The organism is Ignavibacteria bacterium (assembly GCA_016873845.1).
GTDB lineage: Bacteria > Bacteroidota > Ignavibacteria > Ch128b > Ch128b > JAHJVF01.
The window spans coordinates 57,672-143,942 of sequence record VGVX01000001.1 but is presented as its reverse complement, the minus strand read 5'-3'; the positions used below and the strand labels follow the sequence as shown (position 1 = coordinate 143,942).

At 35.3% G+C, this 86,271-nt stretch carries 90 protein-coding genes, 2 tRNA genes, 1 other RNA gene and 2 pseudogenes (1 of these 95 cut by a window edge); 59 read left to right on the top strand and 36 right to left on the bottom strand.

Annotated features, from left to right (window positions below; genetic code table 11):
• Window positions 1–2,432: bifunctional YncE family protein/alkaline phosphatase family protein (locus FJ213_00675; GenBank protein MBM4174678.1), on the top strand; the 2,432-nt coding region annotated here is incomplete at its 5' end.
• Window positions 2,433–2,493: 61 nt separating this feature from the next.
• Here the strand turns inward: FJ213_00675 and FJ213_00670 are convergent.
• On the bottom strand, window positions 2,494–3,447 hold the full coding sequence (locus tag FJ213_00670; GenBank protein ID MBM4174677.1) for a transketolase family protein: 954 nt from the start codon (window positions 3,445–3,447) through the stop codon (window positions 2,494–2,496).
• 1 nt (window position 3,448) lies between these two features.
• On the bottom strand, window positions 3,449–4,273 hold the full coding sequence (locus FJ213_00665) for a transketolase (GenBank protein MBM4174676.1): 825 nt from the start codon (window positions 4,271–4,273) through the stop codon (window positions 3,449–3,451).
• A 307-nt stretch (window positions 4,274–4,580) separates the two neighbouring features.
• Here FJ213_00665 and FJ213_00660 point away from each other — a divergent pair, with 307 nt between their 5' ends.
• The 19 genes and pseudogenes from FJ213_00660 to acpS all read left to right on the top strand — a co-directional run bounded on the left by FJ213_00660 (window position 4,581) and on the right by acpS (window position 22,222).
• On the top strand, window positions 4,581–4,823 hold the full coding sequence (locus FJ213_00660; protein MBM4174675.1) for a hypothetical protein: 243 nt from the start codon (window positions 4,581–4,583) through the stop codon (window positions 4,821–4,823).
• A gap of 4 nt (window positions 4,824–4,827) precedes the next feature.
• Window positions 4,828–5,171 (top strand): annotated as a pseudogene (locus FJ213_00655) (type II toxin-antitoxin system PemK/MazF family toxin).
• A 291-nt stretch (window positions 5,172–5,462) separates the two neighbouring features.
• On the top strand, window positions 5,463–6,164 hold the full coding sequence (locus FJ213_00650) for a PASTA domain-containing protein (protein ID MBM4174674.1): 702 nt from the start codon (window positions 5,463–5,465) through the stop codon (window positions 6,162–6,164).
• A complete protein-coding gene (locus FJ213_00645) occupies window positions 6,164–6,847 on the top strand; it encodes a ribulose-phosphate 3-epimerase (GenBank protein MBM4174673.1) in 684 nt (227 codons plus the stop codon). The genes FJ213_00650 and FJ213_00645 overlap by 1 nt, the downstream gene beginning before the upstream one ends.
• Window positions 6,844–8,025, top strand: a complete 1,182-nt coding sequence (gene nagA / locus FJ213_00640; protein ID MBM4174672.1) for an N-acetylglucosamine-6-phosphate deacetylase — start codon at window positions 6,844–6,846, stop codon at window positions 8,023–8,025. Before FJ213_00645 ends, nagA begins: the two co-directional genes overlap by 4 nt.
• Window positions 8,026–8,109: 84 nt before the next feature.
• Window positions 8,110–9,273: a dihydropteroate synthase gene (gene folP / locus FJ213_00635; GenBank protein MBM4174671.1), complete on the top strand. Its 1,164-nt coding sequence runs from the start codon at window positions 8,110–8,112 to the stop codon at window positions 9,271–9,273.
• Window positions 9,266–10,081 (top strand): TIGR00159 family protein, encoded by an 816-nt coding sequence (locus FJ213_00630; GenBank protein ID MBM4174670.1) that lies wholly within the window; start codon window positions 9,266–9,268, stop codon window positions 10,079–10,081. Before folP ends, FJ213_00630 begins: the two co-directional genes overlap by 8 nt.
• Before the next feature lie 50 nt (window positions 10,082–10,131).
• Window positions 10,132–11,757 (top strand): alkaline phosphatase family protein, encoded by a 1,626-nt coding sequence (locus tag FJ213_00625; protein MBM4174669.1) that lies wholly within the window; start codon window positions 10,132–10,134, stop codon window positions 11,755–11,757.
• 62 nt (window positions 11,758–11,819) lie between these two features.
• Window positions 11,820–12,494 carry a metal-dependent hydrolase gene (locus tag FJ213_00620; GenBank protein ID MBM4174668.1) on the top strand — a complete coding sequence of 225 codons (675 nt, stop codon included), beginning with the start codon at window positions 11,820–11,822 and terminating at the stop codon, window positions 12,492–12,494.
• A 35-nt stretch (window positions 12,495–12,529) separates the two neighbouring features.
• Window positions 12,530–13,300, top strand: a complete 771-nt coding sequence (locus tag FJ213_00615) for a ParA family protein (GenBank protein ID MBM4174667.1) — start codon at window positions 12,530–12,532, stop codon at window positions 13,298–13,300.
• Between the two features lie 2 nt (window positions 13,301–13,302).
• Window positions 13,303–14,211 (top strand): ParB/RepB/Spo0J family partition protein, encoded by a 909-nt coding sequence (locus FJ213_00610; protein ID MBM4174666.1) that lies wholly within the window; start codon window positions 13,303–13,305, stop codon window positions 14,209–14,211.
• A 106-nt stretch (window positions 14,212–14,317) separates the two neighbouring features.
• Window positions 14,318–14,671, top strand: a complete 354-nt coding sequence (locus FJ213_00605) for a hypothetical protein (protein ID MBM4174665.1) — start codon at window positions 14,318–14,320, stop codon at window positions 14,669–14,671.
• Between the two features lie 11 nt (window positions 14,672–14,682).
• Window positions 14,683–17,145, top strand: a complete 2,463-nt coding sequence (locus FJ213_00600; protein MBM4174664.1) for a T9SS type A sorting domain-containing protein — start codon at window positions 14,683–14,685, stop codon at window positions 17,143–17,145.
• 9 nt (window positions 17,146–17,154) lie between these two features.
• Entirely contained in the window at window positions 17,155–17,589 is a 435-nt protein-coding gene (gene ssb, locus FJ213_00595; GenBank protein MBM4174663.1) for a single-stranded DNA-binding protein, read from the top strand.
• A gap of 28 nt (window positions 17,590–17,617) precedes the next feature.
• Window positions 17,618–18,895 carry an HlyC/CorC family transporter gene (locus FJ213_00590; GenBank protein MBM4174662.1) on the top strand — a complete coding sequence of 426 codons (1,278 nt, stop codon included), beginning with the start codon at window positions 17,618–17,620 and terminating at the stop codon, window positions 18,893–18,895.
• Window positions 18,885–19,247, top strand: coding sequence for a hypothetical protein (locus FJ213_00585; protein ID MBM4174661.1), 363 nt, complete (start codon window positions 18,885–18,887; stop codon window positions 19,245–19,247). Before FJ213_00590 ends, FJ213_00585 begins: the two co-directional genes overlap by 11 nt.
• A gap of 1 nt (window position 19,248) precedes the next feature.
• Window positions 19,249–20,166 carry an MCE family protein gene (locus FJ213_00580; GenBank protein ID MBM4174660.1) on the top strand — a complete coding sequence of 306 codons (918 nt, stop codon included), beginning with the start codon at window positions 19,249–19,251 and terminating at the stop codon, window positions 20,164–20,166.
• Complete coding sequence (gene ggt, locus FJ213_00575; GenBank protein ID MBM4174659.1) at window positions 20,154–21,866, top strand: gamma-glutamyltransferase; 1,713 nt, start codon at window positions 20,154–20,156, stop codon at window positions 21,864–21,866. The genes FJ213_00580 and ggt overlap by 13 nt, the downstream gene beginning before the upstream one ends.
• Before the next feature lie 2 nt (window positions 21,867–21,868).
• Window positions 21,869–22,222 carry a holo-[acyl-carrier-protein] synthase gene (gene acpS / locus FJ213_00570; GenBank protein MBM4174658.1) on the top strand — a complete coding sequence of 118 codons (354 nt, stop codon included), beginning with the start codon at window positions 21,869–21,871 and terminating at the stop codon, window positions 22,220–22,222.
• On the opposite strand, the gene FJ213_00565 is transcribed toward acpS, so the two are convergent.
• Window positions 22,223–23,332, bottom strand: coding sequence for a glycoside hydrolase family 5 protein (locus FJ213_00565; GenBank protein ID MBM4174657.1), 1,110 nt, complete (start codon window positions 23,330–23,332; stop codon window positions 22,223–22,225).
• A gap of 49 nt (window positions 23,333–23,381) precedes the next feature.
• On the opposite strand from FJ213_00565, the gene FJ213_00560 reads away from it, so the two are divergent.
• The 21 genes from FJ213_00560 to FJ213_00460 all read left to right on the top strand — a co-directional run bounded on the left by FJ213_00560 (window position 23,382) and on the right by FJ213_00460 (window position 41,410).
• Window positions 23,382–24,398, top strand: a complete 1,017-nt coding sequence (locus FJ213_00560; protein ID MBM4174656.1) for an endonuclease/exonuclease/phosphatase family protein — start codon at window positions 23,382–23,384, stop codon at window positions 24,396–24,398.
• Between the two features lie 130 nt (window positions 24,399–24,528).
• Window positions 24,529–25,218 carry a MotA/TolQ/ExbB proton channel family protein gene (locus FJ213_00555; protein ID MBM4174655.1) on the top strand — a complete coding sequence of 230 codons (690 nt, stop codon included), beginning with the start codon at window positions 24,529–24,531 and terminating at the stop codon, window positions 25,216–25,218.
• Window positions 25,219–25,247: 29 nt separating this feature from the next.
• Window positions 25,248–25,784 carry a biopolymer transporter ExbD gene (locus tag FJ213_00550; GenBank protein ID MBM4174654.1) on the top strand — a complete coding sequence of 179 codons (537 nt, stop codon included), beginning with the start codon at window positions 25,248–25,250 and terminating at the stop codon, window positions 25,782–25,784.
• A gap of 18 nt (window positions 25,785–25,802) precedes the next feature.
• Window positions 25,803–26,216, top strand: a complete 414-nt coding sequence (locus FJ213_00545; protein ID MBM4174653.1) for a biopolymer transporter ExbD — start codon at window positions 25,803–25,805, stop codon at window positions 26,214–26,216.
• Window positions 26,217–26,288: 72 nt separating this feature from the next.
• A complete protein-coding gene (locus FJ213_00540; GenBank protein MBM4174652.1) occupies window positions 26,289–26,741 on the top strand; it encodes a GatB/YqeY domain-containing protein in 453 nt (150 codons plus the stop codon).
• Window positions 26,734–27,285, top strand: coding sequence for a CvpA family protein (locus FJ213_00535; protein MBM4174651.1), 552 nt, complete (start codon window positions 26,734–26,736; stop codon window positions 27,283–27,285). Before FJ213_00540 ends, FJ213_00535 begins: the two co-directional genes overlap by 8 nt.
• Window positions 27,269–29,614: an endonuclease MutS2 gene (locus FJ213_00530; protein MBM4174650.1), complete on the top strand. Its 2,346-nt coding sequence runs from the start codon at window positions 27,269–27,271 to the stop codon at window positions 29,612–29,614. The genes FJ213_00535 and FJ213_00530 overlap by 17 nt, the downstream gene beginning before the upstream one ends.
• A gap of 68 nt (window positions 29,615–29,682) precedes the next feature.
• Window positions 29,683–31,182 carry an acetyl-CoA carboxylase biotin carboxylase subunit gene (accC, locus tag FJ213_00525; GenBank protein ID MBM4174649.1) on the top strand — a complete coding sequence of 500 codons (1,500 nt, stop codon included), beginning with the start codon at window positions 29,683–29,685 and terminating at the stop codon, window positions 31,180–31,182.
• A 227-nt stretch (window positions 31,183–31,409) separates the two neighbouring features.
• Window positions 31,410–31,655, top strand: a complete 246-nt coding sequence (locus tag FJ213_00520) for an acetyl-CoA carboxylase biotin carboxyl carrier protein subunit (GenBank protein ID MBM4174648.1) — start codon at window positions 31,410–31,412, stop codon at window positions 31,653–31,655.
• A gap of 6 nt (window positions 31,656–31,661) precedes the next feature.
• Window positions 31,662–32,378, top strand: coding sequence for a hypothetical protein (locus tag FJ213_00515; protein MBM4174647.1), 717 nt, complete (start codon window positions 31,662–31,664; stop codon window positions 32,376–32,378).
• Window position 32,379: 1 nt separating this feature from the next.
• Window positions 32,380–33,393: a hypothetical protein gene (locus FJ213_00510; GenBank protein MBM4174646.1), complete on the top strand. Its 1,014-nt coding sequence runs from the start codon at window positions 32,380–32,382 to the stop codon at window positions 33,391–33,393.
• A gap of 126 nt (window positions 33,394–33,519) precedes the next feature.
• The gene (locus FJ213_00505) at window positions 33,520–34,146 is read left to right on the top strand and encodes a DedA family protein (protein MBM4174645.1); all 627 of its coding nucleotides are present in this window, start codon (window positions 33,520–33,522) and stop codon (window positions 34,144–34,146) included.
• A gap of 1 nt (window position 34,147) precedes the next feature.
• Complete coding sequence (nadB, locus tag FJ213_00500; GenBank protein ID MBM4174644.1) at window positions 34,148–35,779, top strand: L-aspartate oxidase; 1,632 nt, start codon at window positions 34,148–34,150, stop codon at window positions 35,777–35,779.
• A gap of 284 nt (window positions 35,780–36,063) precedes the next feature.
• Window positions 36,064–36,531, top strand: a complete 468-nt coding sequence (locus FJ213_00495; protein MBM4174643.1) for a hypothetical protein — start codon at window positions 36,064–36,066, stop codon at window positions 36,529–36,531.
• The gene (locus FJ213_00490) at window positions 36,531–36,791 is read left to right on the top strand and encodes a hypothetical protein (GenBank protein ID MBM4174642.1); all 261 of its coding nucleotides are present in this window, start codon (window positions 36,531–36,533) and stop codon (window positions 36,789–36,791) included. The genes FJ213_00495 and FJ213_00490 overlap by 1 nt, the downstream gene beginning before the upstream one ends.
• A 195-nt stretch (window positions 36,792–36,986) precedes the next feature.
• A complete protein-coding gene (locus tag FJ213_00485) occupies window positions 36,987–37,379 on the top strand; it encodes a MerR family transcriptional regulator (GenBank protein ID MBM4174641.1) in 393 nt (130 codons plus the stop codon).
• A tRNA-Pro gene (locus FJ213_00480) sits at window positions 37,380–37,457 on the top strand.
• A gap of 27 nt (window positions 37,458–37,484) precedes the next feature.
• On the top strand, window positions 37,485–38,969 hold the full coding sequence (locus FJ213_00475; GenBank protein MBM4174640.1) for an amidophosphoribosyltransferase: 1,485 nt from the start codon (window positions 37,485–37,487) through the stop codon (window positions 38,967–38,969).
• An 11-nt stretch (window positions 38,970–38,980) separates the two neighbouring features.
• Window positions 38,981–39,541: a hypothetical protein gene (locus FJ213_00470; protein MBM4174639.1), complete on the top strand. Its 561-nt coding sequence runs from the start codon at window positions 38,981–38,983 to the stop codon at window positions 39,539–39,541.
• A complete protein-coding gene (gene ftsY / locus FJ213_00465; GenBank protein ID MBM4174638.1) occupies window positions 39,538–40,482 on the top strand; it encodes a signal recognition particle-docking protein FtsY in 945 nt (314 codons plus the stop codon). The genes FJ213_00470 and ftsY overlap by 4 nt, the downstream gene beginning before the upstream one ends.
• 13 nt (window positions 40,483–40,495) lie before the next feature.
• Entirely contained in the window at window positions 40,496–41,410 is a 915-nt protein-coding gene (locus FJ213_00460; protein MBM4174637.1) for a YegS/Rv2252/BmrU family lipid kinase, read from the top strand.
• Between the two features lie 253 nt (window positions 41,411–41,663).
• Here FJ213_00460 and FJ213_00455 read toward each other — a convergent pair whose 3' ends face one another.
• From FJ213_00455 to mnmA, 26 genes are all read right to left on the bottom strand, one after another.
• Window positions 41,664–42,518 carry a 3-hydroxybutyryl-CoA dehydrogenase gene (locus FJ213_00455; GenBank protein MBM4174636.1) on the bottom strand — a complete coding sequence of 285 codons (855 nt, stop codon included), beginning with the start codon at window positions 42,516–42,518 and terminating at the stop codon, window positions 41,664–41,666.
• A gap of 16 nt (window positions 42,519–42,534) precedes the next feature.
• Entirely contained in the window at window positions 42,535–43,713 is a 1,179-nt protein-coding gene (locus FJ213_00450) for a thiolase family protein (protein ID MBM4174635.1), read from the bottom strand.
• 22 nt (window positions 43,714–43,735) lie between these two features.
• Window positions 43,736–44,512 carry a hypothetical protein gene (locus FJ213_00445; protein MBM4174634.1) on the bottom strand — a complete coding sequence of 259 codons (777 nt, stop codon included), beginning with the start codon at window positions 44,510–44,512 and terminating at the stop codon, window positions 43,736–43,738.
• On the bottom strand, window positions 44,470–44,841 hold the full coding sequence (locus FJ213_00440) for a hypothetical protein (GenBank protein ID MBM4174633.1): 372 nt from the start codon (window positions 44,839–44,841) through the stop codon (window positions 44,470–44,472). The genes FJ213_00445 and FJ213_00440 overlap by 43 nt, the downstream gene beginning before the upstream one ends.
• Window positions 44,842–44,857: 16 nt before the next feature.
• Window positions 44,858–45,082, bottom strand: coding sequence for a DUF2795 domain-containing protein (locus FJ213_00435; protein MBM4174632.1), 225 nt, complete (start codon window positions 45,080–45,082; stop codon window positions 44,858–44,860).
• Window positions 45,083–45,120: 38 nt separating this feature from the next.
• A complete protein-coding gene (locus FJ213_00430) occupies window positions 45,121–45,975 on the bottom strand; it encodes a M23 family metallopeptidase (GenBank protein ID MBM4174631.1) in 855 nt (284 codons plus the stop codon).
• A 38-nt stretch (window positions 45,976–46,013) separates the two neighbouring features.
• Window positions 46,014–47,030: an HPr kinase/phosphorylase gene (locus FJ213_00425; protein MBM4174630.1), complete on the bottom strand. Its 1,017-nt coding sequence runs from the start codon at window positions 47,028–47,030 to the stop codon at window positions 46,014–46,016.
• On the bottom strand, window positions 47,027–47,350 hold the full coding sequence (raiA, locus tag FJ213_00420; GenBank protein ID MBM4174629.1) for a ribosome-associated translation inhibitor RaiA: 324 nt from the start codon (window positions 47,348–47,350) through the stop codon (window positions 47,027–47,029). The genes FJ213_00425 and raiA overlap by 4 nt, the downstream gene beginning before the upstream one ends.
• Before the next feature lie 10 nt (window positions 47,351–47,360).
• Complete coding sequence (locus FJ213_00415) at window positions 47,361–48,185, bottom strand: tyrosine recombinase XerC (GenBank protein MBM4174628.1); 825 nt, start codon at window positions 48,183–48,185, stop codon at window positions 47,361–47,363.
• A gap of 52 nt (window positions 48,186–48,237) precedes the next feature.
• Window positions 48,238–50,535 (bottom strand): type I DNA topoisomerase, encoded by a 2,298-nt coding sequence (gene topA / locus FJ213_00410; protein ID MBM4174627.1) that lies wholly within the window; start codon window positions 50,533–50,535, stop codon window positions 48,238–48,240.
• Window positions 50,536–50,564: 29 nt separating this feature from the next.
• Window positions 50,565–51,071 (bottom strand): rRNA maturation RNase YbeY, encoded by a 507-nt coding sequence (ybeY, locus tag FJ213_00405; protein ID MBM4174626.1) that lies wholly within the window; start codon window positions 51,069–51,071, stop codon window positions 50,565–50,567.
• The gene (locus FJ213_00400; protein MBM4174625.1) at window positions 51,016–51,474 is read right to left on the bottom strand and encodes a hypothetical protein; all 459 of its coding nucleotides are present in this window, start codon (window positions 51,472–51,474) and stop codon (window positions 51,016–51,018) included. The genes ybeY and FJ213_00400 overlap by 56 nt, the downstream gene beginning before the upstream one ends.
• 8 nt (window positions 51,475–51,482) lie before the next feature.
• Window positions 51,483–52,037: a gamma carbonic anhydrase family protein gene (locus FJ213_00395; GenBank protein MBM4174624.1), complete on the bottom strand. Its 555-nt coding sequence runs from the start codon at window positions 52,035–52,037 to the stop codon at window positions 51,483–51,485.
• On the bottom strand, window positions 52,009–52,830 hold the full coding sequence (locus FJ213_00390; GenBank protein ID MBM4174623.1) for a DUF3108 domain-containing protein: 822 nt from the start codon (window positions 52,828–52,830) through the stop codon (window positions 52,009–52,011). Before FJ213_00390 ends, FJ213_00395 begins: the two co-directional genes overlap by 29 nt.
• A gap of 9 nt (window positions 52,831–52,839) precedes the next feature.
• Window positions 52,840–54,453: a S41 family peptidase gene (locus tag FJ213_00385; GenBank protein MBM4174622.1), complete on the bottom strand. Its 1,614-nt coding sequence runs from the start codon at window positions 54,451–54,453 to the stop codon at window positions 52,840–52,842.
• 22 nt (window positions 54,454–54,475) lie between these two features.
• The gene (locus FJ213_00380; protein ID MBM4174621.1) at window positions 54,476–56,131 is read right to left on the bottom strand and encodes a hypothetical protein; all 1,656 of its coding nucleotides are present in this window, start codon (window positions 56,129–56,131) and stop codon (window positions 54,476–54,478) included.
• Window positions 56,113–56,838 carry a glycosyltransferase gene (locus FJ213_00375; GenBank protein MBM4174620.1) on the bottom strand — a complete coding sequence of 242 codons (726 nt, stop codon included), beginning with the start codon at window positions 56,836–56,838 and terminating at the stop codon, window positions 56,113–56,115. The genes FJ213_00380 and FJ213_00375 overlap by 19 nt, the downstream gene beginning before the upstream one ends.
• 5 nt (window positions 56,839–56,843) lie before the next feature.
• Window positions 56,844–57,767: a DUF2279 domain-containing protein gene (locus FJ213_00370; GenBank protein MBM4174619.1), complete on the bottom strand. Its 924-nt coding sequence runs from the start codon at window positions 57,765–57,767 to the stop codon at window positions 56,844–56,846.
• A gap of 22 nt (window positions 57,768–57,789) precedes the next feature.
• Window positions 57,790–59,307, bottom strand: coding sequence for a lysine--tRNA ligase (gene lysS, locus FJ213_00365; protein MBM4174618.1), 1,518 nt, complete (start codon window positions 59,305–59,307; stop codon window positions 57,790–57,792).
• Between the two features lie 2 nt (window positions 59,308–59,309).
• Window positions 59,310–60,821 carry a D-alanyl-D-alanine carboxypeptidase/D-alanyl-D-alanine-endopeptidase gene (dacB, locus tag FJ213_00360; GenBank protein MBM4174617.1) on the bottom strand — a complete coding sequence of 504 codons (1,512 nt, stop codon included), beginning with the start codon at window positions 60,819–60,821 and terminating at the stop codon, window positions 59,310–59,312.
• Complete coding sequence (locus tag FJ213_00355; protein ID MBM4174616.1) at window positions 60,808–61,506, bottom strand: rRNA pseudouridine synthase; 699 nt, start codon at window positions 61,504–61,506, stop codon at window positions 60,808–60,810. Before FJ213_00355 ends, dacB begins: the two co-directional genes overlap by 14 nt.
• Window positions 61,499–62,194: an SMC-Scp complex subunit ScpB gene (scpB, locus tag FJ213_00350; GenBank protein ID MBM4174615.1), complete on the bottom strand. Its 696-nt coding sequence runs from the start codon at window positions 62,192–62,194 to the stop codon at window positions 61,499–61,501. Before scpB ends, FJ213_00355 begins: the two co-directional genes overlap by 8 nt.
• Window positions 62,194–62,904: a segregation/condensation protein A gene (locus tag FJ213_00345; GenBank protein ID MBM4174614.1), complete on the bottom strand. Its 711-nt coding sequence runs from the start codon at window positions 62,902–62,904 to the stop codon at window positions 62,194–62,196. Before FJ213_00345 ends, scpB begins: the two co-directional genes overlap by 1 nt.
• A 12-nt stretch (window positions 62,905–62,916) precedes the next feature.
• Window positions 62,917–63,894: a tryptophan--tRNA ligase gene (trpS, locus tag FJ213_00340; GenBank protein ID MBM4174613.1), complete on the bottom strand. Its 978-nt coding sequence runs from the start codon at window positions 63,892–63,894 to the stop codon at window positions 62,917–62,919.
• A gap of 7 nt (window positions 63,895–63,901) precedes the next feature.
• Window positions 63,902–64,330, bottom strand: a complete 429-nt coding sequence (locus FJ213_00335; GenBank protein MBM4174612.1) for an HNH endonuclease — start codon at window positions 64,328–64,330, stop codon at window positions 63,902–63,904.
• 280 nt (window positions 64,331–64,610) lie between these two features.
• Complete coding sequence (gene mnmA, locus FJ213_00330) at window positions 64,611–65,741, bottom strand: tRNA 2-thiouridine(34) synthase MnmA (protein MBM4174611.1); 1,131 nt, start codon at window positions 65,739–65,741, stop codon at window positions 64,611–64,613.
• A gap of 94 nt (window positions 65,742–65,835) precedes the next feature.
• Here mnmA and FJ213_00325 point away from each other — a divergent pair, with 94 nt between their 5' ends.
• The 18 genes and pseudogenes from FJ213_00325 to FJ213_00240 all read left to right on the top strand — a co-directional run bounded on the left by FJ213_00325 (window position 65,836) and on the right by FJ213_00240 (window position 81,621).
• The gene (locus FJ213_00325; GenBank protein MBM4174610.1) at window positions 65,836–66,162 is read left to right on the top strand and encodes a hypothetical protein; all 327 of its coding nucleotides are present in this window, start codon (window positions 65,836–65,838) and stop codon (window positions 66,160–66,162) included.
• A 469-nt stretch (window positions 66,163–66,631) separates the two neighbouring features.
• Complete coding sequence (locus FJ213_00320) at window positions 66,632–67,057, top strand: NADH-quinone oxidoreductase subunit A (GenBank protein ID MBM4174609.1); 426 nt, start codon at window positions 66,632–66,634, stop codon at window positions 67,055–67,057.
• Window positions 67,057–67,548 carry an NADH-quinone oxidoreductase subunit B gene (locus FJ213_00315; protein MBM4174608.1) on the top strand — a complete coding sequence of 164 codons (492 nt, stop codon included), beginning with the start codon at window positions 67,057–67,059 and terminating at the stop codon, window positions 67,546–67,548. Before FJ213_00320 ends, FJ213_00315 begins: the two co-directional genes overlap by 1 nt.
• Window positions 67,548–68,069, top strand: a complete 522-nt coding sequence (locus FJ213_00310; GenBank protein ID MBM4174607.1) for an NADH-quinone oxidoreductase subunit C — start codon at window positions 67,548–67,550, stop codon at window positions 68,067–68,069. The genes FJ213_00315 and FJ213_00310 overlap by 1 nt, the downstream gene beginning before the upstream one ends.
• Before the next feature lie 34 nt (window positions 68,070–68,103).
• Window positions 68,104–68,457, top strand: a pseudogene (locus FJ213_00305) (four helix bundle protein).
• A 44-nt stretch (window positions 68,458–68,501) separates the two neighbouring features.
• Window positions 68,502–69,617: an NADH-quinone oxidoreductase subunit D gene (locus FJ213_00300; GenBank protein ID MBM4174606.1), complete on the top strand. Its 1,116-nt coding sequence runs from the start codon at window positions 68,502–68,504 to the stop codon at window positions 69,615–69,617.
• On the top strand, window positions 69,617–70,687 hold the full coding sequence (gene nuoH / locus FJ213_00295; protein MBM4174605.1) for an NADH-quinone oxidoreductase subunit NuoH: 1,071 nt from the start codon (window positions 69,617–69,619) through the stop codon (window positions 70,685–70,687). The genes FJ213_00300 and nuoH overlap by 1 nt, the downstream gene beginning before the upstream one ends.
• 12 nt (window positions 70,688–70,699) lie before the next feature.
• Window positions 70,700–71,260, top strand: a complete 561-nt coding sequence (locus FJ213_00290) for an NADH-quinone oxidoreductase subunit I (GenBank protein ID MBM4174604.1) — start codon at window positions 70,700–70,702, stop codon at window positions 71,258–71,260.
• Window positions 71,261–71,758, top strand: coding sequence for an NADH-quinone oxidoreductase subunit J (locus FJ213_00285; GenBank protein MBM4174603.1), 498 nt, complete (start codon window positions 71,261–71,263; stop codon window positions 71,756–71,758).
• A 12-nt stretch (window positions 71,759–71,770) separates the two neighbouring features.
• The gene (gene nuoK, locus FJ213_00280; protein ID MBM4174602.1) at window positions 71,771–72,082 is read left to right on the top strand and encodes an NADH-quinone oxidoreductase subunit NuoK; all 312 of its coding nucleotides are present in this window, start codon (window positions 71,771–71,773) and stop codon (window positions 72,080–72,082) included.
• Window positions 72,082–74,160 carry an NADH-quinone oxidoreductase subunit L gene (gene nuoL, locus FJ213_00275; GenBank protein ID MBM4174601.1) on the top strand — a complete coding sequence of 693 codons (2,079 nt, stop codon included), beginning with the start codon at window positions 72,082–72,084 and terminating at the stop codon, window positions 74,158–74,160. The genes nuoK and nuoL overlap by 1 nt, the downstream gene beginning before the upstream one ends.
• A gap of 24 nt (window positions 74,161–74,184) precedes the next feature.
• A complete protein-coding gene (locus FJ213_00270) occupies window positions 74,185–75,792 on the top strand; it encodes an NADH-quinone oxidoreductase subunit M (GenBank protein MBM4174600.1) in 1,608 nt (535 codons plus the stop codon).
• 15 nt (window positions 75,793–75,807) lie between these two features.
• Window positions 75,808–77,322: an NADH-quinone oxidoreductase subunit N gene (locus FJ213_00265; protein ID MBM4174599.1), complete on the top strand. Its 1,515-nt coding sequence runs from the start codon at window positions 75,808–75,810 to the stop codon at window positions 77,320–77,322.
• A gap of 131 nt (window positions 77,323–77,453) precedes the next feature.
• Window positions 77,454–78,617, top strand: a complete 1,164-nt coding sequence (locus tag FJ213_00260; protein MBM4174598.1) for a cysteine desulfurase — start codon at window positions 77,454–77,456, stop codon at window positions 78,615–78,617.
• Window positions 78,618–78,641: 24 nt separating this feature from the next.
• Window positions 78,642–78,959 (top strand): hypothetical protein, encoded by a 318-nt coding sequence (locus FJ213_00255; protein MBM4174597.1) that lies wholly within the window; start codon window positions 78,642–78,644, stop codon window positions 78,957–78,959.
• 14 nt (window positions 78,960–78,973) lie between these two features.
• On the top strand, window positions 78,974–79,330 hold the full coding sequence (locus tag FJ213_00250; protein MBM4174596.1) for an iron-sulfur cluster assembly accessory protein: 357 nt from the start codon (window positions 78,974–78,976) through the stop codon (window positions 79,328–79,330).
• 50 nt (window positions 79,331–79,380) lie between these two features.
• Complete coding sequence (locus FJ213_00245; GenBank protein MBM4174595.1) at window positions 79,381–79,992, top strand: superoxide dismutase; 612 nt, start codon at window positions 79,381–79,383, stop codon at window positions 79,990–79,992.
• 171 nt (window positions 79,993–80,163) lie between these two features.
• Window positions 80,164–81,621 carry a glutamate--tRNA ligase gene (locus tag FJ213_00240; protein ID MBM4174594.1) on the top strand — a complete coding sequence of 486 codons (1,458 nt, stop codon included), beginning with the start codon at window positions 80,164–80,166 and terminating at the stop codon, window positions 81,619–81,621.
• A 33-nt stretch (window positions 81,622–81,654) separates the two neighbouring features.
• On the opposite strand, the gene FJ213_00235 is transcribed toward FJ213_00240, so the two are convergent.
• The 7 genes from FJ213_00235 to FJ213_00205 all read right to left on the bottom strand — a co-directional run.
• Entirely contained in the window at window positions 81,655–83,325 is a 1,671-nt protein-coding gene (locus FJ213_00235) for a glutamine--tRNA ligase/YqeY domain fusion protein (protein MBM4174593.1), read from the bottom strand.
• A 100-nt stretch (window positions 83,326–83,425) separates the two neighbouring features.
• Window positions 83,426–83,515 (bottom strand) — tRNA-Leu (locus FJ213_00230).
• A 164-nt stretch (window positions 83,516–83,679) separates the two neighbouring features.
• The gene (locus FJ213_00225; protein ID MBM4174592.1) at window positions 83,680–84,123 is read right to left on the bottom strand and encodes an FKBP-type peptidyl-prolyl cis-trans isomerase; all 444 of its coding nucleotides are present in this window, start codon (window positions 84,121–84,123) and stop codon (window positions 83,680–83,682) included.
• 31 nt (window positions 84,124–84,154) lie between these two features.
• Window positions 84,155–84,510, bottom strand: a transfer-messenger RNA (tmRNA) gene (gene ssrA / locus FJ213_00220).
• A gap of 60 nt (window positions 84,511–84,570) precedes the next feature.
• Window positions 84,571–85,122, bottom strand: a complete 552-nt coding sequence (locus tag FJ213_00215; GenBank protein MBM4174591.1) for a cob(I)yrinic acid a,c-diamide adenosyltransferase — start codon at window positions 85,120–85,122, stop codon at window positions 84,571–84,573.
• Window positions 85,119–86,204 (bottom strand): aminomethyl transferase family protein, encoded by a 1,086-nt coding sequence (locus FJ213_00210; GenBank protein ID MBM4174590.1) that lies wholly within the window; start codon window positions 86,202–86,204, stop codon window positions 85,119–85,121. Before FJ213_00210 ends, FJ213_00215 begins: the two co-directional genes overlap by 4 nt.
• A gap of 11 nt (window positions 86,205–86,215) precedes the next feature.
• Window positions 86,216–86,271, bottom strand: partial view of a nuclear transport factor 2 family protein gene (locus tag FJ213_00205; GenBank protein ID MBM4174589.1) — the 3' portion only. 355 nt of this gene lie beyond the right edge of the window; the window shows 56 of its 411 coding nt (coding positions 356–411); its start codon lies off the right edge, out of view; the stop codon is at window positions 86,216–86,218.

Genomic DNA, 86,271 nt, shown 5'->3' with positions numbered 1-86,271 from the left:
GGTTAATTAGTCTTTCCATATTTATTTACTCATGTTCTACATTCAAATCAACAAATAAAACCGAAGCTTTACTTCCAGGAAGATATGCAGACTACACACTTCTCCCTAACGGATGGCGATTAACTCCAATTGGGGAAAGTCTTGAAATAGGTGAGCTTCCGTTAAATATGATTGTTACTAAAGACGAGAAGTATGCTATTACCTCAAATAGCGGAACTGCAGAACATTCATTGTCTGTAATTGATCTGCAAACTTACCAGGAGATTCAGAGAATAAATCTTGATAAAACTTGGCGCGGTTTAGCTTTTAACTCTGACGAATCAGTACTTTATGTATCAGGAGGAAATAATAATTTAATTTATCTACTAAGCTTTGATAAAGGTGAATTGACATTAAGAGATTCAATTCGACTAGAATTATCATCTCCGATGGAAAATATTTCGGTAACAGGAGTTGCTGTTTCAAATAAAAAAAATCTACTACTTGCTGTTTCTAAAGAAACTAATTCATTTTACGCGATTGATCTCAATTCAAGAAATGTGTTAAAAAAAATCGAGTTAGCCGAAAAATGTTTTGACGTCATTCTAGATAGTGATGAAAGGTATGCCTATGTATCTGTATGGGGCGGAAGTTCAATTGCAGTGATTAGCTTAGATGATTTTTCAATCAGCGCCATGATTAAAGTCGGTGATCATCCATGTGAAATGTTAATCGCTGACAAAACGAACCGCTTGTTTGTTACGAATGCCAACAATAATTCAGTTTCGATTATAGATTTAGGAAAAAATCTGGAGACTGAAAGATTAATCACATCATTAACATACGATGCTCCATTCGGCAGTACGCCCAACGCACTCGCACTCAATGATGACGAAACATTATTGTATGTCGCTAATGCAGATAATAATTATTTAGCGGTTTTCGATATCGAAAAACAAAATGCTTCTGAGATCGAAGGATTTATCCCCACAGGTTGGTACCCGACTTCAGTTAAGACTTTACCCAGTTCCAAAGAACTAATTGTCGTAAATGGCAAAGGATTGGGTTCGAAGGCAAATCCTGAAGGTCCAGTCCCAACTGATAAAAACAAATATATTAGTAGTCAATACATCGGTACTCTTTTTAAAGGAGAGATTTCAAAAATTCAAATTCCTTCAAGCGATGAAATGAATAAGTTGAGTTATTTAGTTTATCAAAACACTCCATACATTAGTAAGAAGAACGAAAAATCATATGAACAATCAGTAATTTCTGAAGACCACGATAGAAAAAGAAGTAATAAAATAAATTATGTGTTCTATATAATAAAGGAGAACCGAACATACGATCAGATTCTTGGTGATTTGCCGCAGGGAAATGGAGATTCATCTCTGTGCATTTTTCCGAGAAAGATAACTCCTAATCATCATTCACTCGCAGAGAAATTTGTACTGTTCGATAACTTTTATGTCGATGCAGAAGTTAGCGCCGACGGTCATAACTGGTCAACCGCAGCCTATGCAACAGATTATACAGAAAAAACCTGGCCGACACTGTATGGAAAACGAGGAGGAACGTATGATTACGAAGGTGGAGTCGCAATTGCATCCCCCTCATCCGGCTACATTTGGGATAATGTTTTGAATCACACTCTTTCGTTTCGCAATTATGGGGAATATGTGGAGAGAAATCCTAATAATCCTCAGCTTTATAGAGCACGAGATGAGTATTTACGAAAATACACTTGTGAAAAATTTCCAGGATATGATCTCTCGATCAGCGACATTTTCCGATTTAATAAGTGGTCAGAAGATTTTGATAAATTAATTGAGAAAGATTCGGTCCCTAATTTCAGTATAATCAGATTACCTAATGATCATACTGCTGGAACAAGGAGCGGCAACATCACTCCAACAGCATACGTAGCACAAAATGATTATGCTCTTGGGTTGCTTGTAGAAAAAATTTCAAAGTCTAAGATTTGGAATGAGAGTGCAATATTTGTTCTTGAGGATGATGCTCAAAATGGTTCTGACCATGTTGATGCACACAGATCAATTCTATTTGTAATTAGTCCGCACGTTAAAAGAGGTTATGTAGATCATACAATGTATTCCACATCGAGTGTCTTAAAAACTATTGAACTAATCTTTGGATTGCCTCCAATGACTCAATTTGATCTTTCTGCCAATCCTATTCTTGAACCATTTACCGATTTACCGGATTTTTCAGCTTATAAAGTGATTCCACCAATTGTTGACCTGAATGAAAAGAATCAAGCTGATGCTTACGGGGCTCAGCGTTGCGAGGAGATGAATCTCACCAGAGAAGATGCTATCCCAGATATTGAGTTCAATGAAATTATTTGGAAAGCAATAAGAGGAATTGAATCTAAAATGCCTGCCCCTGTGCGAAGTGCATTTGTTAAGATTAATTCAAGAGAAGATGATTAATAACTTAGAAAGATTCCGTCTCTCCAGAATCCAAATTACGTCGTGAAGAGAAAAATCATGCTCAAAGATGATATCTTTTTTTCCCACTAGGGGAATTAATTTTGCTCAAGATCGTTCTTGCAATTCCCTCTGCATTAAATCCATATTTTTTATATAAAGCTTCTGGTGTGCCAGATTCTCCGAAAACATCGTTTAATCCTATACGATGCACGATTTTTGGATAACTTTCACTTAAGACTTCGCAGACAGCTGAACCAAGTCCACCAATAATTGTGTGATCTTCAGCAGTAAAGATATGATCACACTCTTTTGAACAAGCAATAATTAAATCCTTATCAATAGGTTTAATAGTGTGGATATTTACAACCCGTAAATTAATATTCTGCTCCCTTAAAATTTTGCTGGCTTTTTTTGATTCTCCCACAAGCGCACCGGTGGCAAAAATAACTGCATCATTTCCTTCGGTTAATTGAACACCTTTTCCAATTTCAAATTTGTAATCTTTTGAATTTAACTCATCAAGATTTTGCCTAGTCAATCTAATATACATCGGACCTTTATGCATTACACTATAACGGATTAGAGCTTTTGTTTCAATTTCATCGCAAGGCTGACAGACTACAATATTAGGTAAGGATCTCATAAGCGAAATATCTTCCAATCCCATCTGACTTGTTCCGTCTTCCCCAATTCCGATGCCAGCATGAGTTCCGATAATTCTCACATTCGAATTTGTATATGCAATTGAAATACGAATCGTATCATATCGTCCGGTTATAAAGCAGGCAAAACTGCAGCAGTAGGGAATTTTGCCAGAAAGTGCTAATCCAGATGATGCTCCGAGCATGTGAGCTTCTTCGATTCCCATCTCAAAAAACCTATCAGGAAATGTCGATGCAAAGATTTGTGACATTGTAGATTTAGATAAATCTGCATCTAGAACTACAATATCATTATTTTGTTCACCCAATAGGGCAATTTCTTCGCCAAATGCGAGTCTAGATGATTTTGACATATTATTTTATCAGTTTTTCCAGTTCTTTAATTGCTAATTCAGTTTCTTTATCGTTTGGAGCTTTTCCGTGCCATTCGTTCTTATCTTCCATAAAAGACACAGATTTACCTTTAATTGTGTGAGCTACGATTATTGTTGGCTTCTCTTTGAAAGTTTTGGCTTTATCAAAAGCACTTTTTATTTGTTCGAAATCATGTCCGTCGATTTCTAGGGTGTGCCAGTTAAAAGCTTTTAATTTATTGATATAGGGTTCAATATCTAGTACATCTTTTATGAAGCCATCTATCTGACTTTTATTATAATCCAGAATGACACATAGATTATCAAGTTTGAATTTTGGAGCAGAGAGGAACGCTTCCCATATTTGTCCTTCTTGAGTTTCTCCATCGCCTATCATACAATATACCCGATAGTCTTTTTTATCTAGTTTACCTGCCATCGCCATTCCGACTGCGATTGACAATCCTTGTCCAAGCGATCCTGAAGATGCTTCCAAGTAAGGTAAATCTTGGAAACTTGGATGTCCTTGAATTCGTGATCCGAGCTGACGCAAATTCATTAATTCGTCTTGGGAGATTAATCCAATTCTTGCAAAAACAGCATAGAGGGCAGGTACACCATGACCTTTGGATAAAACGAATCGATCACGGTTTGGATCGAGTGCATTTTCTTTTGTTCTTTTGATTTCGTTGAAGAAGAGATAAGTCAAGATATCAATAGCACTCAATGAGCCGCCAGGATGGCCGGAATTCGCAGCGTGGAGTGCTTTGATAATGTCTATCCGAAGTTCGTTAGCGATTTTTTGTAATTCTTGTAGTGAGTACATCTTTCAAAAAAAATTTTTCAAATTTAGTTAGAATCAATTAGCAATCAAAATAAAATTAAGGAACGAAATCAGTTATAAGTAAATGTAAAAAGTTTCCCTTTCCACTGTCAGATTGGGTTTCTAAAAGATTGAATCTTTTCCGTCCACGATTAATTAAGTTTTTTGCTCCTATCACCGACCAGTCGGTGACAGAAATTAATTCATTCGGTTTATTTTGTTTACATACAACTGAATACGATAAATCATCCAGGTCTTGACAATCCGACCAACATATTTGTATCTTAATTTGTAAATTTTGGAGTGTACAATGTCGACTACAACTGTTAGAATCTCGAACAAAGCATATAGAATCCTGAAAGACATAAAAAAACGAACTGGAGACTCATTTCAGACAATTATTGAGGAATCGTTAGATAGCTATAAAGAAAAAGAGTTTTGGGATGAGGTAGATTCTGCCTTTAAGTATTTGAAAGCAACTTCGGTATGGAACGAAGAATTAAAAGAGAGAAAGATTTGGGATACAGCTCTCTCCGATGGAATAAAGGATTAACCTTATGCGAACACCTTTAAGAGGAGATGTCTGGTTAATTGATCTAAATCCGACTAAGGGACGTGAGCAATCAGGGAAAAGACCTGCACTAATAATATCAGCAGATGGTTTTAACAAAAGTCAAGCCGAATTGGTAATCGTTCTTCCAATATCTTCAAAAAAGAAAAACATTCCTTTGCATGTCGAAATATTTCCCCCAGAGGGAGGATTGAACATGCCTAGTTACATTAAGTGTGAGGATATTCGCTCAATCTCAAAAGAACGGCTTGATGAGTTTTTGGGTACAGTCAGCATTGAGTTATAAAAATGGTTGAGAAGATTTTAAAATTACTGCTTGTCCTGACTTAATATTAATGCTAAACCAGAGATTTACAAAATAACTAAATGAATTTGTGGAAAGCTTCCATCTTTTCACACGCGATTGAGTTTCCAAAAGATTGAAGCTTTTCTGTCCCCGATTAATTAAGTTTTTTGCTGCTGTCACCGACGGGTCGGTGACAGAATTTAAAGTTCTTCTGGAGATAACATCTTAGTATGTCAATAACTTTTAACTTTATTACCAGTTCTTTATATTTGAATCGAATTTCAATTATATCGGAGTGAAATATTAAAAAGTTCTTCATCACAATATTTATTGTAATGATACTTGCAGTGGCATTTGATAAATTGCTGATGCCTTGGTATGTTGGCGAACCTGAAGCACGTGTGAATAATGTAGTTGGAATGACTTATGAACAGGCAGAAGAAGTTTTAACAAATGCTAAATTCCAGCCAGTTAATGGAGGAATTCGATACGACCAGAAATACCCAGCAGGAACTGTAATACTCCAAAAACCTGAACCAAATACTACCGTAAAGCAGGGCAGAAGAGTTTATCTAATTGTCAGCGGCGGCGAGCAAATGCTTGAGATGCCGAACCTCAGATTGAAATCTTTAAGAGATGCGAATATTGCACTTTCAAGACTTGGAATAATTCTCGGTACTGTGACTGAAGATACCTCCAATTACGTTCCGAGGGGAGCGATCATGGAACAGTCAATTCCCAATGGCTCGAAAGTTGGGAGAGGAACAGTTGTTAATATTACTTTAAGCAGCGGGAAACCTTTGGGTGATATCGATGTGCCTGATGTTGTTGGAAAAAGTCTTTCCGAAGCTCGAAGAATCATCGAGTCATCAGGATTAAAAGTTGGTAAGATAAGTTACCAAGTAAGTATCGATCTATTACCAAATACAGTTGTTCTACAATTCCCTCGTTCAGGTGAAAAAATCAAGGAACAAAGTGTTGTGGATATATTTGTTGTTAGGGAAAAAGTTAGTGAACAGACCATTCGAGATTTTTAATGTATTTTCTTGCTCCATCTATCCTCTCCGCTGATTTTACTGATTTAAAAAATCAAATTCGTTTAGTCGAAATGGGCAAAGCAGATTGGATCCATTGTGATGTAATGGACGGAAGATTTGTACCGAATATCACATTCGGTCCTCTGATTGTCGAAGCAGTAAATAGGTTAACCCATTTACCTCTTGATGTCCATTTGATGATCGTAAAACCTGATCATTATCTTGAGAAGTTTGCTGAAGCTGGTGCAGATTATCTCTCAGTTCACCAAGAAGTATGTTTATATCTCGATCAAACTCTGAAAAAAATCAAAGAACTAAATGTTAAAGCTGGTGTGACTCTCAATCCGGCAACTCCTGTTAATACTTTGGAACATATATTGGGTGAGATCGATCTTTTACTCTTAATGTCTGTTAATCCTGGATTCGGAGGACAAAAATTTATTGATCACGTACTTAGAAAGATTGAGGAAGTTAGAAAAATAAAAGAAAAAAATAATTATAACTTTTTAATAGAAGTTGATGGCGGTATCGGAATTGATAACATTAAAAACTGTTTAAACGCCGGTGCAGAAGTTATAGTTGCTGGTGCTGCAATATTTAGAGGTGAAAATCCAACAGCTCGAACGTTAGAATTAAAAAATGTATTGAATGATTATAAAATGAGAAAGAATAATATAAAATGAAATTAGCTTTTGTTGGTGCAAAAATTATCACACCGTTTAGATGTATAAATCCTGGAACGATAATAATTGATGGAAAAAAAATTTTCGAACTTGGTAAAATCGAAGACGTTGATGTCAGCGCTGATTGTGTTGTTTATGATGCATCAGGAATGATCATCACTCCCGGATTTGTGGATTTGCTATGTCATGGAGGAGGAGGAAAAGGATTCGCTGACGACGATGATCCAAATGCGCTTTCTCATGTTTCTAAATTTCACTTTGAACATGGTACAACAACTCTCCTTGCAGGTTTATACAGCAAACCATATTCATTGCTAATAAAAGATATGCGACGAATTGCTCATTATATCGAGAATAGCGATTCGACGAACCTGTATGGGATCCATATGGAAGGTCCCTATATTAATCCAAAATTGAAAGGGGCTATGAATGAAGAATATATTTGGAAGCCCGAGCTTGAAAGCTGGTTAAATCTGAGAGATTCATCTCGCGGTTATATAAAGATCATGACAATAGCTCCTGAGCTGCCAGGGTGCCTTCCTATTATGCGTCATGCTGCCCAAGATAGAATTGTTTTATCAATTGGACATTCGGAAGCAGACTATGATGAAATTGAAACGGCAATTGACAATGGTGCATCTCATGTTACTCATATTTTTAATGCCATGCGTCCCATGCATCACCGTCAACCTGGCGTTGTAACTGCTTCTTTCCTCCGCGATGAATTGAAGATTGAGTTAATTGCTGACGGAATTCACGTACATCCAGTTGTAATGAAATTGATCTATAAACTTAAAGGGACTCGTGGAATAAATTTAATCACCGATGCGATTAGCGCAAGCGGTATGCCCGACGGCGAATATGAATTTGCAGACCAAAAAGTTTTTGTAAAAAATAAAAAAGCTTATCTCGAAGATGGTACGCTCGCCGGCAGTACACTAACAATGGAGGAAGCAGTTAAAAATATGGTAGAATTAGTTGGGATTCCTCCAACTGATGCAGTAAGAATGGCTTCATTGAATGGAGCAAAAGTTCTTGGTTTACAAAGAAGCAAAGGAATTCTCGCAGCAGGCATGGATTCGGATTTGGTGCTTATGAATTCTCAATACGAAGTCCTAGTCACACTTAGAGAAGGTTTGGTTAAATTTTCAAAACTTACCGGGCTGGAAGTTGATTGAAAAAGTAATTTTCGGATGAAAAATGTTTCTCTATGTTTTCTATCAATCACTCCTTCAATCAACGATTTTAATTGAGTTGCAGTCATGAATGTGCACATCAGTTCAGTTAGGAACATCGATGTCTTGCGAAAACTTATTGATGTAAAAAAGGTTAATGGCAAAAATTTTTTCTTTCCGACATTTGGATTATCAATAAAAATTGGAACCGATTCGAAACTTATTGAACGTTTTGAATCACTTAAATTCTTTTTCCCAGTTATCACAGAAGAAATGGAAAGTGATTTAAGGATTATTATTCTCGGAGATCTTAATTCGTTTTATATTCTTGCACAAGAGTTGAGATCAAAGGAAGAATTTATTCTTGCCGAAGAAATTAATAATCTGCTTAAGAATTATAAGGAATCTTACAAACATTCATATCAAATTGGGAAGAAAATTTTTTCTGGGGATGAATGCTATTTAATGGGTGTATTAAATCTTACTAGCGATTCCTTTTTTGATGGTGGTAAATACAACCGACCAGAAACTGCATTGAGAAGAATCCACGAAATGATAGCAGTTGGAGTTGACATCATTGATATTGGTGCAGAATCAACTCGCCCGGGCTCTGAGCCAGTCTCCGCTCAAGATGAATTAAGTAGAATATTACCGGTTTTGAAAGAAATTCAAAAAGATGAAGTTACAGTCTCAATCGATACTTACAAGTCCCAAGTAGCAGAAGTCTGTCTGAATAATGGGGCTCACATGATTAACGATATCAGTGGCTTAAAATTCAATCCCGAACTAGGAGAAATTGTTGCCAGGTTCAATGCTGGGATAATTTTAATGCATATCAAGGGGACTCCAAAAACAATGCAGGTAAATCCTCATTATGTTAATGTAATTGAGGAAATCAATTTTGAATTAAAATCGTCCTTAGAACTTGCAAAGAATAAAGGGATTTCGAAAATATTTATAGATCCTGGAATCGGATTCGGTAAACGTTTAAAGGATAACTATGAAATTCTAAATCGGCTGGATGAGTTTAGATTTCTCGGATATCCAGTTGCTATTGGTTTGAGCCGAAAATCATTTATAGGAAAAGTTTTAAATCAAACTCCTCCAGAAAGTTTAATTGGCACCACCGCCGCTAATGCGTCTGCTCAGTTAAGCGGAGCAAATATAATTCGCGTTCACGACGTAAAAGAAATGAATGAAGTAAAAAAAATCATTAACTTTATAAAAAGTCCAGATAGTCTTAATGGTTGATCTTTTTAAAATAGATTTCGTTACAATAACATTGCTCGATGTAATCGATATTGTTCTCGTAGCATATTTGTTTTATCTGATTTTCAATAACATGCGCGGAACAATTGCCTCGCAGATTTTTGCAGGCTTAGTCCTTCTGCTTTTATTATCATTCCTCGCCCAAGCTTTCAACATGAAAGCGATGGGTTTTTTGTTAAAATTGATAACAGATATTTGGGTGATTGCATTTGTGATATTATTTCAACCCGAACTAAGGAGATTACTAATCGGTTTGAGCAGGAATAGATTCTTAAGATGTTTTATTAGGACTGAGATTCAAGAAGTTGCGGATGAGATTGTCAATTCAGTAGAAGAGTTATCGCAAAAACAACATGGAGTTTTGATCGTTATTACAAGAACTACTGGATTGCGAGGTGTTATTGAAACTGGAATTCAGATTGGAGCAAAAGTTTCTAAGTCACTTTTAATGTCAATTTTTTATCCGAGGTCAGCATTGCACGATGGAGCTGTTGTTATCAGAAATAATTTGATTGAAGCTGCTAGATGCACTCTTCCACTAACCGCACAAAATATTATTGATGGATTTCAGCTTGGAATGAGGCACAAAGCAGCTATAGGGATTACCGAACAGGCGGATGTTATCGCAATCATTGTATCTGAAGAGACAGGAATCATTTCCATTGCTGAAAACGGAAAATTGTCTAGGGGCTTATCGCGAGAGATGTTGAAGACAAAATTGAATGACGCATTTTCACCGCAGGCTGTAAAATTAATGAAAACAGCTTTCAAGAAAATGGAAGATGTATAGTAACCATTAAATTATTTACTCGATTTTTTAGAGTTATAGAATTCCCATAAATGATATTCGTAATGAAATATTCAAAGTCCATAAAATATTTACTCTCAATTTGTTTAACAATTTTTTTGTTCCAACCTATTAACTTGTCGGCAAAGCCAAAATTAGTTGTTATCATTGTAGTAGATCAATTTCGATACGATTACTTGCAGACATTTTATCCATTCTTTACATCGAATGGATTTAAGAAGTTCAGTGACGAGGGAATTAATTTCACAAATTGTAAATTTGATTTCATTGGAACGGTTACCTGCGTAGGACATGCTACTATTTCCACCGGAGCAAATCCAAGAGTACATGGGATTATTGGAAACGCTTGGTTTGATGGTAAATATTTTCCGTGCATAGATTATTATGAAAACGAGGAATCCTGGAAACTTACGCCCCAAAGTTTGATGCTAACAACAATTGGGGATGAATTAAAAAGAAAATTTCCGGCATCGAGAGTTTTTGCTATCTCAGGTAAAGACAGAGCTTCAATAATGATGGGAGGAATGCTATCTGACGGAACGTACTGGATTGATTATACAAATGGAAAATTTCGAACGTCAGATTTTTATAAGCGTGATCTGCCAAAATGGTTAGTCGATTTTCATAATTCTTCACCATTTGATAAGTTTTTTAAGAAAACTTGGGAACGATCAATTCATGCAGAGCATTATTTATTCGACGATGATTCAGAATTTGAAGCGTCTCCGACTGGTATTGGAAATACTTTTCCCAGAATTTTAGGTGGAGGGAATCCCGATTCAATCACATCAAATTTCTATTCTTCGATGGCATTGACTCCTCACTCTGGTGGCGTAATACTTGACCTTGCAGAAAAATGCATTGAGCATGAATTGCTCGGCCGGGACGATGAACCGGACTTATTGTGGATCGGACTATCAAACATTGATGCGATTGGGCACGCGTTCGGACCGGAAAGTCAAGAGATTCAAGATTCGTTTATTAAGACAGATTCATTGCTGGCAAAATTTATGATCAAAATCGAAAATCAATTAGGAATTGAAAATGTCCTTTTTATTTTAACCGGTGACCATGGAGTTGCACCCGTGCCTGAAAAGATAAAAAATTCAATCGATGCAGGCAGATTTAGCTCGAGAGCCTTTGTTGACTCGATGAACAAGCATCTTAGAACAAAGTTCGGACAATTAAAGAACGATGAGAAGTTTGTTGAAATCAGCCTTGAACCAAATCTATATTTAAATGTTGACGCCATATTAAGTTCAGATCTTAATTTAAGTTTGATAATAAACGAGCTAAAATCATATTCAAAAACATATCATGAGATTGAATATTTCTTTGGAGAAAATGATTTAAGCGAACTATCCTCGGAGGTGAGAGAGAAGTTCGAGAACAATTTCATTCCAGGTAAAAGCGGTCAAATCATGTTCAGCTTGAAGCCATTTTACATATTTAAGAGTGATGGAGTGGGAACTACACATGGTTCATACCATGATTATGATACGCATGTTCCTTTCGCATTATATGGAAGTAATCTGAAACCGAAAACCTTGGGACTGAAATGTTCACCCGCAGATATTGCTCCAACACTTGCTGAAATTCTTGGATTTAATTTACCCGGTTTCAGATGTGGAAAAAGTTTAATTGACCTTATTAAATAACTTTCTAAATTATAATAAGAAATTCTATATTTGCTAATAATTTAATTAGGGAGGAAAAAATGATTAAGTTGACATACTTTGCGCATTCAGCATTTTTAGTTGAATTCGAAAATTTCAAGATCCTGCTGGATCCTTTCATTACCGGAAATCCACTCGCCACGGTTGAAGCTAAAAATCTTAATGCTGATTATATTATTCTCACTCACGGTCATGGTGATCATTTTGGTGATACAATTGATATCGCACGCAGATGTAAATCGACTGTCATAGCCGTAAATGAGTTAGCCAATTATGCCAATTCAAAAGGTGTCACTGCTCACAATATGCATATTGGCGGAGTGTATAATTTTCCATTTGGAAAAGTAAAATTTACAATTGCTCATCACGGTTCTTCTTCTCCAGAAGGGGACTATATGGGTGAACCAGCAGGCATTCTTCTAACCCTGAATGGAAAAACTATCTATCATGCTGGTGATACGGGGCTTTTTATGGACATGAAATTAATCGGTGAAACAAATAAGATTGACATAGCATTGCTCCCAATAGGCGGGAACTTTACAATGGATGTTGAAGATGCCATAAAAGCAACGGAATTTTTGAATGCAAAATTAACAATCCCAATACACTATAATACGTTTCCGGTAATACAAGCTGATCCCGATTCATTTGTTAAAAAACTTAAAGCTATCGGTTTAGAAGCCAAGAGATTGAATTTTGGTGAAACGATTGAAATTTAGTTATTATTTTATTTGGAGTTAAGTAGAAGACCTTAATGGGAAAAATAATCGCTGTAGCAAATCAAAAGGGGGGTGTTGGTAAAACAACGACAGCAATAAATCTATCTGCAAGTATTGCTGTGAACGAGAAAAAGGTCTTGCTAGTTGATCTCGATCCTCAAGCAAATTCCACTTCTGGTATCGGCATCGAGAAAGATACGAGTAGTGTCTATGATGTTTTGATTAATAAAATAGAAGCAAATCAGGTCATTATAAAAACACAAATGCCGAATCTAAATTTGCTCCCATCAAATATCAATTTGGTAGGGGCGGAAATTGAAATGATAGAATTTGAAGATCGAGAAAGAATTTTCAAAGAAGCAATCACCTCAGAAAAAAATTCTTATGATTATATAATTATCGATTGCCCTCCTTCATTGGGATTACTAACTTTAAATGGACTGACTGCAGCAGATTCTGTTATGATCCCTGTTCAGTGCGAGTATTTCGCACTTGAAGGATTAGGACAACTGCTTAACACGATCAATATTGTTAAAAAGCGTTTAAATCCTGAGCTCGAGATTGAAGGTGTTCTTCTAACCATGTTTGACATTCGTTTGCGATTGTCTCACCAAGTTGCAAGTGAAGTCCGTAACTATTTTGGGGATAAGGTTTATAAGACAGTTATTTCAAGAAATGTTAAACTGTCTGAAGCTCCAAGTCATGGACGGCCTGCTCTGCTTTATGATGCGATCGCAGTTGGTACACAGAATTATATCGATCTTGCATTAGAGTTCTTAGAGAGAAATAAATTAAATCAAAACTAATTATGAAAGCTTCAAAAACAGTTCTTGGAAAAGGTCTCGGAGCATTGATACGAGAAAGCACTTCACAAGAGGAAGTGAAAAAAATTCCGGACACAAAAGTTGAATCCTTAGAGGTAATCTCTAAGATTCCAGTGGAACGAATTGAACCTAATCCTTACCAGCCGAGAATTGAATTCGAGCCAGAAGCAATGAATGATTTAATGAATTCGATTAAAGAGAAGGGGATGATTCAGCCGATTACTGTTCGAAGGATTGATAATGGGAGATTTCAATTAATTTCCGGTGAAAGGAGATTGAGGGCTGCAACCATGTGTGGTCTTGAAATTGTTCCAGCTTATATTATCAAGATTGAAACAAAAGAGGAAATGATCGAATTATCTCTCATTGAAAACATTCAACGTGAGACTTTAAATCCCATTGAAATTGGTTTAGGTTTCCAAAGATTAATGGAAGAATGTAAACTGACTCAAGAGGAGATTGCGAGAAAAACTTCGAAGGATCGTTCTACAGTAGCTAATTTCATTCGATTACTAAAATTACCTGATGTCATCCAGCAAAGTCTAATTAAGAATGAAATTACAACCGGACATGCAAGAGCGTTAATAAACATTGACGATACTGAGACTCAAATAAAATTATGGAAGAAAATACTCGAAGAAAAAGCGTCAGTTCGAGTTATTGAAAAACTCGCTAAGCAGAAGAAACAAAAAAAGAAAAACACTTTAACTCTTTATAAACTCGAGCCAAACTTAGAGGATCTTATAACAAAACTTAGGCAGCACTTCGGAACAAAAGTAAACATTAAACAGAGGACGGATGGCAGCGGCGAAATTACCATTCAATTCTTCAACAAAGGTGAGCTCGAGCGCATCCTTGAAATTCTCAATGATAAAAATAATAATTATAATTAGTTTTTTATTTATCTGCCTTCCACAAACTAGTGAATGTCAAATTACGGAGCAGTCTAGATCTGACACTAATCAGAGTATTAATGAGAAATCCTCTTGGGGAGCTGTTTTGCGGTCGGCAATTTTACCTGGACTTGGTCAAATTTATAATGAGTCTTATTGGAAGTCGCCGATTATTTGGGGAATAAGTGGATGGTTTATTTATAACTGGATCAAAAATAATAATTTGTACAATGACTATAAAAATAGGCACTTGCAGAGTATTACAACAGGAGCTGAGAATTCTTCTTACAAGACTTATAGAGAATTTTATAGAGACCAGCGAGATTTATTTGCAATATACTTAGGGCTGACTTATTTTTTAAATCTTGTTGATGCTTACGTGGATGCACAATTATTCTCATTCGATGTGAGCGGATTAAATGACGAAGTGCGGCTCAATTTAAACATAAAGCTGAAATAAAAGGACATCTCTTGAAATTATTTCTTACTACACTATTAATTACACTACTGTTTTCACCAATCTTTTCACAGGATTCAAAACTCGGGATTTTGGAGTCTGGAGAATTTAGCACTCATAAATATTTCAATGAAATTTACAAAGACCAATTTAATCTGTTTGAAGAAAGTGAAGTAATCCCTGCAATTCCTTTAAATTTAAGAACATCACTAAACAAATATAAAGTTATGGGTTATATGCCATATTGGTTTGTAAACAGATGGAACACAATCTCATACGATCTACTCTATGTCATTGCATATCACAGTGCTGAGGCAGATTCAAATGGTAATATTACTAACAACCACGGATGGCTGACTGACGCAAATGTTACCAACATGTTAAATTCGGCTCATGCCAAAGGCGTTAAGGTTGTTCTTAGTGTGACTATCTTTTCAGGTACAGTAATTGAAAAAATATTAACTAATGAAGATAAGAAAATAAACTTAATCAATAATCTTTACTCACAAGTCACAGCAAGAAATGCTGATGGAATAGATATTAATTTTGAAGGCATCCCTTCAGGGCAAACTGCTAATCTCACAAATTTTATGAGACAGTTAAGGGATTCATTAAAATCCAGAAATCCAAATCTAATTTTAACTTGTGCTCCCACAGATTTTGATTTCCGAGCTGGTGATTGGGATTTATCTCAAATCACACAAATTTGTGATTTGACATTCCTTCAGTGTTATGGGTATGGTTACTCTACTGGGACCACAGCGGGTCCAGTAGGGAGACTTCAAGGATGGTCGTCATTAAACGCTGTAAACTTCATCAATACTGCACTTTCGAGCGGTGCATTACCATCAAAAACTGTATATGGAATGCCTCATTATGGTTACGATTGGCCGACTAGCTCTCAAAATAAAAAAGCATCGACAACTGGGACTGGGAGTGTACTCTATTACCCAGATGCAAAAGCAAATGCACTTGAATATTCACGACTTTGGGATACTGAATCATTAAATGCTTGGTATAGATATCAAACAACAACAGGCAGCTGGAGACAAGCTTGGTACGAAGATCCGGAAAGTGCGTTTTATAAATATCAGTTCATAAAATCCAAAAACTTAGTTGGTGTTGGTATGTGGGCGCTTGGTATGGATAATACAAATAAAGACATTTGGCGGGTACTAGAGGAATTTGTCAAAGATACGAGTCTAGTCTTTCCTCCTGAAGCTCCAATACTTTCGACCATAAGAGGTAGAAATGCAATTAGTTCATCAGAGTTAACTCTAAATTGGATGAATCAATACGCACAACAGCTTAAAGGTTTTAGAGTTTATCTTTCGAAGGACTCATTGAGTTTTCCTCCGACTCCTTACTTGGATGAAAATTATTTAAAAAAAGATTCGCTGAGTGTTGCAATCACTAATCTTGATTCAAATTCAATTTATTATGTTAAAGTTCACGCAGTTGATACTTTAGGGAACGTAAGCCCCTCTTCGGATGTGTACGCTGCCTCAACTGGGAGCAAGAAACGGTATCTTGTAGTTGATGGATTCGATAGGACCTCTGGAAGTTATTCCCTCGCTTATCATAATTTTACACAGTTTTATTCAGAAGGTGTTTTTAAATCAGGCAGAGATGTGGATGCATGTTCTAATGAAGCATTAATCGCAAATTTAATTTCACTAAGTGATTATTCGGGTGTAATATGGTTTTTAGGTGATGAGTCTACGGCTAATAAAACTTTGAATCCAAGTGAACAGCTATTGGTTCAATCTTACCTCCAAGCAGGAGGAAATCTACTCATAACTGGGTCCGAAATTGCTTTTGAGTTGCGCACAACAGCACCAACATTTTTAACAAATTATCTAAAAGCAAATTACGAATCAGATAACTCGGGATCACTGTTAATTTATTCAACTGGAAATATTTTCCGAGCATTTCCAAGTGACATTCAACTGGGTATTACCTATCCTGAAGATTGGCCGGATGGAATAACTCCAACAGGTGGTTCGATTGCATGTTTGAATTATCGAAATGGTAAAGTTGGAGGAGTTTACTACAAGGGTATTTACACCGGAGGTATGAAAGAGGCAAAATTAATATTCCTCTCTTTTGCATTGGAAACAACAAATAATACAACTGCGAAGAATATTCTAATTAACGATGCATTAAATTTCTTTGAGGGGACTACAAATGTTTTTTTTAGCGGAGAAAAATATTTTGAGTTTTCGGTCTCTCAAAATTATCCAAATCCTTTTAATTCAAGGACAAAAATAGAGTTTTTCTCACCGGAGAAAGGTTTTGCAAAGATTCAAATATTTAATATTTTAGGAGAGTTAGTTATATCCGAGGAAAAAGAAGTAATTAATCCAGGAAGAGATTCTTTTGAAATCAATGCAAGCAAGTTATCTTCAGGAAGTTATTTCTATAGAGTTTCACTTGGAAGCTACATTATCACTAAAAAATTTATACTCATTAAGTAAGGAGAGTACATGGGAAGTTCATTAAATAAAGTAATGCTGATTGGTTATACTGGTAAAGATGCCGAAGTTCGATATTCTAACACAGGATTAGCTGTGCTAACGGTCTCTCTCGCGACAAACGAGCCGTACAAAGATGCTGATGGAAATTGGAAGGAAAACACAACCTGGCATGACATCGTTTGTTACGGAAATCTTGCTGAACGAATGAAGGAAAATCTCAAAAAGGGGAAGAGAGTTTACGTCGAAGGGAGAATTTCCAAACGAAATTATGTTGATAAGAATCAAAATAAGCGCTGGGTTACAGAGATTGTCGGATCGAATATAATCCTATTGGAAAGAGCTGTAGCGGAAGCTGATGTCCAATCAGAAGATACGGCTGACGAAAATCGAGCAGCAGGCTCCGCTGATGTTGAAGCTACTCCTGATGAAGATCTTCCGTTTTAGATAAGTTGAATAAAATTAGGATGATGGATTGTATTCTAGTTGGATAGTTTTTATCGCACTTTTTCTTTTATTATTTAGTCTATCCGCATTTTTCTCAGGTTCAGAGGTTGCTTTATTCTCACTGGATGAGAAACGATTAAAATTAATCAAGAAAAAAAATCCTTACGCATTTAAACTCATCTCGCGTTTACTTGAATATCCAAGGAAAATCTTGATCACAATTTTAATTGGGAATAATATTGCTAATGTCGGAATTTCCTTAACTGCTGCGCTGCTCACATTAAAGTTAGCAAATAATTTCAATCTTAATATTGATATTGTGCTTGCAGTCGAAATTATTGTTCTAACAATTACTGTGTTGATTATCGCGGAAATATTTCCGAAAATTATAGCAAATAAATATCCAATCGAGTTCTCAGTATTTGCATCATACCCCTTGAGTTGGATTTTCACACTTCTTGCACCTGTTACCTTTTTATTTTTTCACATGACCAGACTATTGCAAAAAAGGATTGTGATTGATAAAAAGAAAATGGCTATTAGCAGTGATGAGATTAAAACACTTGCCGACCTTGGTAAAGAACACGGTGCGCTTGAATCCGAAGAACACAGTTTGATTCACAGTATCATTGAATTTGGCGATACAACTGTACGAGAAATTATGACCACTCGAACTGAGATGGTAGCCATCGAAATAAATTCGTCATTTGAAACGGTTATACAAACTATCTTTGCTCACAAGAGGTCACGGATTCCGGTTTACAAAAATAATATTGATAATGTAGTGGGAATTCTATATGCGAAGGATCTATTACCATATTATTCGACGCAGAGTTCACTGCAATATTTTTCTCTGCAAAAATTATGCAGGCAGCCATTATTTGTTCCAGAAATCAAATTAATTGATGAAATGTTTAAGGACTTTCAATCAAAGAAGGTACATATAGCAATTGTTGTCGATGAATTTGGCGGTACTGCCGGTTTAATTACGCTGGAAGATATTATTGAAGAGATAATGAGTAAATTCAGTCAATCAGATGAACCAAGCGAGTATTGTAAAAAATTGGATGAAAATTCTTATTTGATAGATGCAAAAATTCCAATAGAAGAATTTGAAAATTTACTTGATGAAAGTTTAAGAGAAGACGAATCGGAATATGACACGCTTGGCGGATTTATATTTCATACGTTAGGTGAAATACCTAAAACGAATTTTCGTTTTGCGATAAAAGGGTATGAACTACAGATAAAAGAAATTAAAAACAACAGAATAACTTCAGTATTACTTACAAAAAATGAATCTTAAAGTTAGACAAAGGATTTTTGTTGCTTCATTATCTGTGACAATGATTATAATTGGTATTGTCGCATATTATGCAAGTTCAAAAAGCAGGATTGCAAAAACAACTTTGACTATTCTAAGCGAAAAGCATGTAGACGAATTGATAGGTTCATTATTATTAAGAGTGGAACGGCCTGATCAAAAGAAAAAACTCAGTGCTACATTTGATAAATTGAGGTTAAATATCAAGAATGAGAATTATTCAGATGAACACCTAAATGAGATTTTAAAGTTTTTCGATTCCCTTGAACGTGAAAACCAAATAGACAGCAATCTTGTTGACAAATTTTATAAATTAGTTTACAGCGAGTTTTAAGATGAAAGAAAGTAGAAAAACAAATATTAAGGTCGGAATCACTGTTATAGTTGCTCTGTTAGCTTTTATTTGGATTCTTGGATGGGCTAAAAGAATAACACTTGCTGGTGACAGTTACACTGTTAGAATGAAATTTAACTCAGTTTCAGGACTCGAAAATGGAGACCACATCACTGTCAATGGAGTGAAAAAGGGAAAAGTGACTAACATTACGGTTGAAGGAGGATTTGTTTTAGTGAGTGGAATACTGCCGAACGATGTAAAATTAAAATCAGATGCGAAAGCACGAGTTGAAATGCTGGATTTAATGGGGGGGAAAAAAATTGAAATATTTCCTGGGTATAATGAGGATTTATTTAACTTGAGCACTGAACTCGAAGGGAAGTTAGCAACCGACATTCCAGGTGCACTTCAAATGATTGGAAATGTCGAGAATGAATTGAAAACAATTATTGTTGATTTAAAAGGTCTACTGGAAAAAGTTTCTGAGAATATCAGCGATGAAAAGTTATTTGTGAGTTTAAGGAATGCAATTTCAAATTTCGAACAAATTTCTATAAAATTAGATAAAATCTTAGTGACCAATGAAAAAAATATAACTCAATTTGTAAAGAATTCCGCTGAGGCATCTGGAAAGTTGAACACACTTCTGAGTGAAAATTCTGCAACAATAAAATTAACCTTGCAAGAAACAGAAAAACTTGTCAGCCGATTGAATGAATTATCCGAAAAACTTGATTCGTTTTTAGAGCAAACCCAACAGCAAAAAAATAACTTAGGTAAAATCATTTATGATGAAAAAGTTTATGAAGATTTGCAGAACTCGTTGAACCGATTAAATGAAATCACAGAACTGCTTCTAGAACAAATGAAAACCGGCGGTATTAAAGTCGATACAAAAGTGAGATTGTTCGAGTGAGGCATATTAGTAAATTATTAATATCAGCAATCTTGATCTGGACTTTCCTTAGCTTTATTCAGTATGAAATAATTTCAGCTAAACCTATCCGCGCGACAAGAGGAATGGTTGTTTCTGCGAGTGATTTAGCAACTAAGGTTGGGCTCGAAATCCTGAAAAAGGGTGGAAATGCAATTGATGCTGCTGTTGGGGTTGGATTCGCCCTCGCTGTTACTTATCCAGCCGCAGGAAATATTGGGGGAGGGGGATTTCTTGTATTCGTTAGGAACGACGGTTATGCTACTTCAATTGATTATAGGGAGAAAGCCCCTTCTTCGGCTTATCGAAATATGTATCTCGATTCGAATTTAACACCGATTGCAAATATGAGTACAGAAGGTGTAACTTCTGCGGGCGTACCTGGGAGTGTCGCTGGAATGTTGTATGCACTCGATAAATACGGAACAATGAAATTAGAAGAAGTAATTCAACCCGCAATTGAACTTGCCGAAAAAGGATTTTTACTGAATTACGAGTTGGCCTCTTCATTCAATGGTAATTATGTGAATTTTATAAATTTTCCTTCTTCAAAAAAAATTTTCACTAAGAGCAGTGGAAAATTTGTCGAAGGAGATATCTTCATTCAAAATAATCTTTCAGAAACGCTGAAGCGAATTCGTGAAAATGGAACTGATGGATTTTATAAAGGAAAAACTGCAGATTTAATCGTTGCCCACATGAAAAATGATGGCGGCTTTATTTCTTTAGAAGATCTTGCAAATTATAAACCGATTGAGAGAAGGCCGGTAAATGGAAGCTATCGTGGTTATAAAATTATTTCAATGGGTCCGCCAAGCTCAGGGGGAATAGCATTAATTGAAGCTTTGAACGTACTTGAAAACTTAACTCTTTCAAGAGAGGATTATCATAGCAGCAAGCATCTGCATTATCTAATTGAAACACTAAAACGAGTCTATTTCGATCGAGCCGAATATCTCGGTGATTCTGATTTTGTAAACATCCCAGTAAAAAAATTACTATCCAAAGAATATGCTTCAGAAATATTTAACTCAATCGATTCAATCCTTGCGTCAAACAACAAATTGATAAATACAAAAGGATTGAAGAGTAATGAAAGTACTGAGACAACGCACTATTCAATTTATGATCAATTTGGAAATGCGGTCAGCGTTACAACAACTATAAATGGTTCATTCGGCTCTCATGTTGTTGTCGAAGATGCTGGATTTTTATTGAACAATGAGATGGATGATTTTAGCATAAAACCTGGCGTACCAAATATGTATGACCTGATCGGATCTGAAGCGAACTCTATCCAACCGAATAAAAGGATGCTCAGTTCGATGACACCGACTGTCATCTTAAAGGAGAATCGACCATATATTATTATTGGTTCTCCTGGCGGTCCGATGATTATAACGTCAGTACTTCAAGCTGTGATGAACATTATCGATTTTGGAATGGATATTGAGCAGGCCATAGATATGCCAAGAATTCACCATCAATGGCTCCCGCAAGAAATTTATTTTGAATCATTTTCTTTATCTCAAGATGTAAAAGAGGAGCTGATCAAGAGGGGACACGTTTTTCAACCGCGCACTAGCATGGGAAGATTAGAAGGGATCATGATTGATCAAAAAAATAATTTTATTTTGGGAGCAACCGACCGCCGTGGTAACGGATTGGCAGAGGGATTTTGAATATGGTAATCGGTGTCGGTGTAGATATAATCGAAGTTCAGCGTGTTTCAGAAATTATTGAAAGATATGGTGAAAGATTCTACAATAAAGTTTTTACAGATGAAGAAGTGAAGTACTGTAACTCAAAAGCAAAACCTTCGCAACATTTTGCTGCAAGGTTTGCTGCCAAAGAAGCATTTAGTAAAGCTATAGGAACTGGTCTTGGTAAGGAATTTATTTTAAGAGAAATTGAGATTGTGCGAGATGCGAAGGGGAAACCAAGTATCAGAACAAAGAGAAAGATCAAAGAAAAAATTATGTTATCTATTTCACACTCAGACAATTATGTTGTAGCAGTTTGTGTAATTGAATCTTAACTATTCTTTAAACCAAATCCGCTTGAACTCATCCATCAACTCATTCTCATGGTTCTCATTAATTGAATTCCCATCCGGACCTTTAAGGTAATTGTAATCACCAAATGATTCACCATTCACATCACCCCATTCACTCTTCCAAATGTAAAATGCGAAGTGAAATCCTTCCGAAATAAAGAGCGAATGCAGATCTTTAAGATAATTTAAGAATCCTTTTTTAAATCTCCGTCCGCCATATTCGTTAATAAAAATTGGTACATCATTAACTTTTTTAAATTGAATCACATTATAGAATAAATCTTTAAAGATTGATGAATCAATTTGAACAAGTGAATCACGATAATAATAGCTGCCAGGGTAAACGGAATCATTTAACTCATTTGTGAATTGGTGAGGGAAATACATATTACATGAATAAACCAAAAATGGATCGTTAAGGACTTTCATTGAAAAAAATCTATCCGGATAAGCCCACCCAAGCGGCTGAATAATTATTGGTGTTACAGAATCAACTTTCCTGATCCGAGAAATGAGTTCATCGACGAACTTAAAATAAGTTGAATCAAAAACTGGAGGTAAGTAAACAGGATAATCGGCATGGGGTTCTAAAATAAAATTATACCCAATTATGTGGTCGTTTTTCTTATATCGGTCAGCAATGAATTCACACATTTCGATATACTTACCCATTGCAAATGAATCGTGAAAAAGCAGTTCATCTTCTCTGCCGTCGTTGTCAAAAACTTGAAGTGATCTTCCTGGGCCGCTGCGCAATGAAATTACGAGATTCAATCTGCACTCTCTTGAGTAACTAACAATCGAGTCCAAATTCATTAAATGAAGTGAATCGATTTCATACGGAGAAAAATAAGTAAACACGCCCGGGTAGTTTGCGACTAATAAATTAGCCCCCAAATTTTTTAACTCCATAATATCTTGAAGTGAAATTGGTTCACGCATTGAATAGGATGAAAAATGTTTATAAGGATGCACGTTTGCACCTCTTAGTGCTCCATCAATCCTCCAGAAATCATATTTTTGATTTTGCGAATTTGCTGCGTTAGTAATTAACAACAATACAAATAAAAATATTTTCCAATTCTTGAACATAAGTGTTATTTTAAATTAACTCGAAAAAATAAAGTGATAATTCAAAATTATGAAAATTAAAATTCTTCTTTCGTTCTTATTATCGGTATTAATGTTCCAGAGTTGCAGTTCTCAGACGAATTATTATGTAGCATTTTGGAATTTGGAGAATCTTTTCGATACAATTGATGATCCAAATAACATGGGGGATGACGAATATTTACCAAATAACCAATTGAGATGGGATGAGGAGAAATTCGACAAAAAGCTCAGTAATCTTTCAAAAATAATTCGAAGCATGAATGAAGGTCAGGGACCCGATATTTTGGGAGTTTGTGAAATTGAAAATCGAAGTGTGATCGAACTAATGGCTTCAAGGTATTTAAGAGATTTAGAATTCGAAATTATTCATTTTGATTCTCCTGATTCCCGCGGTATTGATGTTGCATTATTGTATAAAAAAGATCGAATAGAATTTATTGATGCGACTGCAATTAATGTACCCATAGAAGGGATGACTCGCGATATTTTATATTCAAAATTAAAAATCGATAGTGAGTTTTTCCATTTTTTCGTTAATCATTGGCCATCAAGACGTGGTGGGGAAATTGAAAGTGAACCTCGCAGAATAAAAGCTGCAACAATATTAAGAAAAAATGTTGATGAAGTTCTATCAAAAGATCAGACAGCGAACATTATTATTATGGGGGATTTTAATGACATGCCTTATAATAATTCAATCTTGGTTTCATTATTAGCTGTGGACTTTGATTGTGGTAATATGTCAACGGAGTATGGATCAAATTTATATAATCTTTCTCAAAGTTTATTTAAGCAGGAAAAAGGCACATATTTTCATCAAGGGCAATTCAATATGTTGGACCAAATAATAGTTTCAAAAGGATTGTTGGATAATAAAAAGTTCGATTATGTATGCAATTCTTTTGAAATATTAAGTAATGATTTGAATACAACTCGTCAGGGTAAATATGCAGGTGCTCCGTATCCAACTTTTGGTTCGGGCCGATATCTCGGCGGATTTAGCGATCACTTTCCAGTTGGAATTCGTTTGAAAGTAATTGAATAATTTTTTCGGCGGAATTCTTCAAAAGAAAGGGAAAAATCAATTGACTTTCGTATGTCAAAGTCTTAAAATTGTACCGATTTAAACTATGTTGAACAATAATAATTTATCAATCTTTAGGAGGTAAATTTAAATGGAATATTCTGGAATTTTTGGATTTATAAATGCAATCATAGCGCAAGCATCTGATACCGGTATGCTTAACTGGCTAACAGAAAAATATAATGCTGGCGGCTTATTCATGCACCCAATTTTAGCTTGCTTGATTTTAGGATTGGCTTTCTCGATTGAAAGATTTTGGACATTGACGAGAGCAAACATTAACACCAAAAATTTCTTGGTTGGTGTTAAAAAAGCTATGGACGACGGAGGAATTGAAGGAGCAAAGGATTATTGCGCCAATACCCGCGGTCCAATTGCAAGTGTTTTTCATGCTGGTCTTTTAAGATCCGATGAAGGAATCGAAGCTGCTGAGAAAGCAATAGTTGCCTACGGTGGAATTGAAATGTCATTCCTCGAGAGAGGATTAATTTGGATTTCTACGTTTATCAGTATCGCCCCGATGTTAGGATTCACCGGAACAGTTCAAGGTATGATTGAAGCTTTTGACGCTATTAAAGAAGCAAATCAGATTTCACCAAGTATTGTTGCTGGTGGTATCGCAGTTGCATTGCTCACCACACTTTTTGGTCTAGTAGTAGCTATGATCCTACAGGTTTTATACAACTATTTTGTTTCTCGAATTGATAAAATTGTCGTTGAAATGGAAGAGAGCTCAGTCGAATTAATTGACACTTTAGTCTCTTACAAACAAAAAAAGTAAACTAAGTAAATTTAGCGCAGGAATTTTTAATGCCTCAAATTAGAAAAAAGAAAACACCAGAAGCTGAGATTCCAACCAGCTCCATGGCTGATATTGCATTTTTACTTTTGCTTTTCTTCTTGGTTGCTACGACGATTGACGTGGACACAGGTATCGGTTTAACGTTACCCGAATTTGTACCTCCTGAAGAACAAATTCAAGCCGAGATCTCTAAAGACCGACTCGCAACTTTGCTTATAAATGAAAACGGTGATATTCTGCTTAGTGATGAAGTAGTCACATTAGCTCAAATCGGTGAAAAGCTTAAGGTAAGGATAAGAAGTAAAATTGATTTGCCAAACAATAAAAAACTAATTGTCTCAGTTAAGACAGACAGTAAAACTAATTACAATCTCTATATACAAGCTCTAGATCAAGTGAAAGAATCTTATTTTGAAGTTCGTGAAGAATATTCATTTCAAAAGTATGGTAGAAAGGTTATCAATCTTGATGAAGAGCAATCTATCGATGTAAAAGAGAGGATACCTATTATCATATCAATTGCAGAACCTGAGGTTGTAAAATAAAATTTTAAGGTCAAGAAAATGAAATTTGAAAAGAAACTAGCAAAAACAAAACAGCAGATTCCTACTGCATCACTTCCAGACATTGTTTTTATGCTATTGTTATTCTTCATGGTAACTACGACACTCAGAGAGCATGATGTAAAAGTGCAGTATCGTTTGCCCGAAGCTCGTGCTATTGAAAAGATTGAAAATAAGCGCGTTGTTTCATACATCTGGGTTGGTAGAGATGGAAGAATGCAGATTGATGACAATATCGTAACAGTCGATCAAGTTCAAAGAATCATGTACAACAAACGTGTAGATTTACCGACAATTATCGTTTCTCTAAGAATCGATAAGACTTCAAAAATGGGTTTGGTGACCGATATTCAGCAAGAATTACGTAAAGCTTATTGTTTGAGAATAAACTATTCTTCAATTAAAAAAATGTAGCTTTACTGTGAATTATTTTTAAGGCAGGCGTTATTATTTTAATTCCTGCCTTTTTTTATTTATAGGAGTTTAATGTTAAAAGAATCTATCAGTTTACAAATAAAAGAAGCAATGAAATCAGGAGATAAATTGCGACTTGAGACATTAAGATCAATCAGAGCTTCAATCATCGAATTTGAGAAAAGCGGTGTGGATCGTGAAATGACTACCGACGATGAAATTTCGATTCTCACTTCCCTTGTGAAAAAAAGAAAAGACGCAGCCGAGCAATACTCGAAGGCCGGCAGAAATGATTTGTCCGAAAAAGAGACTAAAGAACTTGAGATCATTCAGACTTTTCTTCCGAAACAACTCTCGAGGGAGGAAATTGAAGAGATCATTAATAAGTTAATTACTCTGGTTAATGCAAAAAGTATGAGTGATCTTGGGAAAGTGATGGGACCAGCAATGACCGAACTGAAAGGCAGAGCAGACGGCAAAATCGTAAATGAAATTGTAAAATTAAAGCTCTCAGCAAATGCATAATTACATTGATTACGCTGTAATCATTTTTGTGATCATTGGTTTTCTTCTTGGCTTAAAAGATGGATTGATTAAAAAAGTAATCAGCTTAGCTGCACTGATTGCAGCAATATTTATTTCAATCACTTTTTCTCATGATGTGAAAAAAATAGTCATGCAAATTACATCGCTTGATGCATTGCCAGCGATGATTGTTTCGTTCATCTTGATTTTTGTTGTTAGTTTTCTTGTCGCATCGCTCCTTTCAAGATTACTTAAACCAAGAGATGGTGTTATTAGTCTGATTAATAAGTTCTTAGGCGGCATTGTTGGTGTGTTCCAAATTTGGTTAATACTGAGTGCTCTTTTTATCTTCCTGAATCTTTTTAGTTTTCCAGATAAGGAGAGTAGGGTACAATCTCATTTATATAATTTTACTTTTTCTTTAATCCCAAATACATTCAAAGTTATTGAAAAAGCATTTCCAAGCACAAAAGAATTTTTTGATCTAATTAGAGAAGTAAACAGAAAAAAAGATTCCATTCTTACTCATGCTAAAGAGTATTGAAAAATTAGATCTTCCTAAGATTTTTTCTCACGTAAAAAAGTATGCTTCCACTGAAGTTGGCGCAAATTTAATTGAAAATGATTTTATAGCGAATTCGTTAGCTGAAGCAGAACTATATCAAACCTTAACTGATGAAGCGAAAAGATACTTTGAATTATCTTCCGATCTTGAAATTCTATTTTTACCGGATTTAACAGAGCAAATTGTTAAATCGCGGATTGAGGGTTTTATACTAAATGCAAAGGACTTTTTAAAAATAAATGATCTGCTTCGTAATTCCCGCATAATAAAAAACACTTTTTCAGAGAATAATTTGAATCTCGAAAATCTTCGCCAGCTATCTGAAGAATTAATTGTCGATAAACTTCTCGAAAAAAGAATAAATGACGTAATCGATGATTATGGCGAAATAAAAGATAATGCAGGTCCGGAGCTAAGACGAATTCGCGCAGAAATCAAACAGCAAAGTGACTATTTGAGAAAAGTTGCTGATAAACTTTTAAAAACATTTGCTGAGAAAGGACTTGTTCAGGAAGAACTAATGACAATCCGTGATGGAAGAATTGTCATTCCGGTGAAAACTGAATACAAAAGACAAGTTAAAGGTTTTATACACTCTGAATCTGCAACTGGGTTGACTACATACATTGAACCGGAAGAAACTCTTGAACTGAACAATGAGCTTCTATCACTTCACTTTGAAGAGAAAAGAGAGATTTCGAGAATATTGCATTTATTGACTACCGAAGTAAGTAAGATTGCAACACAATTAGTCGAATCGCTCAAATTGATCGCAAAGTTTGATTCGATTTTTGCAAAGGCAAAATACTCCATCGAAGTACGCGGTACGAAAGTCAATTTTTCAAATGATCACTCATTTGAACTCCTTGAATGCCGACATCCGCTTCTAATTCAAACCATAGGTTACCAAAAAACAGTTCCGTTTAATCTTAAACTCGATGAGACAATAAAATGTATGGTCATTTCAGGTCCAAATGCAGGAGGGAAGACTGTTTTGATGAAAGCAATTGGCGTGATATCTCATCTTGCAAGATACGGTTACCATGTTCCCATGCAAGCTGATTCGACGATACCTTTTTTCAAAAATATCCAGATCGATATTGGTGATGAGCAATCAATTGATAATGACATCAGTACTTTCGGCTCGCATCTTAAGAGTATTAAAGAGATTTATAATTCGTCAAATGACGAATCACTTGTGCTATTGGATGAGATCGGTACCGGAACAGACCCAAGCGAAGGTGTTTCTCTCGCTGCGGGGATTTTAAAACTTTTGATCGAAAAAGGTTCTTTTATAATTGTTACTACACACCACAGCTACTTGAAATTATTTGCAGCAAATCATTCAAATGCGATTAATGCATCAATGGAGTTTAATGCAAAAAATCTCGAGCCAACTTATAAGTTCATACAAGGAATTCCGGGAAGCAGTTATGCATTTGAAATTTCAGAACGACTCAATTTTCCTGATGAAATAATTCATACCTCAAAAAGTTTCCGTGAGAAAAATGCTGCCGAAATTGAACAATACATTTCATCACTGCATCAAAAATTGCAAGTTTATTCTAAACTGCTTGAAGAAGTGAAGGCAGAGAAAATCCAACTAGATAAATTAATTAATGAATTCAATCAAAAACTAAATGAAGTTAAGGCAACTAAATCTGAAATAAAACAAAAAGCTTTGGAAGAGGCTCTTACAATAGTGAAGTCTGCAAATTCTCTTATCGAGAAAACAGTAAAATCAATCAAAGAATCGAAGGCAGATTCAAATGTAATCCATCAATATCGGGAGCAGATTAAAACCGTAAAAAATGATATTGAAGCACAAATAGTAGAATCATCAATTCCTATTGAAGCAGGTTCTATTTCAGTCGGCGATTTTGTTATCTCGAAGGAAAAAAATATTAAAGGGAGGGTTATTGAAATAGATGAGCGGAAAAATTTTGTTCAACTTTTAATTGGTAATCTTAAAGTAAAAACAAAATTAAATACGCTGGTTAAAATCAATGTTGAAAAGGAACTAGAAATAACATCTAAAGTATTCAACTTACGGAATGAAATTATTCCCATGAGACTCGACATTCGAGGACAACGAACAGTTGATGCGGAAAGAGAAGTGCTTAATTTTATTGACAATGCTTCCGTTTCAGGTCTAATACTACTTGAGATCCTGCATGGAAAGGGAGATGGTATTCTTAAAAATTTTGTAAAAGAATGGTTAACAAAACATCCTTTTGTTGAATCATTTAACCCAGCTCCAATAGAGCAAGGAGGAGATGGGATTACTATAGTGAAATTGAAAGAATAGTTATAACATATTTCAAAATAAAATATTAACAGTTTTATTTAATATCAGTTTTCATATTTTTGTAGTGTATGTTCAAAAAGATCTTAATTGCAAATAGGGGCGAGATCGCAATACGCATCATTCGAGCTTGTAAAGATCTTGGTATTCAACCAGTTGCGGTTTATTCAGACGCTGATAAAAACTCTTTGCATGTTCGACTTGCAGGAGAGGCAATTCATATTGGAGCAAGTCAATCTAAAGATTCGTATTTAAACTTTGAGCAAATAGTTGATGCCGCTAAGATCTCCAATTGCGAGGCGATTCATCCCGGATATGGATTTCTATCAGAAAATCCTGACTTTATTAAATACGTTTGTGATCGAGATTTAGTTTTTATAGGTCCTTCAGCTGATTCAGTACGACTAATGGGAAATAAAGCATCTGCAAGAGATTTGATGATAAAGCACAATGTTCCAGTTGTTCCCGGAACTAAGGATCCAATTCAATCTAAGGATGAATTAAAATCTATTGTTAATTCAATTGGTTATCCGATTCTACTCAAAGCAACTTCTGGCGGTGGTGGTAAAGGGATGAGAGTAGTGCATGATGAGTCAGAACTATACTCAAGTTTTGAGATGGCTCAGAGCGAAGCAGAAAAATCATTCAAAGATAAAAATGTATATGTAGAAAAATATCTGACGAATCCAAAACACATTGAAATTCAGATAATTGCGGATCATTTTGGAAATTATGTCCATTTGTTTGAAAGGGAATGCTCCATCCAAAGGAGGCATCAGAAAATTATTGAAGAAGCCCCATCACCAACTGTTGATGATGAACTTAGAAAAAAAATTACATTGTCTGCAATACAAGCTGCAAAAGCTTGTAATTATACAAATGCAGGAACGATAGAATTTTTAGTTGATAGCGATAAGAATTTTTATTTCTTAGAGATGAACACGCGAGTTCAAGTTGAACATCCAGTTACCGAATTCATAACAGGTATCGATATCGTACGTGAACAAATTAAGATAGCTGCTGGTGAAAAACTTTCTTTTACTCAAGACCAATTAAAAATCAATGGATCAAGTATTGAAGTTCGTATTTATGCTGAGGATCCTTTTAATAACTTTATGCCCTCGTTTGGAAAAATTTCTCACTACCGGGTATCGGGTGGATTCGGAGTGCGGATTGACAGCGGGATCGACATGGGAAGCGAGGTTCCAATATATTATGATCCCATTTTAGCAAAAGTAGTGACGTGGGGGATTAATAGAAATGAAGCAATCGCAAGAATGGAAAGAGTGCTGCGTGAGATACAAATTGTAGGTTTAGTGACTAACATTCCTCTATGTTTATGGATTTTAAATGAGCCAGAGTTTATTGAGAATAAATTTGACACACAGTACCTCTCGAATAAATTTCAGGAAAATGGAAACGGTCATTGGATTAAAGGTGATGAGAAGATTTTAGACCTTGTCTCGAAGACGATAAGTTATTGTAATTCTAAACGTAATTCTGCTCAAAAGAATACCTCCAATTCTTTTACAGTAAAATCGAATTGGATAAAACGAAGGTTTGAGGATTGAAATACAAAATAACATATCCGAATTATGAACACTCTGTAATAGAGGAGAAAAATAATAATGCTCTGGAAATCATACCTCTATCAGAAAATTTGTATCAAGTTTCCGATGGAGATCATATTTACGAAATCAATGTTGAACCGATTGTAAATGGTTCATCACGTGCATATTTCAATGGGAATATTTTACCATTCGAAATTCATAATTATTACGGTGAAGTTTTCGAAAAGATGAGCGAAGATCACTTAAATCAGAAGAACGCAATTATCAAGGCTCCGATGCCCGGATTAATATCAAAACTGAAAGTTGTGGTCGGACAGGAAATTCAAGTTGGCGAAAGCCTACTAATTCTAGAAGCAATGAAGATGGAAAACGAGCTAAAATCACCCATTGATGGGGTTGTGAAGCAGATAAATGTTGAGCTTGGTGCTACAATTAACAAAAATGCACCATTAATCACAATTGAAGGGGAGTGAAATTTTTTGAATAAAGTTATTTGTAAATCTTGCAGTTCAGAAAATTATTTTGAAGCATACAAATGCTCAAGCTGCTCAAATGTTTTACGTGCTAAAGTTTCTAACATTGATTTTTGGTCAGTGCTTTATCAAATGTTATTTGATACTGAGAACGCATTTAAACAAATTCTCTATGCAAATAATAAGAATTTTTTAATACCTCTTTTTATTTTATTGAATTTAAAATTTGCATCACTTCTTTTTGTTTTAGGTTCAATTTATGATTTAGAGATCTCGTTTAGTTTGTTCTGGGGAGCTCTGCTTGCTTTAATGGTTATTTTGTGCATCATTATGTTTATATATTTAGAATTCATAAGAACAGTGATTAACAAATTATTTTTGCAAAATTTGTTTAGAAAAAATTATCTATCAGTGATTGTATATGCCTCATCTATATTTTCTTTGAGCATTTTTGTTTTACTGACTATAGAGTTGGTATTATTCGGGCCTTTTTTATTTTCCGGCAATCCATCGCCATTTGATATTAAGCCAATTCCGGCTTACATCATTGCAGGGCTTGAGATTTTGGTGTTAGCTCTTTTTCTAATATTTTCCTTCATCGGATTTAAAATTTATTTACAATCAATTCGAATGTCCGTAATCGTCACTTTATCTGCCATTTTAATAATTCCAATTTTATTTTTCTTATCAAAACATTTTTTTTCATTAATTATGGTGGTTTAGTATGCCGAATAGAATAAAAATCATACTCGTAGGGTTGGGACCAATAGGAGTTGAAACCTGTAAATTGGTCCTTCAAAAAAAATCTTTAAATCTATTAGCTGTTGTTGATATCGATTCAAAGAAGTTTGGCAAAGATTTAGGAAAGTTTATTGGAGCAAAGAAGAAATTGAATATTCCAATTGTTGAGAATCTTAGCTCTGCCTTACACAAGTTTCATCCTGAAGTTGCAATCTTGACTTCTGGCAGCAGACTTGAATCAGTAAAGGAAGATTTATTCACATGTATTGAGAATAAAGTCAGTATAATATCAAGCTGTGAGGAATTGCTGTATCCATTTATCTCGAATCCAGCATTAGCTGAAGACATAGATAAAAAGGCGAAAGAAAAATTTGTCCATATACTTGGAACAGGGGTAAATCCGGGATTCATAATGGATATTGCACCATTGTTTTTTACGAGCGTGTGTTCAAATGTAAAAACTATTAAAGCAGAGCGGGTTGTTGATTTGAATAAAAGACGTAAACCATTACAAGCGAAAATGGGACTTGGAAAAACAAAATCTGAGTTTAATCAGATGGTAAAAGTAAAGAAGCTTGGTCATGTCGGTTTACTTGAATCTGCCCAATTGATTGCTGACGGATTGCGAATGAATATTTCTTCTTATAAGGAGAAAATTACTCCAATACTCGCTTCAAAAAACTTCACAACAAAATACTTCCGAATAGACAAAGGGAAAGTGTGTGGAATGAATCATGTTGTTCAAGGGTTTTATGGAAAACAAAAATTAATCAGTCTCGATCTTCAGATGAGAGTTGATCTGTATAAATCTTTCGATAAAATCATTGTAGACGGAACTCCAAAGTTAAATGTTATTGTCGAGAACGGAGTCTTTGGTGATACTGCAACGGTCGCTATGCTCGTAAATTGTATACCAAGCTTACTGCATGCAGAATTCGGATTATTAACTATGAAAAACATTCAGATCCCCAATTACCTAAATCCCCAGATAGGATAATTCTGAAGTTATAAAAAAAATTAAATTGTATTATGTTCCTAATTTCGGCGAGGTAATTGCTGATAGGAGTTGCGTTAAGCTAGATAACTACTAACTCATGTTCTTGAAAGGAAAATTGTAAATAGTATGGAAATAAAGTCATCAAACGTATACACGTACTTAAAAACAAAACTTTACGATTTAAAAGCCTGGGTAGAAAGTTTTGCGGAAAAACCTTATGCAACGGCAGCGTTATTTTTCTTCGCATTTATTGAATCATCGTTTTTTCCTATTCCACCAGATGCATTGTTAATTGTGTTAGCTTTGAGCAAACCATCACGGAGCTTTATATATGCTTTTTACTGTACGATTGGTTCAGTATTGGGTGCTTATTTAGGTTATTTAATTGGTTATGTTTTTTATGATACAATTGGGATTGGAATAATTAAATTCTATGGTGTTGAAAATGAGATAAATTACGTGTTAAGTAAATATCAGGAAAACGGATTCCTTGCAATTGTTACAGCTGGATTTACGCCGATTCCTTATAAAGTGTTTACGATTCTTGCAGGTTTTAATTTAACTATCGATTTGTGGACATTAACTTTTGCCTCGCTAGTAGGACGTGCTGGACGGTTCTTTTTAGTTGCAGGTTTAATTTTTTGGATTGGGCCAAAAATAAAAATTTATATTGAAAAATATTTTGATAAACTAGCCCTTGTATTTTTTGTTTTACTTATCGGAAGTTTTTTCGTATTAAAATATTTATTGTAGAATGAAATTTGAAACTGATATACTCGTTATCGGAAGTGGTATTGCCGGTTTAAGATTCGCAATAGAAGCGTCCAAATTTGCTGAAGTTTGTATAGTTACCAAAAAAGACAGAGCGGAATCTAATACCAACTATGCTCAAGGTGGGATTGCTTCAGTTCTTTCAAAAGAAGACAGGGCGGAATTACACATTGAAGATACTCTAAGTGCTGGAGATGGAATCTGCAATCGAGAAGCAGTTGAATTGATCGTAAAAGAAGGCCCATCTGAAATTCAAAAGTTAATTGATTTCGGTACACAATTTTCAAGAACATCGAACGGAAATCTTCACCTTGCAAAAGAAGGAGGACATTCAATCAGCAGAATCGCACATGCAAAAGACCTCACTGGGCGGGAAGTTGAACAAGCCTTACTTAGACATATTTCTGAAATTAAAAATATTCGGCTTTTTGAAAATCATATTGCAATTGATTTGATTACTGAACATAATCTTCTAAGTCCTTACCGAACATTGTCTAGCAAGCGTCATTGCTGGGGTGCTTATGTTTATGATGTTGAAAATTCTGCTGTCCATACATTTGTCGCAAAATGCACTTTGCTCTCAACTGGAGGTTTAGGACAAGCATATTTGCATACAACAAATCCTGCAATCGCAACCGGTGACGGTTTTGCAATGGCATTTCGTGCAGGTGCATTAATGGCAAATATGGAGTTTATTCAGTTTCATCCGACAGCATTGTACGAACAAGGTTTTGACAATCGGAGCACGAAACCCTGTTTTTTAATAAGTGAAGCTGTCCGCGGATTCGGTGCTAAGCTCAGGTTAAAATCTGGTGAAGAATTTATGAACAATTATGATAATCGAAAAGAACTTGCTCCACGAGATATCGTTGCGAGAGCCATCGATAAAGAGCTAAAAAAGAGTGGTGACAATTTCGTTTATCTCGATTTGAATTTCAAATCTAAAGACGAAATCATAAATCATTTCCCTCATATTTACTTTAAATGTTTGGAAAAAAATATTGATATAACAAAGGATTACATTCCAGTAATTCCAGCAGCACATTATGCGTGCGGTGGGGTAGTGACTGATTTAAATGGACATACTTCAATAGAAAATTTATTTGCTTCAGGTGAAGTTTCAATGACTGGTGTGCATGGAGCAAATCGGCTTGCCAGTAATTCGCTACTCGAAGCACTTGTGTTTTCAAAAAACTCGGCACTTGGGTGTAAGGAAATAATTCAAAAATCTCTTTCCAAAATTCCCGCTGAAATTCCCGAATGGGTGGATACAGCAGAGTCATCGACTGAGGAAAAGGTTCTTATCTCTCAAAGCAGGAGAGAGATACGAGAAATTTTATGGGAATATGTCGGAATCGTTCGTTCAACCGAGCGATTAAATCGGGCACTTCGAAGATGCCACATAATTTATGAAGAGACAAAAAACATGTACAACATTTCGACTTTGTCTGAAGAAATTCTAGAATTAAGGAATTTAATTGATACAGCATATCTTATTGCGAAATCTGCGCTTACACGTAAAGAATCACGTGGTTTGCATTACACGATCGATTTTCCGAACAAAGATGATCAGAATTGGCTTAAACCAACTTACACTCAGAATTTAAATATTTGATTTGCATAGTATTTTTCGGAGTAGAGATTTTTTTTGATTGAAAAATATATTCACTTATTATAAAAAGTAAATGACATAAAAGCTATAAAGAACTATTTAACTGAAAGTTATCCGAATAATTTAATTTTTTTTTGGATTATTTTTTGTAAAACACTTTTTAGATTGCCCAATATTAGGATAAACATTTGATTATTTGTTCTTGATAAATTTTTATTCATGTATTAAGTTGTATTATCATGGAGATAAAGAAACTTAGGACAAAATTTTTTTTCTTCGCATTGATAATGTCAGGATTTTTCTGGCTTGGCGGTACAATTTACAAAGGAATAATCGCATATCGCTTATTTGAGCCGTTCTCATTAATCGTTAGGTCAGAATTAACCTATGAATCAATTGCCCAAACTCTTTTGATAATTGGTGGAGTAACAGTTTATATACTTGCTGCATACATTTTGTTTATAATTTTTTATATAATGTTGATTATCGATTCAAAGATCAGTTTTAAGGAGAATGGCTGGTTTTTTATGTGTACAGTTATTTTTGGTATTTTTTTACCGGTAGAAATTTTCTTAATGAATATAGACTTTCAATTTGTTTTATTGGTGCACAAGCAAGGTTTTGATTTGAATCAAGGGATGAGTTTATTGATTCAACGTGTCGGAGCATTAAGCGGACTTCCTGCAATTTCATTCTTTGCATATTTTACTACAATTTGGTTAGCTATTTTTCAACCCCTTAAACGTCCGCAATGATAAGAGCCAAAGAAAAAGAATATGAAGCTCTAATTCAAGAATTAAGAGCTGTTGCTGATACGCAGGGTATTAGGATTCGATTCGAAAAGGGGGATTTTAATGGAGGATATTGTGTTTTAAAAACCGAAAAGGTAATTGTGATCAATAAAAGTGCATCACAAAAAAGAAAAGCAAATGTTCTCGCCCTGGCTCTAAAGGAAATCGGTATAGAGGATATTTACGTTAATCCAAAAATCCGTGAAATGATTGAAGAAAATTGAATCGAGTTTTCAATTGTGAAAACCGATGAAACAGCATAACAAATGCTCCCATTACTAAAATCAATACTTGTTTAGTTTAATACTGTGTATATATCACGTTAGAATCTATTGATAACCAATGTGAGATCATAATTACAGTACATTTGATAATGGAATTTTATTTTGTATATTTGATGTGATTTTTTAAGGAAGTCTATGAAAGACTTATCAATCAAGAAGTTATATTATTCAATTAGCGAAGTAAGTAAAATAACCGGTTTAGAACAGTATGTATTAAGGTACTGGGAAAACGAATTCGAACAACTTAAACCTCAGAAGAATCGCGCCGGTAACCGCATTTATACAAACAGAGATATTCAACTTATACTTTTTGTTAAAAAGCTTCTCCGAGATGAAAAATATACAATTGATGGTGCAAAACAAATATTGACAACCTACAATCCAGAAGAGGGTGAGAGATTGCTCGAAGATCAGGTCGAAGCAGGCATTTCAGGTGAAGAGACAGTCAATAAAATTACTGATTCAAATATCATTAATGATTTAAGAGACGTAAAGGAATTACTTCAAGATATCTATATAAAATTATAGCGGAACGTGGCGCAGCCCGGCTAGCGCACCACTTTGGGGTAGTGGGGGTCGCGGGTTCAAATCCCGCCGTTCCGACTACGATCAATCTAACCAATTTTTTCCAGAATGCATTATAGTGATTTAGATCTTGATAAACCAAAAAGTAACTGCGGAATTTTTGGTGTTTTTGGCACCCAACTTTCTGCAACACTGACTTACTACGGATTGCTAGCACTTCAGCACCGAGGTCAAGAAGCTTGTGGTATCACATCGTGCGAAAGTCTTTCTGATTCACGTAAAGTATTTCACTCGATTAATGGGAGAGGATTAGTCTCAGAAGTTTTTCATGATGAAAAAATTTTCAAATCGAATTTAGTTGGAAACTCGTCGATTGGACATAATCGTTATTCTACCACAGGTTCTGATTACCTTGAAAATATTCAGCCATTCAATGTTAAATACAAACTCGGGAATTTAGCAGTTTCACATAATGGTAACCTCACAAATGCCAAATCATTGAGAAAAGAATTAGAAGACAGCGGCTCAATCTTTAGATCATCAAGTGATACTGAAGTAATTCTTCATCTTATCTCGAGAAGCCAGAAAGAAACGCAGATTGCTCAGATTAAAGATGCTCTTGATAAAATTAAAGGTGCTTTCTCTTTGGTCATTCTGACTGATAATGCTTTGATTGCTGCAAGAGATGGATACGGCATTCGGCCATTAGTTTTAGGTGAGCTTGACAACTCCTATGTAGTAGCTTCAGAAACTTGTGCATTCGATTTGATTGGAGCCAAATCCATCCGAGATGTGCAACCTGGCGAAATTCTAGTTATAAATCATGACTCAGTTAAATCAAGACAAGTGGAAAGCTTTTGGCTTGATGAAATTTCTGATCTTCCGAAGAAATGTATTTTTGAATTTATTTATTTCTCGCGACCAGATAGTGCAATCTTTGGTGAAAATGTTGATAAAGTCCGAAGAAAACTTGGGAAGAATTTAGCCCTTGAAAGTCCTGTAGTGGCAAAAGATGAAAAAGTATCCGTAATAAGTGTGCCAGATTCATCAAATACGATTGCAATAGGTTATCAATCTCAGTTACGGAAACAGGGAATTGATTCAAAACTAGAGATAGGATTGATTAGAAGTCATTATGTAGGGAGGACATTCATTCAGCCTGGTCAAGATAAGCGAGAGTTGGCAACAAGAATTAAATTCAATACAGTTAAAGGTGTACTGCAAAATCAAGAAGTTGTTGTAGTAGACGATTCAATTGTGAGAGGAACGACCTCAAAGATGTTAGTTAAATTGCTTCGAGAAGCAGGACCTGAAAAAATTCATTTAAGGATTTCTTCACCTCCGATCTTGTATCCATGTCATTACGGAATGGACTTTCCTAGTCGGGAGGAACTCGTTGCAAATCAATTTAATGGTGACATTACTTTAATTAAAGAAGAAATCGAAGTCAACACACTTCAATATTTATCATTTCAAGGAATGTTGAACTCGGTGCCGGAGCAATCACCTGAATATTATTGCACAGCTTGTTTCAATGGTGATTACCCAATTCCAGTTGACGAGAATTTCAAAAAAAACGAACATGAAGTTTAGAATATTCAAATATGGTAAAAATTAATTTTTCTGAATTTATAAAAATACCAAATTTAATTAGCTCTGCTAGAATTTTACTTTTAATACCTTCAATTATTTTATTTCAAGATTTTGAAATTAATCGAATTCCTTTGATTTTAATAGGTATTATTGCTGCCTTGCTCGATAATTTAGATGGTTATCTTGCAAGGAGATTCAATGAAATCACTGAACTCGGTAAAATACTTGATCCACTTGCTGATAAATTAATAGTAGCAGTTTTTGGAATAGGCTTAGTACTGAATGGAGCCATTCCAACATGGTTTGCAGCCCTTGTGATATCGAGAGATTTAATTATAATATTATTCAGTTTATTATTCATGAGTAAAGTGGATAAAGTCGCAGCATCAAATTTTATTGGAAAATTTACCGTTACAATGACAGGTGTTTCATTTCTTCTTGCGTTGTTTGGAATTGAAACAGGAAACTTAATCTTTGATGGATTTATTATTCTGACATCGATCTTTGTTGTAATTAGTTTAGTGGTTTATGCAAGAACAAATTATTTTTATACAAAACATAATATTGAATGAACTTCCTCTCAAAAATTAGCTTTGATAAACTGAAAGGCGGTCTTACTAAAACAAAAAATTCTCTAATTTCGAAAATTGAAGAGATCATCAGGATTTCTCCATCAATCGATGATCAAACTTTTGAGAAAATAGAGGAAGCCCTGCTTTCTGCCGATGTTGGAGTGGGAGCCACAGAACGAATCTTATCGAATGCCAAAGACAATTTTAAAAATGTTAATGATTTATTTTTCAAAAGTGTAAAAAACGAATTACTAAAAATCCTCAATGATGCCGAAAATGGATCAGATTATTTTAATTATCAAGAATTTAATTTGAAAAATGTTAAAACTCCATTTGTAATTTTGATCGCAGGCGTAAATGGGACAGGGAAAACAACTTCAATCGGAAAAATATCACATAATTTTATTAAAAACGGTTATAGTGTTATCATAGCAGCAGCCGATACATTCAGGGCGGCTGCAAACGAGCAACTCGAGATTTGGGCGAAAAGATCAGGAGCGAGAATAGTTCAGCAAAAACAAGGAGCCGATCCAGGTGCTGTTGTTTATGAAGCTTTATCTTTTGCCGAGACAAACAAGATTGATATAGTTTTAGTAGATACTGCAGGCAGATTACATACAAAATCGCCGTTGATGATGGAATTGAAGAAAATTCAAAATGTTATATACAAGAAATTAAATCGATCTGCAGATGAAACTTTTTTAATAATCGATGCAAGTACAGGCCAAAATGCAATTCATCAGATTAACGAGTTCTCAAAATTTATTGATACAACAGGTATTATTTTAACGAAACTTGATGGTACGGCAAAGGGAGGAATTATTTTTCAAATCTGCAACGACAAAAAAATTCCTGTTCGTTACATCGGAGTAGGTGAGGGGATTGAAGATCTCCAACCTTTCGATCCTAAAACTTTTGTCGATGCTCTATTTTCAAACTAACTTGGAGTACTAAGTGAATAAAAAGTATCTTTTTATTGTAAATCCGATAGCAGGCAAGGGTAAAACCGGGAAATTAATCGACACTCTCCGAATGTTGATAAATAATAATAAACTTGATTACAAAATTTTAAAAACTGTGTCACGCGGACACATCGATTCCATCATAGAAGAAAATAAGCAAATCTTTGATCGTTTTATAATTGTTGGAGGTGACGGTACGGCTCATGATTTAATTAACTCAAAATCGATCACCGACGTAATTTGCGGAATAATTCCAACAGGATCTGGAAATGATTATGCAATGACATTAAAGATGAAAAAAAGTCTGGAGGAAAACTTAGAAGTTATACTAAAGGATAATGTATCTCATCTGGACATTGGTTTTGCTGAGATTGAAAACCAAGATGGAAGAAAACTAATTGCAAAATTTGCAAACAGCATAGGAATCGGATTTGATGCCGCAGTAGCTGCGGGAGCACAATCAATCACATTTATATCTGGTTTACCATTGTACCTTCTGTCAGTGTTTAAGAATGTAATTAGTTATCAAATGACACATTTTACTGTAGATGCTGATGATTTCAAATACTCAGATATCGCCTTTATGCTTGCTGTAGGGATCGGTAAAACAGCAGGTGGGGGCTTTCGCCTAACTCCAGATGCTGAAGCTGATGATGGCTTGTTGGACTTCTGCCTGATAAAAAAAGTAAATAAACTTGAAGCAGTTATTAATTTATTGCCTCGTGCAATTATTGGAAAACACATTAATAGTTTTAGGGTAATTTATAGGAAATCCAGTAAGTTATCTGTCTCGATTAAAAGCCCATTGTATGTTCATGCTGATGGCGAAATTCTAACTAATAATCTTAAAGAGTTGAAGATTTCAATACTTCAGAAAAAACTTAGAATAATTTCTAACTGGAGTTGACTAAATGTTTTTTAAAAGAATTCAACATAAGCGATATGATTACCAACCTCGCTATTATGATCCCGAGAAAGAAGATAAGCACAAGCTAAGAAAAAGAATAAACTTTCAGAGAGGAAAATATACTCGAAGAAAGAAGAATAGCAGAATGCTATTTTATATTTTAATTATTCTAGGCATAGTATATTTATTGTTCTATACGGGTATTTTTTAGAAACTATGTAAGTTTACATAATATACATTATAGGACAATTAACTATTGCTTCTTATAATTATAAAATCCTTCTCCAGATTTTCTTCCAAGCTTTCCGGCAGCTACCATTTTTCGTAATAATGGACAAGCTCGATATTTAGGATCGCGGAATCCTTCATATAATACATCCATTATTGATAAACAAACATCAAGTCCGATAAAATCAGCTAAATTTAATGGTCCCATTGGATGATTCATTCCGAGTTTCATCACTAGATCTATATTCTCTGCATTTGCGACACCTTCGTAAACGCAATATATAGCTTCATTGATCATGGGCATAAGGACTCTATTAGACACAAATCCCGGATAGTCATTAACTTCTGCAGGAGTCTTTCCAATTTTGATTGTTAGTTCATTTATCTTGCTAAAAGTTTCAGATGACGTAGAATAACCACGAATAATTTCTACAAGTTTCATCATCGGAACTGGATTCATAAAATGCATTCCAATAAAATTTTCCGGGTGCTTTGTAGATGCTGCTAATAACGTGATGGGAATAGATGAAGTATTCGATGCTAAAATACAATGTTCTCCAATTTTAGCATCAATTGCCTGAAGTACTTTTTTCTTTATAGATTCTTCCTCGGTGACTGCTTCCACGACAAGGTCATACAAATTAGAAGCTTTTTCAATTCCTTCTACCAAATTTATATTTTTTAAGGTGTTTGTTTTGTCACTCTCAGAGATAGTTTCTTTTTTTATCATTCTATCCAGATTTGAGGTAATAGTAGATAAGGCTTTATCTAATAGTTCTTTAGATAGATCTATTAAATCTACTTTATAATCATTTTGAGCGAATACGTGAGCAATTCCATTGCCCATTGTTCCAGAACCAATAACAGCTATATTTTTTATTTCCATGATTTCCTCCCTATTGAATGTTTTCAATTATTAATGTTGATGCTTCTCCACCGCCAATACAAAGTGAAGCTAGCCCGTATTTTGAATTTCTTTTTTTCATCTCATGAATCAATGTAGTTAATATTCTTGCTCCAGATGCTCCAATCGGGTGTCCGAGTGCAATCGCACCTCCGTTGACATTGACTTTTGAAGAATCAATTTTCAATTCGTTCATGGCTGCAATTGTTACCAGAGCGAATGCTTCGTTAATTTCGAAAAGATCTATGTCAGTAATTGTGAGATTTGCCTTTGAAAGAGCTTTTTTGATGGAGTTGATTGGAGCTAATGAAAAATTAATTGGCTCAATTGCTGCAGATGCTTGAGAGATAATTTTCACTTTTGGTTTTAGGCTTAGTTCTTTGCACTTTTCATGACTGGCGATTAACAAAGCTGATGCACCGTCATTTAGTTTTGAGGCATTCGCTGCAGTTATTGTTCCATCTTTTTCAAAAACTGATTTCAGTTGCGGAATTTTTTCGAATTTAACTTTTTTGGGCTCTTCATCAACTTTCACAAATTTGCTGCCCGATTTGTCCTTAATTTCAATTGGAACTATTTCAGCTTCAAATAGATTTTTTTCTTGAGCAGCAATGGCTCTTTTGTAACTTTCAACGGCATAATCATCCTGTATCTGCCTTGTGATATTTTTCTCCTTAGCGACCTTTTCTGCACAGCTTCCCATATGAATTTTATTATATGGATCTGTTAATCCATCTGAGATCATTGAATCAAATAAAGTCTGATTCCCAAATTTTACTCCGTTTCTAATTCCATGTACTATAAATGGTGCGTTTGACATACTTTCCATGCCGCCAGCAATGACTACTCCAGCATCACCAGACTTTATAGCCTGATGTGCCAACATTACCGATTTAAGACCTGAACCGCAGACCTTATTGATCGTCATACATTCCACTGATGTTGGCAATCCTGCAAATAACGCAGCTTGTCTTGCCGGAGCTTGACCGATTCCTGTCCCAAGGACATTTCCAAGAATTACTTCATCAATTTTTTCTTTTGGGATAGAACTTTTTTCAAGTATCGCTTTAATAACTTCGGAAGCTAATGCAGGTGCAGAAAATGCAGATAGTTCACCAAGAAAACTTCCTATTGGAGTTCGCAGTGCTTCACAAATAAAAACCTCAGACATATAATTCCCCTTCTTTTAATTGTTAAGTGATAAAAGATTTTTTGATTTTGATAAAAAGATTTGTCCAGATCAGATTCATATTAATATTCGAATAAATTAATTTAACTGAACCAACACAGTATTTAGATATTTCGTTTATTCCATCAGAATCAAGAGTTCGAGCTAAATTTACGATTTCGCTGCTAAGATTTCCACTATTAATCTTGGCTTGAAGCAATTGGCTGCACATAGCTTGAAACCGTTCCAACAATAACACTGCTTTTGCCTTATCATTGGAGTTTATGAAGTCATGAACTAATTGCATGGCTGAATAAAACTCAGTTTTCCAAATGTGGCGAAAGAAAGAAATAATTTCAGTATCATAGAGCTCAAGATCATTCAGTAAAGCATCAACAATATTTGAAATATTTGAAGAATACATCTGGATAAATTGCAGTGCAACTTCCTCCTTGATTTGAAATGTTTTTAGAAGATAACTTTTAATTTCTGCTTCGTTAATGGGACTGAACTTGATTTCCCAGCATCTTGAGAGAATAGTAGATAATAAAAAATGTGGTTTATCGGTAATCAATATAAAAAGAACATTTACTGATGATTCCTCAAGAGTCTTCAGCAGCATATTTTGCGATTCTTGATTAAGAGTATGAGCTTCAGAAATTATTACAACTCGTTTTGGGATCTCTGAATAAGATTGAGATAAATCGACTCTGAGTTTCCGAATCGAATTTACTTTGATGTCATTAGCTTTAGTTAGTTTTACTTTGAAATGTGGATTGGATTTTTTTTTTCCAGTGAGGATTTTAACTCATCCATGGAATCTGGAGATAGCTTTTGAAATGGATCGTCACCCGAAGTTTCATTTTTACCGAGAGGCAATGGATAAATGAAATTAATATAGGGAAATTCGAGACTTGCAATGCTTCTGCAGGATGGACATGTGCCACATGGAGTAAAAGAGTCAACCTTACAATTTATCGATTGAGCAAAAGCAAAAGCAGCAGCTTCCTTTCCAACTCCAGCTTCCCCTTTGAATAGAATTGCCGGTGGGTATGCTTTGGAAAGAAAAATTTTATTTAAATTGTTTCGAACTGTTTCTTGATTAACGATATAGTCCCATAAAACATTCATGTTAGAATGTCATAGATCAATATTCGTCCTCATCAGAATAGAAAAAGTCATTCTCGGTAGGATAATCCGGCCAAATGTCTTCCATGCTTTCGAATATTTCTTCAGCATCTTCAAGCTCCATTAAATTTTCGACAACTTCAATCGGTGCACCTGTTCTATTAGCATAGTCTATCAATTCAACCTTTGTTGCTGGCCATGGTGCATCTTCAAGATATGATGCTAATTCGATTGTCCATATCATATATAATAAATTCCCTGCCCTTGTTTAATTTTCAAGCTTTAATTGAGTATATAATTAACTGGGTCCTGCTTTTCGCCATTAAATGAGACTTCATAATGAACATGTGGTCCAGTTGATAAACCAGTACTACCACAGCTCCCGATCACTTGATATCGCTTAATTTGCTGTCCTTCTTTGACATGTGCTCGGGATAAATGTCCATAAAGTGTTTTGTATCCAAATCCGTGATCAATTTCAATAGTTAAACCATAACCCCCGCTCCAACCAACATGAGTAACCTTACCTGAGCCAGTAGCAAAGATCGGATCTCCATGGTTACCAAGGATATCAATTCCTTCGTGCATTTTCCATCTTCTTATGATAGGATGAACTCTCATACCAAAACTGTGCTCGCTGAAAACTCCATACATCGGAACAATGGCCGGTATATGTGCAACTAAAGATTCATTTTCAGAAATTTTATCAGTGAGTTTATTGAAATTTTCAAGCTGGTAGTTAATTTGCCCGGAAATAATTTCAGCTAGTTGATCTATAGCCGAGATATCCCCATCCTTACTTAAGGAGATTATACTTTCATCGGCACCACCAATTCCAAATTCTGCATCATCTGTAATATTCACGTTTGAAGCAATTCTAAGTTTCTTTTCCTGATGATAGAGTTGATTCAATGAATTTTGAATACCTGAAAATCGTTCTGAAAGATTGGCTAAACTTTCTTTAAGTTTACGATTTTCCTTCTGAAGCAAGCTAGTGCTGGAGAAGAATAACTGATGCAAAATCGTCGCACTCATCGTTAAGAAAACAATGAGAGGAAACAAAAGCAACATGATCAACTTTTTAGAGTTGAGCTGCTTTAGTTTGTTATGCTTTTTGGAAAAGAAATAGATTCTCATTCGGCGGCAAATTTAATGAAACTGCATAAAATTGTCAATTATTCAAAATCATGTTCAAAATATATTACAGACCTTTTTTCCTTCGATTTTCGTTTATTTTCAATGTTTTGTTTTATCCTTCCTGCCATATCTTGAGCTGGATCATAGCCGTAATGTTTAAGGAGATAGTTCAGTGCAATGACTTCAGATATAACGGTAATATTTTTCCCAGGAAATATGGGAAGTCTGACAGTCTGGACTTCCACATCTAAAATACTTGTTGTAGAGGAATCTAAACCCGTTCTTGTGTACTCAATTTCACTATCCCATTCTTCAAGCACAACAATAACTTCGATTCTTTTTTGAAAGCGAATTGACCTAATACCAAATATTTTTTCAACATTCAGTAATCCGAGTCCGCGAATCTCCATAAAATGTTTCATTAAGGATGTTCCGGAGCCCATTAGGATCCCTTCTCCTTTTCGCGTGGCGAGAATTACATCATCGGCAACTAATCGATGACCGCGTTCAACTAGATCGAGAGTCACTTCACTTTTTCCAATCCCGGAACGCCCGACAAACAATAATCCAACTCCATAAACATCGACAAGAGCTCCATGAATTGTTATTTGAGTTGCAAATTGATCGTCTAGGAAGTCGCTTAAGTGGTAAACTGCTTTTGTAGTTGAATGTCCCGTTTTATAAATGCTCACTTTTTTCTGTCGGGCTATTTTTTTAAAATCGGTATCGGGTTCTGTATCGTTTGTAAAAATAACACATGGAATCTCGAAGCTGAAAAATTTTGTGATCGCCTTTATCTTTTTCGCTTTCGTGAGACTATTTAGATAACGTACTTCCGTGTTTCCAAATAATTGAACTCTATTAAAAGTAAACAGCTCAATAAAACCTGCTAATGCGAGTCCAGGCCTGTGAATACTCCTGTCGGTTATTTTTCGACCAAAACCTTTATTTTCGGAAACCAGTTGAAGTCCAAATAACCTTTGGCATTGCTCGAAGAAATAACCGACTTCAATATACTCATTTCTTATTTCTTTAGATTTTTCTAGAAAGTTCATACAAGCACTTTCGAAGAGCTACGTTTTTTATCACGCTTTTTGGACTTGTACCGGTTGAGTTGACGTTCAAGTTTCGCTACTGCCAAGTCAATTGATTTAATGAAATCATCGGATGATTCCTTTGCAATAATTTTTTTGCTATAGACACTCAAGCTGATCTCTGCTGTTTTCACACTGTCACGAGGTTTTTCAAAACTAAGTATCACATCAGCACCAATTATATTATCAAAATATCTTTCTAATTTGGAAACTTCGTTTTGAGCGTACTCTCTTAATGAGTCGTGGGCTTTAAATCGTCTTGCTGTTACTTGAACGTTCATGGTTCCTCCTTTAAGATTTTGGATGTGACTTTTTATAAGTTTGTTTTAAATGCTCTACGCTAACATGCGTATAGATTTGGGTAGTTGATAAATTTTCATGTCCGAGAAGTTCTTTTATTGATTTAAGATCGGCACCTCGATTCAACATATGAGTTGCAAAAGAGTGTCTGAGTGCGTGCGGATAAATCTTTCCATCCTCGGTAATATCAGATAGAAAATTTTTAACAATCCTGTAAATTAATTTTGGATATAATGGTTCTCCTTTCTCTGTGTGAAACAGAAATTTTGAATTTGATTTATTCTTTTCAACCATAAGATTGATGGCTTCTTTAGCATACGTTCCAACAGGTATAATTCTATGTTTTTTTCCTTTGCCGAATATTTTGATTGTAGAATTTTCTAGATCGATATCTTCAACTTTAAGAGAGCAAATTTCTGATACTCGTAATCCGCAGCCATAAAGCAATTCAATAATTGCCCATGCTGGCAGATTCTCCTTATCCTTTTTCAAATAGTTCAGCACGTTCACTAATTCTTTCTGCTCAATAAATTTTGGTAATTTTCGAGAGAACTTAGGATTCGAAATATTTGAGACTGGATTTATTGCTATTAAATCATTCTGAAGAAGAAAATCGAAAAAGCTTCTAAGCGAACTCAATTTTCTAGAAATAGTGGTTCTCGAATAGTTATAAGTTCCTAAATGCAATAAAAATCTTCGGATGGTTTTTTCTCCAATTAACTCTAATTTTTCAATTGAGGATTCTTTCAGAAAATCCAGAAATATTTCTATATCTTTTTTATAAGCACTTATTGTATGATGAGAATAACCACTCATTGAATTCAGGTATCCGTAGTATTTAATAACACATTCTGAGATAAAAGTCAAGTTATTCGTTCTCCTCGTTCAGAGTAAATTTACAAGAATTGCAAAGAATATTTTCCTTACCAGATTTGAATTTTGTTACAAGCAGATCTTTCTTGCAGTTTGGACAAATTTGGTTCGTTGGTCTATCCCAACTTGCATAATCGCAGTTAGGATAATTTGAACAACCGTAAAAAACACGCTTTCTTTTTGTCATGCGTTGAACGATTTCTCCCTCACTGCAGCGTGGGCATTTTATTTCTAAGGTGATCGACTTTGTGTAATCGCAATCCGGATACTTCGTACAGCCAATAAATCTTCCAAATTTTGAGTTTCGAATCACTAGATCAGAATTACATTTGGGGCATTTATATTCTAATACTTCTGGCTGGGTAGGACTCATTTCTCGCAACGACTTTAGATTCTTGCATTCAGGATAATTTGTACATGCCAAGAATCTTCCAAATCTTCCCATACGGATCATCATATCGGATCCGCATTGCTCACATTTCGGCTTCTCAATCTTTTTTTCTGCTTCTTGCAAATCTTCTTTAAATGGGATATAAAAATCACTCAAAACATTTTCGTACTTATTCGTACCTTCTGCAATATCATCAAGTTCTTTTTCCATGAGTGCAGTGAACTTAACGTTAAAGATATGTTCAAAATGTTCAACTAATAATCGATTGACTTTTACACCCAAATCTGTTGGCAGTAATTTCCTTTCTTGCTGCTCTACATACGATCTGTCATACAGAGTGCTAATGATTGATGCGTAAGTGCTTGGCCGACCGATTCCAAGATTATCTAACTCTTTAACCAAAGTACTTTCTGAAAATCGCGGTGGTGGCTTAGTGAAGTGTTGGTTTTTGTTTATCTCATTAAGTGTTAAGTTTTGATTCTCGAATAAACCTGATGGAATTCGATTGGTTTTTTCATCTATATCTTCTTCCTCTTGATTCTGTTCACCATTTTCATCATACACAGCGAGGAATCCTCTGAAAAGTAAAGTCGATCCACTGGCACGGAACAAAAACTCTCCTCCAGTAATATCCAAAGAAGTCTGTTCAAATTTGGCTGGATTCATTTGACATGCCAAAAATCTGTTCCAAATTAATTCATACAATTTGAGTTGTTCTTTCGATAAAAACGATTTGACGTATTCTGGAGTATACTTCAAATTTGTCGGACGAATTGCTTCATGAGCATCTTGCACATTTGATTTCTTACTTGAATAGACTTTTGGCTTATCGGGTAAATATTCCTTTCCATAATTTATGCCGATAAAATCTCTTGCAGACTGAACAGATTCTTCATTCAATCTTGTTGAATCTGTTCTCATGTAGGTTATCAAACCAACTAATCCATCTTTTCCAAGTTCAATTCCTTCATAAAGTTTTTGAGCATGCATCATTGTTTGCCGCGGCCGCAAGTATAGCTTTCGGGACGCTTCCTGTTGTAGTGTACTCGTTATGAACGGAGCGGCGGGATTTCGATTTACAATTTTTTTATCAAGGCGAGTGATTTTATAATTTTGGTTTTTACAATCTTCGAGAATATTTTGAGCTTCGGATTCGTTCTTGATGAAGAAATAGTTTTTATAAAATTCATTTAAATACTTTTCATCGACAGTTGCAGATTCTGGGAGCTTGTAACTCTTCCCTTTATAATTTAAAAGCTTAGCTGAAAATTTTTCATTCTTCTCAGTTTCAAAAGTACCTATAATTGACCAGTGTTCAATAGGGATAAATGAATTAATCTCTACTTCACGCTCACAAATTATTCTCAATGCAACTGACTGAACGCGACCGGCAGATAACGCTGATTCTGAAGAATGCTCGATCAAGTGCATGTGATTCCAAAGTAACGGACTAATTTGGTAACCGATTATTCTATCCATCACACGACGAGCTCGCTGAGAATTAACAAGCTTTTCATCGATTTTGTGCGGTGAGTCCATCCCCTCTTTTACTCCCCTCTCAGTGATTTCGTTGAAAAGGACACGATGAATATTCTCTTCCCCATTTTTAATTATCTCGCAAATATCTTGAGCTATCGCTTCTCCCTCTCTATCAGGGTCGGTCGCAATAAATATTTTTTTCGATTTTTGAGAAAGCGATTTGATTTTTTTTAAGACGTCAGATTTACCACGAATAGTTACAATTTTAGGTTTGAATCCGTTTTCTAAATCAATTCCTAAAGTCGTTTTTGGGAGATCGCGTATGTGTCCAACTGTCGCTTCAACGACATAATTCTTCCCGAGGTACTTACTTATTGTCTTGGCTTTGGAAGGTGATTCCACTAAAACCAGATTTCTAGCCATTATATCTCCATTTGTGAGCTGTTACAAGATCAATGCGATACTGATCCTAAATTCATCTTCTCGATAAATTTTTTCTTTTTTAATTTAGTTAGAATTTTATTCTCTTCTTCTCGGATTATTTTTTTCTGCTTTGAGGTTTTATCACGAAATCCAATTGTATGCAAAATTCCATGAATTATCAGTCGCAGTATTTCATCCTCGATTGATATATTAAATTTCTGGGCATTTATTTTCGCCATTTTGTACGAAATGAAAATTTCTGTTTCAAACGGTTCAGATTCCGTATATGAAAATGTAATTATATCAGTGTCTGTATTATGATTAAGAAATTTTTTATTTAAATCAAATAGCTTTTCGGATTCGACAAAATTTATAGATAATCTGTTAAATATTTTATTTGATACCGATAAAAATTCAAATACGATTAGCTTTAATACACTTTTCCTTACTCTAAAATTTTTATCGTCAACAATTGTAATCTCAGTTCTTCTTTGTTTTATCACTACCCAAAACCTCTTCAGCCAATGAGAGAGCAATACTCGATAACATTACTTCAGGACCTAATTTTGTAAAATCTCCAGATAAAAGTTTCCTATTTACATTAGCATAAAGTGCGCAACCGCCAGTTTTTTCAACTGTTAAACCACTCACCCTATCTCCTTCTTCAGCAATGAATGTAACTTCTTCAAGCATATCGCTGATAATGTAGCCTGTGCAAAAATGGAGCTGCAGGTGAGTGATTGGAGCATAAATCGATATCAAATTCCCTTTTCGGTCCCCGATATCGATGTTCGAATATATCTCAAGATAAAGCGAAGTTTTTCTTTCCGGATTTGAGATTTCAAGACGAAAATTATTTGGATGTTCTTTCACTTTTGCATTTAATGCAGCAGCTACTTTATTTATATCGTCTTTACTGAAAATAAATTCATTTGGCATATAGTTACTTAAAATTTATTTAAAGATTTCTTCATTTGTTCAGTGTAATTTTGATAATTAAGTGCAGACTGATGTATGTATTTCAGTTCATCCTCGCGTAATTCTCTAATTATTTTACCGGGGACACCAGCGATTAATTTACCAGAAGGGACAATTGTATTCTGCGGTACAAGTGCGCCAGCAGCAATGAACGAATATTCTGAAATTACCGCTCCATCCAAAACGATTGCACCAATTCCGATCAATGTGTAATCTTTCAATGTGCATGCGTGCAGTTTAACGGCATGACCAATTGTTACATAATTTCCGATTTCCACAGGTTTGTCTTTAGTTAAGTGAATCACCGAACTATCTTGAACATTTGTATAGGATCCGATCTTAATATAGTTAATGTCACCGCGAATTACGGAGTTGAACCATACACTGCTATTGTCTCCAATTGTTACATCACCGATTATTTTCACTCCAGATGCAATAAAAACATTTTCACCTATTGCAGGGCTTACTCCATTGTAAGAGATGCAATTGTCAAACTCAACTTTTTCGAGGCGGCTGCCAATCATCGCGATCCCATTTTTTTAATTCAATATTTATATTTCCGAGAATTACTTTCATTGTAGCTTTTATAGGAACTGAAGCTTCATCATTTGAAAAATAACCTTCAAAATTACCGGTGAGTCCAAAAATACCAGTAAACCTGACAAGTCCATCGATTTTAACGCAGTCGACATCATAGTCGAGTGCATCAATTTTTATTTGTTCCGGTTTTTTATAAAAATTGATTGTAGTTAAAGTCGTTGATTCATTTAAATATGTTGGAATATCGTATGTTTTATTTTGGCGTGTGTTCCCTCTTGCGAAGAAGAAGAGTGAAAGTCCGTCCTGCAATTCCGCATTGAGGGGAACATATTCCTCAAAATCTACCTTCCAATTCTCTTTAAATCCCTTCTGAACAAAGATAGATTTCTTTTTATAATCGAAATCATATTTAGTGAAACGCCATCCAATATTATGTTTGTCTAAACCAATAAACATTTCTGAAAGAAATTTTTCTGAAACCTGACTATTATAGATGCTGTGAAGATCAACAAAAGGCAATCTATCATATGAATCTATATATGCTCTTGTTTCAAAAATTTCAAGACCATCTTTAGTGAATTTTCGAAGAGTTTTTATTCTGATCTCACCAATTTTTATAAATGTATATTTAACTTCATAAATTAGATCTTCACCGACAGCAAAAATATTTTTCCCACTATTTTCGTTTGTCGGATTAGTCTTGAAGTTCGAAAAATTTAATCCGAAGATTAAAAAACTAACAATACCTATCGAAAGTAATTTAACAAAATGAGTCAATTAAATTTCTCACTTCAAGAGTTTTGCTAATTTCTCAGCCTCTGGAAAAAGTGATAATGCTTTATTAAACTGAGGATCAAGTTCAAGCAGAACAGGATACCATCCTTCATTACGCCAATATGTTCGTGCTATCTGTGCTTTTAATCTTGCACGAATATACTCAGAGTCTTTTTTCAAATCTTCTTCAACAATGTCGACACCCTGAGATTTTCCATAATTAATGAAATCATCAAAGACTTTTTCCTCAATCTTAAAAGAAGTTTTATAGTAATCGAATTCAGCATATTTGCTTTGAATCGATTTACCATTTTTATCCAAATAACTTAGTACAAACTGATAGAACAAGTTTTTTCTTAGTAATTGAGAAGTATATTTTGTTAACGGCGGAGATTTGATTATGAAATCTGGTGTGATACCACCACCGCCGTATACTGTTCTGCCGCCATTTGTTTTGAAAATTGGTCGGGAAGTATCTTTTTCAGCATCGTGAGAAATGTTTTCTCCTTCAATCGAGTCTTGTGCAAGTGAAGCTCTGTAATAGTCTTCCTTCGAAGCACCTTTTTCATAATCTCTTTGGATTAAGCGACCTACTGGAGTATAATATTGAGAGATGGTTAGTCGAATTGCTGAATTATCGTTCAGTTCAAATTGTCGTTGAACGAGACCTTTTCCAAATGTAGTTTCTCCGACAATTAATCCTCTATCCCAATCCTGCACTGCGCCCGAAACGATTTCACTCGCTGAAGCAGAACCATTATTTACTAAAACCACAATTGGCATTTTTTCGTACTTAAAACTTCTTGATGCAGAAAATTCCTCGATGAATTCCTTGATCCTTGATTTCGTAAATACAATTTTTTTATTTCCATCTATGAATAAGTCAGAAACTTTCACAGCTTCATGCATGTAACCGCCGGAATTATTTCTTAAATCGAGAATAAGTTTCTTCATTCCTTTTTTGTCGAGGTCATCGAGTGCGGATTTGACTTCTTCAAAAGTTGTTTCAGAAAATTTTGAAAGACTTATATATCCAGTTTCGCGGTTGATCATAAAATGTGCATCAACTGAATAGAGAGGAATTTTATCCCGAACGATTGTGAAATCTAATAAGCCATCAATTCCAGGGCGGTAAATTGAAACATCAACTTTTGAACCTTTGGGACCGCGCAATTTATTTCTTACATCATCATTGGTAATTTTTTTGTATGGCTCATTATTGATTTTAACAATTCTATCTCCAGCCGTAATTCCAAGAGCTTCGCTTGGGCCGCCGCTTATTGGTGAAACTACAACGATTGTATCGCTGATTATCTGAAACTCAATTCCTATTCCTTCAAAGTTTCCTCTGAATTCTTCCTGCACGCTTTCGAGCTGTTTCGGCGGAATGTAGACACTGTGCGGGTCGAGCTGATCGTACATTCCCTTTATCGCAGCTTCAACTAATTTTTGAGTGTCCACTTCCTCTACGTAATATTTTTTTGTGATACTTAAAACATCATTAAATTTTCTGATCTGTTCCTGCAGATTATCACCTGAAATCGCTCTTTCAATTTGTATACCTCCGATAATTCCAATTACCAATACGGCGATTACGAATACATATCCAAATCTTTTGTTTTTCATTTCATACCTATAAATATATTTTTCAAATAAAAGATATTAAACCAATTGAAAATATCAAAAAGTTAACAGGCTTGTCAGATTTGATTTGATCGAATCGACACATTCCAATTAGTTTCACGTTTCTTATAAATTCATAAAAACCCTTGAATTCAAAACTCATAGTTCTCTCTAAATTACCATCAAGAAAATTTGCAGTCTCACTATCAAAAGTCCTTCTTCCAAAATTTAACTCTCCACCGACATTAATCAAATTTAGATTTTCATTATAATTTTTTCCATGTCTTTGATACGATGCAGATGCTGTGAAGTTCACTTTCGGTGATGGAAAAATTTTTATCACAAAAGTGATTCGATCACTATTCGGCTGCAACTCACTCGCGAGAGGATAACTGTAATTTGAATAATTGTTTTCAATGAGTCTATGAGTGTAAGTATAGGGTTCGATTCTTATGTATTCAATTCCAAAATGCAGTGGAAGAGTTTCAAATGGCTGAACAACGTCAGCACCGATATTATATGCAAATTGATTCCCGAACCAACCAGAACCAAGCTTTGAAAAATCTACATCGTCTATCAAAAAGGTTGAATACAATTTCACTTCCGAGAATGGAATATACTCAGCATCCAAGTACAGCAGCGTATTATCACGATCTTGAAGACTGTGTTCAGTCGATTTGTAGAAATTAAATGGATTGATGTACGCAAAATCGACTATGCGATTTGCATAAATTACAGATTCACCAAAACCTAACCTTAAATTCTTGAAAGTCGAAAAACTGATTCGATGGTGCACAAAATTTTTCGGTTCGAAAGTTATTTGGTAACCTCTGTCGATAACAGTACTGCGATATTTTTTTCCTAACATCCATCCATGAGTATAATCAAATTGAAATGATTTGTAATTCAGCCGCAGTGATAAGTAATCGAAGTTAGGTGAATTGTCTCCGAGAATTAGTTTGTTAATTCCATAACCGATGATTTGACGGTCGCTTCCAATTTTCACATTTATATTTGGATGCTCGTAAGCTATATAACCGTATGCTCTATCAAAAAAACTTGATTCTTCTTTCTCAAAGAGCTTGAAATTATATTTCAAATCTTTTTCTGCTAAAGCCGCCGTTTTGTTTCCTTTTAAGAGTCCATTTCTTCCATCGATTTCAAAGCCAAGAGCATCAATAAATGAACCGTAAACTCTCCCCCCAATTTCGCCGAGGGTTGCATTATAAATCGCATTATTTTCTTTAAATAAATTTCTTCTAAAAAATAAATGACTTTGAACGAAGATTGAAAATTCTTTTTCTTTAGAATAAGCTAACATGTATTTTTCGCGGTCGGAGAGAAAATCAAAATCAGAATCTGTGAAAAGCGATTCATATTTCTCCAATGAACCAAAAGCTTCATAACCGAATTCTGTCAGAAAATAATTTAGAAATGATTTGTCAGTCGAGTTTAATCTTTCTCTTTTGTCCCAAATATTCAAAAGCAATTCAGCAACTTTATTCCGAGTTAGAGGTAGACTTTCAGAATAATAATTATCGTTCACTCCAATCGTTTTCATTCTGCTGAGAAATGGATAGACGTCGTTATCAACAGGAACGTATGTCCCCTGAGAAAAAATTATAATTGGATATATTAAGAATAATACTGGTAATATTTTCTTCATCTTACCTCTACCCATTCATCAATAGGTTTTGGAATAAATTTTAAAACATTCAAAGCATTCAAAGTCCATAACCAAAATACGCGGTGATATCCAAATTTTCTATATCTTCTTGGAGATTCGTAGATTTTCAAGCCAAAATGGACTTTAATTTTACCATTCCTTCTTATCTTTTTATAAAGATCCCAATCCTCTCCAGCGGTAAGACTTTCATCGTAACCATTGTATTTCTCGAATACATCTCGTTTGATTACTTGGCATTCGCCTCTTCCCATCCCAGTACCGATGAAATTCAAAAATCTTACGTAAGTATTGTAAAAATTATGAAAAAGAACGTCACTAAGTTTTTTTTCACTCGGTGCAATTTCAAACTTAAATGTTGCAGCTTTATATTCTGAGTGCCTGAATTCATTCGAAATGAAAGAGAAAAACTCAGACGGTTTTTCAATCGTGCAATCAGCACAAAGGAAGACAAAAACATCACCGCTTGCACGTTGTGCACCTGCATTTTTTCCTTGTGAAATAGTCTGTCGAGTTCCATCAGTATGAGAAATAATTTTATCGCAGAAGTTAAGAGATTTTTCGATTGTTTTGTCTTTACTTCCTCCATCTGAAAGGATTATTTCGTAATGAAATTTGTCTTTCAAGTTTTTTGCATTTAATTGCTCAAGAAGATTGGGCAATAATTTTTCTTCATTAAGTGATGGAATTATAATACTTAGCAATTAGATCAATATGTAAGTGTTAGATAAAATTTTTTGTTACTATATTTTATTCCGGGTGCCGGAAAGTGAATTTGATTTAGAGTCTTTTTTAAAAAATTCCAGAAACCACCCTCAAGTGGAATTTTTTCTAAGTCATAATCGAATGTCAAATAAAAATTCTTGTCGGCATGTCCAAATCCATCCCAATTGCGGATACTATATCCCAATGCGAGACAGAGAAAATCTGGCCAATAAGTTTCTAAATTCTGAGGGAGGAATTCATTCACACGGAAACTCAAATAGAAACTTTGTCCTTCGTAATCGTCAAAAACAGTTTTACTGTGACCTGTAGTCTGTTTCGCATTTTTGTAATATTTTGAGGGGAAGTAGCTTACCTTTAAATTAACATTTTGCATGAATGGAACATATTCTTGCAGAACTGGGTAGAATGCCCCCATAAGATTTGCTCCTGCGTCACCGGGACTAAATCCCCAATCAGTTGCAAATCCATCCTCAAATTCGATATAAAGCATGTAAACACTGGATAGAATAGCTCCATACCACATTGATTTTCTTCTTTCAATATTCGACCATTCAAATGCTGATGAAAATAAATGTTGAACCAGTGCACCATCCCAAAAATGGCCTAATTTATCTATCCAAAGGGCATAATCCCAATCATTTTTAAAATGAAAACTTCTTCTTTGGTCTTTCCACCAAGCATTTGCTTGATAAATATGAAGACCTACTCCAGTCGCTAATGCCGCACTTCCAATAATTGCAAGTTTAGTATAATCTATTTTTTTTGATTTATGTGAGGTTAAACCATCATTCTGATTCGTTAAAGAGAAATGAATTAACTTTGTCGAATCTACTTGCAGCAGTGAATCTACTTGAGCAATACTTTTAGAACTAACTATAATAAAGATTAGTAATAAATAAAAATTCATGCAACTCGATTTGAGAAACACTTTATGATTCTTTCCTCATCTGCGGGAAAAGAATAACGTCTCGAATCGAATTTTGATTCGTAAGAAGCATAACTAGTCGATCAATGCCAATTCCAAGTCCTGCAGTTGGTGGCATTCCATATTCAAGAGCACGAACAAAGTCTTCATCAAACATGTGAGCTTCATCATCCCCTGCAGTACGCATTTTGACCTGATCTTCAAATCGTTTTCTTTGATCCAGTGGATCATTAAGTTCGCTGAAAGCATTGCATAGTTCTCTACCGATTACAAATCCTTCAAACCTTTCGACGATGTTCTTATCTGTTCTGTGAATTTTGGCTAAAGGTGAAATTTCAACTGGATAATCGCAAACAAATGTTGGTTGAATTAGTGATGGTTGAACTAAGACACTGAATATTTCATCAATTATTTTTGCACGCTGCAGATTCGGTTCAATCTCAAGTCCTTTGTCTGTGGCAAAAACACGAAGAGCTTTTTCATTAACTGAATAAACATCGATTCCAAATTTTTCTTTTATTGAATCAGCCATTGATATTCTTTTCCACGGCGGCTGAAAATTTATTTTATGGTTTTCGATTTCAATCTCATAGTTACCATTGAGTTGAAATACAATTGAAGAAATCATTTGTTCAACAAAATCCATCATCCAATAGTAATCTTTATATGCTACATACAATTCCATCATTGTGAATTCTGGATTGTGCTCTCTGTCCATTCCTTCATTTCTGAAGTCTTTTGAAATCTCATACACACCCTCGAATCCACCAACGATCAAGCGTTTCAAGTAAAGTTCATCTGCAATTCTGAGATAGAGCTGCATGTCAAGTGCATTATGTTTTGTAATGAAAGGTCTTGCAGCGGCACCTCCGTAAATCGGTTGTAAGATTGGAGTCTCGACTTCTGTATATCCTCGCTCATCTAGATATTGTCGCATTAATTTGATGACTTTTGCTCGTTTGACAAAAACTTCTTTCACTTCGGAATTTACAATCAGATCAACATAACGTTGACGGTAACGCAGTTCTTTGTCAACAAATTGATCGTAAATTATTTTATTTCCGTTTTCATCAACCATTTCTTTTGCGATTGGGATCGGACGAATAGATTTGTTCAACAAAGTAAATTCTTTTACGTGAAGACTTATTTCACCCGTCTTTGTTTTGAAAACGAAACCCTTAACTCCAATTATATCTCCGATATCCATCAACTTGAAATTATCGTACATGTCACCAAGCTCTTCTTTCTTCAGGTAAATTTGAATCTTACCTTGAGAATCTTGAAGATGTGCAAAAGATGCTTTGCCCATTCGCCTAAGGGACATTATTCTTCCGGCTGCAGTTACATCCTTTGCTTCTAGCTCTGAAAAATTTTCAATTATGCTTTTCGAATGATGAGAGACTTCAAATGAATATGGATATGGTTCTATTCCTTTTTCCCGTAATTCAGTAACCTCTTCCAATCTTCTTTTGATTAAAACATTAACATCTAATTCCTGATGAACATTATTTTGATTATTCATTCCTATTTTTTTCCTCGTGAAAAGTTTGATAACAGAACGCAAACTAAATCTTGAATATTTTCAGCAAGAGGCAACGGCACAAGAAAATTATTGGCGATAATGACAAATGTCAGCATTTCACCATCAGCAGTTGTTACGTAACCTGATAAGGACCGAACAGAGTTGATATATCCAGTTTTAGCATGAACGTTATTCTCTGCGCGGCTGTTTTTCATTCTTCTTGAAATTGTTCCATCAACTCCGGCGATTGGCAACGATTCGTAGAAACTTTTGAAAACTTTTGATTTGTACATATATCTCAGAAGATTATTCAATTGCATTGGTGTGATAAGGTTCATTCTCGATAAACCTGATCCATCCACAATCTGAATGTTATCCGGGTCGATTCCCATTTGTTTTAAATATGGTTCCGAAGCTTTTATTCCATTTTCGGTAGTGCCAACTTTTTCATGCTTAAATCCGATTGTCTTTAACAATTGTTCTGTATAAAGGTTATTACTTCTTTTATTTATCACATTTACAATCTGATCTAGTTTGGGTGATAACTGTGAAAACAATTTTGTCATTGCAGTATAATCGAGAGCTTCAGTGAATTCATCGATATCAGCTGAATAACCTTTCACAGCGATCCCCTTGCTCTCAAGAATTTCTTTGAAGACAACCGCAGCAAATTGTGTCGGATTGTTTACAGAAATTGATTCTGTATATTTTGGTTCTGATAACCTGATTGTTCCAAAACAATGAATGAGATTTGTTCCTCGATCTCTATAAAATTCAAGTTTTGTTACGGAATCATCTTTAACCGTAGCAATGTCATTAAGTACTGTAACATATCTTGTATTAGGTCTAAATGTAATCAAAGCTTTCGAACCAATAGTTTCCCCAGGCATTATACTGACGTCAACGCAGTTATCATTGAACGATACACCACTTACGGGAGCAGAGTAATAATAAGTTTCATCATCCCAAGACCAGCCCGAGCCAAGACCCACATCATCAAATACATCGTCGTCCGCAATTATATTTCCACGAATTTCTTCGACACCGAGTTCAACAAGAGAATCAGCCCACGAAGAAAAAACATAATTTGGATCATCGTTATAGAATCTCGCAGTAATAGTAGGATCGCCGCTTCCTCTAATTACCAGATCTCCCTTTACAATTTCGTCATCGATTTTTCCCTTAAGATATAAAGAAGTCTCATATTGAAAATTTGGACCAAGATCTAAAAGTCCAACTGCACTTGTGAATAGTTTCATATTCGAGGCAGGCATGAAATTTTTATTTTCATTTCTTTTGTAGAAATATTCACCAGTGTTAAGTGATTGAATAACAACTCCCCAATGTGAATTAGAAAAATTGGGATCATTAAAAATATCATCTAAAGCTTTTGAAAAATCTTGTATCGATGGATATACTGATACCGGTTTTGGCGTGAGTGGTTGATCGGTTTGCGAAAATCCGAATTGCAGTAAAAATATAAAGAGTGGAATAGTGTATTTAATTCTTTTCATATCTTTTAATAGTTTCTTCAATTTTCGAATAGTGAATTTTCTTTACGGCTCCTAGTGGAAGTTCTTCAAGCGTGAAGCCCGCATAGTTGCTTCTGTGTAATTTCTTTACTTCATAACCCAATTTAGCAAAAATTCTTTTTACAACTCTGTTTCTTCCTTCTTGCAAAGTAATTTTAACTTTGAACGGATTAGATTTATTTATATTTATCTCTTCAATTCTCACAGGTCCGTCTTCCAAATCAATTTTTTTTAATCCAGCTAATCGTGCTGCTGATGCCTCTTTGCCTAAAGTTGCAATATAATCACGAGAAACTTTATTTTTTGGATGAGTTAATAAATTTGCGAAGTCCCCATCATTTGTCAAAAGTAAAACACCAGTCGTATCGCGGTCCAATCTGCCAATTGGAAAAACTCGTTGTTTGATTTTCAGGATATCAAAAATTGTCTTGCGGTTTTTTTCATCCTTTAAAGTTGTAATGTAACCTGCAGGTTTGTGAAATAGATAATAAACCGGCTTTGTTTTTTTTATCCCCTCTCCATCGACAAATATGGAATCTTTTGCTGGGTCAATTTTCATTCCCAATTCTGAAACTTGTCTTCTATTAACTTGAATCCTGCCTTCTTTAATAAGTTCATCGGCAGTTCTTCGTGAACAAACGCCGTTTTCAGAAAGATATTTATTCAGTCTCACTAGCATTATCATCACTTTCAAATTTCAATTCACCAGTTCCATTACCTCCGGAGTCTTCATCGAACACTTCGTTCTCAATTTCCTCTTCGAGGACATTCATTAAAATTTTTCTTCTCTGTTCTTGAAACTCGTCATCATTCATAATTTCATCCATTTCTCTTGGCTTGGGGAGATCGGTTATATCACCAATGCCAAAGTATTTCAAGAATTCATCTGTCGTAGTATAAAGCAGTGGTCTTCCGACAGTCTCAGCTCGACCTTTTATGCATATTAAATTTTTTTCTAAAAGCGTTGAGAGAATATATTCAGCTCCAACACCTCTGATTCTCTCAATTTCAGGTTTTGTAATTGGTTGTCTGTATGCCACAATCGCTAAGGTCTCCAGAGCTGCTTGTGAAAGTCTTTTCTTTCTACGCTCGGTGTTCATGAATCCGACAAACTTAGAAAATTCGGGGATTGTAGCGAATTGAAAACCTTTTGCAATTTTAATAATCCTGAATGCCATCTCATTCTTTTCATAAAATTCATTTAGCTCGGAAATGGCATTTTGAATTTCTTCAATATACTTTTCGCCATTTTCATCACGCGTTACTGACTTTATCACTTCAACAATTGCATTAATATCCATCGGTTCATCCGATGCAAAGATTAAAGCTTCAACTATATTCTTTAAATTTTCAATCATGCTTTTGCAATAATAAAATTATTCGGATTCTCCCCGCCTCGTATTTGAATAGTTTGACTTTTCACTAATTCGAGAAGTACAATAAATGTAACAATTACTCGTATCTTTTCTACCATGCCATTGACCAATTCACTAAAATCTATTTCAGCTTTCTCGGCCAGTTTGTTCAGAATAAATTGGACTTGTTCTTCTGCACTGACGGTTAATTTCCTTACCTGATGTTCGGTAATTTTTGGTAGATCATCAATTACTTTTTTAAAAGCTTTTGATAGATCGTAAAGCGTAATATTTTTCAGCAAAACATCGAAATCGTGTGGTTCATGTGCTTCATCAAGCTCAAAGTACTTTCGAAATGTAATTCGTCTTCTGCGGGATTCCAGATCGCTAAGATCGCCGGTCATTTCTTTATAACGCATATATTCAAGCAGACGCTGTACAAGTTCTTCACGAGGATCGATTTCTTCCCCCTTCTCGTTGACTTCACGAGGTAAAAGCATTCTGGCTTTAATGTGCATCAATGTACTTGCCATCATTATAAACTCACCGGCAATTTCGAGATCAAGTTCATCAATTTGATGCATGTATTCTAAAAATTCTTTAAGAATAACTGAAATTGGGATATCATAAATATCGAGTTCATCACGCTTTATAAAAAATAAAAGAAGATCCAGCGGACCTTCGAAATCTTTTAATGAAATTTTATACATAAGATAATTGAATCATCCAAATTTCATTTTTTCGCGTACTTCACCCATTGTCTCATTTGCTTTACTTTTTGCACGCTCTTCCCCATCATATAAAATATCTGTAATAAGTTTTGGCTGTTTCTCCAGCTCGAGTCTTCTCTCTCTAATCGGTTTAAAGTATTCAGAAATTTTTTCTGCACAACTTAATTTGCAGTTTACGCATCCGAGCACTCCGCTGCGGCAGTCTTTTTCGAGTGAATCGGTTTCTACCGGATTGAATTTCTTATGATAAGTGAAAACAAGACAAACTTCAGGTCGACCGGGATCATTCTTTCTTATTTTCTGAGGATCGGTAACAGCTTTTCGCAATTTATTTTTTATTTCTTCTTCACTGTCAGAAATCAAAAGAGCATTATTCAAAGATTTACTCATCTTAGCATTTCCATCAAGTCCAGGAAGTCGTGCAAAATTCGTCAGCTTTGGTTCCGGCTCAGGGAAAACTTCACCCCAAGTTAAATTGAATTTTCGTGCTATCTCTCTTGATATTTCAATGTGCGGAACTTGATCTTCACCCACAGGGACAAAATCACCTTTATATAGCAGAATATCCGCAGCCTGTAAAACAGGATAACCGAGATGTCCATACGTAATATTTTCAATGTTCAAATCACGGACTTGATCCTTCACCGTCGGATTTCTTTCAAGCCGAGCGCTTGTGATCAACATAGAAAAGATTAAATGCAGCTCGGTATGTTCCTTTATTTGTGATTGGCGGAAAACAGGACTTTTTTGAGGATCAATGCCAGATGCAATCCAATCGATTAACATATCTATTGATTCTTGATGAACTCTGCTCGTATCGAGTGAAGTTGTTAAAACATGATAGTCAGCAATAAGATGATAATTTTGGAATTCGCTTTGAAGTTTGATCCAATTTTCAAGTGCGCCAACATAATGACCGATATGCAATTTCCCCGTAGGACGCATACCGCTTAATACAATTTTTTTCATCTCTTAATTAGCTCAGATAAAGGTAAGGTTTCCACCGTTCATCAACCTGACCGACAAAATGCTTCAGGAACATAATATGACTCGGCTTGAACGGTTTTCTAATCAAAGACATTTTTGCTTCTTCGGGAGACCTATCTCCCTTTTTATTATTACAGTTAGTGCAAGCCGTTACCATGTTTTCCCATGTATCGGCACCGCCGCGTGCCTTCGGCAGTAAGTGATCAATTGTCAAAGGCAAATCTGATCTTCCGCAATATTGGCATTTATGTGAATCTCGGCGTAAAATATTTTTCCTCGACAAAATTACTTTTCTATATTTAACTGGTACATAAGAGTCTAATCGGATTATGCTTGGAAATGGAAACCGAAGCTTTGGCGAGCGTACCTCGAGACTGTCCTTCTTTGCAATGACCTCGGCTTTGTGGAGATAAACCATAACCACAGCTTTCTTTGTATTGCAGAGTGTAATTGCCTCATAGTTTTGATTCAGGACTAATACCTTTGCATTTAGTTTTCCATTGACTTGCTTTTTACCTTCAGCGAAGACTTAACCTCTTTTCTTTTTATTTATAAAATAAAATCTTCCGATAATTCTCAAAATTAGTATTACAGCCGCAAATATAATTGCAATAAATGAATATTGCATAGGAAAATTTCCTGTCCACATTAAAACTATTAGTACTACTATCACTGCCATTGCGGCATAACTTAAAATTTCAAAAAGATTTTTGTTCACCCATTAAATCCTTGTCTATGATTCCTCCTGCAAGCAGGAAACCATCGTTGTCATAAAACACAGCTGATTGACCCGGTGTTACAGCTCGTTTCGGCTCATTCAATTTAATTGTGAGATCATTTGAATTTATTACTTCAATTTTTGCTGAAGTCGCTGAATCTGAATAGCGAACTTTAACAAAAACCCTATCTCCAACATTTAAGTTTGGAATTGAAACGTAATTAAGATCTGTAACAGAAAACTTCTCACAAATAATTTCATCTTTATCCCCGAGTTCAATTATGTTATCATCAGTTGAAATCGATTTCACATAAACTGGTTTGCCGAGTGCAACGTCAACTCCGCGTCTTTGTCCAATCGTATAAAATGGAAGTCCACGGTGAGTACCGACTTTCTCGCCGTGATAAACTAAATCTCCTTCATGAACATTGATTTTCCGTTCACTAAATTTTTCAGTGAGAAATCTTTCGTAATCATCATCTGCTACGAAACAGATTTCTTGGCTTTCAGGCTTTTTGGCCGTCTTAAGTTTAAAATCCTCTGCGAGTTTTCGAACATCTTCTTTTCTTAAATCTGCAAGTGGAAAAAGTGTACGTGATAGAAATTCCTGTGTTAATCCCCACAATGCATAAGTTTGATCTTTTCTATTTAATGGGTCAGATTTCAATTTATATCTTCCGGATTTTTCATCTCTCTCGAGTTTGGCGTAATGACCCGTAGCAATGTATTCTGCACCTAATTCGTCTACTTTTTTTAGCAAGTCTCCCCACTTAACTGTGCGGTTGCAGACAACACATGGATTAGGTGTTCGTCCGTGGAGATATTCATCAATAAAATTCTCAATTACGTTTTCCTGAAAGCTTTCTGTAAAATCGACAGTGAAGTGGGGAAAGTCATATTGCACTGCAACATTCTTTGCATCGAAAATTGCATCGAGCGAACAGCAGCCGCTTTCGTATTTTGGAGCGCCTCCGACTTCCATAAATCCCCAAGTTTTCATGGTAATTCCAATAACTTCAAATCCTTCCTGTTTTAACAATACTGCTGCAACAGAAGAATCTACACCTCCGCTCATTGCAACAACTACTTTTTTATTTGAATTACCTAACATATTTATCTATAAAACTTTAACAAAGATAAAAATTATTTATAAATATTGCTCTCCACCCTTGCAAAATGTTCTTTTTTAATCTAATATTGCATCCGTGAAAACGAAAGCAATTTTGGGCTGTCTTATTTTTATTCATTTACTCGCCGTACCATTTTTACTCGCAGCAGAAAAGAATGTTATTGAAAATAAAAATTTTGAGCTGACAAGTCTCAGCAGCGATTTTCAAATCAATATTTCGCCCAAAGGTGAGACATCCAAAACTGAAAACAATTCAAACTCCTTCTCGACCTTTATTGATCCGAAAAATAGGAAGATCAAATTAACCAAATTTTCAAATTCTGCATCGCCGATTGCCGAGTTCAGTTTTGTGCTATTGGTTGAAGTTCCCACACTCACTCCATACTATACTACATTTCTCTGAACACCCCCTGTATAATTTATTAACTAATTAGTCAAGAAATTATCGTGGAGGTAAAATGCCTGCACTCGCATGGACATTTATGCTAGCGGGTTGGTCAATAATAATTGTGCTGACCCTGTATTGTGTCTATAAAATTGTTAGAACAAATAATAAAGAGAAATGAAATGGAAAATATATCAATCAAGAAACCAGAAGATACCGGAGGAAAAAAAGCGTTGCTGCAAGTAATATTATTCGTAGTATTTATTGTAATAGGAACGTTTGCAATAAAGTTCGTATTGGATTGGTTAGATTTGCCGTAATCAGGGGAACAATTATCTTGGACGGGATGATCTTCTTGATTGTCCCGTTTATTAAATTCAATTTGAAAAAATATTTTCTTCATGTTCATCAATTTTTTTCGATAAACAATTTTAAGTGATTGACATTCCTAGATGTATGCGATATATTTGTAACCATATTTATGGAAATGCTGACTGATTTCGGAAAAATACTCGTCTTTATGATCCTCGCTGCCATTTTTGTTGCTATTGCATTTATCATTAATCGATTCCTACGTCCCGCTCGACCAACTACAGAAAAATTAATGACTTATGAATGCGGTGAAAATCCTATCGGCACGCCATGGATCAAATTCAACATTCGTTTTTATGTCGTTGCTCTGATATTTCTTCTCTTTGATGTTGAAATTACATTGCTTGTTCCATGGTCTCTGATCTACAAAGAATTTGGATTCTACGGTTTTGGTGTTGGTATTCTCTTCCTCTTCATCTTAATGCTCGGGATGTTATATGAATGGCGAAAAGGTGATCTCGATTGGGTGCGTCCAGAAGTGAAGACGAATGATCTTAAAACAGTTATGGCAGATTTTGAAAATCAATACGGTTCTAAATAATGGGTTTACTAGATAAAGAATTTACCGATTCGAATATAGTTGTCGCAAAGTTTGAAGATTTGATGAATTGGGCTCGGCTCTCATCGTTATGGCAATTAGGATTCGGGCTTGCTTGCTGTGCAATTGAAATGATGGCGACTTCTGCATCGCATTATGATTTTGATAGATTCGGAGTTATTCCCCGTCCAAGTCCTCGACAGGCTGATATCATAATTATTTCCGGTACAGTCACACTTAAAATGGCATTGAGAATAAAACGGTTGTATGAACAGATCCCAGATCCGAAATATATCATTTCGATGGGAAGCTGTTCGAATTGCGGAGGTCCTTATTGGGAACATGGTTACCATGTTTTAAAAGGTGTTGATAGAGTAATCCCAGTCGATGTTTACGTGCCAGGCTGCCCGCCAAGGCCAGAAGCATTATTGGAAGGACTATTAAAACTTCAAGAAAAAATTCGCAACGAAAGATTAGTAAAGAAGACTGCTTAATGACCCCTCAAGAAATTTTAGGTTTACTACAAGAGAAATTTGCTGATCAATCCTTCGAATTAAAAGAAAATATCTCTGAGCAAATTCTGATAGTGCCAGCTTCAATTCTTAAAGAGGCTTGTTATTTTTTAAAAGATGATGAGAGACTATCATTTGATTCACTCATGAATCTGAGCGGCGTAGATTTGGCTGATGGAGAAAAGAAAACTTTTGAAGATGGTTCATTTGAATATGTGGGGGGAAATCTTGCAAGCGTTTATCATCTGCATTCAATCAATCGCGATCATAAACTTACTCTGAAAGTTATTGTACCTAAAGATAATCCACGGATTCCCACAGTAGAAAAAATTTGGCGGACTGCAGATTACCACGAACGTGAAGCTTTCGACCTATTCGGAATAGTCTATGAAGGTCATCATAATTTAATTCGAATCTTGCTCCCCTACGACTGGGAAGGATATCCGCTACGAAAAGATTATAAAGTCCCAGAATTTTATCAAGGAATGAAAGTACCTTATTAGTACTGAGTACTTAGTATTGAGATATGAGTTATAGATGCATAATTATAGAGAACTTAAAGTTTGGCAAAAGGCGAGAGAATTGGTTAAAATGATATATGATGTGACAAGCAAGTTTCCGAAAGTAGAAACTTATGGATTGACCAATCAAATCAGGAGAGCTACAGTTTCGATTGCATCTAATATTGCAGAAGGTTCTGGACATTCTTCAAAAAATGAATTCTGCCGATTCTTAGAAATTGCATATTCCTCTTCATGAGAATTGGATACTCAATTGATACTTTCAAATGATTTAAAATATCTGAATGATTCTGAATTATCAGATTTGAATAATAGAATTAACGAACTCCAAAAAATGCAAAATGGTTTAATAAATTCGATTAAAAATTAAATGTCTCAATACTCACTACTAAATACTAAAATCTGTTAATAAATATGTCCCTACGAACCGAGATAATGGTATTAAATATGGGTCCTCAACACCCATCAACTCACGGTGTGCTGAGGCTTGAAGTTAAGCTCGATGGTGAAGTCGTTGTAGAAGTAACTCCACACATTGGCTATCTACACAGATGTTTTGAAAAACATTGCGAAGCAATGAATTACCAGCAGGTTCTTCCCTACACTGATAGAATGGATTACCTCGCATCAATGTATATGAATTTCGGATATGTAGAAGGTGTTGAGAAATTCATGAACATTGAAATCCCTGAACGTGTTAAGTTCATCAGAGTGATAATGGGCGAACTTCAGCGAATTGCTTCACATCTTGTAGCTATCGGGACCTATGGAATTGATATCGGTGCATGGACTCCATTCCTTTATTGTTTTAGAGATAGAGAGAGAATACTAGATTTATTTGAAATGACTTGCGGTGCAAGACTTTTGTATAATTACATGTGGATCGGCGGCTTGTCACACGATCTCCATCCGACTTTCGTACTAAAGTGCAAAGAGTTTTTAAATGATTTTAAAAAGACGATTGTAGAATTGAACAATCTTTTAAGTACAAATAAAATTTTCATTGAGAGAACAGCGAATGTTGGAATTTTGCCTGTCGATACAGCAATTAACTTTGGTGCAACTGGTCCAGTTTTACGCGGTTCGGGCGTTAATTGGGATTTAAGAAAAAATGATCCGTATTCTATTTATGACAGATTTGATTTTGAGGTAATAACTGGAAAAGGTGAAAAAGGGACTGTAGGTGATTGCTGGGATCGCTACATGGTAAGAGTTCGTGAAATGGAACAGTGTATCAGAATAATTGAACAAGCTCTCGATCAATTGCCTGAAGGTGATATTGCTTCGGCAATGCCAAAGCGAATTAAACCGCCAGTTGGTGAATTTTATTTTCGTGTTGAGAGTCCGAAGGGAGAATTGGGCTATCATGTAATCAGTGATGGTTCATTGAATCCATTTAGAGTTAAAGTAAGAGCTCCTTCGTTTGTACATTTGCAACTAATGCCCATAATTTGTAAAGGGCATCTCGTCGCAGATATAATAGCAAATCTTGGAAGCATAGATATTGTTTTAGGAGAGATTGATAGATAATGTCTGAGTTTTTAAGAAATTTTTTAGGTAATGATATCCTTGCATTTTTCATTAGTGCTGCATTGCCCTTATTTTTATTTGTCGTCCCATTTGCCCTGTTCGCTGTTCTTGCCGAGAGAAAAGTTTCTGCATTTATGCAGGATAGAATCGGTCCGAACAGAGTTGGTCCAAAGGGATTACTTCAAACCGTTGCTGATATTATTAAGATGATGCAGAAAGAAGATTCAATTCCAAGTGCAGCTGACAGAAAATTATTTATTCTTGCACCTTACTTAGTTTTTATTGGGAGCTTTGCCGGATTTGCTGCGCTTCCCTTTTCGAGTTTTTATATTGGCTCATCAATCAATTTAGGAGTTTTTTATATTATTGCGGTTTCATCCTTGTCGGTAGTAGGAATTTTGATGGGAGGATGGGCATCGAATAATAAATATTCACTCTATGGCGCAATGAGATCTGTTTCACAAATTGTGAGCTACGAAATTCCAGCACTCCTCTCGATCATCGCAGTTGTAATGGTCATCGGCAAGTTGAATTTACATGAAATAGCTGAAATGCAAACTTCCTCATTCTTCAATTGGTACATATTCGGTGGACCGATTGAAGGGCTTCAAAAATATTTGCTCATTCCATTCATGGTTGTAGCTTTCATAATATTTTTCATTGCTTCGCTTGCAGAAGTTAATCGTACTCCCTTCGATATTCCTGAAGCAGAAGCTGAGCTTGTTGCCGGATATTATACAGAATACACACCAATGAAATTCGCGATGTTCTTCTTAGCGGAATATGCAAGTATGTTTTTAGTTGCTGCAATTTCTGTTTCTTTATTTTTTGGCGGTTGGCAGTCTCCATTTGGATATCTCGGGAATTCGCTCGAAATTAAGTGGTTAATTCCGATAGAACAATTATTGTGGTTTCTTAGCAAAGGTTTATTCTTAGTTTTTGTTCAAATGTGGCTCAGGTGGACTCTACCGAGATTAAGAGTCGATCAATTAATGAATTTGTGTTGGAAATATTTAATTCCTTACGCTTTTTTGAATTTAATAATTATAGGAATCATAACTTTAATTTAAAGTTATTGCGAAATGATAGAATACTTAAAAGATACATGGCTTGGACTTTACACTGTGCTGGTTGGAATGAAGATTACTTTTCTTCATCTATTCAAGCCAGCGGTCACAATTCAATATCCAGAAGTAAAAGTTGAACTGCCTGAACGTGTGCGTAATCGATTGTATGTTAATATGGATGATTGCATTGGTTGTGATCAATGCTCACGTGCTTGTCCGGTAAATTGTATCTCGATTGAGACTGTGAAATCTGTTCCGGGAGATGACCTCGGTTTAACTTCTCAAGGTAAGAAAAAAGCTCTCTGGGTAACCAAATTTGATATTGATATCGCAAAATGCTGTTATTGTTCACTCTGCGTTTGGCCCTGCCCCACAGACTGTATCTTCATGACAGACGTTTATGAGTTTTCTGAGTACAACAGAAACGATTTAATTTACAATTTTGTGACATTAACTAAAGAAGAAATTGAACAAAAGAAATTGAATTATCAAAAATTCGAAGAGGAGAAAGCAGCGAAAAAAGCTGCAGCTCCAAAACCGGCTCCCCCGCCAACTGATACAGGAGCAACTAATTAAATGAGCTTATACGATATAATTTTTTACCTTTTTGCGATCATTACTCTTGGTTCGGCATTAATCGTCGTATCGTCGAAAAATATTGTTCATTCTGCATTTTCACTTTTATTCACCTTTTTCGGAGTTGCAGGAATTTATGTTTTACTGAATGCAGATTTTATTGCTGTAGTTCAGTTGATTGTGTATGTCGGTGGAATTTTAATTCTTATAATTTTTGGAGTCATGCTGACTAATAAAATTACTGATGTCCAGATCAAATCAGAAACAATTCAGATTATTCCTGCAACTATCGCTGTAGGGATTTTCGCAGGTATTCTTACGGCTGCTCTGCTTAAAACAGACTGGTACACTTCAAATCCAGCTTCTTATGACCAAACGATTTTCGAAATTGGAAGACAATTAGTAACTACTTATGTACTTCCTTTTGAGCTTGCCGGAATTTTATTACTTATTGCACTTATCGGATCGGTCATGATAGCTAGAAGAGAAAAGGAGTAAGGAGGAAAAATTTTGTTACAAGTTGGATTAACACATTTTTTAGTTCTCAGTGCACTTCTATTTTCACTGGGAATTTTTGCAATCCTTACTCGAAGAAATGCGATCATGGTTCTCATGGGTATTGAGCTTGTCCTAAACTCGGCAAATATTAATTTTATAGCATTCGCTAAGTATGGTAATTTTGGGTTCTCTGGACAAATGGTAGCACTCTTTGTAATTATCTTAGCCGCTGCTGAAGCTGCTGTCGCTCTGGCGATTGTTCTAAATATTTATAAAAACTTTAATACAGTTAATGTTGATGAAATTGACGGATTGAGAGATTAATGAACGAGACTTTACTACTTCAATTATCTGCTTTTATACTCTTCCTGCCATTGTTCGGATTTGTTCTACTAATCTTTTTTGGAAAGAGAATTCCAAAAGCACATGCTGTGGAAACTACTATTATACTGGTTTCACTCGTGCTGTCTATCATTGTTGCCTTTAATAAGTTAGTTTATTTCAATGCTCAGAAATTAGTATACCAATTCGAATGGCTTAATTTTGGATACGTTCCATTTGTTGGAAGAGTTGGAATTGATCTAGGTATTATGCTCGACAATGTTACTGTTATAATGCAGTTTGTTGTTATGCTTGTAAGTTTTGTCGTTCATCTCTTTTCGCACAAATACATGGAAGGTGATCCAAAATACACAAGATATTTTGCCTATCTTGGCATTTTCACTTTCTCCATGATGGGAATTGTACTTACACACAACCTTTTAATGATGTACATCTTTTGGGAATTGGTTGGACTAAGTTCCTATCTTTTGATTGGATTTTGGTACGAGAAAAAATCTGCTGCTGATGCTGCAAAAAAAGCTTTCATAGTGAATCGAATTGGAGACCTCGGTTTCTTCGCCGGAATATTAATTCTATATGTGAACTATCACACTTTTACACTTGATACAATCTTTGCTCAGATTGCAGCAGGAAATTTACCATTTGATAGTAGTGCCTGGCTTACTGCAACGGGAATTTTATTATTCTGCGGTGCAGTTGGAAAATCTGCACAATTTCCACTTCATGTTTGGCTTCCCGATGCGATGGAAGGTCCGACTCCTGTTAGTGCATTAATTCATGCTGCCACCATGGTGGCTGCGGGAGTTTATCTCGTAGCTCGCATTTTTACTATGCTAACTGCAGATGCAATGCTCGTTATTGCCTACATCGGAGCTATAACTGCTTTTATTTCGGCCACTATTGCGATTACTCAAAATGACATTAAAAAAGTCTTAGCATATTCGACTGTCAGTCAGCTTGGATACATGATTATGGCGCTTGGAGTTGGTGCTTATACTGTTGCCTTCTTCCATTTAGTGACTCATGCATTTTTCAAAGCGTGCTTATTCCTTGGATCAGGCTCTGTGATTCATGCTATGCATCACGAGCAAGATATTCGATTCATGGGCGGATTGAGAAAGAAAATGCCGCTCACCTACTACACATTTTTAATCTCAACTCTCGCTATTTCAGGTGTACCTTTGACATCAGGATTTTTAAGTAAAGATGGAATTCTTGGTGGGACACTTGCTTTCGGAAATTTAACCGGATACTGGCTGCTTCCAACGATCGGATTTTTAGTTGCAGCGATGACTGCCTTTTATATGTTCAGATTAGTTATTTTAACCTTTCATGGTGAACCAAGAGATCATCATAAGTTTGAGCACGCACATGAATCTCCAACTACGATGGTGTTGCCACTCATTATCTTAGCAACATTATCAATCTTTATATTTTACACACCCAATCCAATAAATGCTGATGCTGGATGGTTTACTTCTTGGATTAAAACACCGCATACGGTTGTTCCAAGCAATTTATCATTTGATTTTATGATTAACGAAAATGTTGAATCAGGCGTTATCACAGCACATTCTGTTAAATATACTGAGGCTGTACATCATGCACATTCACAAGCTATGATAATTTCGCTTCTCTGTGCAGGGATTGGAATTCTTTTTGCATTCGTCATTTATCAATGGAGAAAGATAAGTGCGGATAAATTGTCAACCAGACTAAAACCATTGTACAATTTTTCATTGAACAAATGGTACTTCGATGAACTGTATGATAAAACTGCCGTAGCGTTTTCTGTTCTTCTATCAAAAGTTTTAGCGTGGTTCGATCTGAAAATTATTGATGGAATTGTAAATGGTGTTGCTTCATTAACTCGAATTTCTGCTTTTGGTACTGGCAAATTTGATAATGTTGTAATCGATGGTTTTGTGAACTTCACTGCATATGTAACAGGATTTTTCGGATTGATATTCAGAAAATTCCAAACCGGTAAAGTTCAAACGTATTTAGTTATGGTTCTTACAGGTATAATTGTTTTATTTTTTATTTTTAGGTCTTTATAGAAAACATTAGAGGATGGTAGTTTAATGCAAGGACTTCCTTTACTTAGTTTAGTAACTTTTCTCCCGATCTTGGGAATGATTCTAATTTTATTCATTCCCGGCAGACGTGAGAATTTAATAAAGTGGACAACTGCTGTAGTTACGTTTCTGCAATTAGTTGTTGCTATTATTTTGTGGCAGGGATTTAATTTCTCAGCTGGTGGAATTAATGATCCATCAAGTTTTCAATTCGTGGAGAAGTGGAGATGGATCGAAATTAAAGGTATGGCAGACTGGCTAGGCACAATTAAAATAGACTATTTCCTTGGGCTTGATGGTTTATCAATGCCCATGGTTGTTTTAACTGCTCTAATTTGTTTCCTCGCCACTTTTGCTTCTTGGAATATCAGTAAAGCAGTTAAAGGATATTTTGCATTATACTTACTACTCGATACAGGAATGATGGGATCTTTCCTTGCATTAGATTTCTTCCTGTTCTATGTTTTCTGGGAGTTAATGCTTCTGCCAATGTACTTCTTGATTGGAATTTGGGGCGGGCCTCGAAAAGAATATGCAGCTATTAAGTTCTTTATTTATACTCTGTTCGGTTCCGTCTTTATGCTCTTAGTAATGATTGGACTTTACTTCAGCGTTTATGAATTGATGCCAGATGGTTCTCAAGTTTTTTCATTCAACATGCTCACGATGATGAATCCTTCTAATTACGGACCGGAAGGAATTCTTTCGCCGCTGAATCCCAGTAATTTGCGTTTAATAGCTTATATCTTTTTATTTTTAGGATTTGCTATCAAAGTACCTATGTTCCCATTTCATACATGGCTTCCAGATGCGCACGTCGAAGCACCAACACCAATAAGTGTTATTCTTGCTGGAGTTTTACTTAAACTTGGAACTTACGGAATGCTTAGAATAAGCTTCCCGATCTTCCCGGAAATTACTATGCAGCTGGCGTATTGGATCGCTGTCTTTGGCATGATAAATATCATCTATGGTGCATTTTGCGCCATGGCTCAGAAGGATTTTAAAAAATTAATCGCATACTCGAGTGTCAGTCACATGGGTTATGTTTTGCTTGGGATGGCTTCACTCACATCACAAGGAATGGTTGGCGCTGTATTCCAAATGTTCAATCATGGGACCATTACAGCAATGCTCTTCTTAATCGTTGGAGTATTGTATGATAGAGCACACACTCGTGGAGTTGAAGATTTCGGCGGATTGGCGAATAAAATGCCTGTTTATACAGCAATCGTGACAATAGCTTTTTTTGCATCTCTTGGATTACCAGGATTAAGCGGATTTATCTCAGAAGCTTTTGTATTTCTTGGTGCATTCAGTGTAGATTCAATCCGAATTATCACCATTATCTCAACACTTGGAATTTTATTGACTGCTGCATACATGCTTTGGACACTGCAAAGAATTTTCTTCGGCAAGATGAATGAAAAGTGGGCTGGACTTACTGAGATAAATAAATTAGAACTATTTACACTTGTTCCACTTGCCTTAGTCGTGATTCTCTTTGGCATCTGGCCAAGTCCTATGCTCGATATGATGAACACATCATTAAATAAACTTGTTGAGCTTGTTGCCAATGCACAGGTTGTGTATTCAAATTTAGGAACGTTATAAAAGATTTAGGTTAAAATGGATCTATCTTATATTTGGAACTCATTACAATACTTTCAGGCTGAGATTGCATTATCTGTAGTTTTTGTCGTTTTGTTGTTGTTAGATCTTTTCTTCAGAAAATGGAAACTACTTCTCCCAATTGTTAGCATAATCGGATTCGGTGTTGTTGCGTATTTTATTTTTTCTACTCCAAATTCTCCAAATTTGATTTTCGGAGCAAAAGATAATCCCGACCTTGGAATGGTTGTGATCGATCCATTTGGAACCTTCTTTAAAGTAATTATTCTGCTTGCCACTTCCCTAACTGTTTTATTTTCACTCTCTTCAAAAGAAGTTGAAGAGTCAAAACAAAATCATGGTGAGTATTATGTCCTCCTTGCAGGTATGATGCTTGGAATGTTCATCATGACTTCTACCGTGGATTTACTTTTAATGTATCTTGCGATTGAAATGGTGAGTATCTCATCATATATCTTGGCTGGATTCACGCGTCAAGTCGCAAGATCCTCAGAAGCATCGTTGAAGTATATTATTTTTGGAGCTGTGGCCTCGGGTGCAATGCTGTATGGAATTTCCTTGATGTATGGGATGGTCGGAAGTACGAATATCTATGCGATCAATGCAATTTTGTCTTATAGCCAAGTTAATACTTTAACAATGGTATTTGCTGGTCTATTGATTATCGTGGGTCTTGGATTTAAGATTTCAATGGCTCCTTTTCATTTCTGGACACCTGACGTTTATGAAGGTGCTCCAATTACGATTACAGCGATTTTATCAGTTGCATCGAAAGCTGCTGGATTCGCAATTCTAATAAGATTTTTGAAAGTTGCATTCGTCGATGTAGCTTCCACGAATTTTCAATCTTCAGCTTGGGCTATTTTCGAATTTTTCGATTGGACTTATGTTATAGCCGGGCTGTCTGTATTAACTATGACTCTTGGAAATCTTGCAGCACTTTGGCAAGACAACTTGAAAAGAATGCTCGCTTACTCAAGTATAGCACATGCAGGCTATCTATTAATGGGAATTGTGATTCTTGATAACCAAGGCATCATGGCGATTTTAATTTATTTCGTCATTTACTTGTTCATGAATCTTGGTGCATTCTTTGTACTGATGTTGATCACAGATAAAACTGGCTCAGAGGAAATTGATACTTTTAATGGACTTGGTTTTAAAGCGCCATTTCTCTGTATATCTTTCACAATCTTTTTGATTTCGCTCACAGGAATCCCTCCCACTGCCGGATTTATTGGAAAACTTTATTTGTTTTCCGCACTCGTGAAAACAGAATGGATTTGGTTGGCCGTGATCGGAGTGCTGAACAGTGTTGTTTCACTCTATTACTACGTTAGAGTAATCAAACACATGTTTTTAAAGGATGCAACAGATGAAGTTACTATTCCAATTTCTTGGGGTAATATTGCTCTCGTATTTTTACTTGTCGCCCCGACAATCATATTGGGTGTGTATTTTCAACCGTTGGTTGAATATGCACAAAAATCAATTTCTATTTTGGGATTTTAATCGGAACAATTAAAATATTTTATTTGTTTTAGTAAATGAAAATCAGCGGTGATTTTCATTTGTTAGTAACTAATTTTTAATTAATATTCGTTGTATTGTTTCGATAAAGGAACAAATTTTTTAACGTGCAAATGAAATTTCCGATTTACCTTGATAACAATTCAACTACTCAAGTAGATCCAAGAGTTCTTGAAGAGATGCTTCCCTTTTTTTCAGAACGTTTTGGAAATTCTGCAAGCAAGCAGCATTCTTTTGGTTGGATTGCTGAAAGTGCCATAGACAGAGCAAGACAACGTATTGCATCTCTTTTAAATGCAAATCCAGAAGAGATTTTTTTTACAAGCGGTGCAACCGAATCTAATAATCTTGCCATTCTTGGTATTGCCCAAGCTTACCAAAGTAAAGGAAATCATATTGTTACTTCATCAATTGAGCACCCTTCAGTCCTCGAACCGTGTAAATCTCTTGGGGATAGAGGATTCAAGATATCTTATGTTCGAGTTGATGAATCTGGTAAAGTAAATCTGAAAGATCTAAAAGGATTAATTAATTCAAAAACAATTTTAGTCTCAATAATGGCTTCTAATAATGAGATAGGAACTATTCAACCTGTAGATGAAATTGCAAAAATTTGTAACGCTAAAAATGTTCTTTTTCATACTGACGCAGTCCAATCTTTAGGAAAAGTCAGTCTTGATGCTCAGAAGATTCAAGCCGATTTAATTTCGATCTCAGCCCATAAGATATACGGCCCCAAAGGGATTGGTGCCTTATTCATCAGAAAAAGAAAGCCGAGTATTCAGTTAAAACCAATTATTCATGGCGGTGGGCATGAAAAAGGTCTTAGATCGGGAACTTTGAATGTGCCTTGTGTTGTTGGATTCGGTAAGGTGTGCGAAATTGCATTGAACGAGATGGAAAATGAAACGTCGAAAATAAAATTGATGCAAAATAGATTGTTTGATTTTTTACTAAGTGGAATAGAAGATGTTAGCTTAAATGGGCATGAGATTGATCGTTTGCCAGGCAACTTAAACTTTAAGTTTAAGGATGTTAATGCAGATTTGTTATTAGCTGAAATAAAAGATGTAGCATTTTCAAGTGGATCAGCGTGTTCATCGGCTAAGGCAGAGCCATCGCATGTATTGAAGGCAATTGGATTGGCTAAAAATGAGATTCAAAATTCAATACGATTGAGCATTGGACGATTCAATACCGAAGATGAAATTGAATACGTTGGGAAGCGGTTCACCGAGACAGTAAAACGGATTAGAGATAAAATCGCAATTGATTAACGAAGAAATTTTATAGGAACAATTATGAAAGAACATAAAAAATTTATAACCTTTTTAGTCGAGAATCAAACAAGTCTGATGAATTATTTAAAATCACGATATCCAATGCATCACAAATCAAATGTCTTTTATCGTGATATTCAATATGGCATAAGGCACTTTCTGGAGAAAAAAGGAATGCAAGTCTCATATACGGATAGCGAATTGCTCGCAAATGAGATTATTAATTTACTTGAGAATGAAAATACACTGTTACGCGTCGGAAACATGAGTTGGGTGCTTAACTATCCTCAATTTGCCGTTTCGCAGTCCAATATACAATCACAAACGAATCATAATTAAACGGAGAATTTTTAATGGCTGAGATTACAACTGAACTAGGAGATCTTGAAGTTACTGATAAAGCATTGAACGAGATAAAAAAAATTATGACTGAGAATAAAATCACATCAGAAACGCACGGATTGAGACTTGGTGTTAAAGGAGGCGGATGCTCCGGATTAATCTACTCACTCGCATTTGATGCAAATAAAAAAGATAATGATCACATAATTGATATAGAAAATGTGAAATTATACATCGATCCGAAAAGTTTATTCTATCTTGGCGGCACTATTCTCGATTTTTCTGATGGTCTAAGTGGGCGTGGATTTGTATTCAACAATCCAAATGCTGCAAAGACCTGCGGATGCGGAAGTTCATTCTCAGTTTAGTAATAATCGAGATCTTAAGAAGTATAAAATTAATAAAAGGAGAAATATAAATGGCAAAATATGAATTACCAGCACTTCCATATTCGATAGAGGCATTGGAACCAAGTATTGATGCAATGACGATGGAAATCCATCACAGTCGGCATCATGCTGGATACGTTAATAACTTAAATAATGCAGTTGGTGGAAGCGAATTAGAAAAATCAACTATTGAAGAGATTTTGAAAAATATTTCAAAACATCCAACTGCCGTGCGAAACAACGGCGGCGGACATTATAATCATTCGCTCTTTTGGCAGGTTATGAAAAAAAATGGCGGAGGCACGCCCAAAACCGAATTATTAAAAGTGATCGAATCCAATTTCGGCTCGTTTGATTCATTTAAAGAAAAATTCTCAAATGCAGCTACAACGCGTTTTGGTTCAGGTTGGGCATGGCTTGTTGTTAATGAAGGAAAATTACTTGTCGGATCGACTCCAAATCAAGATAATCCACTCATGGACTTATCAGATGTGAAAGGTTTACCCATATTGGGACTCGATGTTTGGGAACATGCATACTATTTAAAATATCAAAACAAACGAGGTGATTATATTTCAGCTTGGTGGAACGTTGTAAATTGGGATGCTGTGACTGAGAAATACTTCGAAGCATTAAAATAAAACCAATGCTTAAATACCATTCCATTTGAAATTTAGAAGCCCAACTTTTTTTTAAATAAAAACAACTCTGCAGTTGGGCTTTTTAAATTCTCCACCCAAATATCTGTATCTTAATAAATCAAATCAATTTCTTATCTTTGTATCGATTTTATTTAGAATACGGAGATAAATTTGTCTGAATTTAAACCACGAGTAAGATTTGCTCCCTCTCCCACCGGTTATTTGCACGTCGGCGGTTTGAGAACCGCTTTATATAATTATTTATTTGCAAAAAAGAATAACGGAAAATTTATTTTAAGAATTGAAGATACCGACCAATCGCGTTACGTTGAAGGTGCTGTTGAAAATTTAGTATCAGCTTTGAGATGGGCTGGACTCGACTTTGATGAAGGTCCTGATGTCGGTGGAAATTTTGGTCCATACATGCAGTCTCAAAGGTTAGAGATTTACAAGCAACATGCGGAAGAACTAATTCGAGAAGGTGATGCTTATTACTGTTTCTGCACTCCCGAAAGATTAAAAGCCCTGCGCGAAGAACAAGAAAAACAAAAACTCCCTCAAGCTAAATATGACAAGCATTGTCTTTCTTTTTCAAAAAGTGAGCTTGAAGAAAAACTTGAACGAAAAATTCAATATGTGATCAGATTAAATGTTAAACCCGATCATAAAATTGTTTTTAACGATGTAATTCGTGAGCGAGTTGAATTTGACAGCAATAATATTGATGACCAAGTATTAATTAAAAGTGACGGCTTCCCCACTTATCATTTGGCTAATGTTGTTGATGATCATCTGATGGAGATCAGTCATGTAATCCGTGGTGAAGAATGGTTATCATCCACACCAAAACATGTTTTGCTCTATGATTCTTTCGGATGGGAACGACCTGTATTCGCGCATCTTCCGCTTCTATTAAATCCAGATAAATCAAAATTAAGCAAACGTCAAGGTGATGTAGCAGTTGAAGATTACCGTGATAAAGGTTACTTGAAAGAAGCACTTATAAATTTTGTTGCACTTCTCGGCTGGAATGCCGGTGATGACCGCGAATTTTATTACTTGGCTGAACTTGTCGATGCATTCTCACTTGAAAGGGTGAATAAAGCCGGTGCTGTATTTGATGTTGTAAAATTGAATTCATTAAATGCAGAACATTTGAGAAAACTAAATAATGCAGAAATCCTTCTACTTCTAAAAAAGGAATTTCTCAATTCTCAATTTGTCACTTTCAATTTATCAGACGATTACTTACTGAAGATTATAGAAGCAATGAAAGAGAGAGTTTCATTTGTTCGCGATTTTATAGATAACTGTAAATATTTTTATAAAGCGCCAGCTGAATATGAACAAAAAGCTGTCGAGAAAAATTGGAAACCGGAAACTTCCCATCAAATGAAAAAACTTCTTGAAACATTCGAAAAGTTAAACAATCCAAGTAAAGAAGACTATGAAAAAGCATTAACAATTGTCGCTGAAGAACTTGGAGTTGGGAAAGGAAAACTTATTCATCCACTCCGACTTGCAGTCAGCGGACAAAGCACCGGACCGGGAATGTTTGATTTACTAATTATATTAGGAAAAAATGAGGTTGTGAATCGAATTATAAGAGCAATAGATCTTTTAGTTTGATTTTAATCTGTGCCAATCATAATAATCAGTAGGCTATTTTTTCGTTTTTCCCCAGCTGTCTTTCAGTGTTACAGTCCTATTAAAAGATAATTTTTCTGGCGTTGTGTATTTAGTATCCACACAAAAATAACCGAGCCGTTCAAACTGAAATTTATCAAGTGGTTTTGCATTTTTAAGAAATGGTTCCACTTTTGCGTTTGAAATTATCTCCAAAGAATTTGGATTTATTTTATTCAGCCAATCTTCCGAAACGCCGGGATTTTCTAATGTAAACAATCTATCATAAAGTCGAACTTCGGTTTCAAGCGCATGTTTTGCAGAGACCCAATGGATAACTCCTTTCACTTTTTTTGTACTTGTTCCGCTGCCACTCTTCGTATCAGGATCGTATATGCATTTAAGCTCAACAACTTCCCCTTTTTCGTTCTTTATAACCTCTTCACATTTGATTATGTATGCATACCGTAAACGAACTTCTCCGCCTGGAATTAAACGATGAAAACCTTTAGGAGGATTTTCCATAAAGTCATCGCGATCAATGTAAAATTCATTTGAGAAAGGGATTTTTCGTGTGCCCATTTCCGGCTTTTCCGGATTGTTCACGGCCTCAAGTTCTTCTTCACCATCATAATTCATCAATACAACTTTAATTGGTTTGAGAACTGCCATAACTCTTTGAGCATTCTTGTTCAAATCATCCCGAATCGCAAACTCAAGTAATGCAATATCAGTTAGAGCATCACGTTTGGCAACACCGATCTTCTCTGCAAAATTTCTAATTGAATCCGGTGTATATCCTCTGCGTTTATAACCTGAAATTGTTGGCATTCGCGGATCGTCCCAACCATCAACATAACCTTCTTTAACAAGCTGAAGTAAGCGTCGTTTGCTCATAACGGTGAAGCTTAAGTTCAATCTTGCAAATTCAATTTGCTGCGGATGATGAACTTCAAGCTGCTCTAAATACCAATCGTAAAGCGGACGATGATTTTCAAACTCGAGCGTACAGATGGAGTGAGTTATTCGTTCAATTGAATCTTCATTTCCATGTGCCCAATCATAAGTTGGATAGATGCACCATTTATTTCCAGTTCGATGATGTTCTGCATGAACTATTCGGTACATAATTGGATCTCTTAAATTTAAGTTTGGAGAAGCCATATCAATTTTTGCACGCAAGGTTTTTGAGCCATTAGGGAACTCTCCATTTTTCATTTGTTCGAAGAGTTTTAGATTTTCTTCAGTTGACCTATTTCTGAACGGAGATTCCTTTCCAGGTTCAGTCAGTGTTCCGCGGGTTTCTCTAATTTCATCAGAGGACAACTCGCAAACGTAAGACTTCCCTTTTTTTATTAAGACAATTGCCCAGTCATACATCTGCTGGAAATAATCGGATGCATACAAGATTCTATCTTCAAAATCTGCTCCAAGCCATTTAACATCTTCAATTATTGATTCTACATATTCTGTTTCTTCTTTTTCTGGATTTGTATCGTCAAATCTGAGATTGAATTTTCCATTGTAATCACGCGCAATCCCATAATTCAAGCAGATTGATTTTGCATGCCCAATATGAAGATAACCATTCGGTTCAGGAGGAAAACGTGTATGAACTCTTCCTTTCCATTTGTTGGTTTTTAAATCTTCATCGATAATTTCATAGATGAAGTTTTTGGATTTGTTTGATGAAGTATTATCAATCATAATTGTCCAATAAATCTATAAAATATTTTAACTAACTTAATAATTTAATTTCAGCTGCTCAAGTTTAATAAAAAAAAAGGATTCAAAATGAATCCTATCTTTGTACCGAAGGCCGGGGTCGAACCGGCACGGAGTGTTAAGCTCCACTGGATTTTGAGTCCAGCGCGTCTGCCAATTCCGCCACTTCGGCATAATATTTATTCAAAATTAACCAAATTTTAGATTTTATAAAAATTGAATTCGTAATAAGTGAAGAAAAAATTATTGATCACTAGTCAAAGATATGGTCAGTTTTGATTTGAGAATGCCTGATTCTTAGAGCCATAAATTGTTATGATAAATAATGATTAAGTGTCATTCACTGATTTTTATCAATTCCACATCAAACACTAGTGTAGAATTTGCTGGAATTATATCTCCAATTGAACGAGAACCGTAAGCAAGGTTCGATGGAATAATTAATTTTCTCTTTCCCCCGACTTTCATATCGGATAAACCTTCCTCCCACCCTTTTATTACTTGTCCCATTCCAAGTTGGAATTCGAATGCTTCGTTTCTATCCAAAGAACTATCGAATTTCTTCCCAGAGATCAAATATCCAGTATAATGTACTGATAACTTGTGTCCTTTTGCCGCTGTGCTGCCTGTTCCAACTTCAGTGTCTATGTACTTCAATCCTGAAGGAAGCTCGGTTATAGTATTTGTTGTCGAATAACCAGGAAAATCGTTAACATTCTTTCCGCAGCCGATGAATAACAATATTGCCGAAACAGCTAAAGTGGTATGTATGTTTTTCATTAAATGATTATAATTAATTATAGATTAATGATTGTGGAGGTGCGGGGAGTCGAACCCCGGTCCGATGAAGAGCTCCAATAAACGTCTACATACGTATTCTGCTTTTTTGATTCACCTAAGAAGCTCCAACAGAAAGGATTTTCTTAAACTAATCTGTTAAAATTTAATCTCTCCCTCACAGATGAAGTTCGAGACGAGTCTGCCGTATACGTCGTTTCATAAAATTCTGACAGACGAGAAAATTATGAAACGTAGCTGCGTAAAATTAGGCAGCTAAAGCGTAATTATAGTTGTCTACTATTTTTTCCCGACTTTTTAACGTGCACTTCGGAAGCACGATACGCAGTTTACTGTCACTTCGACACCGTCGAAACCAATTTCACCCCCAATTCCACTTGAGATATGAAATCAGCCAGGAATAATTTCATAAATCAAAATGTAAAAGAGCTATTTGTTTTTCCACAAGCTGTCAGGAACATTATTAATTTTATTTTCGAATCTCGCAGCTACAAATAAGTAATCCGAAATACGGTTAATGTACCTAATCAAAATATCGAGATTATTTTCTTCCGAATCAATTGCAATAATTCTCCGTTCACATCTCCGGCAGATCGCTCGTGCAATATGCAAATGATTTGCTCCAACACATCCACCAGGAATAATAAAATTCTTTATTGGCTCTAACTGAGATTCGAGTGCATCAATTTCATTTTCGATTTGTTTAACCTCAGCATCAGAGATTTGTTCAATGTTTTTCAATTTTATTAATTGAGCTGGTGGAGTTGCAAGTCTTGCTCCGATGCTGAAGAGGTTACTCTGAATTTTGGAAACGACTTTTAATATTTGATCAGATTTAATGTGAACAATAGTTAAACCAAGAAAAGAATTCAATTCATCAACAGTTCCGTAAGCTTCGAGTCTTGGGTCATTTTTTTTTACCCTTTCACCGCCGAATAGACTCGAAGTCCCATCATCACCAGTCTTTGTATAAATTTTCATATTCTTATGTAGGGTAATTCTTGTAAATCAACTGTACAAAAACTTTCATCAACTGCTTTAATCTGAAGTTTGTCACCATTTCCGTTTAGTTTTAGTTTTTTTGAGATAAGTGCCAACCCAATCTGCCTTTTCAATCTGTATGAATTTACAATTGAAGTAATTTCTCCAACTTCTTCAGAGTTATAAAACAATTTTAAATCATTAGGGATAATCTCGCTGCCGAAGGCAACGCCAATTAAATTCTTTTGCACTTTATCATACGTTTCTAATCGTGCTATTACTTCTTGTCCGATGTAACATCCTTTAGTTGAGTTAACTGCATTCATCAAACCAATTTCATAAGGATTTACAGAATCATTTATTTCATTTGGATATGTTGGATGTCCTTGTTCAATTCGGATAATATTATATGCATCCTCACCGACGAACTTTGTCTCAAACATTTCCAAATTTGAATTCATGTAGCTTATAAGTGCAAATGCACTTTCTATCGGCGTCAATACTTCATATCCAGTGTTATTCTTGAAGATACTAGTTTTTATAATGAATGAAGTAAAATCTTGACTGAAATATTGATAGACTCTATCGAATTGTGCATTCTGAATTTGGTCATTGAAAAGCAAAGCCGAAAAAGATTCAACCTTGCTGCCAATAATTTTGAAATAACAGTACTTCCCTGAAATATTTTCGATTTGAACATCATCCATAATTATGTAGCGTTCAATCCAACGAAAAACTCTTTCTGCGTTATCGGGACTACCTATAAGAATTACTTCATCTTTCAGCCGAATTATTTTAAGTCTATCAATCACTCTTCCCTTCTCAGATAGAAGGAGTGTAGTTTTAGCAGCATAGTTTTGAAGCGAAAGTGTTTCATTCGTTGAAACTCTATTTAAAAACTCAAGAACATCTTTTCCTGTTAATTTAAAAATTGAATAATGTGATGCATCGTAAATACTGGCGGAGTCATAGAAAGATAAAGCTTCACTTCTTTCGTCATAGAATGCTTGGATTAATTCTTTTTCGCTAATTTTAATTTGAGGATATAAATTTTTAAATATTTCGAGCGTAGGATTCAGCATATGCAACAATTCTAATTATAATTCAACTCAATATTTCGATCGCTGGAATTAATTGGAGAGGAGTGGT

Excerpts from the sequence above, each read along its gene's own strand:
- FJ213_00545 (MBM4174653.1), top strand. The coding sequence starts at position 25,803 with ATGAAATTTGAAAAGAAACTAGCAAAAACAAAACAGCAGATTCCTACT.
- FJ213_00520 (MBM4174648.1), top strand. The coding sequence starts at position 31,410 with ATGAGCGAAGATCACTTAAATCAGAAGAACGCAATTATCAAGGCTCCG.
- ftsY (MBM4174638.1), top strand. The coding sequence starts at position 39,538 with ATGAACTTCCTCTCAAAAATTAGCTTTGATAAACTGAAAGGCGGTCTT.
- FJ213_00395 (MBM4174624.1), bottom strand. The coding sequence starts at position 52,037 with ATGATTGGCAGCCGCCTCGAAAAAGTTGAGTTTGACAATTGCATCTCT.
- FJ213_00245 (MBM4174595.1), top strand. The coding sequence starts at position 79,381 with ATGGCAAAATATGAATTACCAGCACTTCCATATTCGATAGAGGCATTG.
- ssb (MBM4174663.1), top strand. The coding sequence starts at position 17,155 with ATGGGAAGTTCATTAAATAAAGTAATGCTGATTGGTTATACTGGTAAA.
- FJ213_00345 (MBM4174614.1), bottom strand. The coding sequence starts at position 62,904 with ATGTATAAAATTTCATTAAAAGATTTCGAAGGTCCGCTGGATCTTCTT.
- FJ213_00425 (MBM4174630.1), bottom strand. The coding sequence starts at position 47,030 with ATGAACTTTCTAGAAAAATCTAAAGAAATAAGAAATGAGTATATTGAA.
- FJ213_00610 (MBM4174666.1), top strand. The coding sequence starts at position 13,303 with ATGAAAGCTTCAAAAACAGTTCTTGGAAAAGGTCTCGGAGCATTGATA.
- FJ213_00475 (MBM4174640.1), top strand. The coding sequence starts at position 37,485 with ATGCATTATAGTGATTTAGATCTTGATAAACCAAAAAGTAACTGCGGA.
- FJ213_00385 (MBM4174622.1), bottom strand. The coding sequence starts at position 54,453 with ATGAAAAACAAAAGATTTGGATATGTATTCGTAATCGCCGTATTGGTA.
- FJ213_00210 (MBM4174590.1), bottom strand. The coding sequence starts at position 86,204 with ATGCTGAATCCTACGCTCGAAATATTTAAAAATTTATATCCTCAAATT.
- FJ213_00555 (MBM4174655.1), top strand. The coding sequence starts at position 24,529 with ATGGAATATTCTGGAATTTTTGGATTTATAAATGCAATCATAGCGCAA.
- FJ213_00370 (MBM4174619.1), bottom strand. The coding sequence starts at position 57,767 with ATGAATTTTTATTTATTACTAATCTTTATTATAGTTAGTTCTAAAAGT.
- FJ213_00470 (MBM4174639.1), top strand. The coding sequence starts at position 38,981 with ATGGTAAAAATTAATTTTTCTGAATTTATAAAAATACCAAATTTAATT.
- FJ213_00630 (MBM4174670.1), top strand. The coding sequence starts at position 9,266 with ATGGTTGATCTTTTTAAAATAGATTTCGTTACAATAACATTGCTCGAT.
- FJ213_00380 (MBM4174621.1), bottom strand. The coding sequence starts at position 56,131 with ATGGGTAGAGGTAAGATGAAGAAAATATTACCAGTATTATTCTTAATA.
- FJ213_00535 (MBM4174651.1), top strand. The coding sequence starts at position 26,734 with ATGCATAATTACATTGATTACGCTGTAATCATTTTTGTGATCATTGGT.
- FJ213_00505 (MBM4174645.1), top strand. The coding sequence starts at position 33,520 with ATGGAAATAAAGTCATCAAACGTATACACGTACTTAAAAACAAAACTT.
- acpS (MBM4174658.1), top strand. The coding sequence starts at position 21,869 with ATGGTAATCGGTGTCGGTGTAGATATAATCGAAGTTCAGCGTGTTTCA.
- FJ213_00645 (MBM4174673.1), top strand. The coding sequence starts at position 6,164 with ATGTATTTTCTTGCTCCATCTATCCTCTCCGCTGATTTTACTGATTTA.
- FJ213_00510 (MBM4174646.1), top strand. The coding sequence starts at position 32,380 with ATGCCGAATAGAATAAAAATCATACTCGTAGGGTTGGGACCAATAGGA.
- FJ213_00435 (MBM4174632.1), bottom strand. The coding sequence starts at position 45,082 with ATGATATGGACAATCGAATTAGCATCATATCTTGAAGATGCACCATGG.
- FJ213_00260 (MBM4174598.1), top strand. The coding sequence starts at position 77,454 with ATGAAATTTCCGATTTACCTTGATAACAATTCAACTACTCAAGTAGAT.
- FJ213_00235 (MBM4174593.1), bottom strand. The coding sequence starts at position 83,325 with ATGATTGATAATACTTCATCAAACAAATCCAAAAACTTCATCTATGAA.
- FJ213_00335 (MBM4174612.1), bottom strand. The coding sequence starts at position 64,330 with ATGGTTTATCTCCACAAAGCCGAGGTCATTGCAAAGAAGGACAGTCTC.
- accC (MBM4174649.1), top strand. The coding sequence starts at position 29,683 with ATGTTCAAAAAGATCTTAATTGCAAATAGGGGCGAGATCGCAATACGC.
- raiA (MBM4174629.1), bottom strand. The coding sequence starts at position 47,350 with ATGAACGTTCAAGTAACAGCAAGACGATTTAAAGCCCACGACTCATTA.
- nuoH (MBM4174605.1), top strand. The coding sequence starts at position 69,617 with ATGTCTGAGTTTTTAAGAAATTTTTTAGGTAATGATATCCTTGCATTT.
- FJ213_00550 (MBM4174654.1), top strand. The coding sequence starts at position 25,248 with ATGCCTCAAATTAGAAAAAAGAAAACACCAGAAGCTGAGATTCCAACC.
- FJ213_00300 (MBM4174606.1), top strand. The coding sequence starts at position 68,502 with ATGTCCCTACGAACCGAGATAATGGTATTAAATATGGGTCCTCAACAC.
- FJ213_00485 (MBM4174641.1), top strand. The coding sequence starts at position 36,987 with ATGAAAGACTTATCAATCAAGAAGTTATATTATTCAATTAGCGAAGTA.
- FJ213_00265 (MBM4174599.1), top strand. The coding sequence starts at position 75,808 with ATGGATCTATCTTATATTTGGAACTCATTACAATACTTTCAGGCTGAG.
- FJ213_00270 (MBM4174600.1), top strand. The coding sequence starts at position 74,185 with ATGCAAGGACTTCCTTTACTTAGTTTAGTAACTTTTCTCCCGATCTTG.
- FJ213_00670 (MBM4174677.1), bottom strand. The coding sequence starts at position 3,447 with ATGTCAAAATCATCTAGACTCGCATTTGGCGAAGAAATTGCCCTATTG.
- dacB (MBM4174617.1), bottom strand. The coding sequence starts at position 60,821 with ATGAAAAGAATTAAATACACTATTCCACTCTTTATATTTTTACTGCAA.
- FJ213_00450 (MBM4174635.1), bottom strand. The coding sequence starts at position 43,713 with ATGTCTGAGGTTTTTATTTGTGAAGCACTGCGAACTCCAATAGGAAGT.
- FJ213_00430 (MBM4174631.1), bottom strand. The coding sequence starts at position 45,975 with ATGAGAATCTATTTCTTTTCCAAAAAGCATAACAAACTAAAGCAGCTC.
- mnmA (MBM4174611.1), bottom strand. The coding sequence starts at position 65,741 with ATGTTAGGTAATTCAAATAAAAAAGTAGTTGTTGCAATGAGCGGAGGT.
- FJ213_00530 (MBM4174650.1), top strand. The coding sequence starts at position 27,269 with ATGCTAAAGAGTATTGAAAAATTAGATCTTCCTAAGATTTTTTCTCAC.
- FJ213_00580 (MBM4174660.1), top strand. The coding sequence starts at position 19,249 with ATGAAAGAAAGTAGAAAAACAAATATTAAGGTCGGAATCACTGTTATA.
- FJ213_00440 (MBM4174633.1), bottom strand. The coding sequence starts at position 44,841 with ATGAATGTTTTATGGGACTATATCGTTAATCAAGAAACAGTTCGAAAC.
- FJ213_00585 (MBM4174661.1), top strand. The coding sequence starts at position 18,885 with ATGAATCTTAAAGTTAGACAAAGGATTTTTGTTGCTTCATTATCTGTG.
- FJ213_00255 (MBM4174597.1), top strand. The coding sequence starts at position 78,642 with ATGAAAGAACATAAAAAATTTATAACCTTTTTAGTCGAGAATCAAACA.
- FJ213_00225 (MBM4174592.1), bottom strand. The coding sequence starts at position 84,123 with ATGAAAAACATACATACCACTTTAGCTGTTTCGGCAATATTGTTATTC.
- FJ213_00215 (MBM4174591.1), bottom strand. The coding sequence starts at position 85,122 with ATGAAAATTTATACAAAGACTGGTGATGATGGGACTTCGAGTCTATTC.
- FJ213_00540 (MBM4174652.1), top strand. The coding sequence starts at position 26,289 with ATGTTAAAAGAATCTATCAGTTTACAAATAAAAGAAGCAATGAAATCA.
- folP (MBM4174671.1), top strand. The coding sequence starts at position 8,110 with ATGAATGTGCACATCAGTTCAGTTAGGAACATCGATGTCTTGCGAAAA.
- FJ213_00615 (MBM4174667.1), top strand. The coding sequence starts at position 12,530 with ATGGGAAAAATAATCGCTGTAGCAAATCAAAAGGGGGGTGTTGGTAAA.
- FJ213_00650 (MBM4174674.1), top strand. The coding sequence starts at position 5,463 with ATGATACTTGCAGTGGCATTTGATAAATTGCTGATGCCTTGGTATGTT.
- nagA (MBM4174672.1), top strand. The coding sequence starts at position 6,844 with ATGAAATTAGCTTTTGTTGGTGCAAAAATTATCACACCGTTTAGATGT.
- FJ213_00625 (MBM4174669.1), top strand. The coding sequence starts at position 10,132 with ATGATATTCGTAATGAAATATTCAAAGTCCATAAAATATTTACTCTCA.
- FJ213_00310 (MBM4174607.1), top strand. The coding sequence starts at position 67,548 with ATGACCCCTCAAGAAATTTTAGGTTTACTACAAGAGAAATTTGCTGAT.
- FJ213_00290 (MBM4174604.1), top strand. The coding sequence starts at position 70,700 with ATGATAGAATACTTAAAAGATACATGGCTTGGACTTTACACTGTGCTG.
- FJ213_00565 (MBM4174657.1), bottom strand. The coding sequence starts at position 23,332 with ATGTTCAAGAATTGGAAAATATTTTTATTTGTATTGTTGTTAATTACT.
- FJ213_00415 (MBM4174628.1), bottom strand. The coding sequence starts at position 48,185 with ATGAGTGGTTATTCTCATCATACAATAAGTGCTTATAAAAAAGATATA.
- nuoL (MBM4174601.1), top strand. The coding sequence starts at position 72,082 with ATGAACGAGACTTTACTACTTCAATTATCTGCTTTTATACTCTTCCTG.
- FJ213_00315 (MBM4174608.1), top strand. The coding sequence starts at position 67,057 with ATGGGTTTACTAGATAAAGAATTTACCGATTCGAATATAGTTGTCGCA.
- trpS (MBM4174613.1), bottom strand. The coding sequence starts at position 63,894 with ATGAAAAAAATTGTATTAAGCGGTATGCGTCCTACGGGGAAATTGCAT.
- lysS (MBM4174618.1), bottom strand. The coding sequence starts at position 59,307 with ATGAATAATCAAAATAATGTTCATCAGGAATTAGATGTTAATGTTTTA.
- FJ213_00400 (MBM4174625.1), bottom strand. The coding sequence starts at position 51,474 with ATGCCAAATGAATTTATTTTCAGTAAAGACGATATAAATAAAGTAGCT.
- FJ213_00285 (MBM4174603.1), top strand. The coding sequence starts at position 71,261 with ATGAGCTTATACGATATAATTTTTTACCTTTTTGCGATCATTACTCTT.
- FJ213_00250 (MBM4174596.1), top strand. The coding sequence starts at position 78,974 with ATGGCTGAGATTACAACTGAACTAGGAGATCTTGAAGTTACTGATAAA.
- FJ213_00665 (MBM4174676.1), bottom strand. The coding sequence starts at position 4,273 with ATGTACTCACTACAAGAATTACAAAAAATCGCTAACGAACTTCGGATA.
- FJ213_00495 (MBM4174643.1), top strand. The coding sequence starts at position 36,064 with ATGTCAGGATTTTTCTGGCTTGGCGGTACAATTTACAAAGGAATAATC.
- nadB (MBM4174644.1), top strand. The coding sequence starts at position 34,148 with ATGAAATTTGAAACTGATATACTCGTTATCGGAAGTGGTATTGCCGGT.
- FJ213_00660 (MBM4174675.1), top strand. The coding sequence starts at position 4,581 with ATGTCGACTACAACTGTTAGAATCTCGAACAAAGCATATAGAATCCTG.
- topA (MBM4174627.1), bottom strand. The coding sequence starts at position 50,535 with ATGGCTAGAAATCTGGTTTTAGTGGAATCACCTTCCAAAGCCAAGACA.
- FJ213_00320 (MBM4174609.1), top strand. The coding sequence starts at position 66,632 with ATGCTGACTGATTTCGGAAAAATACTCGTCTTTATGATCCTCGCTGCC.
- FJ213_00560 (MBM4174656.1), top strand. The coding sequence starts at position 23,382 with ATGAAAATTAAAATTCTTCTTTCGTTCTTATTATCGGTATTAATGTTC.